The organism is Duncaniella muricolitica, assembly GCF_910574735.1.
GTDB classification, from domain to species: domain Bacteria; phylum Bacteroidota; class Bacteroidia; order Bacteroidales; family Muribaculaceae; genus Duncaniella; species Duncaniella muricolitica.
Genome location: NZ_CAJTCF010000007.1, coordinates 1 through 81,374 on the forward strand (window position 1 = coordinate 1; position 81,374 = coordinate 81,374).

The window sequence follows — 81,374 nt, forward strand, 5'->3', positions numbered from 1 at the left end:
TCAAATAGTTCGTCCATGCCCTCGGGCAGGCACATCCATATTGCATCTGCGGTTTTCATACCGCAAATTTAACACTTTTCTCAAAATCCATGCACCGCCATTTCGGCTTGACCCGGCAAATCCAAACTGTTAGGAGCGTTCTCTGATTATATAGTCAAAACAGATGCCACCGCAAACATCATTTATATTGACCTGACAAAAATCAAGTTTGAACATCTGAAAGAGTATCATGCTCTCAACGACTATATAGAGGAAAAATATCGGGATGGAGTCAATAATTATCTGATGATTGACGAGGTTCAGCTATGTGAAAAATTCGAGCTGGCTATCAACAGTCTGCACTCAGATGAAAAATACGATATCTATCTCACCGGCTCGAATGCGTTTCTTCTGAGCAGTGATCTTGCCACACTGTTTACAGGGCGACACATGGAGATTCACGTTTATCCATTTAGCTTCAAGGAGTACTGTGCCTATTTCGATATTGGCGGAGATTATGATGAACATTTCGAGCGTTATATAAAACTTGGAGGACTTGCAGGTTCATATACTTATAAAAACGACTCTGACAAAGAGAAGTACATTCGGGATGTTTATGACACAATCCTTATCCGGGATCTTGTAGAGAAATATCGGCTGGGAAGTGCGACACTTCTAAAAAAGGTCGCTGAATACCTTATGGATAATGTGAGCAATATATCATCGTCAAGGAATATCAGCAATATCCTTGTCGCAAATGGCACTGAGACCAACTACAAGACAGTGGGCAGTTATATCGACCATCTCTGCCACGCCTTTGTCTTCTATGAGGCCAGAAGGTATGATGTGAGGGGTAAGACCTATCTTCAGTCGCTCAGTAAATACTATCTTGCAGATACCGGCATTCGTTTTGCGGTACTTGGCAAACGTAATATGGACTGGGGGCGTATGCTTGAGAACATAGTCTTCATAGAACTGCTACGACGCGGATATGATGTCTATGTAGGCAAGCTGTATCAGAAAGAGATTGACTTTGTTGCAATGAAAGGCAATGAGAAATTATACATTCAGGTCAGTGACGACATTTCCGGTGAAGATACATTCCGCCGGGAAGTAGAGCCATTGTTGCAGATTCGTGATGCGTATCCAAAGATACTCCTTGCAAGAACCCGTCACGAGGAGAGTGACTATGAAGGAATTTCCATTATTGATATTCCACGCTGGTTGCTTGCCTGTAAATCAGGCTTGTATAATGAATAGCATCCGGCTTTTGACCAGTAGAATGGTTAAGGCCGGATGCTTTTTTGTTTCGGGTATTATGGAGATAGTCTTGGTGTGCCTGTCGGGTTACATCATGAGCGGGGCAAGGTATTTGGCGAGGAAGTAACCGCCGCCGATGAGCCAGACGAAGAGGATACCGGCGAGGATAAATGGTTTGGCTCCCGCCTTCTTGAACTTGTCAAAACTTGTCTCGGCTCCGAGAGCTACCATAGCCATTGTCAGCATGAAGGTGTCGATATAGTTTATGAGGTCAATGCCCAAAGCCGGGATACCCATCGGTGTGCTGAGGCTGTTGAGGTATACTGAAAGGGAATTGATGCCGATTACGAGCAGAAAGCCGAAAGCAAACCACGGCACGGCCACTTTGCCCTTTTCGCCTGTCGAGTTGGAGGTCCCGCGGCGTGTGCGTCGGGCTGCCCAGACACCGAGTATGAGCAGCACCGGCACGAGTATCATAACGCGTATCATTTTGACAATCACCGTTGTCGATGCTATCTGGTCGCCGAGTGCGTTGCCTGCTCCCACGGCGTGAGCCACCTCATGGAGTGTGGAGCCACTGAATATACCCATCTCGGTGGGTGAGAGTTGCATGAGGCCGGAGCGATAGGCCACCGGGTAGAGAAACATGGCTATGGTGCCGAATATCACTACTGTGGCTACGGCTACTGCGGTCTTGTAAGGCTGTGAGCGTATGGTGGCTTCGGTGCCGAGCACTGCGGCCGCTCCGCAGATGCCGCTGCCTACCGAGGTGAGCAGTGCCGTCTCGGGGTCCATCTTGAGGAGTTTGCCTATATAATATCCGCCGATGATTGTGACAGTGACTATGATAGCGTCAACTGCCACTCCGGCTATGCCTACGGCGGCTATGTCCTGAAATGTGAGTCGGAAGCCGTATAGGATAATGCCGATACGGAGCAGACGCTTGGCGCAGAACTGTATTCCGGGCACCCATGTGTCAGGCAGGTGCATTCGCAACATGTTGGCATATATCATACCAAGTATGATGCCTATAATCAGTGGACTGATGGACAGTGCGGTGAATATGTGCGCGCTGCCGATGTAGAATGCCGCGCATGAGAACAGTGCTATGAGCAGCACTCCATGAAGCATGTTTCCGCGTTTCTGAGAGAACATAACAGTGGAGAATGAATGTTTTTTTATGTTGTTAATTTGTTAATAAAACACAATCCATTCACGGAATGTTTTCTCTCCACGGCGGTTTATGGATGTTTTTTCTTCCGCTCAAACGGGTCATCTTGTGCCCAGGCATTGTTTTTGATAGTATAGATGTAGTTTTTATCCTCAAAAGTCTTGTCGTCAATGGGGCGGAATGTCGGGGCGTCGATGTCGTAGACTCCACGGATATTTTTGTAATAGGAGTTGTAGTCCGGGTCAATCTTTGTGCCACGCGGTATCGGAAATCCGAAAAACAGAGCCGTCACCATCCATCCGCCATACCATAAGGCTACGGCTATGGCAAGATATCGGAGTATCTTATGGGTGCGGGTGTAGAAACTAGGTTTCATGGCTGAGGGAGAGGCTGTTTAGTGATAATGGTTTTACAATATCCTACATGCCATTAGGAGAGAGTCGTGAGCAAATATAGTTAAAATATTTCAATCTGGCAAGATTGCAGTCTGTTGTGAAACATCATTTTATTTTTATGCTTACAAGCGACATTATCGCATCATTCAGGCCGGGTGGCGGGTGTAATTTTGTGGTGAGTTTTTATCTGAAAATTATATTTAGCCGTTATGAAGAAGAATTCAGGATATGCTGTCAGAAAGAGTGCCGCCGAAGCGGATGATGTCAAAGGACGAGGACGTATCAGCAAGTCGGTCGTAGGCTCTGTGTTTGATGATTTTGTTGCCGTATGTGGGGCGGCCCGGTTGTCGGCTGATGTGTTTATGGCCACGATGTTTGCGGTGAACAGCTATATCGAGGATGCCGATTTTGTGCCCGGAAGTGACGTTGATGTAGCTGTGTGGACTGAGTTTAAGACGAGGATTGACAAGTGTGCGGCCCGTCTGGCTGCGTCTCGTCTGCGCCGCGGGCGAGAGATGGCCTGTCGTGAGGCTGAGCTGGAGTCAAAGGCGGTCGAGCCCGATGTGCCGGCCGAAGAGTGTGCCGTTGTGACAGGGACGGAAGTGTCGCAGTGTGGCGAGGTCACGGTTGAGAGCGTGGAGGCTGAGTCAGGCGTTGTGATCGAGGAGGTCGAAGTGCCCCGACAGATGATAGATAGTCTGACATCGGATGTTGTCGGGAGAAGATGCGATTTGGCGGGATTTGGCAGGAAGATCAGTATTTGTATCGGAGTTGTTTACGGATGGTTTACCGGGAAAGGATGCTGGGGCGAGCGTCTTCACAGGGCAGCTTCCACATTGATAAAAATTGTGACAGGCCGATGTTGTGTCGAAGTCGGCCGCAGAAGAAAGGCCAGAGAAGAGAAGCGAAAGAAGAAAAACAAAGGCCGGATGCCGACTCTTCTTAGTCAGACATCCGGCCTTCAGGTCATAGTCGCGTCATCTCCACAGTAAAAATCGGAGCGACAGATGATATTCAGCGGTTGATGTATTTCTTACCCTTGGTTATTATGACACCTTTGTAGTCGGCTGAGACTTTTTGTCCGAGCAGATTGTAGCGGTCAGTGTTGGTGTCATCGGAGATTGACGGAGCGGTAATTTCACTGATGGCGGTTGAGGTCTGAACCAGTGATACTGACTGTCCGGCCTCGGTCGGGATGTCATAGAGATATGTCTCGGGAAGTTTTGTCTCGGGGATTTTGCCAGGATTGACCACTATCGGGTCGGGCATGACGTAGGGACGGGTAATGTCATTGGAGTTTTCGCCTTCGGCCAGAGCGAGCGGAGTGCCGTCGGCCATTTTCAGCGGCGAGTTGGAGCGTATGCGCAGATTGCCGCCTATGGTCGAGAGGATTGTAACCTTGTCGACATTGCCGTCGGCCCATGAGAGATCGGTGATTTCAAAGCCTCCTCGTGCCCGCAGACCTGTCACAGAGCCTTTGGCCCACTTGGCGGGGAGAGCCGGCAGGAGGTGGATAAATCCGGCGTGGGATTGCAGCAGCATTTCGGCTATGCCGGCGCAGCATCCGAAGTTACCGTCAATCTGGAAGGGTGCGTGGGCGTCAAACATGTTGGCATACGTTCCGCCGTTGGGGTCTGACATGGTGATGTCGGGTGACACGAGGCGCAGTTGGTTTCGTATGATCGAGAGTGCGTGGTCGCCGTCAAGCATACGGGCCCAGAGACACACTTTCCATCCCATTGACCATCCGCGGGCAGCGTCACCGCGGCCTATGAGCGACTTTAGTGCGGCCTGATAGATGGTGGGGTTGCCGTAGGGCGATACCTGGTTGCCGGGATATGCGCCCCAGAGATGAGAGATATGGCGGTGGGATGTCGACTCGCGGTCCCAGTCTTCCTGCCATTCCTGCACCTGTCCGTATTTTCCTATTTTGTATGGGGTGATACGGGCTTTGAGTAGATCGAGTTCGGTTGCAAAGTCAAGGTCTTTGCCGAGTATGCGGGCGGCTTCGGCAGTGTTTTTCAACACGTCATAGACCATCTGGTTGTCCATGGCCACGCCTCCGAATAGCGAGCAGTTCATGGTCTTGCCTTCGTCGGTGGTGTAGGAGCCGAGTCCGGGATGATTTTCGGGCGAGTTGGACGGACACACCACCATATAGCCGGTGGTCGGGTCTTTGACGAGGAAGTCCTGGAAGAACTGCGAGCAGCCTTTGAGCATTGGGTATACGTCGGCCAGATAAGCCTTGTCGCCCGAGAAAAGATACTTTTCCCACAAGTGTGAGCAGAACCACGCGTTGCATGTTGGCCATACGCCTACCGGGCCGTTGTCGACCGCACCTGTGGTGCGCCACAGGTCGGTGTTGTGATGGAGCACCCATCCGCGGGCACCGTACATCTTGGAGGCGGTCTCGGCACCCGTCACCGAAACGTCTCTTACCATTTCGACAAACGGGTTGTGACACTCGGAGAGATTGGTCACCTCGGCGGGCCAGTAGTTCATCTCGACGTTGATGTTGGCGGTGTATTTGGAGTCCCAGGCGGGATACTGGCGGGCGTTGGGATTCCATATGCCCTGAAGATTGGCCGGCTGGGAGCCGGGCTGAGAGGAGCTTATGAGCAGATAGCGGCCAAACTGGAAATAGTTGGACACCAGGCCAGGGTCGTTGCTGTCGGCATAGAACTCTTTGATGCGTTGCTCGGTGTCCTTGACCTCTTGGTCGGGATTATTGCCGAGGTCGAGGCTCACGCGGCCAAACTGACGGCTGTATTTGGCGGTGTGGTCGGCAAGGGTCGTGGCATAGTCCTTGTTTTTGGCAAGATAGGTGTCAATATATTCCCGGGCCTTGGCTTTGGCATCGGCCGAGATGTCATTGTAACTGACAAAGTTGGTGGCCGACGAGATAATGATGGTGGCACTCGTGGCGTTGCTTACCTCGATGGAAGGAGCCGACCCGTTGGCGGCAACGAGTCCCTGCTGGATTACGGGAAGGGTGGCGGAGGCTGTCTGTGTGCCGCCGTCGTTTATGACTTTGATGAATGTGTAGCAGTTGAGCTTGTTGTCCACATTCTCGCTTTGGGTCTTGGCCGGAACGAGCGAGGCCATTATCATGCCGTCGGGGGTGATTTTATATTCTCCGAGTTTGGCCATATTGGTCTTTATGGGGGCGGCGAAGCATACGTTGAAGTCGAGACGGCCGGGTTGAGAGGCCTCGATGCGCATCACGGTCACATTGTCGTCAAACGAGGTGAATACCTCGCGTGTGTATGTCACACCGTTGACTATATATGATGTGGTAGCTACGGCATTGGAGAGGTCGAGGTCTCGCACATAGGCCTGGGCGTCGCGGGCGTCGACAGTAGCTCCGGCTTCGTTGTCGTCATAGCGGTGACCGGGAAAACCGATGAGCACACAGCCGGCGGCCTGATATTGCGCGCCGTGCGAGGCTTGTGACATCCAGTTGGGGATGGCGAGTTTCTGGGCCGACACATAGTCTTTGGCAAAGATGTAGTCCTGCACCTGCTTGAGTACGGAACGGGCGTTGGCGTTGAGGTTGGTGTTGGGCGACTGTCCCCAGAAAGTGTCTTCGTTGAGCTGGAGTGTGTCAACGGCCACACTGCCGCTCACCATGGCTCCGAGACGACCGTTGCCGAGGGGGAGGGCTTCCTCCCAGTAGGCTGCCGGACGGTTGTACCACAGGCGGTTTTTGCTGTCGAGCACCGGAGGCGGCACCGGACGTGAGGCCGAGGTGGTGAATGTGGTGATGCACGGGACGGCACACACGTTGCCGGCCATGTCGGAGAACGAGTTGGCCGGGACAGTGAATGTGTAGGAGGCTGACAGGTCGAGGTTGTCAAACTCATATGTCACGCGTGTGTTGTTGATGACCGGCAATATCTGCTGCGAAGCCTTTGTGGCATTGTTGGTCAGCACGCCTGCGGCATTGCCGACAGCCTTGACGCTCTCGTTGAACAGCAGTGCGATCTTGCCTGAAGGCACAACATCGGTCTCTCCGTCGGCAGGAATTATGCGTTCGAGCACCGGAGCCTGAAAGTCGTCGGCTATAATGTTGAGATATTTGAGATTATAGTTGCTGGTCTTGGTGGCCGACTGTATGAGCATGCGCACGATGAGGCTCTCTTTGTTGTCGGCTTCGAGAGTATAGACAGCGTCTTCATATTTGTTCCAATGGCTTGCGGCCGTATAGTCCTGAAGGCGTGTCCAGGTGGTGCCTCCGTCGACCGAGTAGACCACTCCAAACCGTGTCGAGGAGCTGGAGCCATCGCCGATGGAGAAGTTGAGTTTCACGTTGGAGAGTGCCGTCGTGGGCATCGATACCTCGAAATACTGGTCGTGCTTTGTAGCGTCGGCATAATCGTCAGGAGATGTAAAACGTGTGATTGATGCCGTGTTGAGGCGCAGCAGATAGTTGGGTGTAGAGCCGCTTGAGGTGAGTTGCCATTTGCCGTCGCTTGTGTGAAGTGTCACTTTGCAGTCGTCGGGTGTCAGGGCACAGGAGTTTGGAAGAAAGCAGGGACGCATGTCGCTCCATTTTTGGTTGGCCGATGCGGCCCATCCCGAGTTGTCGGGAGTGTAGGTTACGGTGTTGCCGTTTTTGACTTCGTCATAGCCTGTGGTAAATTCCCAGTGGGCCACGGTGGTCTGCTCGGCAGCCATGGCGGCGAGCGAGCCTAAGGCAGTTGCGGCAGCGAGTAATAGCCGCCTTGCCTGACCGCTTTTTGACATTGTGTCGGTCTGTGTCATTTTCATTATATACAGTTAGAATTAAGGTTATTTTTCCGACTGCAAAATTATTACAGACCGATTTGGATGGTACGGAAAAAACGGTCAAACATTGTGAAAAAAGCGTCAAAAGTAGGTCAAAAGTAGGTGAAACGGCGTTTTTTTCTTACTTTTGGGGTGAAATCAGTGTGATGTATGCCATGAAAAACAGTCTGTCAGCCATAATCGTTTTTTTGCTGTCGAGCGTGATGCCGATGTCGGCCGGAGTGCGGGAGCCGGAGCGTGTGACGCACTATGACACTCTCGACGGATTGTCGAGCACGAGTGTAGGGTGGGGTTTGCAGGACGGCAACGGCCTGTTGTGGTTTGCCACATGGAACGGACTCAACTGTTATGACGGATATGATTTCCATCGTGTGCAGATACGTCCGGGCGACCGTGTGTCGATAAGCACTAACCGCATACGCGACATACTCCTGTCAGACGAGGGCAACATATTGTGCCGCACCGACGAGGATATCTATGAGTTTGACCTTGGCACATATTCTTTCAAGGACATCCCGTCTGAACGAAAAGACTCGCTTAGAGGACGCATGGGACGACCATGGCGGGGTTTTTATGACCGTCAGGGCAATTTCTGGTCGGGCAATCATCAGGGGCTTAACAAACGGTACACACTGCGTCATCCGGCATTGATACTTGCCGGAACTTCCGACAGACATCCGCGGGCCTTGATGCTCGACCGCGACAGTGTGTTGTGGGTGGGCACGCGGACTGACAGGTGTGTACGTAGGTATGATTGCACCGGTATGCTTGTCGACAGCATGCATCTTGCCACAGCTCCCTATTGCATATTTCAGACTTCGGCAGGTGACGTGTGGATAGGAGGTAAACCAGGGGCTCTCATGAAATATGGAGGTGAGAGTGTGACCGACGATGCCGTATATGATATAAAGGAGGACCGCCGGGGTCGTCTATGGGTGGCGACGTATGGTGACGGAGTGAAGTGTATCGACAATCCGCGAGCCGGCAGGCCGTCGGTCTCGCCCTCGCTTGGCGGACACAGGGTGCGCCGGCTGCTCATAACGCCGTCCGACCGTCTGATAGCCGCCACAACCGACGGGCTATTGATAGGGAGTATCGATACGGATGACTGTCGCGAGGTGAAGCTGCGTCGCATAAGCCGCGACGGCAGTGTGGCCGGGAGCCTGTGCAGTAATGCCACGATGAGTCTGGCGCAGGACAGCCGCGGGCGTGTGTATGTGGCTACCGAGAGCTCGGGCATTGATGTCATAGATGAAGAGGTGCTCTTTTCTGACAGCCCCGAGTTCACTCATATCAATACGTCGGGCTCTTCGCTGACAAGCGATATTGTCAACGCCATGACTCTTCACAGCGACTCGCTGCTGATGATAGCAGGGAGTGACAATGTGATGGCCTATAACCCTGTCACGGGGCGTACTCAGACTCTCAGCCGCACATTCTGGGGCGACAGTTGCCGTTTTGCCGAGACCACACCTTTGTGCCTGCCCGACGGGACGTGGGTGTTCGGGGCCGGAGAGGGGGCTTATGTAGCCACAGCCGAGAGCATTTACGGGCGTGACTATGTGCCGCCGATAGTGTTTACATCATATCTTGTCAACGGAGAGTCGGAGTGTTTTGCCCCCATGCCGGGCGGGATGATTGAAATCCCTGCCGGACACCGCAACATGACGGTGAGCTTCGCGGCAATCGACTATACCGACAACCGAGATATACTTTACCGCACGCGTCTTGACGGCTCGCCGTGGACCGGGGCTGACCGCACGCGCAGCGTGACCCTGTTCAACATGTCGGCCGGCACGCACAGGCTCGAGGTGCAGTCGACCGACCGTTACGGACGTTGGGTCGATAATGTGGCCGAGCTGAAGATTGAGGTGCCTTATTATTGGTATGAGACTATATGGGCGCGGTTGTTGTTTACGGTCTTGGCTGTGGGGATTGTGACGGCGATTGTGTATACTTTATTTTATATAAGGAATGTCAATCGTCACCGTCGCGAGCTGCTTGATAAATATATGGCTCTGCTGAGGGAGCGCGATGCGGTCTCGACAGAGATGACGGCGGTGGCAGAGGAGGCTGACGGAGAGTATGAGATGCCTCCGCTGAATCCTGATCAAAAGCCCGAAGACACGGCTTTTCTCAACAGGGTGAGAAAATATATCGAGGAAAATCTTGATAACCCTGAGGCTAATGTGGACGATATGGCAGTGGCGGCAGCGGCAAGCCGCTCAACGCTCAACCGTCATCTGCGCGCTCAGCTCGGCATCACGGCTGCCCAGCTACTCATTGAGGAGCGTATGCAGCGTGCCCGGCAGTTGCTTGGCGACGGCCGTGCTGTGGCAGAGGTGGCGGATATGTGCGGATATGCCGATGTGCATTACTTTCAGCGGGCGTTCAAGAAAAAATTCGGAGTCAATCCGGGTGCTTTCGGGCGAGGCTGAGCAGAGGCGCGTGCCGTAGACAAAGACCTCGCCGGCCGTGCTTCGGGAAGACCCGGGGTTGTGAGGGTGGGGATTTTTTTGTAACTTTGCGGCGAAATTTATGAAAAACAAACATTCGCATGCTTGCTATGAGGCCTTAGGGCCGGTGTGCGATTAATCATTATTTTATGAGTTATAATCTTTTGAAAGGTAAGCGTGGCGTGATATTCGGCGCGCTCAACGACAAGAGTATCGCCTGGAAGGTAGCCGAGAAGGCTGTGGAAGAGGGCGCAATCATCACTCTCAGCAACACCCCCGTGGCTGTGCGCATGGGTGATGTGTCGAAGCTCGGCGAGAAACTTAATGCCGAGGTAATCCCTGCAGACGCTACCAATGTCGATGACCTCGAAATGGTATTTGAGAAGTCGATGGAGGTGCTCGGCGGCAAAATCGACTTTGTGCTCCACTCAATCGGCATGTCGCCCAACGTAAGAAAGAAACGTCTCTATGATGATATAGACTACGACCTGCTCAACAAGACTCTCGATATTTCGGCTGTTTCGTTCCACAAGATGATCCAGGCCGCCAAGAAGCTTGATGCCATCGCCGAATATGGCAGCATCGTGGCTCTGAGCTATATCGCAGCGCAGCGCACCATGTTTGGTTACAATGACATGGCCGATGCCAAGGCTCTGCTCGAGTCAATTGCCCGCAGCTTTGGTTACATCTACGGCCGCGAGAAGCACGTGCGTATCAATACTATCTCTCAGTCGCCCACTCCCACCACTGCCGGCAGCGGTGTCAAGGGTATGGATTCGCTCATGGACTTTGCCAACCGTATGTCGCCTCTGGGCAATGCCACTGCAGATGAGTGTGCCGACTATTGCATCATGATGTTCTCTGACCTCACACGTAAGGTGACCATGCAGAATCTCTTCCACGACGGTGGTTTCTCCAGCATGGGTATGAGCCTCCGCGCCATGGACCAGTATGAGAAGAGTTTCGACCAGTATCGCAACTCGGACGGTACGATACAGTATGGCTAATTGAAGTTTAGAGTTTAGAGTTTAAAGTTTAGGGTTTGGAAAGTCGGCAGTGACTTTTCAGACCCTAAATTTTTGTCTATGCTCTAATAAATTGTAGCCAGGAGGTCGGCTACGGCTTCGGCGGGAGTGGGGTTGCGCTTGAGACATTTGATGAAGAGCGAACCGATGATGGCTCCCGAGGAGTTGGCACATGCGTCGGCCATGGTGGAGGGTGTGGAGATGCCGAAGCCTATGAGCCGGGGATGATTAAGGCCCATCGAGGCTATGCGCCGGAAGTAAGCGGTCTGTTCGTCGGTGAAGCGGTCTTTGGTGCCGGTGGTGGAAGCCGTCGACACCATGTAGATGAATCCCGAGCAGTGCTCGTCGATGAGGTGTATTCGTTCGGGCGATGTTTCGGGTGTGATGAGCATGATGAGGTCGATGCCATATTTCTCGCAGAGCGGTTTGTATTCGCGCATGTATTCGGCAAACGGCAAGTCTGGGATGATTATGGCGTCGATGCCTGTCTCGCGGCAACGGGCAAAGACTCGTTCGATGCCGTAGCGGAGCATGGGGTTGAGATAGCCCATGAGCACGAATGGCATGTCTTTGACTTCTTTGCGGGCTTCGGCCACCTGATCAAACAGTAGGGAGAGACTCATGCCGTTGTCAAGGGCTATGGAGGAGCTGTGCTGTATGACAGTGCCGTCGGCCATGGGATCGGAGAAGGGCACTCCTATTTCTACCATGTCGACGCCACGGCGGTCGAGCTCACGTATGATTTCGACGGTGGAGTCGAGGCGAGGGAAGCCGGCGGTAAGAAATACAGAGAGTATGTCGGAGGATTTGCGTGAGAAGAGTGATTGAAGACGATTCATGTTAGCAGTTTTTTAGAGATTAGAGTCGTTTAGCCGGTTGATGAATGAGGCTGCAAGCTGAGGATTTTTTGAGCCGGGCGTAGTTTCGAAACGGCTGTTGATGTCTACGCCGGCCATGAGGGGCAGTGCGGAGATGGCTTTGACTACGGCTTCGGCATCATCCGGACCTATGCCTCCGCTCAGCAGAAACGGAGTGGAGAGTGGATAGCTGTTGAGCAGACTCCAGTCAAATTTGCGCCCCGAGCCGCCGTGATTGGCTGTGAGGGTGTCGAGCACGAGCATGTCGACAGTTCCTTCATATGGGCTGACGTCTGTCCAGGCGATGTCTTTGTTCACACCGATGGCTTTCATGACACGAAGTCCTGCCCGGCGGAGTTCGCGACATGTGTCGGGTGTCTCTTTGCCATGGAGCTGGACGGTGTCGAGGCCGTAACGCGAGGCGGTGTGAAGTATGTGGTCCACAGGGGCGTCGACAAAGACTCCGACGCGGCTTATATCGGCAGGCAGGGCGTTGACTACCGATGGAAGGAGGGCGCAGGCGTTGCGCGGGGATGGTGCATAGAATATGAAGCCCATCATGGAGGGGCGCAGAAGGGCTATCTGCCGTATGCTGTCAGGGTCGGAAAGACCGCAAATCTTGATTTTCATAATTCCGGGGGATACAAAAAGGGAGATACAAAAGTTTCAAAAGGACAGAAGAAACATAAGTTTTTAAGTTTTTATTTACTTACTTACTTACTTACTTATTTACTTACTTACTTACCTTAAAGAGTTTGTTTGTGTCCTTAATTATTCATAGATTGGTGTGGGGTGGGTTTAAAAAATCGCTTAAGGCACGGCCCGGGTCGGTGTGGCGCATGAAGGTTTCGCCTATGAGGAAGCCTCGGTAGCCGACATCGCGGAGGCGGTTGACTTCATCAATTGAGGTGAGTCCGCTTTCGGCTATTTTGACTACGTTGTCGGGCAACATGCGGGCGAGTGTCAGCGACAGGCCGGGGTCGGTGTGAAATGTGGATAGGTTGCGGTTGTTGATGCCTACCATGTCGACTGCCGGATAGAAGCGGGCCATTTCTTCGGCCGAATGTAACTCGAGGAGGACTTCGATGTTCATGCTGTGGGCATAGTCGGTGAGACGGGTTATCTCGTCGAGCGAGAGTGCTGCTGCGATGAGCAGGATGGCGTCGGCTCCGTGACCGGCGGCTTCGGCTATCTGAAATTCACTTACTATAAAGTCTTTGCGCAGGAGCGGGATGTCGGTCAGCGTGCGGGCTACGGCCAGGTCGGTGAGCGCGCCTCCGAAGTAGGGTGTATCAGTCAGCACCGAGCATGCCGAGGCTCCGGCCCGGGTGTAGGAGGGTATCACTTCGCTGACCATAGCCATGGGGTGAATGTCGCCTTTGGATGGTGAGCGGCGTTTGAATTCGGCTATTATGCCTGTCGGGCTCTGGGAGAGTGCGCGGCTCATGGAACGGTGCGTTCGGTCGGGAGCTGTAGCTGGGACTGTGGGGCGGGCCATAGCCTCGACTTCGCGTCGCTTGTTGTCGACTATATGTCGGAGTATGTCAGTCATGAGAGTAATGTTAAGAGTTGATTTCGACAAATCGGCGGAAAGCACCGAGTGCAGCACCTGAAGATATGGATTCGCGGGCCTGACGGATGGCTTCGTCAATGGAGACTTCAGGCTCGAGTGTGTGGATGGCAAAGGCCGAGTTGGCCACAACGCAGTCGGTCTGTGACTTGGTGCCCTTGCCGGCGAGCACGTTGTCGAAGATTACAGCCGACTCGTCCACAGTGTCACCTCCGTAGAGCGATGCTTGTGAGGCGGTGTCAAATCCGAGTTGGGCCGGAGTGTAGAGCCGTTCGCCCTCGGATGAAGACACCTTGAAGGGAGATGTCAGCGAGATTTCATCGTATCCGTCGAGCGAGTGTACGACAGTGCAGTCGATGCCCTCCTGCTGGGCTATGTAATTGTAGAGGCGGAGGAGCTTGAGGTTATAGACTCCGAGCAACTGATATTTGGGCATGAACGGATTGACAAGCGGGCCGAGCATGTTGAAGAACGTGCGCACGCCAAGTGCTTTTCGCACCGGCCCCACGCTCTTGAGTGCCGGGCTGAAAAACGGAGCGTGGAGATAACATACACCGCTGTCGGTGAGCGAGCGGTGGAGACGGTCGAGGTCGGCAGTGAATCTGACGCCATGCTGCTCGAGCACGTTGGAAGCTCCCGAGATGGAGCTCGCACCATAGTTGCCATGTTTCACCACCTTGCGTCCTGTGCCGGCCACCACGAAGCATGAGGCGGTGGAGATGTTGAACGTGTTTTTGCCGTCTCCGCCCGTGCCTACGATGTCGATGGCCTTGATGTCGCCGAAATCGACGGGATTGCGTCGTTCGAGTATGGCGTCGCGAAAACCTGTCAGTTCGTCGAGCGTGATGGAGCGCATCAGATAGACGGTCATGAAGGCCGACAGTTGCGAGTCGTTATATTTGCCGTCGGCGATGTTGAGCAGCACTCGGTGAGACTCCTCGCGCGAGAGACTCTTGTGCTCAAACATTTTATATAGGAGTGATTTCATATGTTTTTTCGGTGTTGAACGGTTGAATGGACTATCAGTGTCTGAGCCAGTTGGAAATCAGCACCTGGCCCTGAGGTGTGAGGATTGACTCGGGGTGAAACTGGACCCCGCGTATGTCGAGCGAGCGATGTCGTATGGCCATTATTTCGCCGTCGGGACTGACCGCTGTGACCTCGAGACAGTCGGGAAGCCCCTCACGGTCGATGACCCATGAGTGATAGCGGCCCACCTCGATTATGGCGGGGAGACCGTCGAATATATAGTCGGGACATGTGACCGTGATGTCGGAGCGGATGCCGTGATACACGTGTGAGAGATTGCGGAGACGTGCGCCGAAACGTTGGCCTATGGCCTGATGGCCGAGACAGATGCCGAGGATGGGCTTGGACTCGGCATAACGTTCGAGCAGAGCCGGGAGGATGCCTGCTTCGGAAGGGATGCCTGGGCCCGGAGATATGATGATTTTGTCAAAGGCCTCTATCTCGTCGAGCGTGATGCAGTCGTTGCGTCGCACAATCGGTTCAATGCCGAGCGAACGGACGGCATGCACGATATTATAGGTGAAAGAATCGTAATTGTCGAGTATGAGCAGTTTCATGATTTTGACCTGTTAGAGTTGTTACAACTGATTATGCGCCGAAACTCTCGGCATAGTTAAGGGCGCGTGTGAGAGCCCCGAGTTTGTTGTTGGTTTCCTGGAGCTCGTTTTCGGGCACTGAGCGTGCCACCACACCTGCACCGGCCTGGAAGTAGAGATTATTGTCGTGGCTCAGGAACGAGCGGATGGTGATGGCCTGGTTGAGATTGCCGTCAAAGCCGATGTAGCCTATACATCCGCCATAGGTCATGCGCGAGTGAGGCTCGATGTCGTCAATCAGTTGCATGGCTCTCACCTTGGGCGCGCCGCTGAGAGTCCCGGCCGGAAAAGTGTCGGCAAAGAGGCGATAGACATCGGCATCGTCGGGCAGTTCGGCCTTTACGCGCGATACCATGTGGATGACGTGGGAGTAATATTGAATCTGACGCAGGAAGTCGATGCTTACCTTGCCTCCGCTCCGGCTCAGGTCGTTGCGGGCGAGGTCGACGAGCATGATGTGTTCGGCGTTTTCCTTCTCGTCTTCAAGCAGAGCGCGGGCCAGCTCATGGTCGCGGGCGTCATCGCCGGTGCGTCTGAACGTGCCGGCTATAGGGTCGATGTAGGCTGTGCCGCCATCCACTCTGAGATGGGTTTCGGGCGATGAACCGAAGATGCGGAAGTCGCTGAAATCGAAATAGAACAGATAGGGCGACGGATTGACGCAACGCAGGGCGCGGTAGACGTTGAACTCGTCGCCCTTGAACCGCTGGGCGAAGCGTCGCGAGAGAACTATCTGGAACACATCGCCACGGAGAGCGTGGGCGACTCCGCGTCGCACCATGTCCATGTATTGACCGTCGGTGACTGTTGATGTAGGCGAGGAGATGAGTGAGAATGAGTATTGTGCCACGTTGTTGTTGTGAATCACGCTTACAATCTCGTCGATGGCCGAGGTGGTGCCGGGCAGAGCGTGTTCATAGACTGTCATCTGGTTTTTGTAATGGTTGACCTTTATGATGAAGCGGTAGAGGATATATTTCATGTCGGGCACGGATGCGAAACATGCCTCTTTGGGCTGAATGTCGACACGCTCGAAGTAACGCACGGCGTCATAGGCCGTGTAGCCGAAGAGACCGCTCGCGCTGCTGTCAGAATCACCTTCGACAGAGTAGGAGGAGATATACTTTTTCAGTTCGTCCACCACGTCGATATCATCGGTGACGGGGATTATGGTGTCGGGAGAATCGGGATAGGAGAGTGTTATCACGCCATTGTTGACCATGAAGCCTCCGATGGGATCTACGCCGATGAAACTGACCGAGTTTTGCGAAGTGTGATAGTCGGAGCTTTCGAGGAGAGCCGACTGAGGATAGAGGTCGCGAATCTTGAGATATATGCCCACGGGTGTCTCGAGATCGGCCGGAATGACGCGTGAGTTTATGAAGAGTGTATGTGGCATTGTTGTTTGCAAAGTTTAGGAGTTGATAAATTTCATGTAGGTCTGCATGTCCTTGTCGCCGCGTCCGGAGAGGTTGAGCACCACTGTGTCGTCGGGCGAGAATCTCATGATGTCGAGCACACCGAGCGCGTGTGACGACTCCAGGGCCGGGATAATACCCTCGGTGCGTGTGAGGCGCATGGCCGCGTCAAGAGCCTGTGAGTCGGTGATGGCCACGACCTCGCTGCGGCCCGATGAGGCGAGATAGGAGTGGAGAGGTCCGACGCCGGGATAGTCGAGACCGGCCGAGATGGAGTAGGGCTCTATAATCTGGCCGTCGTCGGTCTGCATCACCATAGTGCGCGAGCCGTGTATGATGCCCTCGCTGCCCACCTGCATGGTGGCTGCGGTCATGTCGGTGTCCACTCCAAGTCCGGCCGCCTCGGCTGCTATCAGACGCACAGAGGGCTCGTTGATGAAGTGATAGAAGGCTCCGGCCGCATTGCTGCCTCCGCCGATGCAGGCTATTACGCAGTCGGGGAGCTCGGAGCCGGTCTGCGACAGTAGCTGGGCGCGAATCTCACGCGATATGACCGACTGGAAATAGGCCACCATCTCGGGATAGGGGTGAGGTCCGACGGTGGAGCCTATGACGTAGAAGCTGTCGGGATTGCAGCACCAGTAGCGTATGGCCTCGTTGGTAGCGTCCTTGAGTGTGCGGTTGCCGCTCTGTACGGACTCGACACGTGCACCAAGCATGAGCATACGGTCGACGTTGGGTTTCTGACGCGCCACGTCGGTGGCACCCATGAACACTATGCATTCCATGCCCATGAGGGCGCATGCTGTGGCGGTGGCTACGCCATGCTGTCCGGCTCCTGTCTCGGCGATGATGCGGGTCTTGCCCATGCGCTTGGCCAGGAGGACTGAGGCCAAAGCGTTGTTGATCTTATGGGCTCCGGTGTGGTTGAGGTCTTCGCGCTTGAGATAGATGTTGGTGCCGTAATGTGCACTCAGACGGTCGGCCCGGTAAAGCGGAGAGGGGCGTCCCACGTAGTCGCGGAGCAGGGTGTCGAGCTCGCGGTTGAAGTCGTTGTCGGCCGCATAACGGTAGAAGGCTTCGCGGAGCCGCTCGATGTTGCCGTGAAGTATCTCGGGGATGTAGGCTCCGCCGAAGTGTCCGTAGTAGCCCTCGTCGTCGACAGGGAGAATGGAGTGAAACTGTTTCATATGATGAGTGTATTTTTTTGTTGTCGTCGGGATGATTGTAAACAAAAACAAGGAGGCCACCGATATAACTCGATGGCCTCCTTGGTATGGGTTGATGTGTTATTTTTATTGTATGCCCGTAATTGGAAAAATCAGTCACAGGCAACTGCCATCGATATGTCTACCGATGCGCCACCAATAATTCTGATTGTTGAGCATATTTCTCATAATTTCTTGTTTTCGTGGCAAAATTATGTCAAATTATCATAACTGCCAAATGTTTTTGAAATATTTTTTATCGAAGCGGAGTGAAACGCCTGTGACAACGGTTATTGCGGGCTATTTGCCGTGGGTGTTGATAATCCTGTTGATAGCCTGGACTGTCGGGTTGACAGCCACGATTTTGCCTGAGGGGTTGAGGAGATAGGATGAGTATCCACCCTCGGGATGATAGCCCGGCGAGATGCCTCGGGCCTTGATGTCGGCGATGTGAAACTGGGTGAGCGAGTCGAGACCGTCGCGACGCACTATCTCGTCAAAGAGTCGGCGGTTGTCGTCGGTGTTGACCGAGAGCAGTCGGAGGTCGGGACGCTTGTGGGCGCGGAAGTAACGGTCATATTCGCCGGCTGCGATGCGTGACACTGCGTTGTGCGAGTCCCAGAAGTTTACGAGTACATATTTGCCTTTGAGGTCGGATGTGGAGAGCTGAGTCGAACTGTTGGCTGCTTCAAGGAGTCTTGGCGGACCCGAGAGTCCGGGAGCGGTGCTCTCGATGCGTCCGGAGAATATCCACACGACTGTGGCGAATATTATGACCAGAGATATGAATATAAGAAATTTTTTCATAAGTCGGAATTTTTATCTGTAACATAGTATTAACCGCGTGAGGGGCCACTTTGTTTCATGACAGTGGTATGGAATGTGGATGACAGAGCGGTTGAAGAGGCGGAAATCGTTTGGCGGATTGGGAAAGATTTTCTACCTTTGCCCCCACGTTTTGGTGTCGCACTCCTGAAAGGGGTGTGATGAAAAGGGAACCGGGTGAGACTCCCGGACAGACCCGCTGCTGTGATTCCTGCCATAACTCATTGATGAAGCAAAGCCACTGGAGCCTCTCCGGGAAGGCTGTCGATGAGGGGATAAGTCAGAAGACCTGCCGGAACGTGTGATAAGTTTTGAAGTTTTCGGGACATAAAGCGACAAAACAACCATAAATCCACTCCCCCTCAGAGCGTGTGTGGCGGCATATCGGCGGCAGGCAAGAGGGAGTGAGAGCGATGAGTTGTGGCGTTGCTGTGAAGCACCGAGATTAAGATATAGACTCAATCGCTGATGGAAAACCGTAAAAGCATGTCATTAACGCTACTTGTGGCGGCCGCACTTCTCCCTGTCAAGGGGTGGAGCAGCCCCGAGTTGCCCGACACCGTCGCGACCGGCACCGAGCAGAAGGTTGGCGAGGTGACAGTCACGGCCAGAAGGTCGCCCGTAAGAGTGTCGACAGGAGTGGCTGTGCAGTCGCTCAGCGGTCAGAACATAGCCGAGCTCGGTATTCAGAACATAGCTGACGCCGTGAGACGCTTTGCCGGCACCAATGTGAGGGATTATGGCGGCATAGGCGGACTTAAGACCGTGTCGGTGAGAAATATGGGAGCCTCGCATACGGGTGTGAGTTATGACGGAGCCCCTGTGAGCAACTGCCAGGCCGGTCAGATAGACATCGGCCGGTTCTCGCTTGACAATGTGTCGATGCTCTCGCTGGCAATAGGGCAGGACGAGAATCTGTTGCAGCCCGCCAAGCTCTATGCGTCGGCTGCCGTGCTCAATATCATTACCAACACTCCGGAGTTTGAGGCGGGACGCAGTTCGGCCTTTGAAGTGCAGATGAAGGGGGGCTCATTCGGGTATGTCAACCCGATGGCCCGGTGGTGGCAGAAGGCCGGAAGCCGTGTGAGGACCTCGCTTGACGTCAATTTCATGCGGGCCGACGGCAATTATCCCTTCACACTTGTAAACGGCAAATATGTCACACGGGAGCGACGCAACAACTCGGCCATAGATTCGTGGCATGGCGAAGCCAATGTGTATTACGATGTGCCCGGAGGGGGTGACCTGCAGGTAAAGGGTTATTATTTCTACTCCAAACGCGGATTGCCGGGAGCTGTGACGCTCTACAATCCGGTGTCGAACGAAACGCTTTGGGACAAGAACGGATTTGTGCAGGCAAGATATAGCTGCGATTTCTCGTCTAAATGGCGTTTTCAAGCTTTGGGCAAATATAATTACGGCTGGAACCGCGACAGGGAGCATGGGCCGCAGTTTGCCGGCGGAATGTATCAGGCCGTGCACACTCAGAACGAGTATTACCTGTCGGCCACGGCCGAATATCGCCCTGTGACGGGTCTGTCGCTGGCTCTTGCACAGGACGGGACAATAAATACTCTCAGCAGCACGATGGGCTCGTGTCCCTTTCCTACCCGCTATACATCGCTGACCGCTCTCACGGCTCGGTGGCGCAGGGGCCCGCTGACGGCTACCGGCACTGTGGTGGGGACTTACATCACCGAGAGAGTCAGGGAGGGCACAGCTCCCGAAGATATAAAGCGGCTGTCGCCGAGTCTGTCGGTGAGCGTGCAGCCGTGGAAGGAGGAGATGCTGTTTTTGAGAGGCATGTACAAGTCGACATTCCGCACTCCGACATTCAACGACCTGTATTATGACCGTCTCGGCAATCGCTCGCTGCGCCCCGAGCGGGCCAATGAGTATGACCTCGGAGTGACGTGGAGCGGGAAGTTCTGTCAGGCCATGGACTATTTTTCGGTGACGGCCGACGGTTATTTCAACGAGGTGACCGACAAGATAGTGGCTTTCCCGACCACATATGCCTGGAAGATGGCCAATTTCGGTAAGGTGCATGTGACGGGTGTGGATTTCACCATGGCTACGGCTTTCTCGCTCCCTCGCGGCATCAACGTCTCGCTCACGGCCGCCTATACATGGCAGCGGGCTGTCGATCTGACCGACCCCGAGGCAAAAAACTATAAGGAGCAACTGCCTTACACGCCCGAGCACAGCGGCAACATGGCCGTGACGGTCAAGAGCCCGTGGGTGACTCTCGGCTACTCGCTCGTGGGGGTGGGCAAGAGGTATTATCTCAGCCAGAATATTCCCGTCAACGAGATAGAGGGTTATGTGGAGCAGACTGTGACGCTCGGGCACGAGTTGAGCCTGAGAGGGTGCAGGCTGGGTCTGCGCTGTGAGCTTGTCAATCTGGCCGACAGGCAGTATGACGTGATAAAGTATTACCCCATGCCTGGACGTTCGTGGCGTGTGGTGGCAAATGTGAAATTTTAAAGACAACAATCGAAATACAAAATCGTAATTATGAAGATTAAGAATTTTTTCAACTGGATGTGTGTGCTTGCTGTCGGCTTCTCGGCAGTGGCTTGTAGCGATGACGACGATGCTCCCGTAGTGGACAGCGAGGTGTCGAAGGTGGCTCTGCCCCGACACAGGATGTTTATTCTCAACGAGGGTAAGAATGAACACAACAATGCCGGTATCGGTTTTTATGCTCCTGATAACAACATGGAGTCAATCGATGACATATTTTATCTGCAGAACGACATGCGTCTCGGCGACACCGCTCAGGACATGATAGAGGAGGACGGCAAAATCTATGTGGCCGTGTATGGCTCCAACTATCTCGCACGGCTCAACGCAGCGTGTGTCGAGGAGGCCCGTATCTCGTTTGCCGGTGACACCGAGCTTGGTGGCGGCATCAGGTATATTGCCGCAGAGGACGGATATGTCTACGCATCGTTCCACGGCAGCATGGTGGCAAAAATCAATGCCCGGACCATGCAGGTCGAGGCCAAGCTCCGTACTCCCGGTTCCAACCTGGAGGGTGTGGCCATAGTGGGTGACAACCTTTATGTCTCAAACTCTTATACTCAGACAAGCGCGGGATGGGTGTATCACAACGACGTATTTGTAATCGACCTGAATACTTTCACTCTGAAGGAGACTCTGACCGTAGTGGAGAATCCCAATGACATGACAGAGGAGGATGATAAGGTGTTTGTGATTTCAAATGGCAATTATAAGAATGTGGGATATTCATTCCAGATGATTGACCCTGCAAATAACAATAACGTGACTGATTTGGCGGTTGCCAGCAAAATGTGTGCCGGCAACGATAAAGTATATCTTGTATATTCATATACTGACTGGTCCACTTATATCACAACCAACACCTTCTTCTCGTATGACATCAAGACCGGCCGTGTGATCAATGAGTCATTCCTTAAGAATGCTCCCGCCGAACTCTCAAGCTCAAGCATCTACATGATGGCTGTCGACGATGAGAACGGTGATATCTATATCGGTGTGTCCGACTACAAGAGCAACGGTAATATGTATCGCTTCAAGAAAGACGGTACGTTTGTCGAGAAGTTTGACTGCGGAGGTCTGAATCCCAGGACTGCTGTCTTTGTCGACTAAACAAACTTTAGAACAATAGATGACAATCAAATATTTTTTCAGTCTATTTCTGCCGATAGCGTTGTCGACCCTTGTCTCGTGCAAGGGCGGCAACGCTTTTGTTTCGGCGGATGGCGGCGATACGCTCCATCTGAAGTATGCCGACCATCTTTCGCTCGTAAAGTATCCTGACTATGTAAAGGCGACGGTAAGAAATCCGTGGGACACGACTGCTGTGCTTCACACCTATGTGCTTGTGCCCGACAGCGTGTCGGTGCCCGAGGGGTTGCCGGAGGAGTGGACCGTGGTGCGCACACCGTTGAAGTCGGCGTTGATATACTCGTCGGTCCACAACAGTCTGGTGACCGAGCTTGGTGCTCTCGATGCCATCTCGGGAGTGTGTGACGCGCAATATATACATCAGAAGAGTCTTGCCGACAGGATTGCCGGAGGCCGTGTGGCCGACTGCGGCACGGGAACTTCGCCCAACATCGAGAAAATCATCAGCCTCAATCCCGACGGTGTGATGCTGTCGCCCTATGAAAACTCGGGCACTTACGGGCGGCTCGGACAGCTTGGCATACCGCTCATAGAGTGTGCCGACTATATGGAGACCTCGCCGCTGGCCAGGGCCGAGTGGATGATACTGTATGGCATGCTTTTTGACCGCGAAGAGGAGGCAAGACGCTTGTTTGACGCGACGGAGCGGGAGTATAACGCTCTGAAAAATCTTACCGAGGGTGTTGCCGACAGGCCCAAGGTGCTTGTTGACCGTCTGTACGGGCAGGCGTGGTATGTGCCTGCGGCCAATTCGACAATGGGTATCTTCATCAAGGATGCCGGAGGCGAGAATCCGTTTGCCGTCCATGACCGAAACGGGAGCGTGGGGCTTGCGGGCGAGCAGGTGCTGTATCAGGCCGAGGATGCCGATGTGTGGCTGATGCGCTATGCCCAGGACTCCGACAAGACGATGAGGGAATTGGCTTCGGACAATGCAATATACACGCAGTTCAAAGCGTTTAAGGATAACAGAGTGTACGGGTGCAATACGTCCCGTGTGTTTTTCTACGAAGATATACCTTTTCATCCGCAGTGGCTTCTGAGGGATATGATTTCCATCCTGCATCCCGGACTTGTGGCTGAGAAGGAGGGTAAAAAATATTTCACACAACTGGAGCAGTGAAATTTATAGGAGTGACATTGCTGATTGGCGTGCTGTTTCTGCTGAACATCTTTATCGGTTCGGTGGACATCCCCGTGTCGCATGTCGTCGACATACTGCTGGGGGCTGATGGCTACGGAGCTGTCGGCTTTATCGTGAGGGAGAGCCGTGTGCCCATGGCTGTCACGGCGTTGCTCGCCGGAGCGGGTCTGGCCGTGTCGGGTCTCATGCTTCAGACGGCTTTCCGCAATCCGCTGGCGGGTCCATCGGTGCTTGGCGTCAACTCCGGGGCGAGTCTCGGGGTAGCCTTGGTGATGCTGCTGCTTGGCGGGACAGTCTCGGCGGGTTCGTTCACGATAGGTGGCTATGCGGCCGTGATGGCAGGGGCGTTTGCCGGGAGTCTCATGATAATGGGGGTGCTGCTATTGCTCTCATCGGCTCTGAAAGACACTCTGATGCTGCTGATTACGGGTATAATGATAGGCTATCTGACCTCGTCGGTCATCATGCTGCTCAACTTTGTGTCGACAGCCGAGGGAGTGCAGAGCTATGTGATGTGGGGTATGAGCAGCTTTAGCGGCGTGTCGGTGAGACAGTTGCCGCTGTTTTGCTCGGTGACCGCTGTCGGGCTTGTGATGTCGCTGCTGCTGATGAAGCCGCTCGACCTGCTGCTGCTTGGCGACGGCTATGCACGCAATCTCGGGGTGAATCTGCAAAGGGTGAGAAATCTGCTGCTGCTTGCCACGGGCATACTCACGGCTGTGATTACGGCCTATTGCGGACCGGTGGCTTTCATAGGGCTCTCTGTGCCCCACATAGCGCGTATGATATTCCGCACCGACAGCCACCGTGTGCTGATGCCCGGCACTCTGCTTACGGGAGCTGCTGTGGCTCTGGGCTGTAATCTGATGTGTGTGCTTCCGGCCAATTCGGTGATACCGCTCAATGCCGTGACTCCGCTTATAGGCGCGCCTGTCGTGATATGGGTACTTTTTAAACATAGATCAAGATGATGGAGATGTCTGTCGGACGACGCGATACGGTAAGGGTGCATGACCTTGTGACGGGCTACAGGAGCCGGTCGGCGGTCAGGGAGGTGTCGAAGAGCTTTGACGCGACTCTGCTGAGCGGTGAGCTCACCTGTCTGCTCGGGCCCAACGGGGCAGGCAAGTCGACGCTTCTGCGCACACTGTCGGCCTTTCAGCCGGCTATAGGCGGGACGATAGAGATAGAGGGCAGGCCGCTTGCCGATTACAGCAGCCGTGAGCTGTCGTGGCTGATAGGTGTGGTGCTTACCGAGCGTGTGAGCCTGAGCAATATGACTGTCGGCGAGCTTGTGGGGCTTGGCCGAAGTCCTTACACGGGTTTCTGGGGCCGGCTGTCGGCTCATGACATGGAGGTGACCGACCGTGCCATACGTCTTGTAGGTATCGAAGAGCTCAGGGAGAGACCTGTCGGCACTCTGAGCGACGGCGAACGTCAGAAGGCGATGATAGCCAAGACTCTGGCCCAGGAGACGCCGATAATATTTCTCGACGAGCCGACGGCTTTTCTTGACTATCCGAGCAAGGTGGAGATTATGCAACTGTTGCAGCGGCTGGCACGCGAGGAGGGCAAGACGGTGTTTCTTTCGACCCACGACCTTGAGCTTGCTCTCCAGATAGCCGACAGGGTGTGGCTTATCGACAAGACGCGTGGAGTGGAGATAGGGGTGCCGGAGGATCTCGCGCTTAACGGGGCCTTGGGACGGTATTTCGAGCGCGAGGGGGTGGTGTTTGACATGACTACGGGCCTGTTTCGCATCAATACAGGCCTCTCGCGGTCGGTGATTGTGACGGGCGACGCACATAGCGGGCGCATGAGTATGGCAGTCAAGGCTTTGGCTCGTGAGGGCGTGCTTGCAGTGACTGCCGGGAGTGAGGAGTTGCCGTGTGATGTAAGCCGTCCCAACATGACCGTCGAAGTCACGGCGGATGCCTTTATAGTCGACGGCTCGAGACGTTGTGTCACCATCGCGGAGATGCTTGAGGCGATATTGTGGGTATGATGCTCGGCCCTGCACGATGCTGTGAGCTGGAGCAGACGTGAAGTCTCAGTCTCAGTCTCATAGGAAAGCGCAAAGTGTCAGAAGTCTCACACAGTGTCATAGTGAGACTGAGACTGTCAGTGGAAATGTAGGGGAGAAAACTTTTTGTGGCGGGAGTGTTGTTTTACTGTCAGATAGTTGTTTTATAGACTGTAAGGCTGTCGAAAGATTCCGTGCTGTTTTTTTGCTGTGATGAAGAATATTGAAATAATCGGAGAGGCGTCCGCAGGACGCTGATTTGATCGTAACCTGGTACACCGAAGCGCAGCGGAGGTGTGCCGGGACCAATGACTCAATACAGTGATGAGGGTGTTGCAAAACCTATGATTTAATCAGTTGTGACAAGGAAAGGCCCGTAGGGCCTGTGCGAGCTTAGGCCATGGCAAGCATCCGCGTAAGCGGTGCGCAGCCATGGTATAAAGACAGATATAAAACGGTGCGCCGCGTAGCGGTGCCACAAAGTGTCATGATGGTAATTCACTGCGACATAACGTTTTGATACGCTTGTATTGTTGTACCGCTACGCGGCACATGCTGTGGATAATTATTCTGTACCATGGCTGCGCACCGCTTACGCGGATGCTTGCCATGGCCTAAGCTCGCACAGGCCCTACGGGCCTTTCCTTGCTACAACAGTCTGCAAATTATCTGCTTTCTGGTGTTTTGCAACACCCTCGATTATCGGGCGCGATAGCTATACAGCCCCCTCTCACGATAACCGATGTCCTGCCGGACATCATTTCTTTATAGTATGCCACTCCTGGCACACCTCCGCTGCGCTTCGGTGTACCAGGTTACGACCAAATCTGCGTCCTACGGACGCCTATGCGGGATGTAGAGTGGCGTGCTTGGGATGCCTATGCGGGATGTGGAGAGGCGTGCTTGGGATGCCTGTGCGGGATGTGGAGTGGCGTGCTTGTGATGCCTGTGCGGTAGCTGCGTATATCAGGCAGAATTGTGGAGGGCATTAATCTCTGATGCATCGAAATTTCGGCTTGGTCCAATATTTCGGAAGTTTTTACAAGTAAAATACAAAAATCAGCCCCGGGCATAGTGTCCGGGGCTGATTTTTGTTGATTGGTGATTTTTTCGGGAGGTTAAACTCTAAACTTTTAACCTCATAAACTTTACAATGCAGGGTCGAGGGTGATTGTGCGGTAGTTGCCCTGGGCGTTGAGTTTTTTCATGAAGTCCATGATGTCGTTGACAGTGATTGAGTTGAGGACTTCGATGTTGCCGTTGAATGTGTCGATGCCGTCGATGCCGTAGCCCGAGAGCGCGCTGAGCCATGTGCTGTTGCGTTCCTTGGCTTCGGTGAAGCTCTTGGCCATGTATTCCTTTATGGGGTTGAGCTCTTCGGCAGTGACGTCGCTCTCCATGGCTTTGAACTGGCCGTGGATGAAGTCGAGTACCTCCTGCTTCATTTCGGGTTTCATGGGGAACGATGTCGACATCATGACGGGGTTGAGTCCGAGGCGTGAAGCCTGGCCCGAGGCTCCGATGGAGTAGACGGCACCCATGTCCTCGCGCACTGTCTTGATGAGACGGTTGGTGAGTATCTGTCCGGCGATAGAGGCTACTTGTGAGGTCTTGGGTGAGAATGGTATTGTGCCGTATTCCATGATGGCGACGAGAGTCTGGGGTGTGGCCATCTTGGTCGAGAAGGTATCGTCGGCCGAGCCGGGCTTGGCGAAGAGTGCGGGATTGTAGGTGGGTATGCCCTTGCGTGCGGTGGCTGCGTTGCCGGGTATCGAGGCTATGTAGGTCTCGACGAGCGGACGGAGGTTCTCGAGGTCGACGTTGCCTACGAAGTAGAAGGTGAAGTCGGCGGCGTTGGATGTCATCTCATGCACGAGGCTTGTGATGTAGTCGAGGTCGGCGGCTTCGAGGTCGGCCTGAGTGAGCATGCGCTGGAAGGGCGAGGTGTAGAGGGTGGTGAGCATCTTCTCGTTGAAGACGTAGTTGGGGGTCGTAGTCTGGTTGGCGAGCATTGCGGCTGTCGACTTGCGCATGGCTTCAAACTCGTCGCGGTCGAAGGTAACGTCGGTAAATGCCATGTAGACGAGCTCCATGAGAGTGGGGAGGTCCTTGGGAGTAGTGCCGCCCGAGACTGAGCGGGTGTATGCGCCCAGGTCGATGCCTACGCCGGCGATTTTGCCTGCGAGATATTTGGCGAGGTCGCTCGAGTTGTATGAGCCGAGGCCCATGTTGCCGAGGGTGTTGGGGAGAGTGAGTATGGAGGGAGCTTTTTCAGCGGGCACGTCGGCATATCCACCGAGAGCCTGAGCCGAGAATCGTATCTCGTCTTCCTTGAATTTGGTCGACTTGACGATGACTTTCGCGCCGTTTGAGAGGGTCCATTCGGTGGTGCCCCATGTGGGGTTCTGCACTTCCTTGACGATTTTGCCGGCTACGGGAGCCTTGCGTATGAGGGGCTCGGTCTTCACGTTGTCGACAAAAGCCTCGATGGTCTCGGCGTCGACCTGTGAGAGAGCGGCCTCGAGCTGGGCGGGAGTGGGGAGTGTGAAGCCTTCTTTTTCGGGCGAGAGTACCATGATGGCGCGGTTGTCCTGCGTGATGAGCGAAGCCATGGCCTTGTTGATGACTTCGAGGGGGATGGAGGCTGCTATCTGCTGGCAGAGGGCCCATTCGGTCTCGATGCCGGGGATGGGCTCGAGGTCGACGAAGTTGTTGACATACTCGTTGACAAATGTGCCGCTCTCGCGTGTGGCGCGGTTGTTGTAGGCGCGCTCAAACGAAGAGAGGTAGTTGTCGCGCATGCGGTCATATTCGCTCTGTGTGAATCCGCCGCGAGCCGCGCGGAGCACTTCGCGATAGGCTGCCTGGAGGGGAGCGATGATGTCGTTGTCCTTTGACACGGCTGTGATGCCGGCGGCATCTTTGGTCTTGGTGATGATGTAGTCGCCATAGCTGAAGTCGGCTGCCGCGAAGGGTGCGTCGGGCTTGGAGGCGATGTCGGAGAGACGGTTGTTGAGCATACCCGAGATCATGCCGAGGATGTAGGAGTTGGCAAAGTAGGCGGGCGTGTTGCGCAGCTCGAGGGGGAAGATGTCGTGGAGTATCATGAGCTGGCCCATAAGGTGTTTCTGCTCAGGGTCGGAGCCGATGCCGTAGAGAGTGCCTTTGTGGTCGGGCACGGGCTCATAGGTGCGGGGCTTGGCGTCGGCGGGCATTTCGATGGAGGTGAACATCTCCTTGATTTTGCCTTCGATGCGGTCTACGTCGATGTCACCCACCACTATGACAGCCTGCTGGTCGGGGCGATACCATGTCTCGTAATAGTCGCGCAGGGCCTGAGGCTCGAAGTGGTCCACCACATCCATGATGCCGATGGGCAGACGGCGGCCATATTTGGTGGTGGGGAAGAGGTCGGGGAGTATGCGCTCGAAGATGCGCATCTGGCCCTGCATGGCGCGACGCCATTCTTCATGGATTACGCCGCGCTCTTTGTCGATTTCCTTGGGGTCGAGGGTGAGGTCGTTGGCCCAGTCGTGGAGTATGAGCAGACAGGAGTCCTGCACGCTCTCGCGGGCGATGGGCACGTTGGATATGTTGTAGACAGTCTGGTCGACGGCGGTGTAGGCGTTGAGGTTGGCACCGAATTTCACGCCTATCGACTCGAGCCACTCGCGCAGTTGGTTGTCGGGGAAGTTGGTGGTGCCGTTAAAGCACATGTGCTCCAGGAAGTGGGCCAGTCCGCGCTGGTTTTCTTCTTCCAGGGCCGAGCCTACCTTCTGGGCTATGTAGAAGTCGGCCTGTCCCTTGGGATACTCGTTGTGACGGATGTAATAGGTAAGTCCGTTGGGGAGCTTGCCGATGCGCACATCTTTGTCGACCGGCAACGGCTGTGTCATGGGGTTGTTGCCCCCCTGGGCCATTGCGCTCTGCCCTGCGGCGAGCAGGACTGTCAGAGCGATGAGAGCTGTTTTCAACAAATGTTTCATGTGAGAATTTATTGGTTGTTTTGTAGTGTATTGTAGTTGTAGCGTGATTGCGCGATTTAAGGTATGGGTCATTTATAAGTTAGTCGCAAAGATAGGCGATTAGTTTCACCATAATGACGCGCAGGGGTGGGAAATGTTACTGTATTTAACTTTATTTAATACACTGAGGGCCTCTGTGTGCAGATAGGGCACCTCGACAATCCACGGCGTGGCATATGTCGGGTGAAACACTCCGAGCCTCATGCCCGCGACCCGTATGCCGTAACGCTCCTCGAGAATTAGGCGGTAGATGCTAAGCTGAAGGGCATAGTGCCAGTAGGAGGTGTCGGGCAGATGGCCTATGGGATGGAGGCCTGCGGATTTTCGGGGTGACTCGGCCATGATGCGGCCGTCGGTGTCCACGAGCTTCTTGGAGCGTTTCCAGTCATAGATGTTGAAGGTGCCGTCGGGCGTACGTTCGAGAAAGTCGAGCGTGCCGGCCACTCCGTAGTCCTCGTGATAGATGCGCCACTCCGTGCGATAGGGGTGCAGACGGTTGTTGGCCGCGAAGTTGCAGAATAGGCGATAGGCATCGATGTCGCCCTCGGGCCCATCGGGCCGCTCGCCGCGGCTCAGAGCCAGATAATAACGCTCTATGCGCTCGTGCATCACCGTCCCGAGGTCGCGTGCACGGCATGCCTCGCGCTCCCAGCGGTCGAGTATCACCTGCGGGTCGATGCCCTGCTTGCGTGCCATGCGTCCGGCCCAGAAGGGTGCGTCAAACCGCGGAAAGCACTCCTCGACCAGTGTGGTGACCGATTTCATCTCACGCTCTCCGAGACGGTAGGTGTGGCTCTCGGCTTCAAAGCTCAGATACGGGTCACGCTCGTGGGCGTTGACTTGATTGCAGTCCATCGTAAACTCTAAACTTTTAACTCTCTAAACTCTTTAAACTATAAGAGCTTAGCTTCGTCCCACAGGGCATCCATCTCGGCGAGGGTCAGCTCTTTGAGCGGGCGGCCCATCTCGGCGGCACGACGCTCGATGTGGTTGAAACGCTTGATAAATTTTGCATTGGTCTTCTCCAGAGCGTTCTCCGAATTGATGCCGTAGAGACGCGCGGCGTTGATCATGGCAAAGAGAGCGTCGCCCATCTCCTCCTCGCGGCGTGCGGGGTCCATGCCCTCGGCCTCGCGGGCAAACTCGTCAATCTCCTCCCTGACCTTGTCCCACACATCCTCGCGTTTCTCCCAGTCAAAGCCCACATTGGCGGCTTTCTCGGTGATACGCTCGGCCTTGATCATGGCGGGCAGAGCCTTGGGCACTCCCGAGAGGACGGTCTTGTTGCCCCCTTTCTCTTTGAGCTTGAGTTCCTCCCAATTGCGCAGCACATCGTCGGTCGAGTTGACCGAGGTGTCGCCAAACACGTGGGGGTGGCGATAGATGAGCTTGGTGTTGAGTGCGTCACACACATCGGCGATGTCAAACGCGCCCTTCTCCTCGCCTATGAGAGCGTAGAAAAGCACGTGGAGCAACACGTCGCCAAGCTCTTTGCGTATGTTGGCGTTATCCTCCTGTATGAGAGCGTCACACAGCTCATAGACCTCTTCGATAGTGTTGGGGCGCAGCGACTCGTTGGTCTGCTTGGCGTCCCACGGACACTTTACGCGCAATATCTCAAGAGTGTCTATGACACGCCCGAGTGCCTCTAACTTTTCCTGTCGGTTATGCATGATGATTGGTAATAAGCTACAAAATTACTGCATGAGTGCCAAACACAAAAACTTTAGATGTGAAAAAGTCGTAAAAACCGACGTCTTACCACCGCCACGACTCATTCCCGACACCGTTATGGTCCGAGTCTCAGTCTCTCAAATTGACACACATGTGAGACTGTCTCACTATAGTGTCAAAATTGTGAGACTGAGACTGTATATATAGAGTTTAGAGAAGTTGAAGTCTGAAAGTGTAGGGTATAGAAAAAGTGGATTAGTCCGGCACCGAACTAATCCACTTCATATATTCTATAATATTCTATAATGCTTTCTAATATAATAATACACTCTCTATATACTCTATACTTTCCTCCCTATACTCTATAATACAATACAAAGTTAATAATGGATAGGGTATGAAAAGGTGCGTTAATGTCGCGCAGCGGAGGCTAAAAATATATCAGAGACATAAAAAGCCATTTGCGCCGGAGAGAAATGCCGCTGTCGCAACCTTGAGATGACAGTCTCAGTCTCACAATTTTGACACTGTAGTGAGACAGTCTCACAAGAGTGTCAAATCGTGAGACTGACACTCTTGTCGGTATATTCTATGAGTATGAGGTGTTTACGAGCCGAGCTTGCCGAGCACCGATGCCGCCTCGAGACACATGCGCGAATTGTGGTAGGGACACTTCCAGAAGCCCGCCTTGTCATCGTGACGGTTGACAGAGCCGTCGGATGCAAGCCGCGACCAATACCATTCGCCCTCGGGGTCGACGAGATTGTCGAGAATGTAACGCCACGACTCACGAGCGTGCACAGCCATCTCGGGCATGTCGTGAAACGCCGCGAGATAGAGCTGCCCGATTACGTTCTCAGCCTGAACCCACCAGTGCTTGTCGTTGTCATAGTGCCCGTCGGGATGACGCTCATACACCATCGAGCCGTCGCAACATCTGCCCTGGAGTCCGGCCAAAGCTATGTGGCGAGTATGGTCGAGAGTCTCCCCGAGCAGGTCGGGGTCATCTATCACCTGGGCCGTCTCGAGCAGCAGCCACGAAGCCTCGATGTCATGGCCGTAGCTCTCTATGTCGCCCCCCACCTGCTGCCAGTCATCGTCAAAGAAGAGCGTGAGATGGCGTGTGACGGGATGCTCTATGCGGTCGAGAAATATGCGCAGCAGTCCGCGGGTAGCCTCCTCCACTACAGCCGTGTCGAGGATGTCGTCGAGCTCGGCCGAGAGCACACTACGGCTCTTGCCCGCCTCGCGCTCCTTGAGTGCGCGCAGCAGGTTGGTATATCCCTCGATGATGTGGAGATGGGTGTTCATGGTCTTGGAGGCATTGGTGTCCTTGTCGCTCAGACGCATGTCGGCTATGGGCTGCCATGAGCGTGTCGCGGCCTCGAAATATCCCTCCTTGCCCTCGCGGCGGTCGCGAGAGTGAGTCTCTATGCAGGCAAAGAGCTCACAGGCCAGCGCGAGAGCCTCCTCACAGCCCGTGGCGCGGTAATATTCAGCCATACCGTAGATCATGAAGCCTATGGCATAAAACTGTTTCTTGTCATCGAGCGGCGAGCCGTCGGGATTGAGGCTCCAGTATGTCCCGCCATATTGGCGGTCGACAAAATGGTCGCGTATATAGTCATAGGCGCGAGTGGCCATGTCGAGATACTCAGGGCGGTGCAGCTCGCGATAGGCGGCTGAGAAAGTCCAGAGTATGCGGGCGTTGAGAATAGCCCCTTTGGGAGCCGACGGGTCGAGAGCATCGTGGCCGTCGCGTCGACCGTAAAAACCACCTGCCGGATCGACCATACGGTCAATCCAGTAGGGGAGTATATTAAAGGTCAGATTGTCAATCAGTTGCTGTTTCAAATCTTCTATAAAGTTTATAAGTTAATAAAAGTTTATAGAGTAAATAAAGTAAATGACGCAAATAGGAGTAAATCGAATTGATAAAGAGTGTCGAACCCCTCAGCTATCAACAAATTGCTAATTACTAATTGCTAATTACTAATTGCTAATTGTCACAGTGGTGTCGTTTGTCGCGGAGTCGGGCCACGATGTCAGCCATCTCGGTAGTGCCCAGAGGATAGAACCACACGATAATCATCGACAGCAGAGCCACCCCCGCAGGGATAAACGTCATTAGCATCCACAGACACTCGATGGCACTCGTCGGCTGAATCACCTGGCCTATCATATCGTCCTTACGCTCGATGTAGCCACATCCGCTCAGCAGCCACATCACCGAAGCACCGCCTATGGCCCCGCCAAACTTCTGAGCCATCGAAGCCGACGAGAAGATAAGACCTGTCGAAGCAGTGCCGGTGCGCAGCTCGGAATAATCGCTCACATCGGCATACATCGACCACACCAGCGGCGACATCATGCCCGTGAGCACCGAGATGATGACCTGCAGGAGCAGCATCATGAGCAGCCCGCCGTTGGTAGTGGGCGAGAGAGCGAAAAATCCCACACTGAACGCAATGAGCAACGCGTCGATCATGATGAAAGTCGGCTTCTTGCCTATGCGGTTGGTCACGGGCACAGCCAGCGCGACACCCACCATATTGGCCACCTCGCCCACACCCAGGAAGAGACCCGAGTAGAAGAGTATCGACAGCGAGAACACCACGATGTGCTGCTCGCCCCCGATAATGTCGGCAAAGAAGAACGCAACGGTGGCTCCGCGCACGGTGTTGAAGAGATTAAAGCAGAGCGACGCTCCGTTGAGCAGCCACCAGGGCTTGTTGGTCACCAGAGCCTTGAGGTCATTGCCAAGCGTGGCCGTGGCCACAGTCTCGATGCGCTCGCGGGTGAGCTTGAAGCAGAGCAGAAACAGCACGAAGCAACACGAAGCGATGACACACATGGCCATCTGCCACGACGTCTGGGGCGTCATGCCAAGACTGCCGCTGAACATGGAGCACAGAGGGTCCCACGCAAAGAGGGCTATGAAAGAGCCTCCGTAGGCAAAAAACATGCGGTAGGACGAGAACACCGTCTTCTCCTGCGAGTTGTCGGTCATCACGCCGAGCATGGCTCCGTAAGGGACATTTATGCCCGTGTAGACGGTCATCATGAGTATGTAGGTCACATAGGCCCACACGAGCTTGGCACCATAGGCCCAGTCGGGGGTGGTGAAAAGCAGGATGCCGCATATCGAGAACGGAGCGGCCACCCACAGCAGATAGGGACGGTATTTGCCCCAGCGTGTGCGCGTGCGGTCGGCGGCGATGCCCATCATCGGGTCGCTCACGGCGTCCCATATGCGGGTGACCAGGAGGAGTATGCCTGTGTCGACAAGGCTTATTCCGAAGATGTTGGCATAGAAAAAGGGTAGATAGTAGCTGAACACTTTCCAGAACATTGACGAGGCCATGTCGCCAAATCCGTAGCCTATCTTTTCACGTAACGGTGCCATTTTTTTATGATTTTGATGGTGTCAGAGTTAAGATGTTTGGAGTTTTTATGTAAGGAATAAAGTCCGCGAGGCTGTCACCGCGCGCTGCGGATGCAACCCCACGGACTTCAATGCTGTCGGTTAGCCTTTGATCTCCATGTTGCGGTCAATCAGACTGTTGATAGTCTTGACCGAAGCCGAGGTCGTAAGCCCGTCCTGCGGAGTGTTGAGACAATAGTCCACAAGGCGGTCGACGGTCGAGGTGGCCACATGCATGCGGGTGTCGGACGACGCGTAGTAGATGTAGACCGTCCCGTCGGGGTCGGCGATCCAGCCGTTGGTAAAGAGCACGTTCATCACGTCGCCCATATATTCCTCACCCACGGGAGCCATCAGATAGCCGCCGGGCGAAGCGATTTTCTCCCAAGGCTTCTCGAGCGAGGTCATGTACATGTAGAGCACATAACGCAGACCCGAGGCACAGCCGCGCACACCGTGGGCCAGATGCAGCCACCCCTTGGGGGTCTTGATGGGGTGGGGACCCTCGCCGTTCTTGACCTCTTTGATGGTGTGGTAATAGCGCGGGTCGATGATGATTTCCTCCTTGACCTCGGCATTGCATATGTCGTCGATAAGGGCCCAGCCTATGCCGCCGCCGCTGCCGGTGTCGATGAAGCCGTCCTGCGGGCGGGTGTAGAGGGCATACTTGCCGTCGACAAACTCAGGGTGCAACACCACGTTGCGCTGCTGCGACTTGCACTTGAGGTCGGGCAGACGCTCCCAGTTCTCGAGGTCCTTGGTGCGTGCTATGCCGCAAGCGGCTGTGGCGGCCGACAGGTCGCCCGGACACGAGTCATCGTGACGCTCCACGCAGAAGAGACCGTAGACCCATCCGTCCTCGTGAGCCGTCAGACGCATGTCATACACGTTGGTGGCAGGATTGTCGGTGTCGGGCATCGTGATGGGACGCTCGCGGAAGCGGAAGTTGTCCACTCCGTTGGGGCTCTCGGCTACGGCGAAATATGACTTGCGGTCCATGCCCTCGACACGCACCACGAGCACATACTTGTCATTCCACTTGATGGCACCCGAGTTGAGCGTGGCGTTGCAGCCGATGCGCTCCATGAAGTAGGGGTTGGTCAGAGGGTTGAAGTCATATTTCCACGTGGGCGGAATCATCTCGGCCGTCACCACGGGATTCTGATAGCGGTTATATATGCCGTTGCCTTCCAGCTTGACGTTGCGACGTGTCACCAGCTCCTCATAGCGGGCAAGTATCAGGCTTTTGCGATATTCAAATTCTGTCATAGTCTTAATCTAAACTGTATTTTGCTGTTATATAAGTGTTTTATAGGTAATATGTCTTAGTCAGTATCCGTAGGGGCCGCTGTCACTTGACAAAGATAGCCTTTGACTCGTCGTGCCACTTCTTGAAATCGGCAGCAGCCGGATGGCCCGGATAGGGAGCGTAGAAATGATTGGGCTTCTCGCTCTCGATAGCGTTGCGCCACACACACACATAGGCTATGGGCAACCCCTCGATTGACGGCTGGAGCACACGGGTGTACCAGTCGGTCACCTCCAGTCCCTCGAGACCGGTCTCCGTAAACGCCGCCACTTTGCCGCGCTTGGCGGCCTCCTCGGCCACGTAAGGCAACTGGGCCTTGATGCGGGCCATATAGTCGGCCACACCGGCCTCGCCTCCGAAATGATAGATGTCAGAGCCGAGAATGTCGACATAATCATCGCCCGGATAGGTCGAGAAATACTGCTCGCGTGTGAGATCCTTGTCGGGTGAATAAGCCCACACCACATTGTCGATGCCCAGCGAGTCAAAACGCTCGCGTGTCAGATGCCACAGGGCTATATACTGCTCCGGGTCCCCGTTGGCAGCACCCCACCAGAACCATGAGCCCGAGTTCTCATGCCACGGGCGGAAGATTACGGGGATGGGATTGCCCTCACTGTCCTTGAGCGACGCTATGAAACGGCCCGCACGGTCTATCCACTCTGTCATGATGACCTTGAGAGCCTTGTTTGACTCCATCTCACGCAGCGGAGATGTCGACACGTCCCACGAGTCACCACCCGAAAGCGGATTGCGCGGATGCCACGAGATGGCATTGATGCCGCCGCGTGCATGCTGGCGCGCTATCTCACCCGCCATAAAGTCAAACGGCACTCCGTCGAGATTATTGGCCGAGTCAAGCTCTATCATGCCAAGGTCCCAGCTCATCAGCCCGGGATACTCGCCCGTAATGGCCTTGACATCCGACCCGCCCACCACGTAACGCCACGTGTGGCCATAGGCCGTGTCGTCGTGATGACCGAAATAAAAACGTCCTGAATCGACGGCATTATGCAGTTGCTCTATGAGGCGGTCGGCCACAGTGGGTGGCTTCGGCTCGTTGACAGCCGCTGTCTGCGTGGCCTGAGTGCCACAAGAAGTAGCAAGCGCGACTAACGCGCAAATGGCTATATGTTTCATTTAAACTCTAAACTTTAAACTCTAAACTTTAAACTCTTTTGTCACAAAACGACTTCCACCTTATTGACCGTTCCGGCCGGGCAGAGAGGTATGCGGTTGCCCTCGACAGGCTCACCGTTGAGAGTAACAGTGCGCACACCGCGGCACACATGAGCCGGATTGCTGACCTTGATGTCATAGCGCGCACCGCGAAACTGGCGCGACACCTCATATCCGCTCCACGAGTCGGGAATGCACGGATCGATGGTCAGACCGTCATAATCGGGCTTGATGCCGAGGATAAACTGTGTGATGGCATACCAGTTCCAGGCAGCCGTGCCGGTCAGCCACGAGTTCTTCGCCTCGCCGGGCTTGGCGGCATCCTTGCCCGCCGTCATCTGGCAATACACATAAGGCTCCACTTTATGAAGGTCGCTCTTCTCCTCGAGATAAGCCGGACATATCTTGCGGTAATATTCCCAGGCACGGTTGCCGCGTCCGAGCACCGTCTCTCCGATAATAACCCACGGATTGTTGTGGGCAAAGATGCCGGCATTCTCTTTATAGCCTGCGGGATAGGTCGAAATCTCGCCATACTCCATGACATACTCCGTAAACGCCGGATTGTTGAGCACAATGCCGTGTTCACAGTCGAGATAGGTCTTGACCGAGTCGAGCGACTTGCCCACCAGGCCATCCTCGAGTCCGATACCGGCCATAGAGCACCAGCCCTGCGACTCGATAAAGATTTTACCCTCCTTGTTCTCATGCGAGCCCACCTTGCGGCCATAGAAGTCATAGGCACGCAGATACCACTCGCCGTCCCAGCCATGAGCCTTGACAGCCTCGACCATCGCCTCGACATGACGCTCGGCTCTCTCGGCCTCGGCCTTCATGCCAAGATGGCGGCACAGAGCGGCATAATCGCGGCCATAGATTACAAACTGGCCGGCTATCATGAGCGACTCGGCCTGCGAGCCCTCCGAGTTGTTCTCGGTCGTCTGAAATGACTCGTTGGGGTCATTGGAGAAGCAGTTGAGGTTGAGACAGTCGTTCCAGTCGGCACGGCCTATCAGCGGCAGCCCGTGAGGACCGAGATTGTTTATGACGTGGTCAAACGACACCTTGAGATGCTCCATGAGCGACACCTCCGACCCAGCAACGTTGTCAAACGGCACAGGCTCCTCGAGTATCGTGAAGTCGCCCGTCTCCTTGATGTATGACACCGTCCCGAAGATGAGCCACATCGGGTCGTCGTTAAATCCGCCGCCTATGTCATTGTTGCCGCGCTTGGTAAGCGGCTGATACTGGTGATAGCATCCGCCGTCGGCAAACTGTGTCGAGGCTATGTCGATTATCCTCTCACGCGCACGTTCCGGTATCTGATGCACAAATCCCGCCAGGTCCTGGTTGGAGTCACGGAAACCCATGCCGCGTCCGATGCCACTCTCGAAAAACGATGCCGAGCGCGAGAAGCAGAACGTGATCATGCACTGATACTGGTTCCAGATATTGACCATGCGGTCGAGACGCTCGTCGCCGCTGTTGAGCGTGAACCGCTCCAGCAGATTGTCCCAATAGGCACGCAGACGGCCAAAGGCCTCCTCGACTTTCTCTACCGTGTCAAACCGCGCCATGAGCTCGCGGGCCGGAGCCTTGTTGATGACACCCTTCGACTCCCACTTCTGCTCCTGCGGATTCTCGATATAGCCGAGTGTGAAGATGAGGTCGCGGCTCTCGCCCGGTTTCAGGCTGATCTCGAGCGAGTGTGACGCTATCGGGCTCCATCCGTGAGCCACCGAGTTGCGCGAACGGCCATCAAGCACAGCCTCCGGCTCGTCAAAACCGTTGTAGAGGCCGAGAAACGTCTCGCGGTCGGTGTCAAAGCCGTCGATAGGGGCATTGACCGAATAGAACGCATAATGGTCGCGACGCTCCTTGTATTCGGTCTTGTGATATATGGTCGAACCGTCGATTTCCACCTCGCCTGTCGAGAAATTGCGCTGGAAGTTCTCCATGTCGGTCGCAGCGTTCCACAGACACCATTCCTGAAACGAGAACAGTGTGAAACGCTTCTCGCTGTCGCTGCGGTTGGTCAGCGTCAGACGTGTCACCTCGGCATGCGTGTCGAGAGGCACAAAGAAGAGTGCGCGGGCCTCAAGACCGTTTTTCTCGCCCGTGATGACCGTATAGTTCATGCCGTGGCGACATTCATAGCGGTCGAGCGGAGTCTTGCACGGCTTCCAGCCCGGATTCCACACAGTGTCGCCATCCTTGATGTAGAAGTAGCGTCCGCCGGCATCCATCGGCACACCGTTGTAGCGATAGCGGGTGATGCGGCGAAACTTTGCGTCCTTATAGAACGAATAGCCGCCCGCAGTATTGGAAATCAGCGAGAAGAAATCCTTGTTGCCAAGATAGTTGATCCATGGCCACGGAGTGCGCGGATTGGTGATTACATACTCACGCGCTTTATCGTCAAAGTGTCCGTATTTCATGTCGGAAGTGGAGTGTTGAATATTCTGTTTGTTACAATTTATAAGGGGGTGGGAGAGGAGAGAGAGTGGTGAGAGCGGGCGGGTATCAGCCACCCGCTCCCTATATTTCAGTGGACTTTAGAGGCTAAAATCTCCACGGTTGAGCACTGCCGGATTGTTGAGCACCGTGCTCCACTCGTTGTTCTTGTTCCATGTCAGGAAGCCGGGGCCGTTGCCGTCCTGCTCATACCAGCCCATGAAGTAGCTCCAGAGACAGTTTTCGGTCAGTTGGGCCTCCACGTCGAGGAGATTGCCGGTCTCGGAGAGTGCAACAATCTTCTTGCCTTCGACAGCCTGGTTGATGAGAGCAAACTGGTCGGTCTGGTCAGAGAGCGCGTCGGCATAGATGTCGGCACCCACGATGTCGACATATTCGTCGCCCGGATAAGCCGACTTGACCTGAGCCACAGTCGCGAGTTTGCCTTCGTCGCTGGTCTGCATGGTCCACACCCATATAAGGTTGTTCAGACCATAATCATCGGTCAGAGTTCTGTAGAGCCACTTCCACAGGTCGTTGGTCACCTCGGGACCGCTGTTGCCCCACCAGAACCATGAGCCCCAGGTGAAGTCACCGCCGGCCTCGTGGAACGGACGGAACAGTACGGGAATATTGGCATCCTTCAGCAGCTTGAGATAGCCGGCGAGCTTGGCCACATCGGCGGTGGCTACGGCGTTTTCGCGAGTACCCGACACGAGCACCTTGCTTGCGTCAAAGCCCTTGAAACGCTGTGTGTCGCGGCATGTAAGGTCAAAGTATACGCCTGTCACGGTGTAATTCTGACCCGAAACGATTATACCGCTCTCCTTCACCTTGGCGGCAGCCTCGGCATTGAGACGTATCTTGTATTCGCCCGCAGCCTTTTCGGCATCGGTAAGGTCGAAATACTCGGTGGCCGGCATCAGAGCACTCCAGTCGCTGCCCTTGAGCGAGCCCTGGGCATCGGAGGCGGCGTCCTTGAATGTGACGCGTATCACAGTGCCGTCCTGAGCGTACTCCCAGATGTCCATTGCGAGGGGCACTTCTTCTTTGTCGAGGCGCATGTTTGACCAGCTTCCGATTTCATATTCGCCTGCCCACATCTGCATAGGCACATTCCAGTGCCATGTCACGGTGGGGATGCTGCCGGCATTCCATACGTTCTGCACGGGTGTGATGTCGCCATAGTCGATCCAGTTGGCGGGCGACGATGCGAGGTGGATGTAGTCAAAGCCTACGATGGCAGGGTATTTGCCGGCGGCATTGGCCACGAGGTCACTGAAAGCCGTGCCCCAGGCCACTTCGCCCATGGCACCCGAGAGCTGCTTCACGCCATAGTTCTCAAGCATGAAGCTGTAGAGCTTCTTGGCCTCGGCCGACGCATTGGGATTGACGGGCGAAGTCGCGATTTTGCTCTTGTCGAGAGCGGGAGCCGACTCGGCGTTGAAATTTATCACCACAGCGGGCGCAAAGGTCATCGCGTTGGGGGCGGTGATGGCGCGGGCGGGTATCTCGAATGTATAGGTCTTGCCCTTGGTGAGCGACACTTTCGACTCGAGAGTATTGCCGTCGACAATCGAAGTCTCGACAGGCTCGCCGTTGAGGGTCACCGATACAGCCTGATTGAGTATGATCGGGCGGTCGTAGGTCACAGAGATGACATCAGTGGTCACGCTCACCGTCTCACCCTCGGTCACCGACATCGAGGTGGCGGCTATCTCGTAGGGCGACGGCTCGTCCCACTCGGGCTTGTGGTCGTCATCACAGGCCACCAGAAAGGTGGCGAGTGATGCGGCCATGAATAGATATTTTATCTTGTTCATAGATTTTTGCATTGGTTGTGTGGGGGATTATTCAATGGTAATCTTGGTGAGGATAATACCGTTGGCCTGGATGATGAGACCGCCCTTGTTGACGAGCGCGTCGATGTCGGCGTCGGTAAGAGTGATTGACAGTGAGCCGGAGCCGGTCACACATTCCTGATACTCGGCGGGCGAGCCGGGGAGCATGGCCCATCCTTCACCCATGCCGAATTTCAGCTTGGGATCATCATCACCGTTGAGGGTGTAGTAAGCGCGGAGCACCTGACCGGCTTTCCATGACTGGAACATGGGGGGCAGATTGCTGTCCCAGGCGAGACCCTGGAAGCCGCCATATCCTGTCACGACTTCATTGCCTTCCCATATTACAGTCTCCATCGAGCGTTCCCACTCGATGTGCACTTTGCTTACCACAGTGCCTTCGCCCTGGATTACCATGGCTGTCTCTGACCATCCGTCGTTGGTGGTGAGGATACGGTCGAGGACATCGGCTGTGAGTTCATATGCTACGAGAGTCTCGCTCTGGTCGGGTACGAGCATCTCCATCTGGCCCCAGTTGGCATCGTTGATCTGTATCTGGGTGTAGGCGTATGAATTGACGTGGAATACGAGTTTCGCTCCTGCGGGCACATCCTTGAACGAGTCCTTGTAGAGTCGGAATGTACCGCCGTCACCCTCGCCGGCCCAAGAGCCGAGGTCGCGTACTTCGTTCATGATTACATTCTCCACATGTGTCGCGGGGATGAATGCCATCTCATAGGTGATGGAGCCGTTTGACGACACGAGAGTCACCTGAGCGGTCGAGCCTACATTGTCAGGCACGAGGATGATGAGATTGGTGCCCTGGAGTATGTGCTGGGTCTTGGTGCCGTTGATCTGCACCTCGGTCAGAAGCGATTCGTTGGCGATGGGGAGAGTGAAAGTCTCGCCGGCATTGATTTCGGCATCCTCGGCAGGAAGCTCGGTAGCGTAGGCACACTCGGGTGCGGTCAGCTCGATGGCGGGAGCCTCGATCTGCTCGCCGTTGCTGAGCTCGAGAGTCACTGTGTTGCTGCCGGCCTGGAGAGTGGCGGGTACACTGATGCTGAATGATGTGGCCGACGGAGTCGTCACCTCTACGGCTGTCGAGCCGGCAAAGATAATCTTCACGACATTCTGGAGATTCTTGCCGTTGACGGTAAGCTGGCCTGCAAGAGCTGCGGGAGCAGGATTATAGGCCACGTTCTCGGGCTGGAGAGTCTTGACAGCTACGGCCACCGACATGCCTGAGCCGGTGTTGAGCATCACGTCGCCGCTCTGAGTGCCGGCGGGCACCTTGACGGTGATTTCGGTCGCGCTCTTGGTGGCGGGCTCTACTGCATCGGCCACTCCGGGGAATGTCACGTCGGTCACAAGCTCCATATTGATGCCTTTGAACTTGATTACGTCCTCGGCCCAGATGTTATCGGCCGGCTCGGCCACAACCTCTTCGGGAAGGGCTACACCGATAGTGGCTGCTGCGACTTTGACGCCCGAGGCGGGTATCATCACTACTGAGCCGTTCTCGGTATTGGCGGGGAGGGAGAATGAGATTTCGCTGTTGGCTGCATCGTAGGTAAACTCTACCTCACCTGCGCCGGGCACCTCTACGCTCTTCACCAGGTCGAGGTCGTTACCCTTGATGGTCACGGTCTCGCCGGGCTTCTTGTTGTCGAGGCTCACCACGTTGCTCACAGCGGGGAGCACCACCTGGAGCTCTTCCTCGCTTTTGATTACGTTAGGTATAGGCTCGGCTCCGTCGCTGAACTCGAGCACGCCCGACTTGGCCTCGGCGGGCACAGTGAGCGACAGCTCGTCACGCTTCTGGCTGATGAAGTCGGCCTTGTCGACATAGATGCCGCCGGGATAGTTCTCCTTGTCAAAGATGCTTTCGTCATACGCGAAAGTCACGCGTGAGATGAGGTTGAGATAGTCACCCTTGATGGTGAGTGTCGCGCCGGGCTTGACGGGCGAGGGGAGCATCGACTCGATGACGATAGGCTCGGTGTAGGAGAGCATAGTCAGAGTGGTGATGTCTCCGCCGGCATGATGGAGCACCAGTTTGCCGGGCTCGGCGTCCTGAGGTACGGTGATACGTATCTCCTCCGACGAAATCACGCGTATGTCGGTGATGTCGGATGTGCCGGGGATGGAGATGGAGTTGATCTGGTCCATGCCCGAGCCGAGAAACCTGAGTTCACCGCCGCGCATTACGGGCGACGGGCCCCATACGTTGAGGCTTACGCCCCCTTTGTATTGCTGTGTGTCGAAGTCGTCGTTCTCGCATGAGGTCAGCGCGGGGAGCATGAACGCCATGCACAATAAGAGCAGACTCGAAAGATTGAATATTTTTTTCATGTTGCTTGTAGTCTCTAAAATTTTACCGTGTTGACACTTTAGTTGGGAACGACGCGGATGTTGTCAAACTTGAATACGGGCTGACAGTCTACACCGGTCTTGCCGCCGGCTACAACGAATATCATGAGCGATGCGAAGTCCTCCTTCGAGCCGAGGAACTTGTCGGCACCCGTGCCGTTGTGTCCGTATACAAAGTCCTTGATGGGGAATGACACTGTCACCCACTCACCGTTGGTGTGATAAGCCTCGGTATCGCTCCAGGGTATCCAGAGGCCGCGGGCCAGGCCCTCGTTGTCGCCCTGGAAGTAAGTGTTGTTACATCCGGCTACATTGTTGCCAAACTCATCGAGACCGGCGTTACCGAACGAAACCTTGTCGGTGCCGGCAAAGATAAACTGCATGGCTCCTGCCTGCCAGGGATTCTCGGCGGGAATGTTGATCTCAAATTTCAGACACTTGTTGTTGAAGTCGCTGAAGTCGGCAATGTCAAAGAGACGGTCGCCGATACCTGCTGGATAGGTCACGGGGTCGGTCCATGCTCCGGGCCAATATTCGAAAGCAAAGTTGGAGTCATCCCAGCCACCGTCGGCCGACATGGTCACCTTGTTGGCGTTGAGCATCATGTATTTTCCCGAGATGCTTGAGTCATCGGTCATGAAAGTCGGTGCGTGCCACCACTGGCCGTTAGAGCCGAAGCCTGTGGGTGAATCGAAGTCAAACAACATGCCGCGGGTGTCCATGTAGCGGAATGAGCTTGAGCCTTCGCCATAGATTGAAGCCATGGTCACAGGACCCTCGACGGCTCCGTCGGGCACTACGACAGATACTTCTTCCTCTGACAGCGACTTGATTTCAGCGGGTATGCCGCCGGGGAATGTCACAGTGAACGGAACATTGGGATCATCGGCAAAATACGCGCCCTTGAAAGTAACGGTTTCGCCTGCCTTGGCATATTCACACGACATGTTGTCGATGCGCGGTGCGGGAACGATTACGTTGAACGGATAGTTGACCTCCATGCCTGTCGAGGTGATGAAGCGGGCGGTGTTGTTGACCTCGGCTGGTATGAGATTGGGTATATCCACTATTATGGTGTGGCTTGTGACCATGGTGGGGTTGAGTTTGGCCTTCTGGTCGTTGAACCATACCTGCTGCACGTCACCGAGATTGTCGCCCACAAATGCCAGGCGGGTGCCGAGGCTGGCACTTACTACGAGTGAGTCGGCCTTGTCGCTGTCACACATGCGTGCATACTTGATGACAGGTGCTGAGCCGCGGTCTTTCTCGGCGTCAGTCTCGCTGCACGAGGCAAGCGAGCCGGCTATGAGAAGCCCTGCCGCGTTCAGTAATATGTATTTATATGATTTTCTCATGATGTTTTCAGAATGTGTTTGTTCAGTGAAAAGACTTTATTAATCACCGTAGTAGCTTACCGGAGCTCCGAGAAGCGCGGGTGAAGTCGAGGTCACGGCTGCGGGGATGGGGGCTACAAACGAGCTTACTGACAGATTGATGTTGTCATACTGGCCGCCGTCGGCGGTGTTGTCGACAATCTTGTAGACCGAGAGGTCATTCTCGTTGGTCTTGTCGATGGTCGGATTGTTTTCGTAGTCTCCGATATACATGGCCGCACGGTTCAGGCCTGTGCCGTAGCCATTGTTGAGCAGCTCGAGGGCGGCTGCATCACCCTCGCGATAGCGGTAACGCTGGGTGTCAAACCATGTCTGGCTCTCAAAGGCAAACTCGCGGCGACGCTCTTTGAGCAGTTCCACATAAGTTACCGAGGAGGCTTCTGTGACACCTGCGCGCTGGCGCACCATGTTGTAATACTTCATGGCTGTGGGGTCGGATGTCGACGATGCTGTGCCCATCTTGGCCTCTACATAGGTGAGATATACGTCGGCCAGACGCATGAGATAAATATTGTTGGCTGCGTCCTGGTTGATGCCTACATTGCCGTTGCAGTCGGCACCCTTGCCTATGATATACTTCTTGATATGGGCGAGCATCTCGTTCTTGTCCTCAAGCACATCGCCTGAGTCGTCGCGGCTTACATAATTGTAAGTGTAACCGCCGCCGGCGCGGTTGAGCATGGGATAATAGTCACCGTTGGTCATGTAGGTCCACATGCGACGCTTGTCGTTGAGGTCATACATCTTCTGGAGCGAGAGGGTGGGACCCTTGCCTGCACCCCAGGTCTGGTCGGCGATTACCGACGAGCGTGACCATGCCACATTGCGGGCGTTGCCGTAGGAATAGCCCTGCACGGCACACTGGATGGCGAGTATTGACTCGGGACCGTTGTTGGCCTCGACGTCAAAGAGTGTCGAGAAGTCGATGTCGGTCAGAGCCTGTGTGTTTTCGATTACGTAGAGAGCGTCCTCGGCTGCCTTGGCATAGAGAGCCTCGCGGTCATAGCCATAGTCGGTGTGGGCTGCCATGGTGACGGCGAGCTTGGCGCGGAGAGCACGGGCCTTGCGGCTGTCAAGACGATAGGCATCCTCATCGCTCTCTGGCAGATTGGCTACTGCAAAGTCGAGGTCTTCCATGGCAAAGCGGTATACGCTTTCCTGAGTGTTGCGGGGAAGGTCGAAGTTGCCGTCCATAATGGTCTTGGTGTTGTTGGCCATCACGGGCACGTCATGCCATACCTCGGCAAGCATGTAGTGGCAGTAGCCGCGCATCGCGCGAGCCTCGGCAACCGCACGGTTGATGTCGGCCGGGGTGATGGAGCCGCTGCACACGGGCGGGATGTCGTTGATTATGGAGTTGGCAAAAAGGATTACGTTATAGAGGCCTTTCCATCCCTCGTTGAGATAGGGGTTGACCGCGGTGTAGGTACCGAAATACCACTGACCCTCGTCGGAATAGGTATAGTAGATGTCACCGTTGATCATGTCCATCTTCCACTGGAAGTTCATGTGGAAGTTGCTCCATGTCTTGGATGCATACAGAGTCATCGTTGTGCTCCGCAGGGCTGAAGGAGTCGTATAATAGTTCTCCAGCACAGGCTTGTCAATAGGGTCGACGGTAAGGAAGTCGTTGCATGACACAAGCGAGCCTCCGAGCACCAACGCCACTGCTGAAGTCTTGAATATATTTTTCATTTCGTTGTTAGTCTTGATGGTTTAGAAAGAGAGATTGAGACCTACGGTGTAGGTGCGGGGAGTGGGATAGCGGCCGCGGTCGATGTTCTGGAGGAGTGAGCTCTGGTTGAAGGCACCGATTTCGGGGTCATAACCGCTATACTTGGTGAAGGTGTAGACGTTCTGGACGTTTACATAGAATTTGGCATTCTGGAGGAATGCTTTCTTGGCCCACTTGGAGGGGAGGTTGTAGCTCAGCGAGATGTTCTGGATGCGGAGATACGAGCCGTCCTCGATCCAGCGGTCGCTCATGCGCTGGTTGCCGTTTGAGTCGAGGTTGGAGAAGCGGGGCATACCGTTGTGACCGTCGGCGAGCTGCAGGTTGGAGATGTCATCGCCTCCGTTGGGATCGATTTTCACGGCCTGTGCGCGGTCGAGCACGCTTACAGCCTGATTGTCCCATATGGAGCTGAGACCCTCGGTGCGATAGCGGGCCCAGTTGAGCACGTCACCGCCTACCTGACCGGTAAGACCGATGTTGAGCTCCCAGTCCTTATATGTAAAGGTGTTGGTGAAGCCGAAGGTCAGATCGGGGTTGGGGTCGCCGATAATGGTCTGGTCGGCATCGTTGATGATACCGTCGCCGTTGAGGTCTTTGAACTTGAGGTCGCCGATCCATGCGCCTGAGGTCTTGTCGATTTTGTTGGCATAGGGATCTGAGCCGCCGGTCTGTGTGGCGTGGCTGAGGATGTCGGCTTCGTTGCGGAAGAGACCCTCGGTCACATAGCCGTAGAACACGCCCATCGGCTGGCCTACCTTAAACATTGACACTGTCTGGAAAGGTGCATACCAGTCTACGTTGCCATAGATGATCTGCGAGTCATCGTTGAGGGCCACAATCTTGTTTTTGTTGTGCGAGAGAGTCAGTGACGAGTTCCAGAGGAAGTTTTTGGTCACTACGGGACGGGCGTTGATCTGGAGGTCGATACCGGTATTGCGTGTCTGACCGATATTGGCATAGGGTGTCTGGATAGTACCCCAGTCGTTAGTGGCGATGTGTCCGGGGGTGAACACCTGCATGAGCAGGCCGTCGGTCTGTTTGCGATACACGTCAAGAGTGATTTCGAGACGGTTGTTGAACGCTGCGAAGTCGATACCGCCGTTATACTGCTCCGAAGCCTCCCACATAAGGTCGGGATTGGAGAGGTTGAGGGGGAAGAATGCTGTGCCGTGGGGTGTGAGCATTGTCTGCATCGCCGAGCCGTAGCGATAAGTGTCGATGTTGGAGTTACCTACCTTACCATAGCCGAGACGCACCTTGAGGTTGTCGAGCCAGCTTACATCCTGGAGGAATTTCTCCTGTGAGGCGCGCCATGCGAGTGCCACCGAGGGGAATGAGCCCCATTTGTGGTTGGAGCCGAATTTGCTCGAACCGTCGCGACGTATGGTAGCGGTGAGGAGGTAACGGTTGTCGAAACCATAGTTGAGTCGGGCGAATATCGAAGCAGTGGTGCTGGCGTCGGCCCATCCGGTGTTTGATACAAATTCACCGTCCTCGCCCATGATGTTGATGTCATCGCGGGTGAAGTTTTTCTTGATGAACTGTGTGCCGTTCCAAGAGCTCTTTGAGGCCTCGAAACCTGCCATGATTGTAACGTCGTGCTTGTCGAGGAATTTCTGATTGTAGGTGATATAGTCCTTCTGCATCCAGTAGAAGTTGTGGTCTTCGCGCTGCATCATCTGGTTGATGTCGTTTGACACGAGGCCGAACTGATAGCGTGGAATAAACGACTTGTTCTGGTTCTGCGAAGCGTCAAACGCATACTCCGCGCGGAAAGTGAAGTGCTTCAGGAAGTCCGCGCTTACATAGAAGTTACCGGTGATTTTCTGACGGAGCAGAGTGTTGTTGGTCATGAGAGCGAGAGCCACGGGGTTCCAGGTCGAAGCACCGTTTACGGTGTTGGGGCCTGCCCAGTTGCCGTCAAAGTCGCGCACGGGCACCGAAGGCATCATGGTCATGGCCTGCATGATTACGCCGTCCGAGCCGTCGTTGCGGGTAATGGTCTCGTCAGTGCGGGTGTAGGCGAGCGCGCCACCCATTTTGAGCCAGCTTGTGAAGTTGTTGTCGATATTGAATCGGCTGTTGAATCGGGTGAAGTCCGAGCCGATGATTGTACCTTCCTGTTTCATCCAGCCGCCGCTCATCGAGTAGACGGTCTTTTCGTTACCGCCGGTCATGCTGAGCTGGTGGTTCTGCATGAATGCTGTGCGGAATATCTCGTCCTGCCAGTCGGTGCCTTTGCCCAGGAGTGATATGTCGCTGTAGGTCATGTCGAATTTGTCCTTTGTGAAGACTCCTTCGTTGAGGAGCTGCTGCTGATAGGTGGCATACTCGCGCAGGTTCATCATGTCGAGCTTCTTGGCCACCTGCTGCCATGCCACATAACCGTCATAGGTGATGTTGGTGTGGCCGGCCGAGCCGCGGCGAGTGGTCACGAGCACTACGCCGTTGGCACCTGCCGCACCATAGATGGCACAGGCCGAGGCGTCCTTGAGCACGTCGATGCTCACGATGTCGGAGGGGGCGATTGCTGCGAGAGGATTGACGGTGGTCTGTCCGTTTGTACCGCCGGCCCAGTCAAAGCCGCCGATGCTGTTGCTGCCGCTCATGGGCACACCGTCGATTACATAGAGAGGTTCGTTGGACGAGTTGAGTGAGCTCGCACCGCGGATACGTACGGATGTCGCACCGCCGGGGGCTCCTGAGTTCTGGGTCACCTGCACACCGGCCACTTTGCCCTGAAGCATCTGGTCGGCATTGGTCACGATGCTCTGCTTCATCTGCTCCTCGGAGATTCGTGCTACCGAACCTGTGATGTCAGATTTGCGCTGAGTGCCGTAGCCTACGACTACGACCTCCTCGAGCAGCTCGGTGTCGTCCTGAAGCACGATAGTCACTTCAGTACGTCCGTCGAGAGCCACTTCCTGCGACTTCATGCCTACGTATGACACGAGCAGAGTGGCTTTGGCCGATTTCACTTTGAGAGAGAAGTCGCCGTCGATGCCTGTAGCGGTGCCGTTGGCAGTGTTTCCCTTCTCTTGCACTGTCGCGCCGATAAGCGGTTCGCCCGACTTATCCTGCACGATTCCTGTCACTGAGACCTGCGCCGTGGCACTAAGCACGAAGCATAGCAGCACTGCCGTCAGCAGACCTCGAAGGTCGGAAATTTTTCTTTTCATTATAGCAATTTTAAGGTAATGGGTAATTGATTAGCTTTGATTGAAGTGATTTGTTGTTGTATAAATAACGATAAGTGTTTGGTTTTAAGGTTTGTTATTATAATATTGTTGTTGCAAATTTAGTGCAAACATTTTGGATAAAATGATATTATTTTATCCAAAAGTTGCATGAGCCAAGTAGAGGGAATATGTTGTTTAACATGTGTGCTACGTGTCTATGCAGGTGTGTAGTTACAGAGGGGGGAGGAGGCGGTGTGTCGCCTGTGTGGGAATTGATGTATACAGTCGTGTGGGGGAGAGAATGTGGTCGGTCAGGGGTGTCGGTCATGCGGGGACGGGATGACCCGCCCCTGCATGGCGATTGTTATCGGGAAGGATTAAATCCTGCCGGTGGCGCGCTTGATGATTTCTATGGTTGTGGAGTCGGAGGCAAACACCGAGTTGAGACCCTGGGGTTCCTGAGCGGGATCGCCCGTGTAGTCATCGCCGGCTTGCCAGGTGGTGTGGGCCGGATTGGCCAGGCCACCCCATCCCCAGAAGTTCAGGCCTGCGATTTTGCCGCCGTCGATTACCTCGTCAAATACGTGGGCGTAATAGGTGTCACGTCCGTTGACTGCCGAGCCTTTGGCTGTGGCCATCGCGTCGCGCGGATAGCCGAACTCTTCGAGCACGATAGGCTTCATCATTGCTCCGCTGTCAACGAGAGCTTTGTAGAGGGCGTCATAGTGCTGTGAGATGTATTCGTCGGTCTTGGCACAAGCCACTGCCACACTGTCGTTGACAGTCTCGGCTGTGATCCAGCTCCAGTTGTAGGGCCATATGTGTATGGTGGCATAGTCTACGTCGGGATAGCTGTGTATCTCTTTCCACAGGTCGATGTCACCTTCACATCCGTTGTAGCCCTCGCTGCCCACCGACACCAGATGGTTAGGGTCGATGCTCTTGATGAGCGCGGCGGTCTCGGCTATCCATTCCGAGAAGGCGTGTTTGCTCTCGTCGGCAAACGGGCGCGGCTCGTTGGCTATCTGCCACGACATGATGGCGGGCGAGTCGGCATAGCGGCGGCCGGTGATGGAGTTGACACGGCCTACGATTTTGCTTACGTGTTTGGCGGCAAGTTCCTTGGCTGTCTCGTTGCGCACAAACTGTGACGCATATTTCACATAGGCGGGATAGCCGTCGTGAGCGGGATTGACAGCCTTGCCGGCTCCGGCCCATTCGAGATAGGTGCCGAATCCGCCGCTCCATTCCCATGCGTTGTTGAGATAGAGCACAGCTTTCATGTCGCGCTTTTCAAGCTGGTCAAGCAGGTAGTCAAGGCCCTGGAGCAGAGTGTCGTTATAGACTCCGGGAGCAGTCTGAAGGGTAGGGGAGATGTGTGATGCGAGTCCCTCCTCGCCCTCGCCGCCGACGAGTATGCGCAGGTTGGTTATGCCGAGACTCTTGAGCGAGTCAAGTTCGCGGGCCAGACGGTCACGGTTGCCTCCGCGCCCTTCTGAGGCGAGGATGGTGCCATACCAGAAGTTGGTGCCGATGTAGCGATATATGCTGTCGCCGAGATAAAAGTTTCCGTTGTTGACGGTTACGTAGGGCGACGGTGCTTTGCCCTTGGGGCCGGAGCATGCTCCTATAATGGCAAGCATTATAAACAGTGGTATAAAAAGACGGTTGCGCATAATGGATTTAAATATAGGATACTGTTTATATAATGCATGTGCACAGTATTTGGTTTTGTTAAAATCCATGAAACTCTTTAAACTTTATAAACTTTTTTGACTCTATAAACTCTCAAAATTCACTCCCAGTCATCGGTGCGGAACGGCACGAGCGGCAGTCCGAGCATGTCTTTCAGTTTGCCGGGGGCAAAATTTCTGAAGCAGTATCTTACGGCCTTGATGTCGCTGACCTCGGGCGAGGAGACTGTTATGGTAAACTTGTCCCAGTCCTCGACGGCTTTTGCCGGATGAAACACCTTGTCCTCTCCGGCCACTTCAAAACCTTCGATGTCGCGGTTGGGGTTGAGGCCGCCATAAGCGTTGTCGAAAGTCAGCACTGCCTTGTCGCCCTGATAGTCCACAGACTTGAATGTAGGATATTGTGTATGTATCCCCTCCACTCCATAAGTCTTTGCAGCCGCGAGAAAAGCCAGACGTTCGCCTATCGGTTTTTTCTGCGAAGCGTGCACATCCTCCAGTTCATGGGGATATATAAGGTCGGTGGTGCATACAATGCCTGTGTTGGGAATCATGGCTGCCGCTTTGTGCTGACATTCGCGGAAGCGTGCGGCGTGGTCGCCCTGCGGGTCGCCATAGCTCCACGGCGGCATCTCCACGAAGTAAAACGGCAGGTCGGGATTGCCCCATTCGTTGCGCCAGAGTTGCACCAGATCCTTCTTGTGTGAGGGATATTCGTTGTGAAGTCCGACGTTCGATTCGCCCTGATTCCAGAGAAATCCTTTGATGGTGTATCCTGCCAGCGGATGGAGCATGCCGTTGTAAAGCACTCCTATACGGTGCCAGGGGTCGACGGTTTTTGCACCGCTACGTTCGGCTTCCATGTCATAGCCCGGATATGTGTCGAGCATCTCCTTTGGAAGCCAGCTCTCGAGTTTGGAGCCTCCGTAGGCACAGTTGATAATGCCCACAGGGGTGTTGATGATGTCGGAGAGCGAACGGGCAAAGAAGTAGGCGAGAGCCGAAAACTCGGCGGCTTTTGCCGGCGATGATACGTTCCATTTTCCCTCCACACGCTCCGGCTTATCATATTCCTGGCGTTTGGGCACATTGGCCATGCGTATATGTGGATATTTGCCCGAGTATGCTATAGCCTCGCCGGCACCTTCGATGGGCTGTATGCCGAATCCTCTGAGCGGCATCTCCATGTTGGACTGTCCCGAGCAGAACCACACCTCGCCTATGAGCACGTTTGATATCGTCTTGGGTGATTCGCCGTCGTCAAATGTCACTGTCCATGGCGTGAACGAGGCTTCGGGGGTGTCGACGTTGACATCCCAGCGGCCGGTCTTGCTGTCGGCCTTGGCGGTATAGCTCTTGCCGTCCCACGACGGGGTCACCGTGACTTTGCGTCCCGGTTTGGCCCAGCCCCATAGTCTGGCTTTGGTGTTTTGCTGGAGCACGGCATTATCGCTGATAATGTCAGGAAGCTCTACGGCCTGGACCGACAGTGCGGCAAGAGTCATACTCACGGCTGCAAGTGATATTTTTTTCATAGATAGCAGTTTAAACTGTTAGCTCTATAAACTCTATAAACTTTGTCGACTACAAGGAATTACGCTCTCTGATAGTCTTTTTGGCCAGCTTGGCCCATTCCTTCAGGTCATCGTCGGTCCACTGCGAGCCGTCGTCAGAGGCTGTCGGCATGATCATCGAGCAGCTTTCATCCTTGTCGGCGATGTCCCACATGAGCACCGACACCTTGTGGTCGTTGGCCCAGTCCATCCAGGCTTGCCATGACTCATAGTCGATGGGGCCGTCGCCGGTGTGGTCCATTGAGCCACATTCCGAGATGATGAGCGGCAGACCGGCTTCGATGGCCTTGGTGGCTTTATCGCGGTTCCAGTCCTTGTGGGTGCCCGCATAGTAGTGGAGTGAGTAGAGCAGGTTGGGCGAGTCGATTGGGCTTTGGGCTGCCACATCTACCTCCTGATCCCATTTAGGGGTGCCCACTATGATTACCGCTCCCGGAGCATTGGCACGGATTACAGGTATCACTTCGGCGGCATAATCCTTTATTTCCTGCCACTGGATGTCAAGAGGCTCGTTCCATATCTCGTAGAGGATATTGGGTGTGTCGCCATATTTCTCAGTAATGACAGAGAAAAATTTCTTGGCGTTTTCGAGCGTATTGTTGTGCGAGTGCCAGTCACATATTATATACATGTCATTTTCGATAGCGGCGTCAATGGCAGCCATTGCCAGATTGACAGCGTTGGCCGAGTCGGCTTCAAACGAGTTGACACAGTCGCCGCTGGCATGCGCGCCTATTGCGGCGCGGGTGATATTGGCACCCCAGTCTTCTTTGAGAGCTTTGATGGTGCCGGAGTTGTAGAATCGTCCCCAGTTGGAGTGCCATCCGAGCGACGGACCTGTGAGCACTACAGTGTCGCCGGCGGCGTTGAGCAGGGCTGTACCTTCGACGTGGAGAGGTGTTACAAATGTGGTTGCGGTCGAGTCGTCCTGAGCCTGGCCGGCTGACGATGCGTTGCCGCGACATGAACCGAGTGTTGTGGAGGCCATTGCGGCACACAGCAGAATTGATGCAATAGATGTTTTCATATTAAGGCTTTGTGGTGCTGATATATGTCTCGGAATACTTTGGGCGAGTTGCCTTTCTTCTTTTTAAAGATGCGGTTGAAGTTTGATATGTTGTTAAATCCACATTCATAGCATATCTCGGCCACCGATGTCGTCGAGTCGACGAGTGCTCGTGTGGCATGCCCGAGGCGTATGTCTATGAGGTAGTCCGATATGGAGCGACCCGTGCGCAGTTTGAAAAAACGGCTGAAGGCCGTAGGGGTCATCCCAACGAGAGCCGCGAGGTCGGCCAGGCGTATCTCTTCTTTATAATGGGTGTTGATGTATTCTTGTACTTTCGTGACGCGACGGCTGTCACCGGTGGGGCGGTGGGAGGCAAACGACGATGAGGACAGCACTCTGTATTCGCCGCTCTCCGCAAGCTCGTGGAGTATGGCCATAAGTTCGAGCATGCGGAAGAATCCCACTTCGGTACGCGTCAGATTGTCAAGACGGTTAAACACTTTCATGATGGCGTTGGAATTGAACGCGATGCCGTTGGCACACAGTTGAAGCATACGTCTGATGCTTGAGAGCTGGGTTTTGGCAAGGAGCGATTCTCCGAATAGGTCATGTGAAAATTGTATCGTTATCTCGCGTATCTTGTCATTGGTGCATTGATGCTGCTCCCAGCCGTGTTCTATGCCGTTGCCTACGAGCACGAGGTCATATTCTCCGAGTGTTTCCATCGAATCACCCACCACACGACGTGCGCCTGCACATCCGGCCAGAAAGTTGAGTTCATACTCCTCATGGCGGTGTACGGGATATGTGAATCGGTCCTTGAGTCTGTCTATCAGATAGAAGCAGTCTTTTTCCGACAGCGGGGTGATTTCGGTGATAATCTTGTTCATGGCGGAAGATTGGGTGGAATAGAATTAATGATTTGTACTGGTAGATGTGTATTTAGGTAATGGACTGCTGACAATGACTCATTGCTGAGAAAAGTCTGTACAAATATATGATTTTATTTTTACATATTGATAATTTCCGCAAAGATTTGGCCATAATTGATGATATTTAGCATTTATTTGTTAAAATAGTATCATTTTGGATTATAAAATAGCATGCGCAGACACTTTTCTGTAAGTTCCGCTCACGCACAAAGAGGACTGATGGCATACACCTATTTATAAATAGTCAGCGAATTATTTGTTTATCAGACGGAGTTGTGTTACTTTTGTGCTTTATTAGGAATAAAGGCCAATTCTACATTCCATCGGTTTTCGACATGAAAAAATTTTTACTATCATTCCTCGGCACTCTTGCCGGCATATGGTTTTCGCTTTTTCTCGCATTCTTCGGTCTTCTCCTTGTGGTCGCGGCCGCAGGCGTCGCATCGCTCGGCAACGGCAAGACTGTGAATGTTGATAGTCATAGTTACCTTGAAATCACACTTGTCGGAGAGGTTGCCGACCGCCCCGGCCGCATCGACCCCATAGGCATCATCCGTGGCGAGGATAACCGCGCTCAGGGTGTCAACGAGATTGTCGGAGCCATAGGTGCCGCTGCCTTTGACGACCGTATCGACGGCATTGTCATCGACTGTCGTGGCTCGGAGATGGGACTCGCCCGCCGTCAGGCCATTGTCGAGGCCCTGTATCGTTTCAAGGCCGATGCTCCCGGCAAATGGATTTACTCTTATGCCGACATGTACACCCAGGGCGATTATTACATCGCTACGGCCGCCGACTCAGTGTTCATCAATCCTATAGGACAGGTGTTCATTCATGGACTCTCCACTACAGGACTGTATTTCAAAAATATGCTTGGCAAACTCGGCGTGCAGATGCAGGTCGTGAAGGTCGGTACCTACAAGAGTGCCGTTGAGCCTTATATACTCACCGGCATCAGTGAGCCTGCTCGCGAGCAGCAGCAGCTTTTCCTCTCCAATATGTGGAGCAGTGTCACGAGCTATATAGCCGGAGCTCGCGGTGTCATGCAGGATGATGTGAAAAATTGGGCCGACAGTGCCGTGTATGCCATGCCGACTGAAAAATATGTCGGAATGCACATTGTTGACCGTCTGATGTATCGTCACGAGTTTGACGAACTCCTTGTGTCACTCACTGACAAGAAAGATGTCAAGCATCTCTCACCCGTGACTCCGTCGGAGTATTGCTCCGTGCAGGATATTGACAAGAAAGGTGACGGCCGTGGTGCCACTATCGCCGTGCTCTATGCGTGCGGTGACATCACCGACGAGACCGGCGACGGCATTGTGGCGTCCAGACTCGTGCCCGAGATACTCGAGCTTGCCGAGGAAGACGACATTGACGGTCTCGTGATGTATGTCAATTCAGGCGGAGGCTCAGCCTTTGCCTCCGAGCAGATATGGGAGGCGTTGCAGCAGTGGAAATCGCTCACCGGCAAGCCGTTCTATGTATCTATGGCCGACTATGCCGCTTCGGGCGGATATTACATCTCCTGTGGTGCCGACCGTATATATGCCCAGCCTACCACCCTCACCGGCTCGATTGGCATTTTCGGACTCATCCCTGATTTGAGCGGACTTCTCAACAATAAGATTGGTGTCAGCACCTCTACCGTGTCGACCAATCCCGGTGCAGGCATGCCCGGAGTGCTTGAGCCGATGACGCCCGCTCAGAGAGCTGCCATGCAGGGATATGTCGAGCGAGGCTATGAACTGTTCACTTCACGTTGTGCCCAAGGCCGCGGCATGAGTCAGGACTCCATAAAAGCCATTGCCGAAGGGCGTGTGTGGGATGGAGCCGAGGCTCTGAAGCTCGGGCTTGTCGATGAGATAGGCGGACTGGACACAGCCGTGGCCGGCATGGCCCGTGAGCTTAATGCATCCACATGGACCATACGCAATTATCCCGAGACAAAGGAGAAATGGTATGACCTTCTTATCGAGGCGGGAGCCGATGTCAAGACCCGTATGATACGTGACGAGCTTGGCGAGATGGCTTCGATTTACGAGACCGTAGCCCGTGTCAAGGGCATGTCGCCCGTACAGGCACGTATGGAAATCATGAAGGTCGACATGTGATGTCCACCCTCGACATCCTATGGTGCATTAAGAATTATTTTTAACTACGTTATTTAATCAAACTCTATGGCACGTAATCGTCTGCTGTCAATGTTGCTGCTCTATCCGCTTTCACGCCTCTATGGCCTGGGAGTGGCTGTGCGCAACAAGATGTTTGAGCAGGGTATGCTCAGGCAGCAAGAGTTTAAGGTGCCGGTGGTTGTAGTCGGCAATATTGCCATGGGGGGCACCGGCAAGACTCCTCACGTCGAGTATATAGTCGAGGCCCTGATGGATAAATATAATATAGGTGTGCTTTCTCGCGGCTACAAGCGCGCTACCAAAGGATTTGTCCTTGCCACACCCCAGTCGCGCCCCGAGGACATAGGCGACGAGTCCTATCAGATATACCGCAAGTTTGGTCCGGAGATTACCGTGGCCGTGTGCGAGAAGCGTGTCGAAGGCATAAACCGTATGCTGGAGATTAATCCCAAAATCAGTCTGATATTGCTCGATGACGCTTTCCAGCACCGCTATGTCAAGCCGTCGGTGTCGATAGTGCTCACCGAGCACAACCGCCCGGTCTTTACTGACAGCCTGCTTCCTTATGGCCGTCTGCGCGAGCCGCGCGGTGCGCTCAACAGGGCCGATATTGTCGTTGTGACAAAATGTCCGCCCGATATGAAGCCGATGCAATACCGCATCTTTGAAGAGAATTTCAAACTCTTCCCGTTTCAGAAACTTTATTTCTCGCGCTATAATTACGGGCATCTCGTGCCGGTATTTCCCGAAGAGGCCGAGTCGATACCGTCGCTTGACACTCTTGTGCCGGGCACTCCGCTTCTTGTCATTACCGGCGTGGCCAATCCAAAGCCGTTTTCTCGTTTCTTAAGGCGTCGCAAGGCCAAGGTAAAGCTCAAGCGTTTTGCCGACCATCACAATTTCACCGCCTCCGACATGGCCGAGATAGAGCGTGAGTTCAACGCGCTCCCGGGCAATGACAAATTTATCGCCACCACCGAGAAGGATGCCGTAAGGCTCTTTAACAATCCCTATTTCCCCCACGCGCTCAAGAGCCGCATATTCTATGTGCCCATCAAGGTCGACTTCATTGACCGTGCGGGCGACGTGCCCTTTGAGCAGTGTGTCGAGAAAACCATACGCGACTCACGTTTGTTTAAATCTTAACTGCCTGAACAATGCGGTTTTGGGTTTGAAAACATCTGTTAATACATATTATACTTAATAGCCAATATCATGCTTGAAAAAATCAATCAGACGGCAGAATATCTGCGTTCGCAAGTATCCGAAATGCCCCGCACAGCCATTATCCTCGGCACAGGTCTCGGTCCGCTCGTTGATCATATAACCGACAAGAAATTTATCCCTTATAGCGAGATACCCAACTTCCCCGTGTCGACTGTCGAAGGCCACAGCGGCAATCTTATTTTCGGCAAGCTCGGCAACAAGCCTGTCATCGCCATGCAGGGCCGTTTTCATTATTACGAGGGTTATGACATGAAGACCGTGACATTCCCCGTGAGAGTGTTCAAGGCTCTCGGTGTGGATACACTGTTTGTGTCAAACGCCTCGGGCGGTATGAACAAGGAGTTTGTTGTCGGCGATGTAATGACCATCACCGATCACATCAACCTCTTCCCCGAGCATCCTCTGCGCGGCAAAAACTATCCCGAGCTCGGCGTTCGTTTCCCGGCCATGACCTATGCCTATGATCCCGAACTCATGCGTCTTGCCGACGAGATTGCCGCTGAGAAGGGTATCCGGCTCATGCACGGAGTGTACGTAGGCGTTACCGGCCCGACATTCGAGACTCCGGCTGAATATGAATACTATCGCGTGATAGGCGGCGACTGCGTGGGCATGTCGACCGTACCCGAAGTGATTGTGGCCAACCATGCCGGCATGCGTGTCTATGGCATTTCGGTGATTACCGATCTCGGTGGCAAGGATGTGAAGCAGGTGCCCACTCACGAGGAGGTGCAGCAGGCGGCCGTTATCGCCCAGCCCAAGTGTCTGGAGATTATGAAAGAACTCGTCAACCGTTGCTGATACCGCAGTCATGGAGATTTCCCAATTGGGTGAGTTCGGTCTTATTGACCGGCTCACCAAAGATTTGCCCGTAGTAAACGCCTCGACTGTCCGCGGTGTGGGTGATGACTGTGCAGTGTTGCGCAACCGCGATACCGACATACTCGTCACCACCGACCTGCTGCTTGAAGGCGTGCATTTCGACCTCACCTATGTGCCGCTCAAACATTTGGGCTACAAGTCGGCGGTGGTCAATTTCTCTGACGTCTACGCCATGAACGGCACACCCAGGCAGATAACGGTCTCGCTCGGCATTTCGAGCCGTTTCACGGTTGAGCATATGGAGGAACTCTACAGCGGCATACGTCTTGCGTGCGAGATATATGGCGTTGACCTCGTAGGCGGCGACACGACCTCTTCGCGCCAGGGACTTGTCATATCCATCACATGCATCGGCGAGGCCGAGAGTGACAAGGTGGTATCCCGCTCGGGAGCCAAGGATACCGATCTCATATGCGTGTCGGGTGACCTCGGAGCAGCCTATATGGGCCTTCAGCTTCTTGAACGTGAGAAGGTGGCTTCGGCCGGACAGAAGGATTTTGTCCCCAATTTCAGCGGCAAGGAATATCTTGTGGAGCGTCAGCTCAAGCCTGAGGCACGCAAGGACATCATACGCGAGCTTGCCGAGGCGGGCATCGTGCCGACTGCAATGATGGATATAAGCGACGGTCTCAGCTCCGAACTGATGCATATATGCAAGGCCGGAGACGTCGGGTGTCGTGTGTTTGAGGAGCGTATCCCCATTGACTATCAGACAGCAGTAATGGCCGAGGAGCTCGGCATGAACGTGGTTACAGCCGCGCTTAACGGCGGCGAGGACTACGAGTTGCTGTTCACTGTGCCTCTGCATTTCCATGAGAAAGTCAAAGACCTGCCGGGTGTCAAGGTGATAGGACATATCACCAAACCGTCGCTCGGATGTGCGATGGTCACACGTGACGGTGGAGAGATAGCCCTTCAGGCCCAGGGCTGGAACCCTCTGAAACAGTAGTAGGGTTAAAATAGGATAAAAAGTAGCCCGGATGGCGCATCGGGTTTAAACTTTTCGCGCATCGGTGACTCTAATTAATAAAAAGACGATTATTATGAGAAAATTTTTACACACCCTAATGCTTGTCGTAGCTTTGGCGGCCATGTCGTCACCTGCTATGTATGCCCAGCGTCATCAAGGTGCTCATGGTAACGATAATCGCACCGAGCGCAGAAAGGAGTCGGCTCGTCCGGCGGGAAATGGCAGCCACAACGGTAACCGCGGTCAGAGCGGTCGCCCCGGAGTGGGGGCGTCAGGCCGTCCGTCGGTGGGTAGCAGTCGTCCCGCTTCCGGCTCCACACGTCCGTCATCGGTCGGAAACAATCATGGCAATAAGCCTTCGGGCAATCGTCCCGATGTCGGCAACCGTCCCGGCGGCAGCCAGCGTCCCGGTGTGGGCACAACCCAGCGTCCCGGCAACAATCGCCCCGATAATTCCCGACCCAATGTCGGCAACAACGGCAACCATCGTCCGTCGACCGGTACATCGGGCCGTCCCGGAGTGAGCGGCAGCCACACCGGTCAGAAGCCCGGTGTCGGTCATCGCCCGTCCGAGCCATCGCGTCCCGGTGTCGGCCATCATCCGTCGGCTCCGTCGCGTCCGGGCGTTGTGCATCGCCCTTCACATAAGCCGGCCCCGCGTCCGCCGATGATAGCTCCGCCTCACCGTCCCTACCGCCCTGTCATAGCGCGTCCGCATTATCGCCCGACACCTCCTCCGGCATGGCGTCCCCGTAGAGGGTTGCCTGTGATACGCGGCATCCTCGGCCTCACTTTCGGAGCGGCCTTCAACGTGTCGCTTGACTATCTTTATAATTCGGGCTACACGGTCGATGGTTACGGCAACAACATCGTATATCTGCGCAATGTCCCTGCCATGAACTATATATGGACTGACGGCGCGCTCTATTACGGCAACGGCGGACTCGATGCGTCGAGCTTCTATTATTCGACACCGGGTTATGATCTCTCGCGTTACAATGCCGTCTACTCCACACTGGTCAACACATATGGAGTGCCTGTGACGGTCAATAATTCGGGAGGCATGATGACATCGACATGGTTTGGCGGTAACAACGGCTACATCACCCTCTCGTTTGGAGCAGGCACCGCCGGACGTTTCCTCACGACCCTCACTCTTGGACTGTAAATCAGGTATTTGAAAATTAAAATAGAAAATGCGAAATCGGCGTTACAATTGCTGATTTCGCATTTTCAATTTTAATTTCTCAAAATTTTTATTACCTTTGTGTCTATTAACTCATTATACGCAAACAATGGAAAAAAAGACTATTTGGGATCTGAATCGTGTGGATGTCGAGCATTTTCGCCGACAGTCAAAAATGCGTCTCACCGTGGTGCTTGACAATGTGAGGAGCCTGAATAATATAGGTGCTATTTTCCGTACATGTGATGCGTTTGCCGTAGAGCGTATAATGCTGTGTGGCATCAGTGCATGCCCCCCCTCGCCCGAAATCCACAAGACCGCTCTCGGCGCGGAGGAATCGGTCGAGTGGGCTTATTTTCCGACCACGGCCGAATGTATCGAATCGTTGCTGCGCGAAGGCTACACCCTGTGTTGTCTCGAACAGGTCAAAGGGAGTGTGGAGCTTCAGGATTTCAACCCGCAGGACGGACACCGCTACGCTCTTGTGCTCGGACATGAGGTGAATGGCGTGGATCAGAATGTGGTCAACCAGTGTGACGTGTGTCTCGAGATACCGCAGCTCGGCACCAAACACTCGCTCAACGTATCGGTGTCGGGTGGTATAGCCATATGGCACTTCTTTACTCACATCGCTCCGAAGTGATGTCGCGGTGCCTTAGCGGATACCGCTGGTTATCTTCTTGATTGTTATTTTATTACCTGAATCATTGTAACTATTGTATTTATGAGACTGCTGACCTCGCTCCTTACTTTTGCCGCTGCGGCTTCAATGCCGGTGGCTTCGGAGGCTGAACTGATTATAAACGAACTGATGCAGAGCAACATCGACTGCATCATGGATGACCTGAACGAATTTCCCGATTCATGGGTCGAACTTTACAATGCCGGCACGTCGGGTGTCAGTCTGTCGTCTTACAGCATAGGCATAAAGCCGGACGGCTCGGACGCCTATCAACTGCCGTCTCAGACAGTCCGGCCCGGCGGCTATGTGATAGTCTATTGCGACAAGGTCGGCGACGGCATGCACACGCCTTTCCGGCTCGACTCCGGCAAAGGGGCGGCCGTCTATCTGTATAAAGGCTCCACACTCGTCGATAAAGTCGAGGGGCTCAAGAAGCAGCCGGCTCCCAATATATCCTACGGACGTGTTGTCGACAAGGCGAGTGTATGGGTGTACCAGTGTACTAGTACACCAGGATACTCCAACTGTGGCCGTGGCAGCAACGAGATACTCGGCAATCCCGTATTTTCTCATATGGGCAGAGTGGGTGCTCTCGGGTTCAGTCTCTCGCTGTCGTTGCCGTCCGACGCACCCGACGGAACGGAGATACGTTACACTACCGACGGCTCCGAGCCTGTGGCGACATCTCAGCTATACACTTCCCCCATATGGATAGGCAAGACCACCAATGTCAGGGCCAAGCTCTTTTGTGACGGTTACCTGTCGCCGCGCTCGACCACTCACAGCTATATCTCGCTCGGGCGTGACATGATTATGCCGGTAGTGTCGATGGTGACTGTGGGCGATTATTTCTACAGCCGGGACAAGGGCATATATAACGAATACAACAACGGCACTGTCAATAATCAGTCATATAGGCAGGATTGGCGCAGACCTGTCAACGTCGAGATATTCATGAGTCAGGGAGAGGGGAGTGTCATCAATCAGTTGTGCGAGACCAGGGTCAAAGGCGGAGCCTCGCGCGGAGCAGCTCTCAAGTCGCTTGTGGTATATGCCAACAAGCGTTTCGGCACAAAGCGTCTCGAGTATGAGTTTTTTCCCAAAGACGCTCCGGGGCGCACTGACTGGAAGTCGATAGAGCTGCGCAATTCGGGCAATGATTTTGACTATCTGTATTTTCGCGACGCGCTCATCCAACGCAACATGGGACGCAACGCCGACCTCGACTGGCAGCCTTACCGACCGGCCATACTGATGATTAACGGAGAGTATAAGGGTATGCTCAACATACGCACGCGCACCAACGAGGATTATGTCTATACTCTATATGACGGAGAGGAGGATATAGACATGTTTGAAAACTGGTGGGAACTGAAAGAGGGCACGTGGGACAACTATAACGCTTTCAAGGAGTTTTATTCCGGCACAGGGCAGACATACGATGAGTTTGAGAAGCGGATGGACACCGGCGAGTTTGCCAACCTCATGATTATGGAACTGTTTCACAACAATCTTGATTTTCCCGGCAATAATATCGTCATGTGGCGTCCGAGAGCCGAAGGCGGCCGCTGGCGGTGGATAGCCAAGGACACTGACTTCGGGCTCGGTCTATATGACCGCACGTATGCCTACAAGACCTTCGACTGGCTTCATGACAATAATTTTGACAAGGACAACGCCTGGGCCAACAAGCCCGAACATACCCGCCTTTTCAGACGACTGATGGATATCAGAGAGTTTCGCGACATGTTTGTCGACCGGTGTGCCGTCTATATGGGTGACTTTCTTAACGGACGTGTGATAGGAGCGGAGATTGACGCCATGTCGTCGGCCATAAAGCCGGAGTATACCCGTCATCGCGCACTGTTCAATCCGTGGTGGCCCAATTATGACGAGGAGGTGCGCAAAGCCAAGCAGTGGGCTGCGGACCGTACAGAGTTTTTCTACACACATCTTGCCGACTATTACAAGCTCGGCACTCCCCGCGCGGTCACGATAGATGCCGGACGCACCGACGATGTGGCCTTGAGAGTCAACGGAGTGCCCCTGCGCGGCCGCTCGTTTGACGGTAAATATTTCCAGGGCCGCACTCTTACTGTTGAGGGAGCCTCGGACGGAGCTACGGTTGACTCCTGGCGAGTGACTGTCAGATATAGCGGGTCATCCTCGACGGTGCAGACTTTCCCCGGCCCGAAGTTGTCCATTGTTGTGCCTTCGTGTGTATCGTTGTCGGTCGAGTCGGTGATTTCTCAGAGCGGCATCGGAGAAATCGGCTGTAACGGAGACGGAGAGGCTTTTGATTACGGACAGACCGTTGACGTATATGACATAGGCGGACGCCGGCTCATGCAAGGAGTGCCGGTCGGTGAAGCCGTGTCGCTCCTGCCTTCGGGCATCTATGTGGTGCGTCATGACGGCAAGGCTGTGAAGATTGCGGTCAGATAAGCGCGTAAATCAAACAAAAAAATATGTGAGGTGTTTGCATTTACGTGATAATTTTGTAATTTTACATTATAAAAACGAAGAAAGAATAGAAGAAAGCTATGAATAAGGATTTTAGAAACTATGCCGTGCATCATCTCGGCATGAATGGATTGGCTCTTGACCAGTATACATCGGCCGCGGCATCGCAGATAACATCGTCATACATCTCTCCCACCATTATAGAAGAGCGTCAGCTCAACGTAGCCCAGATGGACGTGTTCTCACGTCTGATGATGGACCGCATCATCTTTCTGAGCACAGATGTCAATGATTACACCGCCACCGTAGTGCAGGGTCAGCTTCTGTATCTCGACTCGGTAGACCCCGGCAAGGACATCTCCATATATCTCAACTCGCCCGGCGGATCGGTGATAGCCGGTCTCGGACTCTATGACACCATGCAGCACATCAAGAGCGACGTCTCGACCATATGTATCGGCATGGCCGCATCAATGGCCGCCGTGCTCCTCGTGGCCGGCGCGCAGGGCAAGCGTCTCGCCCTTCCCCACTCGCGTGTAATGATACACCAGCCTCTTGGCGGAGTGCAGGGTCAGGCTTCCGATATCGAAATCACAGCCCGCGAGATACTCAAATATAAGGCGGAGCTTTACAAAATCATAGCCGACCACTCAGGCATGTCGCTTGACCGTATCGAGGCCGACGCCGACCGCGATTACTGGATGACAGCCCAGGAGGCCAAGGACTATGGTATGATTGACAATATCCTTCTTCCCGAAAAGAAATAATCGAGAATGGCTAAAAGCAGTAATAAAAACGGCACCGGGTCGGTGAAATGCTCATTTTGCGGCAAGGAACCGTCGTTTACCGACATCCTTGTGCCGAGTCCGCTCGGCGACGCCTATATATGCAGCGATTGCGTCGACCAGATAGAAGGTCTCCTCAAGGACTATTTCAGCGATGAGGAGGCCGGCAAGGCCCGTGCCAAAGGTAAAAAGCCCCGCAAGGAGGCCGAAGCCGAAAAGGAAATACCCACCCCCAAGCAGATATGCGATTTCCTTAACCAGTATGTGATAGGCCAGGACGATGCCAAGAAGTATCTCTCTGTGGCTGTCTATAATCACTACAAGCGTCTCGCGCAGACACGCGACGACGTGGATATAGAGAAAAGCAATATCATAATGGTTGGTCCGACCGGTACAGGCAAGACGCTTCTGGCCAAGACGATAGCCCGACAGCTCGATGTGCCGTTCGCTATAGTAGACGCCACGGTGCTCACCGAGGCCGGCTATGTAGGCGAGGATATAGAGAGTCTGCTCGTGCGTCTGCTTCAGGCTGCCGACTATGACGTGGCCAAGGCCGAGCGCGGCATCGTGTTTATCGACGAAATTGATAAGATAGCCCGCAAGGGTGACAACCCCTCCATCACGCGCGACGTCTCGGGCGAAGGTGTGCAGCAGGGCCTTCTGAAGCTGCTTGAAGGCTCGGTGGTCAACGTTCCGCCGAATGGTGGCCGCAAGCATCCGGAGCAGAAGATGATAGCCGTCGATACAAAAAACATACTCTTCATATGCGGCGGAGCCTTTGACGGCATTGAGCGCAAGATCGCTCATCGTCTCAACACCCATGTGGTGGGATTTACCGGGCGCGCCGAAAGGTCAAAGATTGATTCGGACAACTATCTGAAATATATCGCACCGCAGGACCTCAAATCGTTCGGACTCATCCCCGAGATAATAGGCCGTCTGCCAGTGCTGGTCCATCTCGATCCGCTCGACCGCGCAGCTCTGCTCAAAGTGCTTACCGAGCCTAAGAACGCCATCATACGCCAGTATGAAAAGCTCTTTGCGATGGACGGCGTGAAGCTCACATTCGCGCCCGACACACTTGAGTTTATCGTCGACAAGGCCATAGAGTACAAGCTCGGCGCGCGAGGACTGCGCACTATTGTCGAGACCATCATGATCGACCCCATGTATGAGACCCCTTCCAACAAGGTCGACGAGCTGGTCATCACAAAAGAGTATGCCGAAGAAAAAATCAAGAAGGCCTATATAGGCTGATCTCTCCGTCTGTTTATAAAGAGGGCGTTTCATAAGCAACCTCCAAACCACTCACCTCATTTCCTATCCAATCCATGAACCACAGTCTTCAAACGGCACTGAAAGAGCATTTCGGATTTGATTCCTTCAAGGGCAATCAGGAAGCCATCATGTCCAGTCTACTCGAGGGTAAGGATGTCTTTGTCCTTATGCCCACAGGCGGTGGCAAATCGCTGTGCTACCAGCTCCCCGCACTCATGATGGAGGGCACTGCCATAGTGATATCGCCACTGATAGCCCTGATGAAGAATCAGGTCGACGCCATGCGCCATTTCAGTGCGGCAGACCATGTGGCTCATTTCCTCAACTCGTCGCTCAACCGCTCGGCCATCGACGCTGTCAAGACCGACATCAGGGCCGGACTCACCAAGTTGCTTTATGTCGCTCCCGAGTCGCTGACAAAGGAGGAGAACATAGAGTTTCTCAAGACGATAAAAATATCGTTTTATGCAGTCGACGAGGCCCATTGCATCTCGGAGTGGGGTCATGACTTCCGACCGGAATATCGCCGCATACGTCCTATAATCAATGAGATAAATGTGCGTCCGGTCATAGCTCTCACGGCCACGGCCACCCCGAAGGTGCAGCATGACATACAGAAGAACCTCGGCATGGGCGATGCCATCGTCTACAAGTCGTCGTTCAACCGTGCCAACCTCTACTATGAGGTGCGCCCCAAGACGTCAAACATTGACAAGGACATAATCAAGTTTATCAAGAGCCATCCCGGCAAGAGCGGCATCATCTACTGTCTGAGCCGCAAGCGAGTCGAGGAACTGGCCGAGATGCTCCGGGTCAACGACATCAAGGCGTTGCCCTATCATGCCGGCATGGATGCGGCCACCCGCAGTGCCAACCAGGATGCGTTTCTGCTTGAAGAGGTCGACGTGATTGTGGCCACCATAGCCTTTGGCATGGGCATCGACAAGCCCGATGTAAGGTTTGTGATTCACTATGACATGCCAAAGTCGCTCGAAGGCTATTATCAGGAGACCGGGCGAGCCGGCCGTGACGGAGGTGAAGGCCTCTGTGTGACGTTCTATTCGGCCAAAGACCTGCAGAAGATGGAAAAATTCATGCAGGGCAAGCCAGTGGCCGAGCAGGAGATAGGAAAACAGTTACTCATAGAGACTCAAAGCTATGCCGAGGCCAGTTCGTGCCGCCGGCGTTCTCTCCTCTTCTATTTTGGTGAACAATTTCACGAAGACAACTGTCAGAATTGCGACAATTGCTTAAATCCCAAGAAAAAAGTGGAAGCTAAAGAAGATTTATGCGCAGTGCTTGAGACCATCATCGCTCTCAAGGAAAAGTTTAAAGCCGATTATGTATGTGACGTTGTGCTCGGCAACGCCACCTCTATGGTCAAATCATATCAGCATGACGAACTCGATGTGTTCGGATGCGAGAAGGGCGTCGAGGAACGTCTCATCAGTGCCGTAATCCGTCAGGCCACCCTCATGGGTTATCTGGAACGGGACATCGAGAATTACGGGACACTATCGATTACGGCCAAGGGTAAGAAGTTTCTCAACTCGCCCGTGTCGTTCAAGGTGGTCGAGGACTCGGAGTTCTCAAGCGAGCCCGAGCCTGAGATGATGAAGAGCGGAGCCTCGTGTGCGGCCGATACTGAGCTTTACAGCATACTCAAGGATCTCCGCCGCAAGGTGTCCAAGCAGCTCGGTCTGCCTCCTTACGTAATATTCCAGGACCCGTCGCTCGAGGCCATGGCCACGACCTATCCCATATCAATAGAGGAGCTTCAGAACATACCCGGTGTGGGCATAGGTAAAGCCAAGAGATATGGAGCCGAGTTTGTCAAGGTAATCAAGCGTCATGTCGAGGACAACGAGATAGACCGTCCCGAGGATCTGCGTGTGCGCAGTGTGCCCGATAAAAACTCTACCAAGCTGTATATCATCACGCTCATCGACCGCAAGATCCCTCTGCCTGAGATTGCTCACTCGAAGGGCCTGGAGTTTGATGAACTGATTGATGAAATCGAGGCCATAGTCTATTCCGGTACCAAAATCAACATCAACTATTACATCAACGAAATTATTGATGAGGACTCGCAGGAGGAGCTTTTTGATTTCTTTAAAGAGTCAGAGACCGATGATCTCAACAATGCTTACAAGGAGTTTGGCTCCGATTTCACAGAGGATGAGATCCGTCTCGCACATATCAAGTTCCTGTCAGAGATGGGCAACTGATGACTCCACGCGTGTTTTAATATATAATCATAAAGTTGAGCCATGCCTTCAGTGATAGACTATAGAGATGTCACCATTCACCGCAACTCGCTTATTACTCTCAAGAATGTCAGTCTTAAAGTAAAGCAGGGTGAGTTTGTGTACATTATCGGTAAGGTCGGCAGCGGAAAGTCAAGTCTGCTCAAATCGCTGTATGCCGACGTGCCGGTAGCGGCCGGAAGCGCGCATGTGCTTGACTATGACTTGCGTTCGATACGTAGCCGAGACATACCTTATCTGCGGCGTCAGATAGGCATTGTATTTCAGGATTTCCGTCTGCTCACTGACCGCAGTGCCGAAGACAATCTGCGTTTTGTGCTTAAAGCCACAGGTTGGCGCGACAAGGCGGCTATGGACGAGCGCGTCGAGGCGGTGCTCAAAAGTGTCGGTATGACCAACAAGAGCTACAAGAAGCCGTTTGAGCTTTCGGGTGGCGAGCAGCAGCGTCTGGTCATAGCGCGCGCACTTCTCAACAATCCGCCGCTCATACTGGCTGACGAGCCTACCGGAAATCTCGATCCGGCAACGGGGGAGTCGATAGTCAGTCATCTCCACGCAATCGCGCGACAGGGGACTACAGTAATAATGGCGACACACAATATGTCGCTTGTCGAGCAATTTCCGGCCCGCACCCTCGTATGTGCCCAACGTACCATCAACGAGTAGCGGGAAAATGAGATTTAAACGTTCTTTAAGATAAAATAAAGCCAGACTTGCAAGTCTGGCTTTATTTTATCTTAAAGAACGTTTAAATACAAATATCAATAAGACTCTTAATTGTTTATATATTTGTCGCATACATTGTCAGGATAGGTGTGGGTTACATTATATAACATAATTGATAGTTTGGTGTCGTGTCAATATCATTGCCAAGATGTATATTTGCAGTGCTTGTAGCTGATAAATCCTAACATCAATAATATAGTAATGATACAAAGACTAAATTTACCTACATTATCCACATTTATTACTTGTGCGGCGACTTGTGCTTTGACCTCTTGTGCACTTGAAACTCTTGAAATCCCCGATGGGGAAAGATATACGCGCGAGTTTATAAAACAACTTGGGCCGATTGATTCGAGCCATGACTGGAATCTATCACAGCGAGTCACTCTCAAGTTTGCTTCGGCAGTGCGTAAGAATGTGGCTACTATCAATGTCTACAACAAGATGCCCGGCAGCCCAGGATGTCAGATTGCCGCCTGTATCAGACCGGACGTGGATAGCTTCAGTTTTGATTACCCGAGCACGGCTTTGTTTGCCTGGGTTGATGGCCGTGATGCTGACGGCAATGTGATATTCGGAGATTATTATAAGATTAAAGATGGACTTATCACTCTTGGAGAGATCGGGTCACGCGCAGTGACATTTCCGTCAGGAATATATACATGTGAAGACATTTCAGCCTACAAGGCATATGACGTCGAGGCTATTTTTGACAAACCTTACGGTGAATCGGACAGGACAGTCGTAGATTATAGATGGACACCGTCTGACAGATCGGTATTTGGAAACTTCTCCAATGCATATAACCATGCTTTGTGGGAGCGTTATGACTTTTCAGGCAAGACATCTTCAGATGTGTTTGCCGAAGTGGTCGAGAGTATTGAAAAAATCAATCTCACGAATGCCGAGCGTGCGGAGACAGTTGTATATAGTAAGGAAATCAATAATACAGCTAACAAGTTTGCTGAAGAAAGTTTCAATAACAATCCTTGGCCATTTCATCTTGGCAACGGTAACGGTGCTTTTCTTGTTCAGGAGACAGAAAGGGAAGATGACGAGCGCGATTTTTCAAAGCTTGACGGTAAGATTGTGTTGTGGCAGGGCATAAAGAAGTATAGCTGGTATCAGGATGGTCGAGAGCATACCGGTTACTTCTGGGATGCCGGCAGTGAGTGGGGACTTGTGCTCAACAAGGCCTACACGATGTCATACATAGTCAATCGTAAACATCTACCATATATAAGAATGTGTGTCAGGGTCTACTATTCGCTCGAGAGTGAACGTGTGCCGGCATTTGAATGGTGTGAGCCATCGACTGTCAAATGTTATGCGGCCGATGGTTCGGAGTGTGGTGAGGTTACGGACATGACTCATAGGGTGATATCTGTTGAGCCTCCAGCTTCGAGATCATGGCGTATAACCAATAACTGGCTTATCAACGGAGAGTATTTACCACTGAGCTGTTTTAAAAATGGGGAGTTGGATGTGTCACCGGCTCATGACGAGCGAACATCTGACGGGCTGTATGTATCTAAAATAATTCTCGATGGAGAGCAGATAGAAGAATTGTTTGCTATGGATAAAGCTGTCATACGTGGCCATGGGCTTGTAATTGACCGTGTGACCGTGCAGCTTCTTGATGTTGATGATACTCCGGCGATACCCGGGAAAGTATTAAAGCCGGCGGGAGAGGCTCCGCTTAACGAAGCACTGAAATTCTATGCTGTGAAGAATGATGGCCGCTATCTGGAACCCAATTTTGACGATGATTCGCCAGGTACATCTCTTCAAGAGTTGATGAATCTTGTCGGCGAGCATGGAGTGTTTAACGAAGGAGTCAACAAGAAGTCTCACTTATGCAACATGATCCGTTATAAGGACAGATTGCCGTCAATGAGCGAGGGAGTGACGTTTGAAGTAGGTGATGATGGCAGTGGAGGCAGCGAAGTGGCACTTCACTTCCTTTACGGAGCGACTGGATTCAATGATTGTTTCGGATATTTCTATTATAAGGGAGAGAGGCCTACGGGCGAAGAACTTATGAAGTTGCCAAAGTATATACTCATACATAATGCACGTCCGCAGCGTAATCTGATGGCGAGTACGGATGGCCATGCATGGTATCACCGGCCCTATCATACCGGCTTGGATGATGTGGTGAGTCAGATCGACGATGGGACGTTTGAGGGGGACGTGCCACGTATACGCCGCAGTCAGTATAAACTCGTAAATTTCGGTTATGGCGATACGCCTGACCCTATTGGGTCAACAAAATTTGAGGCTGGGACCAAAATTGGTTTCTTTATGATTCTGTCGGGTTATACAAAGTTTTGGGGCGGAAAAGATAATTATAGGAATGTGGAGGATGAAACCATACGATGGATGACATGTGACGATATGGTTGTAACGCCATCGGATATAGCATTTTCATTTCCCGAAATGAATCGTGATATTGGCCATGTGTTCTCAGTAAATCATCGTCATGATGTGTGTGGAGATGGAGATCCGGACAATCGGGGCGGTTATAAGTATCAGCCACAGGATATGGAGGATGCCGGATTTATGGCATTCACACGTTACAGCTATGGCGGTTATCCGTTGCTTAGTGTCGAGGACTGGGGTGTCAAGGGTGACCACGATATGAACGATATGATATTTTATGTAAGCGGAGTCAAAACCGATGATGTAAAGCCTGTCGGTACTCCTGTCGTGCAGCAGAGCTGGCTTCTGCTTGCTGAAGACCTAGGTGGAACGTTTGACCTTGATTTTAATGACGCCGTTATCGGGATTTCGCATGTGGCTACCAATATAGAGGCCGATGATGAAGGAGTAGGTGGTGACTCGTCTCGCGAGACAACCTATGGGCGAGTCTATCTCACGGGCCTTGCAGCCGGAGGCACATTGCCGTTGGAGGTGTTATATGACGGTCGACCGATAAGCGACTATGATATCCAGGCCAAGAATATAAAGTATTTTCACGAGTGGTTCGGACTTGATGCTCCTCGCGTCACAAATGCTATGGGATTTGATTCGGATCGAGTGCGTTCATTTCTACTGTCGGGTATACCGAGTTTTAATATAGCACCGACTGTCGGTGCGACACATTCGGCAGGTACTGCTTTGAGCCAGTTTTCGATAGTCGTTTGGCGTGACGGAGAGCGCAAGGAGTTGAGACAGTTCTGGACCGGAGGTGCGGAAGGTGTCGGTGAGATGGATCTGGCTGCACCTCAGTTACTGATTATACCGACTTCACCCGACGATATATCCTGCTGGAGGTATCCTTATGAATGTACGCCTATCTATGAGGCCTATCCTGGATTTAAAGAGTGGGTTGGAGACAAGAACAATGCTGTGGATTGGTATAAGGAGGCTAACCGTGATCAGAGAGTTAAGGTTGTCAATCATGGCTGGAATGGGTATGATAGCAAGTAGAAGGTTGTATGATTTGTCACGTATTAAGCTCTACATCGGCTAAATAAGAAAAAGTGAAACCCGGCCAATCAAGACCGGGTTTCACTTTTTCGTTTATAACAGTTGTTTAGAGGTTTTCGAGGTTTTTCTCGATTTCTTCGTCGGAGACAGTGTAGTTGATGAGGTCGCCTGAGAGGTATTTGTCATATGAAGCCATGTCGACGAGTCCGTGGCCCGAGAGGTTGAAGAGGATTACCTTTTCTTCGCCCGGCTGGAGTTTTTTGACTTCGCGTATGGTGGCTGCGATGGCGTGGCACGACTCGGGGGCCGGGATGATGCCTTCGGCGCGAGCGAAGAGACATCCGGCCTCGAATGATTCGAGCTGGTCGATGTCTACGGCTTCCATCAGTCCGTCCTTGAGCAACTGGCTTACGATTACGCCGGCACCGTGGTAGCGCAGACCTCCGGCATGGATGTTGGCCGGCTGGAAGTTATGGCCGAGCGAGAACATGGGCAGGAGCGGAGTGTAGCCGGCTTCGTCGCCAAAGTCGTAGCAGAATTTGCCCTTGGTGAGCTTGGGGCACGACGAGGGTTCGGCTGCGATAAATCTCGTGTGGTCCTTGCCCTCCTCGCCGGCAATCTTGTGGCGCATGAAGGGGAAAGAGATACCGCCGAAGTTGGAGCCGCCACCGAAGCAAGCTATCACCATGTCGGGATATTCACCGGCCATCTCCATCTGCTTTTCGGCTTCGAGGCCGATTACAGTCTGATGGAGTGTGACGTGACTCAGCACGGAGCCGAGGGTGTATTTGCAGTCGGGGGTGGTGCGTGCCAGCTCGACGGCTTCGGAGATGGCTGTGCCGAGCGAGCCCTGGCAGTTGGGGTTGACTGTGAGGATGTCCTTGCCGGCGCGGGTCGACATGGAGGGCGACGGGGTCACCTGTGCTCCGTAGGTCTGCATGATGCTGCGGCGGTAGGGTTTCTGCTCATAGGAAATTTTTACCTGATAGACGGCAGCTTCGAGTCCGAAGAGCGAGGCTGCATATGAGAGTGATGCACCCCACTGGCCCGCTCCGGTCTCGGTGGTGACGTTTTTGACGCCCTCTTTCTTGCAGTAGTAAGCCTGTGGGATGGCCGAGTTGAGCTTATGGGAACCCATAGGCGACACGCTCTCGTTTTTGAAATATATATGTGCCGATGTGCCGAGGGCTTTCTCCAGACCGTAGGCGCGCACAAGCGGGGTGGAGCGGTAATACTTGTACATCTCTCTGACCTCGTCGGGGATGGGTATCCAGCGGTCGGTCATGTTGAGCTCCTGGTCACTGCACTCGCGGGCAAAGATGGGGTAGAGGTCTTCGGCCTTCATGGGCTCGCGTGTCTGCGGGTTGAGCGGAGGCAGCGGCTTGGTTTTCATATCGGCCTGGATGTTGTACCATTCGTGTGGAATCTCGCTTTCGGGAAGGAAATATCTTTTGGGTTTTTCTTTCATTTTGAGATTAGGTTTTTGATAAAATTGGTCAAAATTACTCAGAAAATTTCTAATGACAAAGCATGATATGGTGCGATATATGTTTTTTTACTAATTTTGTGGCTGTTTTTAATGTATATTTGACAAGATGAACAATACATATAGTAAGAAAGGCATGCTGTTTGACCTCGACGGCGTGCTTGTGGACAGTGAGGGCGAATATTCAAAATTCTGGGGAGCCATGGGCGACCGTTACGGCCTGGTCTCCACTTTCGCCTCCGACATCAAGGGTACGACCATCGGAGAAATATTGCAAAATTTCCCCGAATCGGACCGCGACGGTATCCTTGCCGCGCTTCATGAGTTTGAAGCAAATATGGAGTATCCCGTCTATCCGGGAGTTATGGAGTTTCTCGGCAGGTTGAAGAAGGCCGGCATACCTTCGGCTATCGTAACGAGCAGCGACAATGTGAAGATGGATCTGCTGTTCGGCCGTCGTCCGGAGCTGCGTGAGATGGTCAATGTGGTTATCACCGGTTCGATGGTAAGCCGCAGCAAGCCTGATCCGGAGGGTTATCTCAAGGGAGCCGAGCTGATAGGTGCTCCTGTCGAGGAGTGTTGCGTGTTTGAAGACTCTCTGCAGGGACTTCAGGCCGGACGTTCGTCGGGCGCGACCGTGGTAGGCATCGCCACTACCAATTCTCGCGAAAAAGTGGCTCCGCTGGCCGACATAACTGTGGACAGGTTTGAGGAGATATTGTCGTTGGAATTGTAACAAACATAAGTATAAAATAGATGAGAGATGACTGCCGCGGCAGTCATCTCTCATCTATTTTATAGTTTTGGCGATGTGTCAGTCTGTCCTTGATCTTGACAGAGGGGTTGACTCGCGGACCGGAAGCACCGAGGCTATAGCTTCGCGGCTCTGCTCCATGAGTGCGGCGATGTCGTGTCCGTCGCAGCCGGGGTGGATTGGCTTGTGGATGGTAATCCTGATATGTCCGGGGCGGGGGAGAAACTTGAATCTCGGCAATACGTCGAAAGCACCGTCGATGGTGACCGGCACCACGGGGAGATTAAACTCCACGGCCAGTTTGTAGGCTCCCTTTTTGAAACGCCTCATATTGCCGTCCCAAGAGCGGGCTCCTTCGGGGAAGACCGTGAGCGACATGCCTCCGCGCAATTGCTTCTCGGCCTCCTGCATGGTGCGTCGAGTCGCGCTAACCGAAGAATTGTCGACAAATATCTGTCCGGCGGCTTTGCATGCCCATCCGACAAAGGGAATCTTGCGCAGGCTTTCCTTCATCATCCAGCGGAAATTGTGGCCGAGATATCCAAAAAGCGAGAATATGTCATATGCGCCCTGATGGTTGGCGACAAATACATATGATGTGTGCGGGTCGATGTTGTCGCGGCCTTTCACTTCGACCGACACAAATGCAAGCCGGCAGAATATCCTCGCCCATATGACCTCGGGATAGTAGCCCCACCAGCGTCCGTAGCCAAGGGCCGAACCGATGACTGTCATCAGGGCAATAATTATTGTAGAGACTACAATTATGGGGCAAAAGATGAAAATCTGGTAAATTCTATATAGAAGAAGCATGATATGAGGGTTGTTTGAGAGTGCAAAAGTAGCTAAAATTCGGTAAGATTAAAGAAAAATTTCTTTAAATATTGTGAGAGCCGTGGATTTGCACTATCTTTGCATTGGAAAAAGATTGTACAAAAAATATCAATTATTCAATAAATTCTAATTTTTACTCAACACTACTATGTGGTTAACATGCTCATCAATAGGACGCAAGTTTGTGATGGCACTCACAGGAGTCTGCCTTGTCCTATTTGTCACGTTTCACTGTCTGATGAATGGTGTCGCACTCTTCTGGCCTTCGGGCTATAATGCCGTGTGCGAATTTCTGGGTGCCAACTGGTATGCTCTCGTAGCATCTCTTGGCCTTGCAGCACTTTTCATCATTCACATTGTTTATGCCACCTGGCTGACGCTTCAGAATCGTCGTGCCCGTGGCGCGGACCGTTATGCAATTGCCGGCGCAGCTCCCGGCGTAGAATGGTCGTCAAAGAATATGCTTGTGCTCGGTATCGTGGTACTTGCATTTCTCGTAGTTCACCTTATCCAGTTCTGGGCCAAGATGCAGCTTGCCGAGATACTTGGCGAAGAGTATGTATACAACGGTGTTGAGGTTCATCCCGCCAACGGCATGGCCTTTATCTACATCGCCTTCTCTCAGATCTGGACTCCCATCGTTTACATCATCGGCTTTATCGCACTGTGGTTTCACATGAATCATGGATTCTGGTCAATGATGCAGACCGTAGGCTGGAACGGTGACACCTGGATGCCCCGTCTCAAGACTATCGCTGCCTGGTGGACTTCGATTGTCGTAGGTCTCTTTATCATTCAGGCTGTCGTATTCACCGTCAAGGCCAACAGTTGCTGTGACGTTACATCACTTTGCTCGGGTGAAGAGTGTGTGGTGGAAGTTGTAGACAGTTGCTGCGCTTCTGAGATAATCACTGAATAATCCTGCGGGAACTATTTTACGAACTAAAAAAATCACTACCAGATATGGCAGACATAAAGAACCTCGAGGGGATGATTGACTCCACCCCCATCATGAAGGATTATGCCGACATCGAGTCCTCAAAACTTCCTGAATATCAGATAGACTCCAAGATTCCCGAAGGACCCTTGGCTCAGAAGTGGACCAACTATAAGGCTCACCAGAAGCTCGTCAACCCCGCCAACAAGCGTAACCTTGACGTTATCGTCGTAGGTACGGGTCTGGCCGGCGCATCGGCAGCCTCGACTCTCGGCGAGCTCGGATTTAATGTGCTCAACTTCTGCATCCAGGACTCACCCCGCCGTGCTCACTCTATCGCAGCACAGGGCGGTATAAATGCAGCCAAAGACTATCAGAACGACGGTGACTCGGTGTATCGTCTCTTCTACGATACAATCAAGGGCGGTGACTTCCGCTCGCGTGAAGCCAACGTATATCGTCTGGCCGAGGTGTCAAACAACATCATCGACCAGTGTGTGGCTCAGGGTGTCCCCTTTGCACGCGAATATGGCGGCCTGCTTGCCAACCGTTCATTCGGCGGCGCACAGGTGTCACGTACATTCTATGCCAAGGGCCAGACCGGCCAGCAGCTCCTGCTCGGAGCCTATTCGTCGCTCAACCGTCAGATCAAGAAGGGTACCGTCAAGTCGTTCAACCGTCGCGAGATGCTCGACATCGTTATCATCGACGGCCGTGCCCGCGGTATCATCGTGCGCAACCTCGTGACAGGTGAGCTGGAGCGTTATGCAGCACATGCCGTAGTGCTCGCCACCGGCGGCTACGGACGCGCATTCTTCCTCTCGACCAACGCTATGGGCTGCAACGGCTCTGCCGCTGTCCAGGCTTTCAAGAAGGGTGCTTATCTTGCCAACCTCGCGTTCACTCAGATTCACCCCACATGTATCCCCGTTCACGGTGAGGACCAGTCGAAGCTCACCCTTATGAGCGAGTCGCTCCGTAACGACGGCCGTATATGGGTGCCCAAGAAAAAGGAGGATGCCGAGGCTATCCGTGCAGGCAAGAAGAAACCTACCGATATTCCCGATGAGGACCGCGACTTCTATCTCGAGCGTCGTTATCCCGCCTTCGGTAACCTTTGTCCCCGTGACATCGCCAGCCGCGCAGCCAAGGAGCGTTGCGATGCCGGCTATGGCGTAGGTACAGGCAATGCCGTATATCTCGACTTCAAGTATGCCATCGAGCGTCTTGGCGAGGATGTGGTACGCGACCGTTACGGCAACCTCTTCGACATGTATCAGATGATTTCTGATGACAACCCCTACCAGACCCCGATGATGATCTTCCCCGCCAGCCACTACACCATGGGCGGTATCTGGGTTGACTATGAGCTCCAGACTTCGGTCAAGGGTCTCTTCGCTCTGGGTGAGTGTAACTTCTCTGACCACGGTGCCAACCGTCTCGGCGCGTCGGCTCTCATGCAGGGTCTCGCCGACGGCTACTTCGTGATACCTTACACCATGCAGAACTATCTCAGCGACCAGATCAAGGTGCCTCACTTCACCACCGACACCAAGGAGTTTGACGAGGCTGAGAAGGGTGTACGCGAGCGTATTCAGAAACTCATGAACATCAAGGGTACCAAGTCGCCCGACCAGATACACAAGCGTCTCGGTCACGTGATGTGGAATCTCGTAGGCATGGGCCGTACCCTCCAGAGTCTTGTAAAGGCTCTCGACGAGGTAGAGGAGGTACGCAAGGAGTTCTACACCGATCTCCGCATCGTAGGCCGTGCCGATGATCTCAACCAGGAGCTCGAAAAGGCTCTCCGTCTCGAGGACTTCCTCGTGATAGCCAAGATGATGGCCATCGACGCCCTCAACCGCAACGAGTCGTGTGGCGCACACTTCCGCGAGGAGTATCAGTTGGCCGACGGTGAGGCTGCCCGTAACGACAAGGACTACATGTATGTGTCGTGCTGGAAATATACCGGCGAAAACGAAAAGCCCATCCTTCTCAAAGAGCCCCTCAACTACACCGAGATCAAGGTTCAGACCCGTAACTACAAGTCATAAACAATCCCCCGATTTTTTATCTGAAGCAAAATGGAACATAATATAAATGTAAACCTCAAGATTTGGCGCCAGCGTAGCCCGAAAGAACCGGGGGCGTTCAAGAACTACCGCGTGGAGAATGTATCCACCGGAAGCAGCTTCCTCGAGATGCTCGACATGCTCAACCAGCAGCTCGTGGAGAAGGGTGAGGAGCCTGTAGTGTTTGACAGCGACTGCCGCGAGGGCATCTGCGGTATGTGCTCGCTCTACATCAACGGACATCCCCACGGTCCCGTGCAGGGCATCACAACATGTCAGCTCCACATGCGTAAGTTCAACAACGAGGACACCATCACTATCGAGCCCTGGCGTTCGGCAGCTTTCCCCGTGATACGCGACCTTATGGTCAACCGTAACGCTTTTGACCAGATACAGCAGGCCGGCGGTTACGTGTCGATCAACTGCGGCGGTGCTCAGGATGCCAACTCGCTCCCCATCTCCAAGGAGGTGGCCGACGTAGCCATGGACTCAGCCACATGTATCGGTTGCGGTGCGTGTGTTGCAGCATGTAAGAACGGTTCGGCAATGCTCTTTGTCAGCGCGAAGGTAAGCCAGTTTGCACTTCTGCCCCAGGGCCAGGTGGAGCGCGCTCGTCGTGCCCGTGCCATGGTCAGCAAGATGGACGAGCTCGGTTTCGGCAACTGTACCAATACAGGCGCATGTGCTGCCGAGTGTCCCAAGAACATCTCGCTCAGCAACATCGCCCGCCTCAACCGCGAGTTCCTCAAGGCCAAGTTTGCCGACTAATCATTACATGACAGTCTATGCTTCGGACGAAGCATTAGTGAGTTTGTCTAATTACAACTCATAAGATACAGACAATCAATATATAGCCGTGTGCTTTAATATAAAGCGCGCGGCTATATTTTTGTGATATTTCAGACTGAATGATGAAATATTCAAAAAAACTATGATAAAGTATATTGTTTTTAGTCTAAACTGCCGCGTTTTGTCAGCTTCTTGTCATAACTTTGTTGTTGAAAATCAGAAACAACTATGGCCCAGTCAGAACTGTTTAAGAGATATATTTGGCTCGTAGACCTTATATATAGAAATGATGGCATTACCCGTGACGAGATTAATCGTTGCTGGTGTCGGTCATGCCTCAACACTGACGGAGAGGATGAGATACCCGAAAGAACTTTTCACCGACATAAGATTGCCATCAGGGAATTGTTTGACGTAGACATCGTATGCGACCGCCATGGCGAGAAAACTTACCATATAGCCAATCGGGAGACGCTTAGACAGGATGGTGCGAGGGATTGGTTGCTCAATACTTTTGCTGTTAACAATATCCTGTCGGAATGCACGGATTTGAAACATCGTATCCTTTTTGAACCTATGCCGTCAGGACAACATTATCTTGCGCCTGTTATCGAAGCGATGCGCGATGGCAAAGTCATAATTCTGTCGTATCAAAGCTACAGGATGGATGCGCCCGGACCGCATGAGATCGAGCCATATTGCCTGAAGATTTACAAACAAAGATGGTATCTTTTGGGCAGACGAACTGACAGAGATGTAATGCGGATTTTCGCTCTTGACCGAGTCAAGGGTATTGAGTTTACTGACAAGACTTTCGTGCTGCCGGATTCGTTTGATGCGGAGGAATATTTTAAAGATACTATTGGTATAATTGTCGAAGAGCATTGCAGACCTCAGAGAATAACGATACACGCAGTCAATGGCCAACAGAATTACATCCGTTCGCTTCCTATACATCATACGCAGCAGGAAGATGAGACTGAAATCAACGGGGCAAAATTCAGCATCTTTGCTCAGCCCAATAACGATCTTATTCATGAGTTGCTGAAATATGGTGAGGATGTCACTGTGCTTAGTCCGGAATGGCTTAAAGAAAAAATCCGACGGAAAGTAAATAACGTGAGTTCGATATAAGAGTTCAGTTATCCAATAATAAAACAATCAGCCATTTAGCATAAAACTAAATGGCTGATTTTCTTGGTATTCTCGCGAAAAATTCGTAAATTTATAGTGTCCAATTATAACATTTAC

The 81,374-nt window shown here is 53.5% G+C and carries 56 protein-coding genes and 1 riboswitch; of the genes, 26 read left to right on the plus strand and 30 right to left on the minus strand.

Annotation, left to right across the window (positions count from 1 at the left end; translation table 11 throughout):
* Window positions 1–126: 126 nt before the first annotated feature.
* Window positions 127–1,239: an ATP-binding protein gene (locus tag QGT73_RS02645; protein ID WP_280121350.1), complete on the plus strand. Its 1,113-nt coding sequence runs from the start codon at window positions 127–129 to the stop codon at window positions 1,237–1,239.
* 87 nt (window positions 1,240–1,326) lie between these two features.
* On the opposite strand, the gene QGT73_RS02650 is transcribed toward QGT73_RS02645, so the two are convergent.
* Window positions 1,327–2,394: a YeiH family protein gene (locus QGT73_RS02650; RefSeq protein ID WP_280121306.1), complete on the minus strand. Its 1,068-nt coding sequence runs from the start codon at window positions 2,392–2,394 to the stop codon at window positions 1,327–1,329.
* A gap of 86 nt (window positions 2,395–2,480) precedes the next feature.
* Window positions 2,481–2,786, minus strand: coding sequence for a hypothetical protein (locus tag QGT73_RS02655; protein ID WP_280121307.1), 306 nt, complete (start codon window positions 2,784–2,786; stop codon window positions 2,481–2,483).
* A gap of 228 nt (window positions 2,787–3,014) precedes the next feature.
* On the opposite strand from QGT73_RS02655, the gene QGT73_RS02660 reads away from it, so the two are divergent.
* The gene (locus QGT73_RS02660; protein ID WP_280121308.1) at window positions 3,015–3,797 is read left to right on the plus strand and encodes a hypothetical protein; all 783 of its coding nucleotides are present in this window, start codon (window positions 3,015–3,017) and stop codon (window positions 3,795–3,797) included.
* A 22-nt stretch (window positions 3,798–3,819) separates the two neighbouring features.
* On the opposite strand, the gene QGT73_RS02665 is transcribed toward QGT73_RS02660, so the two are convergent.
* Entirely contained in the window at window positions 3,820–7,575 is a 3,756-nt protein-coding gene (locus tag QGT73_RS02665) for a glycosyl hydrolase family 95 catalytic domain-containing protein (RefSeq protein WP_280121309.1), read from the minus strand.
* A 173-nt stretch (window positions 7,576–7,748) separates the two neighbouring features.
* Between QGT73_RS02665 and QGT73_RS02670 the strand changes: the two genes are divergently transcribed.
* Together QGT73_RS02670 and QGT73_RS02675 are read left to right on the plus strand one after the other, a co-directional pair.
* Window positions 7,749–10,031 carry a helix-turn-helix domain-containing protein gene (locus tag QGT73_RS02670; protein ID WP_280121310.1) on the plus strand — a complete coding sequence of 761 codons (2,283 nt, stop codon included), beginning with the start codon at window positions 7,749–7,751 and terminating at the stop codon, window positions 10,029–10,031.
* Between the two features lie 167 nt (window positions 10,032–10,198).
* Window positions 10,199–11,056, plus strand: a complete 858-nt coding sequence (locus QGT73_RS02675; protein WP_123616010.1) for an enoyl-ACP reductase FabI — start codon at window positions 10,199–10,201, stop codon at window positions 11,054–11,056.
* A gap of 83 nt (window positions 11,057–11,139) precedes the next feature.
* Here QGT73_RS02675 and trpA read toward each other — a convergent pair whose 3' ends face one another.
* The 8 genes from trpA to QGT73_RS02715 all read right to left on the minus strand — a co-directional run bounded on the left by trpA (window position 11,140) and on the right by QGT73_RS02715 (window position 18,559).
* Entirely contained in the window at window positions 11,140–11,913 is a 774-nt protein-coding gene (gene trpA, locus QGT73_RS02680) for a tryptophan synthase subunit alpha (protein WP_280121311.1), read from the minus strand.
* A 12-nt stretch (window positions 11,914–11,925) separates the two neighbouring features.
* Window positions 11,926–12,561 carry a phosphoribosylanthranilate isomerase gene (locus QGT73_RS02685; protein WP_280121312.1) on the minus strand — a complete coding sequence of 212 codons (636 nt, stop codon included), beginning with the start codon at window positions 12,559–12,561 and terminating at the stop codon, window positions 11,926–11,928.
* Between the two features lie 145 nt (window positions 12,562–12,706).
* The gene (locus QGT73_RS02690) at window positions 12,707–13,483 is read right to left on the minus strand and encodes an indole-3-glycerol phosphate synthase TrpC (RefSeq protein WP_280121313.1); all 777 of its coding nucleotides are present in this window, start codon (window positions 13,481–13,483) and stop codon (window positions 12,707–12,709) included.
* Between the two features lie 10 nt (window positions 13,484–13,493).
* The gene (trpD, locus tag QGT73_RS02695; RefSeq protein WP_280121314.1) at window positions 13,494–14,489 is read right to left on the minus strand and encodes an anthranilate phosphoribosyltransferase; all 996 of its coding nucleotides are present in this window, start codon (window positions 14,487–14,489) and stop codon (window positions 13,494–13,496) included.
* Between the two features lie 34 nt (window positions 14,490–14,523).
* Window positions 14,524–15,087 carry an anthranilate synthase component II gene (locus tag QGT73_RS02700; protein WP_280121315.1) on the minus strand — a complete coding sequence of 188 codons (564 nt, stop codon included), beginning with the start codon at window positions 15,085–15,087 and terminating at the stop codon, window positions 14,524–14,526.
* Window positions 15,088–15,118: 31 nt separating this feature from the next.
* Complete coding sequence (locus tag QGT73_RS02705; RefSeq protein ID WP_280121316.1) at window positions 15,119–16,525, minus strand: anthranilate synthase component I family protein; 1,407 nt, start codon at window positions 16,523–16,525, stop codon at window positions 15,119–15,121.
* Window positions 16,526–16,540: 15 nt separating this feature from the next.
* Window positions 16,541–17,734 (minus strand): tryptophan synthase subunit beta, encoded by a 1,194-nt coding sequence (gene trpB, locus QGT73_RS02710; RefSeq protein WP_280121317.1) that lies wholly within the window; start codon window positions 17,732–17,734, stop codon window positions 16,541–16,543.
* 318 nt (window positions 17,735–18,052) lie between these two features.
* Window positions 18,053–18,559 carry a thioredoxin domain-containing protein gene (locus QGT73_RS02715; RefSeq protein ID WP_280121318.1) on the minus strand — a complete coding sequence of 169 codons (507 nt, stop codon included), beginning with the start codon at window positions 18,557–18,559 and terminating at the stop codon, window positions 18,053–18,055.
* A gap of 135 nt (window positions 18,560–18,694) precedes the next feature.
* Window positions 18,695–18,888, plus strand: a riboswitch (cobalamin riboswitch).
* 175 nt (window positions 18,889–19,063) lie between these two features.
* Between QGT73_RS02715 and QGT73_RS02720 the strand changes: the two genes are divergently transcribed.
* From QGT73_RS02720 to QGT73_RS02740, 5 genes are read left to right on the plus strand one after another with little or no spacing between them, the layout of a single operon-like run.
* Window positions 19,064–21,064 carry a TonB-dependent receptor plug domain-containing protein gene (locus tag QGT73_RS02720; RefSeq protein WP_280121319.1) on the plus strand — a complete coding sequence of 667 codons (2,001 nt, stop codon included), beginning with the start codon at window positions 19,064–19,066 and terminating at the stop codon, window positions 21,062–21,064.
* 30 nt (window positions 21,065–21,094) lie between these two features.
* A complete protein-coding gene (locus QGT73_RS02725; protein WP_280121320.1) occupies window positions 21,095–22,213 on the plus strand; it encodes an NHL repeat-containing protein in 1,119 nt (372 codons plus the stop codon).
* Window positions 22,214–22,232: 19 nt separating this feature from the next.
* Window positions 22,233–23,375: an ABC transporter substrate-binding protein gene (locus QGT73_RS02730; protein ID WP_280121321.1), complete on the plus strand. Its 1,143-nt coding sequence runs from the start codon at window positions 22,233–22,235 to the stop codon at window positions 23,373–23,375.
* On the plus strand, window positions 23,372–24,367 hold the full coding sequence (locus tag QGT73_RS02735; protein WP_280121322.1) for an iron chelate uptake ABC transporter family permease subunit: 996 nt from the start codon (window positions 23,372–23,374) through the stop codon (window positions 24,365–24,367). The genes QGT73_RS02730 and QGT73_RS02735 overlap by 4 nt, the downstream gene beginning before the upstream one ends.
* Entirely contained in the window at window positions 24,364–25,401 is a 1,038-nt protein-coding gene (locus QGT73_RS02740; RefSeq protein ID WP_280121323.1) for an ABC transporter ATP-binding protein, read from the plus strand. Before QGT73_RS02735 ends, QGT73_RS02740 begins: the two co-directional genes overlap by 4 nt.
* Window positions 25,402–26,567: 1,166 nt before the next feature.
* On the opposite strand, the gene QGT73_RS02745 is transcribed toward QGT73_RS02740, so the two are convergent.
* The 17 genes from QGT73_RS02745 to QGT73_RS02825 form a co-directional block, all read right to left on the minus strand.
* Window positions 26,568–29,405, minus strand: a complete 2,838-nt coding sequence (locus QGT73_RS02745; protein ID WP_280121324.1) for a M16 family metallopeptidase — start codon at window positions 29,403–29,405, stop codon at window positions 26,568–26,570.
* Window positions 29,406–29,510: 105 nt separating this feature from the next.
* Window positions 29,511–30,299: a hypothetical protein gene (locus QGT73_RS02750; RefSeq protein ID WP_280121325.1), complete on the minus strand. Its 789-nt coding sequence runs from the start codon at window positions 30,297–30,299 to the stop codon at window positions 29,511–29,513.
* A 38-nt stretch (window positions 30,300–30,337) separates the two neighbouring features.
* On the minus strand, window positions 30,338–31,120 hold the full coding sequence (gene mazG / locus QGT73_RS02755; RefSeq protein WP_123616024.1) for a nucleoside triphosphate pyrophosphohydrolase: 783 nt from the start codon (window positions 31,118–31,120) through the stop codon (window positions 30,338–30,340).
* Window positions 31,121–31,724: 604 nt separating this feature from the next.
* Entirely contained in the window at window positions 31,725–32,981 is a 1,257-nt protein-coding gene (locus tag QGT73_RS02760) for an AGE family epimerase/isomerase (RefSeq protein ID WP_280121351.1), read from the minus strand.
* Window positions 32,982–33,117: 136 nt separating this feature from the next.
* Entirely contained in the window at window positions 33,118–34,524 is a 1,407-nt protein-coding gene (locus QGT73_RS02765; protein WP_280121326.1) for an MFS transporter, read from the minus strand.
* A gap of 120 nt (window positions 34,525–34,644) precedes the next feature.
* Window positions 34,645–35,811 (minus strand): glycoside hydrolase family 130 protein, encoded by a 1,167-nt coding sequence (locus tag QGT73_RS02770; RefSeq protein ID WP_280121327.1) that lies wholly within the window; start codon window positions 35,809–35,811, stop codon window positions 34,645–34,647.
* Window positions 35,812–35,893: 82 nt separating this feature from the next.
* A complete protein-coding gene (locus tag QGT73_RS02775; protein ID WP_280121328.1) occupies window positions 35,894–36,991 on the minus strand; it encodes a glycoside hydrolase family 26 protein in 1,098 nt (365 codons plus the stop codon).
* 41 nt (window positions 36,992–37,032) lie between these two features.
* On the minus strand, window positions 37,033–39,468 hold the full coding sequence (locus QGT73_RS02780; RefSeq protein WP_280121329.1) for a glycoside hydrolase family 94 protein: 2,436 nt from the start codon (window positions 39,466–39,468) through the stop codon (window positions 37,033–37,035).
* A 117-nt stretch (window positions 39,469–39,585) separates the two neighbouring features.
* On the minus strand, window positions 39,586–41,307 hold the full coding sequence (locus QGT73_RS02785) for a glycosyl hydrolase (protein WP_280121330.1): 1,722 nt from the start codon (window positions 41,305–41,307) through the stop codon (window positions 39,586–39,588).
* Window positions 41,308–41,334: 27 nt separating this feature from the next.
* A complete protein-coding gene (locus tag QGT73_RS02790; protein WP_280121331.1) occupies window positions 41,335–43,680 on the minus strand; it encodes a hypothetical protein in 2,346 nt (781 codons plus the stop codon).
* A gap of 38 nt (window positions 43,681–43,718) precedes the next feature.
* Window positions 43,719–45,053: a glycan-binding surface protein gene (locus QGT73_RS02795; protein ID WP_280121332.1), complete on the minus strand. Its 1,335-nt coding sequence runs from the start codon at window positions 45,051–45,053 to the stop codon at window positions 43,719–43,721.
* A 39-nt stretch (window positions 45,054–45,092) separates the two neighbouring features.
* Window positions 45,093–46,787 carry a RagB/SusD family nutrient uptake outer membrane protein gene (locus QGT73_RS02800; protein ID WP_280121333.1) on the minus strand — a complete coding sequence of 565 codons (1,695 nt, stop codon included), beginning with the start codon at window positions 46,785–46,787 and terminating at the stop codon, window positions 45,093–45,095.
* A gap of 21 nt (window positions 46,788–46,808) precedes the next feature.
* The gene (locus tag QGT73_RS02805) at window positions 46,809–50,006 is read right to left on the minus strand and encodes a SusC/RagA family TonB-linked outer membrane protein (RefSeq protein WP_280121334.1); all 3,198 of its coding nucleotides are present in this window, start codon (window positions 50,004–50,006) and stop codon (window positions 46,809–46,811) included.
* Between the two features lie 377 nt (window positions 50,007–50,383).
* Entirely contained in the window at window positions 50,384–51,649 is a 1,266-nt protein-coding gene (locus QGT73_RS02810; protein ID WP_280121335.1) for a glycoside hydrolase 5 family protein, read from the minus strand.
* 152 nt (window positions 51,650–51,801) lie between these two features.
* On the minus strand, window positions 51,802–53,235 hold the full coding sequence (locus QGT73_RS02815; protein ID WP_280121336.1) for a sialate O-acetylesterase: 1,434 nt from the start codon (window positions 53,233–53,235) through the stop codon (window positions 51,802–51,804).
* Between the two features lie 49 nt (window positions 53,236–53,284).
* Complete coding sequence (locus tag QGT73_RS02820; protein ID WP_280121337.1) at window positions 53,285–54,301, minus strand: glycoside hydrolase family 5 protein; 1,017 nt, start codon at window positions 54,299–54,301, stop codon at window positions 53,285–53,287.
* Entirely contained in the window at window positions 54,298–55,173 is an 876-nt protein-coding gene (locus QGT73_RS02825; RefSeq protein WP_123616037.1) for a helix-turn-helix domain-containing protein, read from the minus strand. The genes QGT73_RS02820 and QGT73_RS02825 overlap by 4 nt, the downstream gene beginning before the upstream one ends.
* Before the next feature lie 377 nt (window positions 55,174–55,550).
* On the opposite strand from QGT73_RS02825, the gene sppA reads away from it, so the two are divergent.
* The 12 genes from sppA (at window position 55,551) to QGT73_RS02885 (ending at window position 73,251) form a co-directional block, all read left to right on the plus strand.
* Window positions 55,551–57,332 (plus strand): signal peptide peptidase SppA, encoded by a 1,782-nt coding sequence (sppA, locus tag QGT73_RS02830; RefSeq protein WP_280121338.1) that lies wholly within the window; start codon window positions 55,551–55,553, stop codon window positions 57,330–57,332.
* Between the two features lie 66 nt (window positions 57,333–57,398).
* Entirely contained in the window at window positions 57,399–58,499 is a 1,101-nt protein-coding gene (gene lpxK, locus QGT73_RS02835) for a tetraacyldisaccharide 4'-kinase (RefSeq protein ID WP_123616039.1), read from the plus strand.
* 69 nt (window positions 58,500–58,568) lie between these two features.
* Window positions 58,569–59,381, plus strand: a complete 813-nt coding sequence (locus QGT73_RS02840) for a purine-nucleoside phosphorylase (protein WP_123616040.1) — start codon at window positions 58,569–58,571, stop codon at window positions 59,379–59,381.
* A gap of 10 nt (window positions 59,382–59,391) precedes the next feature.
* Window positions 59,392–60,411 carry a thiamine-phosphate kinase gene (gene thiL / locus QGT73_RS02845; protein WP_123616041.1) on the plus strand — a complete coding sequence of 340 codons (1,020 nt, stop codon included), beginning with the start codon at window positions 59,392–59,394 and terminating at the stop codon, window positions 60,409–60,411.
* 94 nt (window positions 60,412–60,505) lie between these two features.
* On the plus strand, window positions 60,506–61,600 hold the full coding sequence (locus tag QGT73_RS02850) for a hypothetical protein (protein WP_280121339.1): 1,095 nt from the start codon (window positions 60,506–60,508) through the stop codon (window positions 61,598–61,600).
* Between the two features lie 127 nt (window positions 61,601–61,727).
* Entirely contained in the window at window positions 61,728–62,261 is a 534-nt protein-coding gene (locus QGT73_RS02855; RefSeq protein WP_280121340.1) for an RNA methyltransferase, read from the plus strand.
* Between the two features lie 81 nt (window positions 62,262–62,342).
* Entirely contained in the window at window positions 62,343–64,745 is a 2,403-nt protein-coding gene (locus tag QGT73_RS02860; RefSeq protein WP_280121341.1) for a CotH kinase family protein, read from the plus strand.
* A 98-nt stretch (window positions 64,746–64,843) separates the two neighbouring features.
* Entirely contained in the window at window positions 64,844–65,530 is a 687-nt protein-coding gene (gene clpP / locus QGT73_RS02865) for an ATP-dependent Clp endopeptidase proteolytic subunit ClpP (protein WP_280121342.1), read from the plus strand.
* Between the two features lie 6 nt (window positions 65,531–65,536).
* Window positions 65,537–66,805: an ATP-dependent Clp protease ATP-binding subunit ClpX gene (clpX, locus tag QGT73_RS02870; protein WP_123616046.1), complete on the plus strand. Its 1,269-nt coding sequence runs from the start codon at window positions 65,537–65,539 to the stop codon at window positions 66,803–66,805.
* 74 nt (window positions 66,806–66,879) lie between these two features.
* Entirely contained in the window at window positions 66,880–69,054 is a 2,175-nt protein-coding gene (gene recQ / locus QGT73_RS02875) for a DNA helicase RecQ (RefSeq protein ID WP_280121343.1), read from the plus strand.
* A gap of 42 nt (window positions 69,055–69,096) precedes the next feature.
* Entirely contained in the window at window positions 69,097–69,759 is a 663-nt protein-coding gene (locus tag QGT73_RS02880) for a cell division ATP-binding protein FtsE (RefSeq protein WP_280121344.1), read from the plus strand.
* A 324-nt stretch (window positions 69,760–70,083) separates the two neighbouring features.
* Window positions 70,084–73,251, plus strand: coding sequence for a DUF4114 domain-containing protein (locus QGT73_RS02885; protein ID WP_280121345.1), 3,168 nt, complete (start codon window positions 70,084–70,086; stop codon window positions 73,249–73,251).
* 106 nt (window positions 73,252–73,357) lie between these two features.
* Here QGT73_RS02885 and QGT73_RS02890 read toward each other — a convergent pair whose 3' ends face one another.
* Window positions 73,358–74,719 (minus strand): TrpB-like pyridoxal phosphate-dependent enzyme, encoded by a 1,362-nt coding sequence (locus QGT73_RS02890; protein WP_280121346.1) that lies wholly within the window; start codon window positions 74,717–74,719, stop codon window positions 73,358–73,360.
* Between the two features lie 127 nt (window positions 74,720–74,846).
* On the opposite strand from QGT73_RS02890, the gene QGT73_RS02895 reads away from it, so the two are divergent.
* Window positions 74,847–75,473: an HAD family hydrolase gene (locus QGT73_RS02895; protein ID WP_123616052.1), complete on the plus strand. Its 627-nt coding sequence runs from the start codon at window positions 74,847–74,849 to the stop codon at window positions 75,471–75,473.
* A 78-nt stretch (window positions 75,474–75,551) separates the two neighbouring features.
* On the opposite strand, the gene QGT73_RS02900 is transcribed toward QGT73_RS02895, so the two are convergent.
* Complete coding sequence (locus tag QGT73_RS02900) at window positions 75,552–76,226, minus strand: lysophospholipid acyltransferase family protein (protein WP_341874101.1); 675 nt, start codon at window positions 76,224–76,226, stop codon at window positions 75,552–75,554.
* Window positions 76,227–76,473: 247 nt separating this feature from the next.
* On the opposite strand from QGT73_RS02900, the gene QGT73_RS02905 reads away from it, so the two are divergent.
* From QGT73_RS02905 to QGT73_RS02920, 4 genes are all read left to right on the plus strand, one after another.
* On the plus strand, window positions 76,474–77,244 hold the full coding sequence (locus QGT73_RS02905) for a succinate dehydrogenase cytochrome b subunit (RefSeq protein ID WP_280121348.1): 771 nt from the start codon (window positions 76,474–76,476) through the stop codon (window positions 77,242–77,244).
* A gap of 92 nt (window positions 77,245–77,336) precedes the next feature.
* Window positions 77,337–79,316, plus strand: coding sequence for a fumarate reductase/succinate dehydrogenase flavoprotein subunit (locus QGT73_RS02910; protein ID WP_280121352.1), 1,980 nt, complete (start codon window positions 77,337–77,339; stop codon window positions 79,314–79,316).
* 30 nt (window positions 79,317–79,346) lie between these two features.
* Window positions 79,347–80,102, plus strand: a complete 756-nt coding sequence (locus QGT73_RS02915; protein WP_123616055.1) for a succinate dehydrogenase/fumarate reductase iron-sulfur subunit — start codon at window positions 79,347–79,349, stop codon at window positions 80,100–80,102.
* Window positions 80,103–80,351: 249 nt separating this feature from the next.
* On the plus strand, window positions 80,352–81,257 hold the full coding sequence (locus tag QGT73_RS02920) for a helix-turn-helix transcriptional regulator (RefSeq protein ID WP_280121349.1): 906 nt from the start codon (window positions 80,352–80,354) through the stop codon (window positions 81,255–81,257).
* Window positions 81,258–81,374: the final 117 nt, after the last annotated feature.

Bases quoted from the DNA above. Each gene is read 5' to 3' on its own strand.
- QGT73_RS02650 (WP_280121306.1), bottom strand. From the start codon at position 2,394: ATGTTCTCTCAGAAACGCGGAAACATGCTTCATGGAGTGCTGCTCATA.
- QGT73_RS02655 (WP_280121307.1), bottom strand. From the start codon at position 2,786: ATGAAACCTAGTTTCTACACCCGCACCCATAAGATACTCCGATATCTT.
- QGT73_RS02660 (WP_280121308.1), top strand. From the start codon at position 3,015: ATGAAGAAGAATTCAGGATATGCTGTCAGAAAGAGTGCCGCCGAAGCG.
- QGT73_RS02665 (WP_280121309.1), bottom strand. From the start codon at position 7,575: ATGAAAATGACACAGACCGACACAATGTCAAAAAGCGGTCAGGCAAGG.
- QGT73_RS02670 (WP_280121310.1), top strand. From the start codon at position 7,749: ATGAAAAACAGTCTGTCAGCCATAATCGTTTTTTTGCTGTCGAGCGTG.
- QGT73_RS02675 (WP_123616010.1), top strand. From the start codon at position 10,199: ATGAGTTATAATCTTTTGAAAGGTAAGCGTGGCGTGATATTCGGCGCG.
- trpA (WP_280121311.1), bottom strand. From the start codon at position 11,913: ATGAATCGTCTTCAATCACTCTTCTCACGCAAATCCTCCGACATACTC.
- QGT73_RS02685 (WP_280121312.1), bottom strand. From the start codon at position 12,561: ATGAAAATCAAGATTTGCGGTCTTTCCGACCCTGACAGCATACGGCAG.
- QGT73_RS02690 (WP_280121313.1), bottom strand. From the start codon at position 13,483: ATGACTGACATACTCCGACATATAGTCGACAACAAGCGACGCGAAGTC.
- trpD (WP_280121314.1), bottom strand. From the start codon at position 14,489: ATGAAATCACTCCTATATAAAATGTTTGAGCACAAGAGTCTCTCGCGC.
- QGT73_RS02700 (WP_280121315.1), bottom strand. From the start codon at position 15,087: ATGAAACTGCTCATACTCGACAATTACGATTCTTTCACCTATAATATC.
- QGT73_RS02705 (WP_280121316.1), bottom strand. From the start codon at position 16,525: ATGCCACATACACTCTTCATAAACTCACGCGTCATTCCGGCCGATCTC.
- trpB (WP_280121317.1), bottom strand. From the start codon at position 17,734: ATGAAACAGTTTCACTCCATTCTCCCTGTCGACGACGAGGGCTACTAC.
- QGT73_RS02715 (WP_280121318.1), bottom strand. From the start codon at position 18,559: ATGAAAAAATTTCTTATATTCATATCTCTGGTCATAATATTCGCCACA.
- QGT73_RS02720 (WP_280121319.1), top strand. From the start codon at position 19,064: ATGTCATTAACGCTACTTGTGGCGGCCGCACTTCTCCCTGTCAAGGGG.
- QGT73_RS02725 (WP_280121320.1), top strand. From the start codon at position 21,095: ATGAAGATTAAGAATTTTTTCAACTGGATGTGTGTGCTTGCTGTCGGC.
- QGT73_RS02730 (WP_280121321.1), top strand. From the start codon at position 22,233: ATGACAATCAAATATTTTTTCAGTCTATTTCTGCCGATAGCGTTGTCG.
- QGT73_RS02740 (WP_280121323.1), top strand. From the start codon at position 24,364: ATGATGGAGATGTCTGTCGGACGACGCGATACGGTAAGGGTGCATGAC.
- QGT73_RS02745 (WP_280121324.1), bottom strand. From the start codon at position 29,405: ATGAAACATTTGTTGAAAACAGCTCTCATCGCTCTGACAGTCCTGCTC.
- QGT73_RS02750 (WP_280121325.1), bottom strand. From the start codon at position 30,299: ATGGACTGCAATCAAGTCAACGCCCACGAGCGTGACCCGTATCTGAGC.
- QGT73_RS02765 (WP_280121326.1), bottom strand. From the start codon at position 34,524: ATGGCACCGTTACGTGAAAAGATAGGCTACGGATTTGGCGACATGGCC.
- QGT73_RS02770 (WP_280121327.1), bottom strand. From the start codon at position 35,811: ATGACAGAATTTGAATATCGCAAAAGCCTGATACTTGCCCGCTATGAG.
- QGT73_RS02775 (WP_280121328.1), bottom strand. From the start codon at position 36,991: ATGAAACATATAGCCATTTGCGCGTTAGTCGCGCTTGCTACTTCTTGT.
- QGT73_RS02780 (WP_280121329.1), bottom strand. From the start codon at position 39,468: ATGAAATACGGACACTTTGACGATAAAGCGCGTGAGTATGTAATCACC.
- QGT73_RS02785 (WP_280121330.1), bottom strand. From the start codon at position 41,307: ATGAACAAGATAAAATATCTATTCATGGCCGCATCACTCGCCACCTTT.
- QGT73_RS02790 (WP_280121331.1), bottom strand. From the start codon at position 43,680: ATGAAAAAAATATTCAATCTTTCGAGTCTGCTCTTATTGTGCATGGCG.
- QGT73_RS02795 (WP_280121332.1), bottom strand. From the start codon at position 45,053: ATGAGAAAATCATATAAATACATATTACTGAACGCGGCAGGGCTTCTC.
- QGT73_RS02800 (WP_280121333.1), bottom strand. From the start codon at position 46,787: ATGAAAAATATATTCAAGACTTCAGCAGTGGCGTTGGTGCTCGGAGGC.
- QGT73_RS02805 (WP_280121334.1), bottom strand. From the start codon at position 50,006: ATGAAAAGAAAAATTTCCGACCTTCGAGGTCTGCTGACGGCAGTGCTG.
- QGT73_RS02810 (WP_280121335.1), bottom strand. From the start codon at position 51,649: ATGCTTGCCATTATAGGAGCATGCTCCGGCCCCAAGGGCAAAGCACCG.
- QGT73_RS02815 (WP_280121336.1), bottom strand. From the start codon at position 53,235: ATGAAAAAAATATCACTTGCAGCCGTGAGTATGACTCTTGCCGCACTG.
- QGT73_RS02820 (WP_280121337.1), bottom strand. From the start codon at position 54,301: ATGAAAACATCTATTGCATCAATTCTGCTGTGTGCCGCAATGGCCTCC.
- QGT73_RS02825 (WP_123616037.1), bottom strand. From the start codon at position 55,173: ATGAACAAGATTATCACCGAAATCACCCCGCTGTCGGAAAAAGACTGC.
- sppA (WP_280121338.1), top strand. From the start codon at position 55,551: ATGAAAAAATTTTTACTATCATTCCTCGGCACTCTTGCCGGCATATGG.
- lpxK (WP_123616039.1), top strand. From the start codon at position 57,399: ATGGCACGTAATCGTCTGCTGTCAATGTTGCTGCTCTATCCGCTTTCA.
- QGT73_RS02840 (WP_123616040.1), top strand. From the start codon at position 58,569: ATGCTTGAAAAAATCAATCAGACGGCAGAATATCTGCGTTCGCAAGTA.
- thiL (WP_123616041.1), top strand. From the start codon at position 59,392: ATGGAGATTTCCCAATTGGGTGAGTTCGGTCTTATTGACCGGCTCACC.
- QGT73_RS02850 (WP_280121339.1), top strand. From the start codon at position 60,506: ATGAGAAAATTTTTACACACCCTAATGCTTGTCGTAGCTTTGGCGGCC.
- QGT73_RS02855 (WP_280121340.1), top strand. From the start codon at position 61,728: ATGGAAAAAAAGACTATTTGGGATCTGAATCGTGTGGATGTCGAGCAT.
- QGT73_RS02860 (WP_280121341.1), top strand. From the start codon at position 62,343: ATGAGACTGCTGACCTCGCTCCTTACTTTTGCCGCTGCGGCTTCAATG.
- clpP (WP_280121342.1), top strand. From the start codon at position 64,844: ATGAATAAGGATTTTAGAAACTATGCCGTGCATCATCTCGGCATGAAT.
- clpX (WP_123616046.1), top strand. From the start codon at position 65,537: ATGGCTAAAAGCAGTAATAAAAACGGCACCGGGTCGGTGAAATGCTCA.
- recQ (WP_280121343.1), top strand. From the start codon at position 66,880: ATGAACCACAGTCTTCAAACGGCACTGAAAGAGCATTTCGGATTTGAT.
- QGT73_RS02880 (WP_280121344.1), top strand. From the start codon at position 69,097: ATGCCTTCAGTGATAGACTATAGAGATGTCACCATTCACCGCAACTCG.
- QGT73_RS02890 (WP_280121346.1), bottom strand. From the start codon at position 74,719: ATGAAAGAAAAACCCAAAAGATATTTCCTTCCCGAAAGCGAGATTCCA.
- QGT73_RS02895 (WP_123616052.1), top strand. From the start codon at position 74,847: ATGAACAATACATATAGTAAGAAAGGCATGCTGTTTGACCTCGACGGC.
- QGT73_RS02900 (WP_341874101.1), bottom strand. From the start codon at position 76,226: ATGACAGTCATCGGTTCGGCCCTTGGCTACGGACGCTGGTGGGGCTAC.
- QGT73_RS02905 (WP_280121348.1), top strand. From the start codon at position 76,474: ATGTGGTTAACATGCTCATCAATAGGACGCAAGTTTGTGATGGCACTC.
- QGT73_RS02910 (WP_280121352.1), top strand. From the start codon at position 77,337: ATGAAGGATTATGCCGACATCGAGTCCTCAAAACTTCCTGAATATCAG.
- QGT73_RS02915 (WP_123616055.1), top strand. From the start codon at position 79,347: ATGGAACATAATATAAATGTAAACCTCAAGATTTGGCGCCAGCGTAGC.
- QGT73_RS02920 (WP_280121349.1), top strand. From the start codon at position 80,352: ATGGCCCAGTCAGAACTGTTTAAGAGATATATTTGGCTCGTAGACCTT.